The sequence below is a fragment of the Kitasatospora sp. NPDC001664 genome (assembly GCF_053596675.1).
On the sequence record NZ_JBSFGS010000006.1, the window covers coordinates 112,792 to 194,527 of the forward strand.

An 81,736-nucleotide genomic window follows, 5' to 3' on the forward strand; every position below is an offset into this window, starting at 1 on the left:
CGGCCAGCTCGTCCGCCAGCTCTCTCCATTTGGCCGCCATGTCGGCTCCTTTCCGCAGGACAAGTGAAGCACAGTCCTAGGACTGTTGACAGCTTCGGTCCGGGTGATGCATCGTCTTCCTCAGCGGCAAGCAGTCCTAGGACTGTGAGTCCGAAAGGCCCTTCTTTGGGCTGCTCTGATCTGCGCAAACGCGCCTGGAGGTCGGCTTCACGGCTGGCTGAAGGCAGCGCTCGTTGCTTGAGAACTGAAGAGTGATCGTGCGAGACCGACGCGAGGGTGGCGGTCGCGGTAGGCGCCTAGGCCGAGATGCCGGGGGCGAACCGCCGTGACGAACGCAGCCCTCCCCTTACGCAGTGGCGTGCCGCTCCTTCGGGAGTGTGGGGAAGGACAGCGGGGTCTCGATGCACGTGGCGGGATGAGACAGACCGCCCCCGTGGTGACCGGGTGATGTCGCAGCGGCAGCGAGCCACGCAGCACGCCCCGGGAGTGGGTGTGAGCCGCCTGTTGGCGCCAGAGCAGTGACGATGGCGCACCGATTCAGGGACTCGGGTCCGGTCGGCGTGACGTACGCGGTCGGCGAAGTCCCTTCGCTACGAGCACTTTTGGTCCCCGGTCCGCTTCCGCTTCCGCTTCGGCGGTGGCGGGCCGGGCCCATGACTGCTCGTCACGAGCTGTCAGGCCCAGACAGAGCGAGACCGCCGCGCCTTCCTTGGCCGGGCGCGCGGCGGTCTCTTGGGTCACCCCACTAGCAGAAGAGGTAGACCCATGAGGAACATCATCGCAGGTCAACGCGCCCTCGGTGACCAGGAGTTCGCGGAGCTGGCGCTCGGCGTGGACGAGGAGCTGTTCACCGGCGTGCCGGGCGAGTCCGAGATGGAGCGGAAGCTGCGGCTGGACGTGGCGCTGGCGGTGTTGGAGGACCTGCGGCGCGAGGACTTCGAGCTGGCCGCCTACGCGGAGCGGCTGCTGCGCTCGGCCCCGGTGCCGCTGATGCGCCGCGGTGTCGTCCGTCGGCGCTCGGCTGCGGAGTTCGGGGAGGCGGCGTGAGCGCCGCTCAGGTTCAGGCCGACGAGGGGCTGCGCCGGGCCGGTCGCAACGACGCCGGAACCGGCCGGTGGCTGGAGAAGGTGGCCGTGTTGAGGGAGCGGGACTGGTCGGCGCTCACCGCGCTCACGGCCGCTCACCCGGCGCTCACCAACGACCCGCGCCGCAAGGTCGGGTGGTCGTCGTGAGGGTTCCGGTGACGGCGGATCAGGTCCGCTCGGCCGAGCGGGCGCTGACCGCCGGGACGTGGACGATCACGTTCGGGGCGGTCCTGTACAGCGTGCTCACGGTGACCCCGCTGATGCGCGCCCACACCCCCGACGGGTGGTCGTGGACCGCGCCGATCCTGCCGCTGGTGGTGGACGCGGCGGTGGTGATCGTGACCCGGATGGACGCGGTCCTGGCCCGCCTGGGCGGGGACGGCGGGCGGTGGCCGGTGGTGCTGCGCTGGCTGACCGGCACCATGACGTTGCTGCTCAACATCGGTGACTCGGCCCTCAAGCGGGACGCGGTCGGGGTCGCGGTTCACTCGGTGGCGCCGCTGCTGCTGATCGTCACCGCGGAGAGCGCGCTCGCCTACCGGCGGGCGATCGGTGCCGCGCTGGTAGCGCGAGCGGAGGCTGAGCGCGCTGAGCGGGCGGAGCGCGAACAGCGCGCCGAGCAGAAGCGCCAGCGCGAGCGGGCCGAGCGGCTGGAGCAGTTCGACGCGGCCGAGAGGCGTGAGCGTGAGCGCCGCGAGCATGAGGCCCGGCTGGTCCGTGAACAGCGTGAGCACGAGCACCAGATGGCCCGCGCCGAACGTGAGGAGCAGGAGTGCCGGGAGGCCGCCCAGCGGGCGGAGCGGGACCGGCGGGAGGCGGCCGAGCGGGCCGAGCGTGAGCGTCGTGAGCGCGAGGTGAGCGAGCGTGAGCACCGTGAGCACGTGATGCTGGAGCGGGTCCGGGAGGAGCTGCTGAACGCCGCTCCGGCGGTTGAGCAGCTGCCGGAGGAGCGGGCTCGGGAGATCGTCCGGGCCGCCGTCGCCGTGCAGCTCCCGCAGCGCCGGGCGATGGAGCTGACCGGCTGGTCGGCCGGGTGGATTGCCGCCCGCTACAAGGAAGCCCGTGTCACCGACGGCGCCTCGCCCGCCCTGCTGGCGCTCGGCGCCGGCGCGACCCTGCGGTGACCCGCCGACAGTCCGCCCCGGACGCCGAGTCCGGGGCCGGCCTCCTGCCGGTCCACCGGTGGAAGTGCGCGCCGGATGGCCTGTGCACCCGCCGCCAGCTCCGCGCCCGCGGCCTTCGCCCCGGGGGCCAGCCGGTCGCGGCGGTCGTGAGGTGGCGGTCCCGGTTCGGTGGCACCGCCGAGGCTCACCTTTACCGGCCCGAACTCGCGGCGCCTGTCCGGGAGATGACCCCGGGCCGACGTACGGCGCTGGCGGCCGCGAACCGGGCCCGGCGCACCTGCCCCGCCTGCGGCGCCGATGCCGGGTACGTGCTGCCCCGCCACCTGGGCACCTGCGTGCCCTGCGCGGACCCCGCCGACATCGCGGTCTGAATGTCCAACACCCCTGATCTTGAAGGAGTTTGCTGTGAAGTCCCTGCACTACCTGATCACGCTCCAGTGGCCCATCGACCGGGGCTTTGCCACGGTCACCCGGGATGGAGTGCTCACCGCCCCGCCCGGCGCCACCCGTCAGCAGGCCGTGATCAGCGTCCTGGACGCCGTCCGCCAGCAGACCGGCGCCCCGGACGGCGCCTCCGTCATGTTCCTCAGCCTGGCGCCCAACACCCTCTGACCAGTACCGGAACGGAGCACATCGTGAGCCTGCCCGTGATCGAGATCGTCAGCTTCGGCTACCTGCACGGCGCCCCGCCCGAGGGCGCCCACCTGACGCTGGACCTGCGCACCCACTTCCGCGACCCCCACGTGAACCCGGAACTGCGGGAGATGACCGCACGCGACGAGCCGGTGAAGGCCTCGGTGATGGCCACCGCCGGAATCCGGGAGATGGTCACCGCGTTCGCGCTCGCGGTCCTGGCGTTCAGCGCCGGGCCGGCGGACGCACCGTTGCTGATCGCGGTCGGCTGTGCGGGCGGCCGGCACCGCGCGCCGGTCGTCGTGGATGCGCTCGCTGACGAGCTCGGCCTCCTCGGCTTCACCCCGGCCCTGACCCACCGGGACCTGGAGATGCCGATCGTCGTGCGCTGAGTGCCCGGGGCGGCCGCCTACGCCTGGCAGCTTGCCGGCTGCCCCGGGCTCCAGATGTCCCTTCGAGAGACCTGGAGTTGCATCATGTCCGATGCCCCGACCGTGGTCGAGGTCACCACCGCCGCACCACCCCCCAATGCTCCTGCCACTGCCGCCCCGGCTCCGGCCGGGCAGTCGTTCCCGGGCATGCCGCTGGCGGTGGCCGCCGCGAACGCCGCCGCCGGTCTCGCCTCTGGCGCGGTGGTCGCCGGGCCCCTGCCGCTGGCCGCCGCCGGAGCCGCCGCCACCGCAGCCGCGGGGATCGCCGCACTCCGCCGCCGAACCGGCCGCTCCCGGCACGGCACCCTGCCGTTCGGCGCCGGCCACCGCGCCCGCCACGCCGCCGGCACCGCCCTGCGGGGTGGCGGCTCCTACGGTCCGACTTCGGCCGGGCGCCGGGCCGCCGGGTACGGCTCGGTTCCGGCCCAGTCCTCCCGCCACTCCAACGCCCCGGGACGGAGCACCGCCGTGTTCGAGCAGGGCACCACCACCTCCCACCGACCGCAGAGCCGCACCGGCGTCGCGAACTCCGGCTACGGCCCGGCCGGTTCGACCCGACGTGAACGCCCCGGGCGCTCCGGCCATCGTCTGTCCGGCCGGAACCCGGCTGGTGGCATCGTCAGCTGGGGCTCCGATCGCCAGGCCAGTCCGGTCTCCTCGTCCGGTAGCCGTCCGCACCGGGCCGCATCCTCCGGTGCCGGGCGCCTGACCGGTGACCGGGGCGGGCGGGAACGGGCGGAGCTGCGGCAGCAGAAGCGGGCCGCCCGGCAGCAGGCCCGCCTCAACAAGGGTCTGGCGCGGGCCGAGCGCCGCGCCGGCATCACCCCCGCCAACGCCTCCGGTGGGAGGGCCGGGAGGACCAGTCGGCAGGCTCCCATCGCGGGTGGGTTGACGGCTGATCAGCACAAGCGGCTCAAGCGCTCCGCCGCCCGGTACCGGGCCAGGATGGCCGGTGCCGTCCTGGCCACGGCCGGGGTCGGCGCGCTGTCGGCGCTGGTGGGCAACTGGCGCCACCGGGGGATGGTGTCTTCCCACATGCGCCGCACCTGGGGCCGCCTGTCCTCCCGGGCCCGCGCCGCCCGCGAGCGCCGTGACGCCGCGATCCTCGGCGGTGGCACCGACGCCCCCGGTACTCCGGCCGGAGCGGCGGCGGTGCCGGTTCCGGCGGAGAACGTCAACTGGCCCGCCGCGCACCGCCCCACCGGCTCCGACCAGCCCGGCGCCGTCCCCGGCGCGACCGGAGCGGCTACGTCCCCGATCACCCTGGGCAAGTCCACCGTGAAGGAGTTCACCGTGTCCGACCAGCAGTCCGGTTCGACCGTCCCCGCCTTCTCCCTCTCCTCCGCCGCCGACGTCCTGCTCCAGGCCGCGGCCACCTTCGACCCGGAGCAGATGACCGAGTTCGAGCAGCTCATCACCGACCTGCCCGTCGCCTACGGCGCCCTCCAGGAGGCCCTGCGGGTGCTCACCGAGCTGGCCATGGAGCGCCTGCCGGTGGAGCCGGTCGTGGTGGAGGAGATCGGCGAGGGCTACCGCGCGATGAGCAAGGTCGTGCAGGCGCTGGAGGAGGTCGCCCCGACCTACCGCCGCGCCCACCAGGTCGACATCGACCGCACCGAGAACCCCCGCAACGGCCTGGAGGCCGAGCGGAAGTGGAACGTCTGAACAGGCAAGACACCAACCCCGCACCGCAGTTGGCCGGGCCGTCCACACCCTGTGGGCGGCCCGGCGCCGTCTTCGCCCCGGGAGGGCCACCACGATGACTTCACTCACCAAGAACAACCGCACCCGCCGCACCGGCACGCCGGGGCTGATGGACCGGGTGGACTGGCAGGCCGGCCACGGCCCGCTGACCGGCACCCTCAACTCCGTCTCCGGCGCGCTGGCCGCCGCGAGCCTGGGCCACGCCACCGGAATGCCCCCCGGGTGGGCGCTCGCGGCTGGTGCAGCCGGGGCGCTGGCCACCGGATTCGCCTCCGCGCGGCGCCGCCTGACCACCGCCACCCTCACCTTCCGCACCGCGTGCTGGCTCACCGCCGGCGGCTGGACCTCCTGGGCCATCGCCAACGAGGGTCCGTGGCACTGGCCGCAGGTCGGGGCGCTCGCCGTCGCCGGGATCGCGGGTGGTTGCCTGGCCCCGGTGCTGGCCGGGCACGAGGAGATCGAGCAGGAGGCCCGCCGCCACCTGCTGCTGATCGGCGCCCGCCGCCAACTGGCCGCCGAGTGGACCGACCGCATCCAGCGCGTGTGCAACGTCGCCGTCACCATCCTCGGCATCGAGCACTGGCCCTCGGGTGCCGGCTACACCCTGGAGGTCGAGCTGCCCGAGGGCGGCACCACCCGACGGGCCATCACCGGCTGCGCCGAGGGCCTGGGTTCGGACCTGGATCTTCCCGAGGGCTGTGGCCTCCAGGTCATGCCCGGCGTCTCCCGTCGGCGGGTGCTGATCCTGGTGACCACCCAGTCCCTGGCCGGGATCGAACTGCCCTTCCCGGTCGCCGAGATGGCCACGGTCACCACCGTGAACAACCCGCTCCCCGTCGCGCTGCTCTCGGACGGGGCGCGGGCGGAGCTGGACCTGCGGCAAGCCTCCACCATCGCCACCGGCCCCACCGGCTCCGGCAAGACCAACTGGCTCCACACCCTCATCGCCCTGCTCAACCAGACCAACGACACGCTGGTGTGGGTGATCGACCTCAACGGCGGCTCGATCGGCCTGCCGTGGCTCAACGCCTGGCACGACGCCCAGACCGACCGACCAGGCGCCCGCTGGACCAAGGACCAGATCCCGGTGCCGGGCGTGGACTGGGTCGCCTCCACCCCGGCCGAGGCCAAGAAGTTGCTCGGCGCCGCGGTGCGCATCGCCAAGCACCGCAAGGTCGCCTACCAGGACGCGATGCGTGACGCCAACGACGACAAGCTCCCCGTCGGCCCCACGCTGCCGGAGATCGTCATCGTCATGGACGAGGGCGCCGAAGCCGCGGCCAACCGCGAGGCCCGCGCCGTCCTGGCCGGCGTCTCAGAGGTCGTCCGCATCGCGCGGGCGATGGCGATCCGCGCCGTCGTCTCCGTCCTGCGCGTCACCTCCGACGTCATGCCCGACCCTCTGGTGCGCAAGATGGCCTCCAACCGCGTGGCCACCGGCGCCTACGAGGACTCCGAACTCGGCCACCTCTTCGGCTGGCGCGCCCTGAGCGCCGAGGACTCGTTCTCCGGGCCGGGCTCGCTGCTGGTCGGCACCGACGGCAAGCAGCCCGCCAAGGCTCGCCAGTACCGGATCACCCCGGGCCAGATCGAGGAGGTCTGCGCGCTCACCGCCGCACGCCGCCCGGCCCTGGACGGTCCCTCGCTGGAGGCCGCGGGCACCGACTACACCGACCGCTGGACCCTCCCGCGCTGCGGCCACCTGTGGAACACCCCCACCGATACCGCCACCGCACCGGCCGCCCCTGGCGCCGCGGCCAACTCCGCCTCGGCCAGTGCCAGTCCGGCTCCGTCCGAGCGGCGGTGGCGGGCCACCGCCGGATGGGACACCCCCCAGGACGGGCCGGTGGACGAGCTGGAGAGCATCTGGCTCCTGCCCCCCGCCGAGGAGCCCTCGTCGGCCACCGCGACCGACTGGTCCGACCCCGCCACCTGGACCAGCGGCCGCGAGGAGCCCGCACCGGTCGAGGAGCCCGGGGCGAAGGACGCGGCCCTCGCGTTGCTGCTCGCTGCCGGGCCCGAGGGCACCGGCGCCTCCGCCATGGAGCGCGCCCTGAAGGACAGCTACGGCACCCGCCGCCCGGTCCTGCAGAACTGGCTCAAGGCGTGGGTCGAGAGCGGCGAGGCCGTCCGCGTCGGAGAGGGCAGCAAGACCCGTTACGTCCACCGCCGGCACGCCACCGGCCAGTAGCCGGCACCCGACGCCTGTCACCTGTCCCACCGCCCCGGCATAGGGGTGCCCAGAGCGTTCCGAAACCTGAAATCCCCCCTTTGACCTGCGGATTACAGGTGACAGACAGGTGACAGGCGACAGGTGACAGACAGGCCCGGTGACAGGCCGGATGACAGGCACCGCAGCCCCGCCCGGGCCACACCGGGCGGGGCTCCTCACTCTCTCGCTCAGCCTCCGGAAAGAGGTCCCATCGTGATCGTTTCCATCAGCGCCGTCCTGCTCTTCGGGGCCATCAGCGTCCTTCAGATACGGGCCCGCGCCGTGTCTGTGCCCACCGCGTTCGCGCTCGTCTCCACCGGCTTCTTCCTCGCCTCCACCGGCGCCGCCGGACCCATCCGCACCTTCTTCGACGCCCTCCTGCACGCCATCTCCTCCGCCAGCTGACCTGGCCTCACCGAGCCCGAAGGAGAACCGACATGGACCACACCACCCACCACGCGCCCGCCGGCCCGGTCTACCTCACGGCCGACGGGTACCAGCTGGTGCCGGCCGGTCAGAGCGTCTACCTGCCGGGCCCGGCACCGCGGCTGGTCCCGGTGCACCGGCCGCACGTGATCCACCCGGCCGCCGTCCATCAGCCGGTGCCGTACCCGGCCGAGAGCGGGCGGGACCCCTGGCCCGCCCGGTTGCTGTGCGGAGGGGTCGGCATTGGCGCCGCCGGCGCCGGTCTCGGCTTCCTCCTCCAGGCCGTCGCCGCAGCCACCACCGGCCTCGGCCTCATCGCCGCCTCACTCGCCCTGCTCTGGCTCATCAAGAACCAGCACGGCGGCGGCAGTTCGGGCCGGGGTGCGGTGAACGTGCACGTCAACGTCTCCAACCGCAACCGCTGACCGGAAGGGGAGCCCGCGTGACCACCGTCATCGCTCCGCCGTTCAACGCCCGCCCTGCCGCTGACTGGCTGCCCGCCCGGCCCTGGAACGGCATGGTCGTCCTGGACGCGTTCTGCTGTCAGGGTGGCGCCGGCATGGGCTACCACCTCGCCGGATACCGCGTCCTCGGTATTGACCAGGCTGAACAGCACCGCTACCCCTTCGAGTTCGTGCAGGGGGACGCGGTCGCGTTCATCGCCGAGTACGGGCACCTCTTCGGCCTGGTCCACGCCTCGCCGCCGTGCCAGCGCTACACCCGCTGCCAGAAGATCCGCCAGCGCGAGCATCCCGACCTAATCGCCCCCACCCGCACCGCCCTCGAAGCCACCGGGCGGCCGTGGGTGATCGAGAACGTGGAGGAGGCCCGGGAGGAACTCCGGAACCCGGTGATGCTCTGCGGGGCCGCGTTCGGCCTGCGGACCTACCGCCACCGCCTGTTCGAGACCGGCGGCGGACTCCGGCTCACCCCGCCCGCGCACCCGGAGCACACCGCCCGCACCGCCAAGATGGGCCGCCCCGTCGGCGAGGGCGAGTTCATGCACGTCGTCGGCAACTTCTCGAACGTCCCCCTCGCCCGGAGCGAAGCCGTGATGGGCATGCCGTGGGCCACCCGGGACGGCCTGCGCGAGGCGATCCCGCCCGCGTACACCGAACTGATCGGCCGCCAAGCCCTCGCCCAGCTGACGGCTTCCCTCTGCTAGCTGGTTCTCTCTGCTGGCGGGCCGGGCTGTCTGTCAGGTGGTGCCGCGGTGGATGTCCCAGTGCTCGGCGAGGAACCGGATGTGGTCCTTGCCGAGTTCGGCGAGGACCTTCTGCTGGTGCAGCGGGGCGTAGGTCTCGTACGCGAGCAGCTCCGCGGCCAGGTCCATGGTGTGCGTGACCGGGTGCACCGCGATGAAGCCCATGTCGAAGAGGCGGTGGACGTCGCGCCGCAGCAGCAGTCCGGCGCCGGCGTTGTGCTTGCCGGTGGCGGCGTAGCTGTAGAGGTGGGCTGCTTCGAGGACGGCCTTGGGTGCGGGGCCGGTGAAGGCGCAGTTGTCCTTGTAGCGCTCCAGCAGGGCGGTGCGGAAGGCGCCTTGGCCGATCCGGACCCGCGCGGTGCTGGTGCGGTGGCCGCCGACGAGTTCGAGGGTCGCCTCGGTGACGGTGACCGCGGCCTCCACGCCGGTGGTCGCCTCGATGGCGGCCTTCAACTTGGCCCACTCCATGCGGCGCATGGACAGCTGCGACTTGGGTGAGTCGCACAGCGCCCGCAGCTGATTCCCGGTCAGGGCGCCGGGCATGGCCTGCCAGCCAGCGGCATGGTTCGAGCGGTAGGTCATGACCTGCTCAGTGCGGGAGTTGGCCTCGTCGAACTCGGCGCCGCACTGGTTGCACAGGTAAGTCGGGGTCTTCTTCTTCCGGCCCTTGAAGTCAGCCTTGCCGCAGGTCGGGCAGGTGTAGCGCAGCTTGGGTGCCCGCTTGGTGTCGATGCTTTCGATCACCGAGATGCCGATCAGGCTCTTGGCGTCCCACAGGACGATGACGTCGCCCTTGTTCAGGTTGCCGTGGTTGGGGACGGTCTCGTCCCAGCTGTAGTGGCTGGCCGGATCGTCATCGTAGCCATCGTTACCGCCGTGCGAACGGTCGTCCCCCAGCGCCAGCACCAACCACGCAGTCCCCGCCACCGTGCTCTCCTCCTGCCGCACCTTCACCGTGCCACGGCCTGGTGCCCGCAGCACGGCCAACCTAGCCGACCGTTCGGACACTCCCCTTGGGGCCAGCCCGCGACAGGGGTCCTCTCCTCTCCTTCAACTGCCATGGAGGTTCTGTGCTTCAGCCCCCGGCACGCTGCTGCAACACACACAGCCGCGGCGTGAGCACTCCGCCCGGAGCTCCCGGCTGCTGACCGCCGTACGGCGGCTCCCCTCACCACCCACCCCGCCGGGTGGGTGGTGAGGGGAGCTGGACCGTCCAGCCCACAGCCCGAGGAGCAACTTCGTGGACACCGCATTCAGCGTCTCCCAGCACACCGGCGACCGCACCCACCAGGCCGACGCCACCGCCCACCACCACAACCCGATCACCGGCCACACCGCGTGGGTCCTGCTGGACGGGATCGGCGACCGCGAGCACACCGCCACCTGGACCCCCGGCGCCGCCCGCGCCCTGGCCGCCACCGCCGCCGGCCTCGGTGACCCCGCCGAGGCGATCTGCCTCGCCCGTCCCGTCCTCCGCGCCGAGCGCGCCCACCTCGACCACCCCGAGGACTGGCCCGCCGACGCCGCCGCGATCGTCGCCGTCCTGGCCACCACCGGCATCCTGCACGTTGGCTGGGCCGGTGACTGCCGCGGCTACACCGTCGAACGCGGCCGGGCCACCCTGCTCACGCTCGACCACAACGAGGCCGCCGACCAGCGCCGCAGGGGCCAGGCCCCCGAGCCCGACGCGCACGACCACCTCACCAGCTCGCTGTGCCACCTGAACGGCGAGATCGGCCACATGAAGGTGCACCTCGGCCCCTACCCCGGCACCCGCCGCCTGGTCCTGCTCTCCGACGGCGTCTACCTCCCGCACGAGAGCGCCGGCACCCTCGACGCCGGTGCCCTGCCCGCTTCCGCCGGGCACGCCCGCTCCTTCCCCGCCCCGGTCCTCGCCGGTACCGCCGAGCACGTCGCCGACCAGCTCACCGCCCTGGCCATCAAGGCCGCCGGTCCCGGCGCCGACAACGCCACCGCGATGGTCATCGACCTGACCCTCTGACCAGGGCGGGGCCGTGGCGCTGCTCGACTGGCGCGACGCCAGTCACTTCGACCGGACCCGGGACCTGCCGTGCCGCTGGTGCGGCAGGCCCACCCCGCTCCGCGACGACCAGCGCAGGCCCTCCCACAAGGTCTGCGCCGAAGCCAACCCCACAACTCCACAGAGAGAAGCCCACGTTGAAGAGCTACCGACCCCGGCTCCGCGTGCCGCTCACCATCCGCTGCAACGTCTGGCCGCGCCCGCACCTCGCGCTCTACCGCTTCCCGGACCCCAACTGCCCGGAGTGCAACGGCCCCGTGCCCCTCACGGTGACGCACCCCTGGCTCTGCCTGCCCGCCAAGCCGCTGGTCAGCATCCCGTGGCGCTACCGCCGGCAGGGGACCAGGCCCACCCTGAACGACCGGCTCGCCCGCGTGCGGCTCACCATCCACTACGATGTCTGGCCGCGCCCGCACATCGGCCTCTACCGCCTGCCCAACCCCGACTGCCCGACCTGCGGCGGTGAAGGCGGCTACTACGACGGCCACGAGGAAGACGGCTGGTGGGAGGACTGCCCCTGCCTTCCCGACAAGCCCGTCATCAGCATCCCGTGGCCCCGCCGACGGATCAGCAACGTCTGCTACAGCCAGGAGCCGCCGTTCTGACCGGCGACACACCACCCCTGCTGCGGCTTGCCCTCGACCTCGCCCGCACCGGCCTGCCCGTGCTGCCGCTGCGGGCGGGCAAGGCCACGATGGGCAACTGCGACGACTGCACGGACCTCGTGTGCGGTGGCCGGCCGAACATGCTGAACCCCGGGCCCTGCACGTGCCCGCGCCCCTGCCACGGCTGGGCCGCCGCCACCACCGACCCCGCCATCCTGACCAGCCGGGCGTGGGCACGGGCGTGGCGGCAGGCCGAAGCCGTCGCCTACCACCCCGGCGGGGCCGGGGTGACGGTGGTGGATCTCGACTCCGCCGACGCCGTCGCCTGGGCCCGGGCCACCCTGCCTGCCACGGTCACGGTGCCCACCACCCGGGGTGAGCACTGGATCTACCGGGGCACGATGCGCTCCTCCAACGCTGTGCGGCCCGGCGTGGACATCAAGTCCCTTATGCAGTACGTCCGTTGGCTCGGCTTCGGTACCGGTACCCTCGCTGACCTGCCCGAAGCGGTCCGTGCGCTGGTGGAAAGGCAAGACACCAACCCCGCCGCCGAGTCGGGGGCGTTGGTGTCTTCCACCCCGGTCGGCGGGTGGTCGAGCTCAACGACGGGCGGCTGCCGCCACACCGAGCGCTACCTCCGAACCGGCCTGGAACGCGGCGTGGAGCGCATCCGAGGCCACCACCAGTTCGGCGCCGGCAGCGCCACCTTCGGCGCGGCCAGCTTCCTCGCCTCCCGGCACCGCGACTGCCCCGGCCCCTGCGACCTCGACACCATCGCAGCCGAGCTGATCCGCGCCGCCGAATCCGTCGGCGTGCCGCGCGCCTACGCCGCCCGGGCCGTAGCCCGCGGCTTCGCCAACTCCCGCTGAACGCCCAAGGGGCGGCCTCTCCGGCAAGAGATCCGGCCGCCCCTGGGCTCCGCCCCAACGAACGGAGAGAACCAGCATGACCGATCCCACCCCCGACGCGCCCGAGAACGGCGCCGACCTCCTCGACGCCATCGAGGCCCACCACCGCCGGTTCAACATCTTCCCCAGCGAGCACGCCTACGTCGCCGTGGTCCTGTGGGACGCCCACGCGCACCTGATGGACTGCTTCGAGGCCACCCCTCGCCTGGCGTTCCTGTCCCCGGAGCCCGCCAGCGGCAAGACCCGCGCCCTGGAGATCGTGGAGACCCTGGTGCCCCGCCCGCTCACCGTCGTGGACATCAGCGCCTCGGCCCTGTTCCGTTCCGTCAGCAGCGCCGACGCCCGCCCCACCGTGCTGTTCGACGAGGTCGACACCGTCTTCGGCGCCGCCGCCAGCGGGAACGAAGACCTGCGCGGCCTCATCAACGCCGGCTACCGCCGCACCGGCGGCGTGGTCCGCTCCGTGCGCGAGGGCGACACCCACGTCGTCCAGAAGTTCCCCGTCTACTCCGCCCTCGCCCTCGGTGGCCTCGGCGACCTGCCCGACACCATCATGAGCCGCTCCGTCGTCATCCGGATGCGCCGCCGCGCACCCAACGAGAGCGTGGAGCCGTTCCGCCAGCGCACCAACGAGCCCGAGGGCCACGCTCTGCGCGATCGGCTCGCCACCTGGGCTGACGGCGTGCGCGAGCACCTGGTGGACGCCTGGCCCGAGTTGCCCGAGGGCGTCACCGACCGCCCCGCCGACGTGTGGGAGCCGCTGCTCGCCGTCGCCGAGGCCGCTGGCGGTCACTGGCCCGAGCGCGCCCGTGCCGCCTGCCACTACCTCGTCAACGCCGCCAAGGCCAACGACAAGGGCAGCACCGGCATCCGCCTCCTCTCTGACCTGCGCGACGTCTTCGCCGGAGCCGACCGGCTCACCACCGCGACCGCCCTGGAGCGCCTCACCGCGATGGACGATGCCCCGTGGGCCGACCTCGACGGCCGCCCGCTCACCAGCCGCACCCTGGCGAAGCTGATCGGCGAGTACGTCACCGCCACCGGCGACCCGATCAAACCCCGCAACATGAAGATCGGCGGAGCCGTCGCCAAGGGCTACTACGCCCACGACCTCACCGACGCCTGGACCCGCTACTGCCCGGACATCCCCGGAGAGGCCGCTACCACCGCTACATCCGCTACCGCCCAGGTCAGGGCCCTCTTCCCGGTAGCGGAAGAGGTAGCGGTAGCGGATACCGAGCCCACTCCGGGCGCTCCGGACCGCGCCGACTTCGCCACCCTCGGCTGACCGGTCCGATCCGCTACCGCTACACCATCCGCTACCGCCGCACCCCCGCTGACCTGCGAGGTAGCGGAGTAGCGGCGGTAGCGGCCCTCAGAGAACAAGGGTGAGGTCATGCCCGTAGACGCCTCGACAATCCGCCAGAGCTCTGCACCCACGGAGAGGAACGCCAGGTTGTCCGATTCGACGCTGACGATGGACCAGGTCGCTGTCCTGCTTGAGATGCTGACGCGCAACCGACCGGAGGCCGGGCAGCAGGGTGGCCTCCTCCACGGCGGCTGGTACACCACTGAGGAGGTGGCCGAGCTGATCGACGTCGACCCGTCGACCCTCCGCCGTTGGCGGACCTCGACCCCGCCGGAGGGGCCGCCCTTCGTGCGGATGAGCAGCCGCGTCACGTCCTACAGCATCCCCGACGTGCAGGAGTGGCTGCGCTCCCGCCGTGTCGTCCCCGGAGAGGTCGCCTGATGCCCCAGCACCTCCCGCCGATCGGGGTCAGGCTCTCGACCGACATCGAGTTCCGGCCCCAGTACACGAACCCGTACCGTGCTCGGGTCCGTTGGACCGACCCGGCCACCGGCACCCGGCCCAGCCGGTCCGAGAATCTGCCGACGAGCGATTCGGCCGAGCAGTGGATCGATGACATGCTGAAGCTCGCGTCTCGCGGGGTCACCCCGGACACGGCGACGCTGACGCTCGCCGAGTACGGCGAGTCGGTGATGGAACTGGCCCTACGCGGGCTGGAGTTGAAGACCCGTGACCCGTACCTCGCGGGATGGCGCCTGCGGATCGTGCCGACGATCGGCCACATCCTGCCGACCGCGATCACGAACGGCGTGGTGGACCGAGCCGTCTATGGCTGGATCGCCGACGAGGCCGGCCGCTCCACCGTGAAGAACACCCTCGCCATGCTCGTCCGCATCATGGAGCAGGCCGTCCGGGACGGCCTCATCGAGATCAACCCGGCCAAGGTCAGCGGCTGGCAGCGCGAGTACCACAAGGCCGAGGACGAGCTGGACGACCCCCGCTCGCTGGCGCTGAAGGACTGGGACGCGCTCGACACGCTCGCAAACGCCCTGGTCCTACGCTCGCACGGCGAGTTCGGCGGCTGGGGCGACGTCGTGCGCTTCTCCGCCTGCACCGCGGCCCGGATCGGCGAGGTCTCCGGAGTCCGCCGTAAGGACATCAACCCAGACCGCTGGACCTGGGACCTGTGCCGCCAGACCACCACCGCACCCGGTGGGCTGGTGGACAAGGGCACCAAGGGCAAGCGCCGGCGTACGGTCCCGCTGATCCCGGAGATCCGGGACCTGGTGGCCGGCCGCCTCGCCGTGATCAGCAAGGACCCGATGGCCCGGCTCTTCACCGGCCCCCGTGGCGGCCGGATCACCACGGCCGTCCTCCGCGATGCCACCCACTGGGACGAGATGGTCGTCAAGCTCGGCTACGAGCACCTGCGCCGTCACGACCTCCGCCACACCGGCCTGACGTGGATGGCCGACGCCGGCGTCCCGGTGCACGTCCTGCGGAAGATTGCCGGGCACGGATCGCTGACGACCACTCAGCGGTACCTCCACCCGGACCAGCAGTCGATCGAGCGGGCGGGGGAGGCCCTGAGCGCTCACCTGAGCGGCCAGCGGGAGGCAGTTGGTCCCGCGCTGGTCCCGCAGCCCTCCGAGGGGCGGCACCTGCGGCTGGTGCGCTGACGCTGCGCCAGAAACGGAAAAAGCCCCGCTGGCCTGGACTTTCGTCCAGTCAGCGGGGCTTCCGACATCGCTGTCGGGACGACAGGATTTGAACCTGCGACCCCTTGACCCCCAGTTAAGTAACGCTTTCCTATTTCCGCTCGGAATGCGCCCAGCTGCGCGTCGTGCGTGTGCAGACAAAGGCGCTGCGCGTACCTCGCGCGGTCGCGCGCAGGACGTGTGGTCCCCAGCTGGTCCCCAGGTCAAGGCCCATGCGACCCCTGCCTGCCTGCTTCGCCGCTCCGTCCATGGCTCCATCGTAGATCTGCGGCGCCCGTGATGGAAGGGCCACCGAAAAAGTAATACCAACTCGGTGCTGAGGTGCCCACGGCATGAGCGCTGGGTGAATTCGTGGAACTGCCGGAGGTGACGTCAGAGCTCCGAATAGTGTGGATATTTTGCTGAATTCGAGTCGGGCGAATCTCGAAATCCCTGGACGATGGTCATCCATGCCGGCCGTCAGCTCGCACGGCCCGTTGCTGGCGGGTGTGTACAAGGGCGTCGGCCAGCTAGGCAGACGGCGCCGCTGGCTCGGTGGCCGAAGGGGTTTCACTCCGCTCCGCCGATCGAACCGGTGGACGCCGCGCGGAGAAGGATCAGCGCGGCCAGCAGGACCATCGCCACTTGGTGGCGCGGAGGGAGCGTCTCCCACAGGTCGTGCGCGATGGAGTTTCGGAGGTTGGGTCCCGCGGCCGGGTCAGCGAGCAGCAGAAGGAAGCTCGGGGCCCACTCGCTCCCGGCCAGACCGGGTGACTGGGCAAGCGCACGGAGGAGTCCTCCGAGCTGGGTGACGCCGCCGGTGGATTCGCCCTTGGCCAGGTTGATCACCGGCTCGTGCTGCTGGAGGTAGCGGCGCAGGATGCCCTCAACCGGGGGGACAGCAACGAGCGGGGCGACTTCGTCATGCTCCCAGTAGAACTGGAAGGCGCGGGCGAGCAGCCTGGCGTGCTTCGGGGGAAGGGCCACCGGGTGGGTGAGCAGCGCCGCCATCTCCCGGAGGCTGGGCTCGAAGCGCTCCCAGAGCCGGTCCAGTTGGCGGCTGACCAGGATGCCGGTGAGTTCGAGGTGGAGGACACGGCGAGTGTGTGCGGGATCTTCCGGCCGCCCGGCGCTGTGGACGAGGACGGGGCCGGCGGTGTTGATCCGGTTCGTGTCGAGGCGGAGGAAGCCCTGTTCGTCGTCCTCGGCCGCCGGCTGGGCCTGCGAAGGCGCCAGGTGGCTGGCGATGCGCTGGAGCGCGTCCTGTAGATCCTCGGCCTTGTCGATGTACGTGTCGGCTGCGGCGAAGAGTTCCTCCGGCAGGTCGGCGTCGAAGCGGACCTTCTGGAGCCCCAGGTCCTCGCGGGACAGTGCCTGCTGCCGCATGCGGATGTCCGTGTGCAGGTCGGCGAGGCCCTTGTCCCGGGCGTACACGGCGGCCTCGGTGAGCAGCATCAGCTTCGCGATGCCGGTGACCTTGTCGGCGGCGTCGGTGTAGGTGCCGGCGATAGCGCGGTTGATCCGCTCGACGCCGTCGGTGTCACCCTTGGTGGCGGTGGCGAGGTCGCGTAGGAAGGACGCCCGGACGTGGGGGTCGCGCCGATAGTGCTCGGCCGCGCGCTCCGCGACGGGCAGGGCGTGGGCGTGCCACTTGGGCCGCTCCACGAGCGGGTCGAGGAGGGCGCCCACGAAGCCGGGGGCCTCGTCGCCCCGGTCCATCTCCGCGTTGGCCTTCTCGACCATCGTCGCGGCGATGTCTGCGGTGGAGGCCAGGTTTACCGAGAGGGCGAGTTCGAACGCGCGCACCAGCGCGTTCGCCGCGCGCATCCTGCCGCTCGACGCCTGGGGGGCCGCCTCGAACCACTCCGCCGACTCGGCGTAGGCCACCACCGCCGCGCGGAGATGGTCGATCCTGAGGCGGCCGGAGCTGACGGCTTGCAGGAGGTCGTGGAGGCGGCCCCGAACACCCGGGTGGTCGGCCTCCTCGGCGTACGCGGCCCAGATCTCGATCGTCCGCTCGCTGACCCCGGACAGCTCACGGGGCAACGGCGGCGGTCCAGCTCCCATGTAGTCGCCGACGAAGGTGCCGTCGGTGCGCAGGTGGAACAGGCACGCGGCTCGGAGCACCTCGACGTGCTCCTCGTCCAGTTCGCTGGCTTCCTCCTTCGACGCGGCGCCCAACACCGCGGAGATGTCGGGGTACAGCACGAAGCCTCGGGAGGCCGCGTTGAGAGCGGCCAGTGTCGCATCGTCGATCGTGTTCATGGCTTCCTCTCCGAGAGGTCCCCCAGGCGGCGTCCGGGGCCGGACGGACGCGCGGGAGCCGCATCGCAGGCCGACTGGTACTCGACGCAGCGTAGTGGTGGAAGTTGCGCCGATTCGTCCACTTTTCCCGGATGGGCTAGCATTTGACGTTGCGTCAGAAATGGTCGCCCGTCTGCGGGGGTGCAGCCGGGCGCGAGGAGTGTGCAGTCGAAGGGGACGTGATGGCTCAGCCGACGGCAGTGGTGGTCGCGGTATCCGAGATGGCGGTGGTCCGGGCCTTGGAGCTGGCCGGCAACCGCCTGATGGGCGGCAACGGCCGGAGCGGCCGGGGCGCCCTGCAGCGCATGGCCGCCTGGGACCGGCACTCGCTCTTCCGCGTGACCGGTGAGAGGGCGGACAGGGCGCTCAGCGGTGTCTGGGAGGCTCCGGCTCAGCTCGGCGTGCCCGAGGAACTGCTGCGGGTGCTGGACGCGTACGTCCGGCTACTCCTGGCGTCCGGCCACTCCCTGCACCGCCCCGACCTGGTGCAGATGCTGTCGCAGATGCCCCAGCAGGTCGTCCTGCCGTGGGAAGCCGCCGAGGCCGACGCGGAACCCGCCGCACTGTAGCTGGCGCGGGCCTGCACGCTACCTGTGGCGGGTAGCAGAACGCGGGACCCCGGCGAGAGCCAACAGCGGGCACACGGCACAGATGACCGAAGTCCTCGTCGTCCTAACCCGCTACCCGGCCCGATGCGAACTCGAACGCGGCCACTGGCAGTTCGGCCGGCGCGTCATCAGTACCACCGCCTGAGAACCGGAGTGGCCGTCGAGAACGGCGGCCCACCGGCGGCCTCTATTCCCCACTGGCACAAAGTGCGATAAACGCAACAAGCGCTAGATTGTCCGACTTTTGGCATGTATCTTGTCCTGTCCATCGCCGGGCGGGCCGGCGGATGGTGTGCTGGGGGGTACGTGGCGGGTCTGCAGGTGTTCCGCGTTTCTGATGGGGATGTTCGTCGTGTCGAGGGTGACACCGTGGAGCTGGAGTGCCACCTCCAGGCTCTCGTGGAGGCGAACATGGAGGCGATGCTGGGAGGTGTCCGCTTCTTGGCGACCGAGTACTGGACCGGTCCGGTGCACCGGGGCCGGATCGACAGTCTCGGCCTGGACGAGGACGGCAGCCCGGTCCTGATCGAGTACAAGCGTACGAGCAGCGAGTCCGTCCTCGCACAGGGGCTGTTCTACCTCTCGTGGCTGGTGGAGCACCACAGCGAGTTCGAGGCGCTCGTCGAGCAGCAACTCGGTGCCGGGGCCGCCGAGCAGGTGGACTGGAGCAACCCGCGGGTGGTCTGCATCGCGGCGGACTTCACCCGCTACGACCTGGCGGCGGCCGGGATGTCCCACCACCGGATCGACATGATGGTCTACCGGCGCTACGGGGACGACCTGGTGACGCTGGAGTTGGCGGCGTCGGTCGCTGGCGGCTGCGGCTCCCCACCGGGACGGCGTGCGGAGCTTGCGCGGCCGGCCTCGGCCAGCCGCCGGACGGTCGCCGACGTGCTCGCGCAGGCCGGCGGCGAGGTCCGCAGGCTGTACGACGAGCTTGACGCTCGCCTGCTCGACCTGGGTGAGGGCCATGCTGTTCCACTGCAGCACTACGTCGCCTACCGCCGCCGCCGGAACTTCGCCTGCGTTCGGGTGTTGGCGCAGGCGCAGGCTCTGGTCGTCTTCCTGCGCGTCGACCCGACGACGGTCCAGCTGGTTCCGGGCTGGACCCGGGACGTCCGGAGAATTGGGCACCTCGGGACGGGCGAGCTTGAGGTCCGCATCGGCTCGGTGGAGGACCTCGATCGGTCGATGACGCTGCTGCGCACGAGCTACGCCGCAGCTGCGTGATCCGTTGACGGCGATGGGCCGTGCCCCGAGGGGGGCACGGCCCATCGCCGTTGCTCGGTGAAGTCCTGGATCCCCGGGGCTGGCCCGGGTGTTCTGTGGGGTACCGAGCGGGTTCGGGAGGTGGTCACCGCTTGCGTGGGCGCGACGGTGGGGGTGGTGCGGTGACGGGCGATTCGCTCGTGCGGCGGTTAGGGGAAGGGTTGAGCGCTTGCTGGATGTGGGCGCGGCGGGCGGCCCAGCGGCTCAGAGCGCGCTGGTACTTCCTGCCTTCCTCACCTCCGGCGAGGTACGGGTCGGGGGCGGTGGGCTGAAGGTCCTGGGGGTGCGGCTGTTCGATGGTGGGCCTCTGTGTGAAGGGTGGGACTCCGGGTGTAGGCCGGCGTCGGACTGGGTCAGCGGTCGTGCTGCGGTTCGTGGGTCAGCGCGGTGATCAGCGTGCGTTCGCGGACGAAATCGGCATGGACGTCGGGCTGGTCCGGGGCCAGGGCGTCGAGGGCGCTGTCGATCGCCGCAAGGGCCTCGGCTCGGCGTCCGAGGCTCCGCCAGGCGGTGGCGGAGCGGAAGAGCATGACCGGGTCGGTGTCCTGGAAGGCGGGCCAGGCGGCCAGCTTCAGGATGTGCTCGGCCTGGTCGGGCAGCCCGTCGCCCAGCCATAGGCCGTGGAGCAGGGCGTGGCACACCTGGGGGTTGTCGCCGGCCTCGGTGAGGCTGCGGTTCATGGCGTCAAGGGCACCGGGAGCGGAGCGCCCGAGGAGGGCGAAGGCGGCGAGTGCGCGGGTGTACGGATCCCAGCGGGCGCGCTCGCGCTCCGGGACCTGGTCGAGGAGTTGCTGGATGCTGCGGCACCGGAAGTCGAAGCGCAGGCTGGCGAGGCGGATGTGTCGGAGCGCCTGGGCGTGAGCGCGGTCGGTTCCGGGCTGGGCGAGGTGGTCGGTACCGGTGAGGTGGACGAGAGCGCTGTTGCGCCGACTGCGGGCGTACCACGAAAGATCGTTGGCCAGAGTGGCGCTCGTCTGCCAGTCGGCGTTGGCGCGGCTGAGCCACCGTGCCGCCTCGGCGGGCCAGGGCCGGCCTGTGTCGATCTCGTGCTCAACGAGCGTGCGGACGGCGGCGAGTGCGGCGTCGCGGAGTTCGCCGCGGGTCACCGCGATGGTGAGGGCGCTGTATCCGCTGGGGCTGTCGAGGAGGCCGCGGATCATGATGCGCTGGGCATGCGGGTGGTGGGCTGCGTGGGCGATCCGTTCGATCGTGCGCAGGTCGGCGTTCGTGTTGGTCAGGGTTTCCTCGTTCCATCGGGTGCGGTGGTCAGCGGCGGCGGTGCTGCCCCAGTGGCCGAGCGGCTGGCGGGCGGTGAGAGGACGACGCGCGTGCGGGCGGCGAGCGCTCGCGCAGACGGGCCGGCTGGGCCCCGCGGGACGAGCGGGCGGACGTCGAGGTACTGCAGGTGCTCGAACGCGAGGTCGCGGCCGAGGCGGGCCACGGGCGCGGGGTCGGTCATCGCGGTCGTGACCGCGGCCAGCAGCGGGGCCGGGATGTTCTCCGACATCTCGATGGTCCAGCCCTCAACTTCGCCCGGACCGAGCTTGCCGCCGCTGATCTGCCAGGCGCGGCTCTCCCCGACGAACAACTGCCCGGCGGGGGCGGTGCAGCGGTAGACACTGGCCATTCCGGTGTCCAGTGCGTCCCACCTCAGGTGCTCGCGGGTGCTGTTGTCGTGCCAGCCTGCGGCGATGATCGGCACGAGACCGTCCTCGGCGTTCCCGGCGGGCCGGACCAGTTCGCCCGGGCTGGCGGCGAGCGTGGTGTGCAGGGCGGTCACGATCTCCGGCGGGGTGCGGGGGTCCGCGGTGACCTGCCAGACCTCCTCGCCGCTCGGCAGGTAGTTGAAGGAGGCGGTCCAGCTCGTCCCCGTGTGGTCGGTGGTCGACTGCGCGCTCAGCCGTCGGCACGGGCTGGTGTACACCGTGGTGTCGCCCTGTTTCTCGGTGATCCAGCCCCGGTCGGTCAGGGGCTTGGCCGCGGAGGTGCGATCGTGGCCGGGACCGGCGAGGTAGACCGGGGCGACGAGAGCCAGCGGCGCCGGCCTGAAGTCCGGGGCGAAGAGCTCCGGGATGCGCTCGACGGCCCCGGCCAGCAGGCGGTCGATCCTCTGGAGCGCCTGCTGGCGCTTGGCTTCCGGCAGCGATCCCCAGGTCCACTTGGTGCCGTCGCCGACGGGCAGGTCGTGAAGCGCTTCGGCGATCCAGCCGCGATTCACCATCGCATTGATCTGAGACGCAGCGACGCATGCCGCCGCGTCCTTCAAGTCATCTATGGTGAAGGAGAGTTCACCGAGATCCGTGGTGAGGGGTGGTGTCCGCTTTCGGCTTGTGGTGCGCGGGTCGAGGTTGGCGCCCAGCTCCAGGTCGAGGAGCGCCGGCGCGCTCGCCGCCGCCGCGACGACCATGTCCTCCACCAGCAGACTCGCCAGGGCCCTCTGCTCAGGGGGAAGTCGGCCCCAGATCGTCGGGGTGCGACTCCGGCTGCTGGGGATGACCCGGGTCACGATGTACCAGTCGACGACGGGGCCGGAGCCTTCGATCTGCTCCAGGACCTGCTCGCACAGCTCGGCCGCCGCTTCCCGCAGGTCCGTCTCGGTGTACAGGCTGACGTTGGCGGGGCCGGCGTCGGTCCGGCGGCCGAGGCGGGCGAGCAGTTCCTCGTCCATCCAGTCCCGGTCCCGCTGCAGGGGGGCGGTGTCGGTGAGGGCCTGGGCGAGGGCGTCGACGACGATCGTGGGGGTGTTGGTGGTGGCCATGGCCTGCCAGTAGGGCGGGTAGCCGCCGGAGCCCCGCGGACCGATCTCCACGTACAGATGGGGGTGGGCCATGAGGTCGTCCGGATCGCCGGGCGGGTCCAGGCGGACCTGGACGCGGGCGAGTTCGTCGGGAGCTTCGAGGTCGAGGACGCCCGCGCGGTAGGTGCTGCGCCAGCCGGCGTCGGTGAGGGTACAGATCAGGGTTCGCCGGTCGGTCGGCTGCTGGAGGGCGGGGTGTGTTTCGCCCGTCCAGTCGATGGTGTCCCCGGTGCGGGCGAGTACGTCGGTGACGGCCATGATGATCTCGGGCGGCGTCTCGGTCGAGAAGCCGGTCATCCAGGTCGGCGTGCCGAGGGGCTCCGGCGCTGCCGTGATCCGCCAGGCGGCGCCGGGGTCGAGCTGGCCGTCCGCGATGCGGAAGCGGTGATTCGGGCTCCAGGCGAACCCCTGGCCCAGGTCGTCGTCGGTGCTGCGGCCCCAGCCCTGTTGGACGAGGCGGTCGAAGACCCGGTTGCTGTGGTGGGTTCCGGCGAGGTAGGCCGGGGTGACGTCGATCGTGGTGTCGGGGATGGGGGTTCCTCGGGGGCTGTCAGCGGCTGGGGCCGGGAGTGGCGGAGCGGGCGGCAGGTGGTGCCGGGGCCGGCTGCGCGAACGGTTCTCCCGCTGGGGAGTGCAGGCGGCTCCGGGTGCGGGCCGCCTGGGCGCGGCGTGCGTCCCGCGGTGTCGGGCTGGAGAGGAGCTCGGTCAGTTCGGCGGAGCCGGTGAGGGTCGCGCTGACGGCCAGCTCATTGAGGTCTCCGATGTCGCGGATGGCGGGAGCGAGCATCGCGCTGACCATGGCGTACAGAATCTGGTCCGGTGTGGAGATGCTGGCCGCCGCAGCCCACCCGTCGTGGTCGCTGGCGACGTTGATACTCCAGAAGGCGTCTTCGGCCTCCTCCCACTCGTCCGGGCCCAGGTGGTCCCGTGCGTTGAGGACGATCGTGCTCTGAGGGTGGCGCTCGGAGCGCGCCGTCTCGGTTTGTGTCGCCGCGTCCCAGGCGAGGGTCCACCCGTGGGCGTGCAGAGGTGTGGGCCACTCGTCGTCGTCGGCGCCCCCTGACAGGCGGGCACCGGTGCGCAACCGGTTGGCCAGGTCGGTGGTGATGGCCTCCACGACTTCGACCGGGGTGCTCTCCGTGAGGGTGACGGTCCACAGGGCTGGGAGGTTCGGGCTCTCGTGGACGGCGACCTTCCACATCGTGTTGCCGGTCTCCGGCTCGACGCCGAGGCGGACCCGGCTGTCCGGGGAGATGATCAGTTGGTTGCCGTGGCCGTCGTCGAGGCGGACCGCTCCCGCGTCGACAAGGGGGCGGATCGCGCGTTCGGTGTCCTGAGTGGGGCCGGCGTACAGCGCCGGAGCGATGCTGACCTGCAGCCACGGCTGGTCGCTTGCCTTCTTGGCCCAGTTGGGGACGGTGGTCGTCAAAAGCTGTTCCCTCGGTGGTCTCGGGGTGCTCACCGCCGCTATGCCACCCGGGGCTGGGGTACGGCGGCGGGCGGGTCTACGACGTGGGGCGGCGGGGTGAGCGTGGGGATGGACGCGGAGGGGGTCGTTCGGCAAGGTGGCCGGGGGTCCGGCGCACCGGCTTCTTCCCGGTCAGCGCGTTGGGTGAGCCGCTGCGGAGGGCGTGGTCTGACGAGCAGCGGGTATGTCGGCAACTCGGCCTTGCCGCGTCGCTGTCGCCCTGGCCGCGCTTGTGCGCGACACCCCGGTCTGCGCGTCGGCGGCGGACAGGGCGGGACGGGCTCGCAGAGCGTTGGCGGTTTCGGTGAACCGGCGCCAGGCGTAGTCGCTCCGGTTGGCGGCCCAGCCGGATGCCTGGGCGGTCAGGGCGGGTGCCAGCGCGGCGACCTGGTCAGTGGGGGCCGCGCCCCAGGCGAGCAGCGATCCGCTGCTCGACCACAGGTCGAGGTACCAGTCGCCGCCGAGTGGGTACGCCTTGACGTGGGCCTGGTCGGGTTCCTCCTGGTAGTGCCACAGGGTGCGGTGGAGCGGCTGCCAGCCGGCGCCGACGAACTCGGGGGGCGGAGTGTCCTCGCCGGGGCGCTCACCGCGGTCGGCGACGGTGAACAGGTCGTGCAGCGATCCGTCGTTGAGCGCGGCCTTGACCAGGTCGAGCACTTCGGTGGCGTCCAGTCCTTCACGGCCGTCGAGGACGCCGACGACGTGGCCGAGGGTGCGCAGGGTGTGCCTGGCGTCGCCGGGGTCGAGCCACTCCTCGGGTGGGTCCTGGTCGGCGAGGCTGGCTTTCACCCTGACAGCCGCCGACCGCAGGTCCTCCAGCTGCCGCACTCCGGGGCGGTCGGACAACTGCGATATCCGGTAGGCGAGTTCGTCGTACGGGCGCATGTGCTGGCGTACGAGGTGAAGGGCGTAGCGGTCGGCGCCCTCCCGGAAGCTCGCGACTGCGGCGGTGCGGACGGCCGCGTCGTGGCCGCGGAGCGAGGTGAGCAGGGTCATGTACCGGTCGTGGGTGTCGATCTGCTCGCGCAGCACGCGCTCGTACGCCTCGTTCAGCAGGTCCAAGTCGCCCAAGTCGGCGGCCTGGTGGTCGCCGTAGCGTTCAGCGCTGGCACGCAGCTCTGCGACGCGGTCAGCTGCGGGCCGCTCCCAGGTGCCGGTCACGGCGTGCGCCGGCGGTGCGAGGGCACCTGCGTTTGAGACGCTTCTGCGGGCAGGGTTCCGTTGGCCGTGGCCGCCTTACCGTCTAGCAGTTGTCGGCGCGCGGCGGCGCGCTCGCCCGTCGGTGTGGCGGCCCGCCACTCCAGGGGGACGGTGTCCATGTGCACCTTGAGCTCCTAGGGGATCTGTCGGGCGAGCCGGAGCGCGTGTGGGCGGGCTCGGTGGGGGTCGGTGCGGGTGGTCAGCGGGACCTCGGCGGTGGGCCGTCGCGGCCCGGCACTTCGGTGTGTGCGGGCCGGTTGGTGGCCGGGGGAAGCGCGGCTGGGGCGGCTGGTGTGGTTCGGGCGCGGGCCGCGGCGGATCGCGGCGAGCGGTCGGTGCCGAGGCGGCCGACAGCGTGGTCGGCCGCCTCCCGGCCGGAGGCGACGATCTCGGCCGTCAGCCGGAGTGCTTCAGCAGCGTCCCCGCCGACGCGGTGGTGGAGGGCCCAGCCGCCGGCCGCGCGCAGGGCCCGGGCGCTGCGGTCCAGCACGCCGCCCTCCCCGGTGATGACGCCGGCCACCCTGCGGGCCTCGGCCGGATCGGTGGCGCGCAGCAGGTGGGTGGTGACGGCGTCGATGCGCTCGGCCAGTTGTTCCGCGGTGTTGCTGGGCAGGCGGTCGCCGGTGACCGCGATGAAGGGCGGTGGCGACGGGCGGACGCCGAGGGTGGGGTCGAGGGTGACGTCGTACCCGGCGGTGGCGAGGAGGACGGCCGTGTCCGTGGCGATCTCGGCCTCCTCGTACTGCTGGTGGCTGGTGGGCATGGTGTAGTGGTCCGGGCTGCCGGTGGTGGGCGCGAAGCCCGTCGTGCCGACGAGGAAGGCGGTGTGCGCGTCCCCGCCGCTGGCCACGATGGCGCCCTCGTCGGTGCGTTGGATGGTGACCGCGTTCGGGTCCGGCGAGCTGGGGCCGGCGGGCTCGGGTTCGGCTGGTGCCTCGCCTGGGCCTTCGCGGGCGGACTGCTGCCCAGTCCCGGGTGGCAGGTTGCGGCGGGGGCGCGGTTCGAGGTGGACCTGGGTGCGGTTGGCGGCGGGGATCTGGAGGTGCTGGCGGAGCGCCGGCAGGGGGTTGACCACCTCGTCGAGCGCGGCGCTGATGAGGGCGTTGGGGGTGTGGCTGGTGAAGGCGGCGTGCCAGCGTTCGCTGGGGTATCCGTGGGGGCCGCCCCAGACGGTGACGGTCGGACCGATCCCGCGGATGTCGCCGATGTTGTGGTTGACGGCGATGCCGGCGGTGTCGTCGGGGCGGGTGTAGCTGTAGACGCCGGGGACGGGGGCGGTCTCCCGGTGCCATGTGTCGTCGGCGGCTTCCAGGTCGGCCGCGATGGTGTTGTCCAGCGACCGGCGCCCCCACAGCAGTTCGCCGCGCACCGCCTCGGAGGGCGCGGTCAGGGCGTGGGAGAGGCGCTCGGCCACCGTGGTCACGACCTCGACCGGCGTGCGGGTGCAGAAGGTGGCGTTCCAGGTCCGCTCGCCGACGGGTGAGGCGTACGCGGCGATGGTCCAGCGGGGGCCGGTGGTGGTGTCGTGGTCGAGTTCGATCGCGGCGAGGAGGGAGTCGTGCAGGGCGACGGTGGTGTCCTGCCCCGGGCTGTAGCGGGCCCAGGCGGGGGATGTTTCGAGGAAGTGGGCGAGGGCTGCCTCGGCGTCGCCCGGTCCGGCCAAGTGGCCTGGGGTGACCACCACTTCGTCGGGCGCGGGGTTGAACAGGGGGTCTCCTTCAGGCTGGGGCGGGGCCGGGCCGCCGCCTCGGTGGCGGCGGCCCGGCTGTCGGTGATCAGGCTTCGGCCTGCTCCGCGTCTACGGCCTCGGGGTCGAGGTCGGTGGTGCCCTCGGCGATCTGCCGCTCGGCCTCGGCGAGGCGCTGCTCGGCGATGCCGGCGTAGTGCGGGGTGGCCTCCACGCCGACGAAGTTCCGGCCCTCCAGCAGGGCGGCGACTCCGGTGCTGCCGCTGCCGGCGCAGAAGTCGAGGATGGTCCCCTCCGGGCGGCAGATCTTGACCAGCTCACGCATCACCGAGACGGGCTTCTGGGTGATGTGGACGCGGCCCGCCCGCGGCTGGGAGGCGGTGTAGAGGCCGGGCAGGTAGACGGGGTGGGCCTTGCCGTCGATCGGGCCCTTGCTGCCCCACAGCACGAATTCACAATGCTGCGTAAACCTTCCCATTTGCGGACGGGCGGCGGGCTTGTACCAGGCGAGTGCGCCGCGCCATATCCATCCGCCGGCCTGCAGTGCGTCGCTCGTGGCAGCCAGTTGGCGCCAATCGGTGAAAACGAGGGCGACGCCGCCGTTCTTGGTCGCGCGGTAGGACTCGGCCAGAAGCTGGGACAACCAGTAGGTATAGCTCCTCTGGTCCTTGTTCTCGCCGGGGAAATCGGCAAGGGAGTGGGCGGCATCGGCCGAGGTGTACTTCGCCCGGGCCGTTCGCCCGGTCCGCTCCTGGGCGGTGCGTCCGCCCGAGTTGTAAGGCGGATCGGTGATGACGGCGTCGATGGAGTTCGAAGGGATCGAGGCGAGCTGGGTGAGGGCGTCGCCCTGGTGGATTTCGTAGGGCAAGGGGCGGGCTGACCTCCTGGTCGGGGATTGGGCGGCAGCCGGGACCGGCGGGATGACCTGGTCTTTCGGCCAGTGGCGTGGAGGCCGGCGAGACGGCTCCGAAGCGCTCGGCCTGCGGCTGCGGCAGGAACCTAGCCCAGATGCGGCTCGCAACCTAAAACGCTCTCCCGATCATGCTCGCGAAGATCGTTTTAGGTTGCGAGCCGCACTGCGCCTATCGTCTGCCACACCCCCGGAGAGCGACCGGTCCGGATATCTCGTTTTAGGTTCCGAGCCGGTCGGGTTCTACGGTGGGGCATCCCGGAGGAACATCGCCTTCTGCTTGCCCGATGACCATCAGCCTGTTTTTGGTCGCGAGCCGAGAAGGCATTAGCGTCCCCCGGGACTGCCGACGGGATATCCCGGATCGAAGGGCCCGCACCGTTTTAGGTCGCGAGCCCTCGATTCGATACCTTCGGCCACCGCAAGCGAATTCAACCCCACCCGTCCCAGGGGATACCCATGCCTTTTTCGAGATTACGAGCGCGGCTTGCTGCCGCTCTCGGCGGCCCGCTCCGCCCGCACCCCGGGTGGAGCGGGCCTCACCCCGCACCCGGCCACACGATCCGACAGGAGCCCCTGCTTGCTCGCCCTCACCGCACGGATGCGGATGCTCAACCCTCACCCGCCGGACCCCTGTGCCGCACCGGCCGGAGGTGACGCCCGGGGTCTGCGATGAGCTGGCAGAAGTGGCTCGGCGGCGGCCTCGCCGGCCTTCTCCTGGCACCGTTCGCCATCGCCTTCCCCGCTTTGGCGGTCAGCGCCCACGACAGCACCAAGGCCGACACCTGCACACCCGGCCCCGGCCCACAGCCTGTGGACAGCGCGGCCGTCGCCGCCCAGGTCAGGAAGATCCTGGACGGCGCGACCGGACCGGTCGGCCCGGTCGCCGGGCTGGACAACCCGGCCGTGCAGATTCCCTTTGCGAAGACGATCACTGCGACGGGTATCTCGATGAACGTGTCCGCCCGCGGGCAGGTCATCGCCCTGGCCACCGCGCTGCAGGAGTCGACCTTGCGCAACTTGTCGTACGGGGACAGGGATTCGCTCGGTTTGTTCCAGCAGCGCCCGTCGCAGGGCTGGGGGACGGTCGAGCAGATCCAGGACCCGGTGTACGCCTCGACGCGGTTCTACAAGGCGCTGTTGGAGGTTCCCGGCTGGGAGCAGCTGCCGGTCACCGTGGCGGCGCAGCGGGTCCAGCGGTCCGGCTATCCGGACGCCTACGCCAAGTGGGAGTCGCTGGCGACCGCTCTCCAGCAGGCCATCTCCCAGGTGCTGTCACCGAGTTCGAGCCCCGCACCCACCCCTTCGCCGGGCGTGACCCCGTCGCCCGCACCGCTCGCGCCGGTTACACCGAGCGGCTGCGGTACCGGAGCCGACGGTGGCACCGACTGGGGCGTCATTCCGCCCGGCGTTCTGCCGGACGGGTACAAGATCCCGGCGGACGCCCCGCCGGCCGTGCAGAACGCCATCCGGTTCGCCCTCGGCCAGCTGGGGACGCCCTACCAGTGGGGCGGCACCTGCACGGCGCCGCACGGGCCCGACCCGATGGGCCGATGTGACTGCAGTTCCTTGACGCAGCAGGCGTACAAGGCCGGCGGCATCACCCTGACGCGCACCACGTACACGCAGGTCGCCGAGGGCACGGCCGTCACGGTCGACGCGCTCCGGCCCGGCGATCTGCTGTTCACCCGGCGCAACGATGAGGGACTGCCCGAACACGTGGGCATGGCCATCGGCCAGGGCCTCGTGGTGCACGCACCAAAGACGGGTGACGTGGTCAAGATCTCCACGCTCGCGTCGTGGAAGGCGGACATCATCGCCGCCCGACGCATCGCCCCCTGACGGCAACTGTCGTCCATCTCCGCGCACTTCGCGCACCTTACCCCCCTCTCCGCGCGGCCCGACCGCGCATCTTCCTGCCCCTCTAGCCGTGGAGTGTGATTGCTCACCTATCTCGCCGACGCCGCCACCCAGCTGGCGTACGATCCCGGCATCGCGCCCTCCGAAGGCGGCCTGCCCGGCCTGTCGGTCCTCAAGTCCACCGTCGGCTCGATCAATTTGTTCGCGATCATCGCGGTGGTCGGTGCGCTCTGCGTCTCCGGCATCGTGTGGGCCTGGGGTCACCACACCGGCTCGCACGGCAGCGAGCAAAAAGGCAAGCAGGGCGCCTTGGTGGCGGCCGGCTGCGCCCTCCTGCTGGGCGCCGCGAACGGGATCGTCTCCTTCTTCTCAACGGTGGGGACCAGCGTCCACTGATGCCGAAGTCGCCGTTCACCGGCCAGTCCACCATGCTGCGCCGGCTGCTGATCGGCCTGGGCGTGCTCGTGGTCGTCGCCCTGCTGGCCGGGCTCACCGCCCGGCTGGCGGGCGGCGGCCACCGCACCCCGGACGCCGCCAACTCCCCCTCCACCCCTTCCGCTTCCGCGGCTTCGGCCACGTCGTCGCCAGCTCCCGGCCCTGCCCCCTCGGCTGGAACGGCGCCGAGCGCGTCGTCCGTCGCCGCTCCGCCGCACACCAGCGACCCGATCACGTTCGCGAAGGCGTTCGCCACCGCGCTGTGGAGCTACGACACCCGCACCACCTCCCAGCCCCAGCAACTCGCTGGCCTGCGCTCCTGGTTGACCGACGAGAGCAAGTACGCCGACCCGGACGCTCTCGCCGCCCAACTGCCCGACCCCACCCTGTGGAGCCGGATGCGCGACAACGGCCAGCACGCCGCCGGCGAGGCCGCCGAGGCGCACCTGCCCGCCGCGTGGCAGCAGGCCATCGGCAAGGACCCCACCCAGCTCACCGTCGCCTACATCTACGCCGTGACCGTCACCGGCAAGCAGACCGTCAGCTGGCTCGACGGCGGCCGGGGCGCCGAGGACCGGGCCATCACCCTGGCCGTCCAGTGCCGGCCGGACCGCGACTGCGCACTGGCCTCCATCGCTACCACCGTCTACCCCTGACCTACACCATCGGTCCCCACCATAGGAGTTGATCGCCCATCGGGTTCTGCGACTTGCCCGGATCCGGCCTGCTCTGCGACGTCGTCGTAGGCGGCGTCAGCGACTCCGTCACCGACTCGATCGGCAACTGGGTGGCGAAGTCCGCCGGCGACCTCGCCAAGAGCGCGGTCGACCTCGCCTCCCGCGCTGTCGACAAGACGACCTCGGTCGACCTCGGCGCGGAATGGTTCCGCACCAACTACGCGACGATCCTGCCGATCGCGCTGGTCATGCTGGTGATGACGTTCATCCTTCAGCTGGTCCGGGCCGCCTGGCGCCGCGACGGCCAGGCGCTCACCCAGGCCGTCACCGGCACGGTGGCTGCCACGATCTTCGCGATGACCGCGATCACCTTCACCGGCGTCTCACTGGTCGTCGTGGACGCCCTCAGCCGGGGGCTGTTCCAGATCGCCAACTCCAGCATGGATGACGCGGTCAGGCGGTTGGTCAAGGTCTCGATGATCGGCATCACGACGCCGCTCGGCTGGGCGATCCCCGCGCTGGTCGCGCTCGGCTGCGCGGCCGGGGCGATCCTCTACTGGGGTGCGATGGTCCTGCGCAAGGTGACGATCCTCGTGCTCGTCGTGCTCGCCCCCTTCGCGGCGGCCGGCGGTGCGTGGGAGCCGACCCGCGACTGGCGCCGGAAGTGGATCGAAGCCACCGCCACGGTGGTGTTCAGCAAATTGGTCATGACGATCATCATGCTCGTCGGCGTCTCCGCACTCGGCCAGACCGACACCAAGGACGGCATCCAGGCGCTGTCGGACATCATCGCCGGCCTCGTCGTCATGGCGTTGGTCCTGCTGTCCCCGATGGCGATCTACAAGTTCGTCCACTGGGCGGGCGACGGCGGAGCGGGCCACGACCTGCACCGCAGCACCGCCACCGGCCTGCAGGTCGGCGCCGCGACCGCCCAGAAGGGCGCCCGGATGGCCGCCACCGCGGGTGCCGGCGGAGCGGGTGGTGCCGCGATGGGCGGGGCCGCGCCGCAGGGCCCGGCACAGGTGCCCGGCCAGTCCACCCCGGCGGGTGGCAGTGCGGCCAACTCGGGCTCCGGCGAAGGCTCGTCCTCGCAGAGCACCTTCCGCTTCCCCGGCACCTCCTCCGGAGGCGGCGGCGACGCGGTCGGAAAGGCGCTGATCACGCGCCGCGCCCAGTCGGGCGGTGACCAGGGCCAGCCGCTGATCTCCCGGGCCCCGGCCTCCGGCCAGCCCGCCGGAGGCGGTGCGAGCGAGGGGTCAACCGCCAAGCCCGCGAGCGCAGTTGCCGCCGCCGCCGCGGGCGGGTCCGCCACGCCGCAGGTGGTCTTCAGCGCCGCACGTGGCGCACGTGGCGCCGCCGCCCAGGCTCCTGCCGCCCCGCCTGCATCCGCCGCCGGTCCCGCCACACCGTCGGTGGCCGCCACCGGCCCGGCTGCGGCGCCGAGCAGTCCCGTCGGTTCCTCCACACCACCGACCTCCTGACCGGTACCGGCCGGGGCCAGCGCCCGCCCGCGCGCCCCGGCCGGCACTCCCCGCCCTGACCGAAGGAGTCGTCCCTGTCGGCCGACCTTCCCACACCGACCGTCCGCTTCCCCAGCCGATCCCGACGGGGAGTCCTGCTCGGGCTGACCGCCCCCCAGCTCACCGTCGTCGGCACCGCCGGCGCGATGCTCCTGGCGACCATGGTCGCCACCGGACTCGCCGGGGCCGCCCTCGCCACCCCGCTCTGGGCCCTGGCCGCCGCCCTCGTCGTCGTCCGCTTCCACAGCCGCTCCGTGGCAGATTGGGCCCCGATCCTCATCCGGTACTACCTCCGCCGCGCCAAGGGCCAGCTCGTCTGGCTCGCCCGGCCCGCCACCCGGCCCCGCCGTGACGGCCTGCTCCACCTGCCCGGCACCGACGCCAGCCTGCGCGCCGTCACCGCCCCCGGCGGCACGCTCGGCGCGATCCACAACCCGCAGAAGAACACCCTCACCGCCGTCATCCGGGTCAGCAGCCGCGCGTTCGCCCTGCTGGACCCCTCCACCCAGGCCGGCAACGTCTCCGCCTGGGGCCGGTGCCTGGCCTCGCTCGCCCGCACCGGCTACATCACCACCGTCCAGGTGATCGAGCGCACCGTCCCCGACAGCGGCGACGCCCTCGCCCGGTACTGGGCGGAAAACGGCCGCCCCGACGCTGCGGTCGCGGGCCCCGTCTACGAGGACCTCCTCGCCGCCGCCGGTCCGACCGCGGCCCCGCACGAGGCTTACATCGCGATCAGCCTGGACCTCAAGGGCGCCCGCCGCCTGATCGGCGAGGCCGGCGGTGGCCTGAGCGGCGCGTTCAGCGTCCTGTCCCAGCTGGTGCCTGGCTTCGAGCAGTCGCTGCGCAACGCCGGGCTCAACCCCCGCGGCTGGCTCAGCACCGGCGAGATCGCCGCCGTGATCCGCTCGGCCTACGACCCGAAGGCGCTCGCCAACCTGGAGCAGTGGTCGGAGAGCGGCGAGGCCACCGCCGACCCGGCCGCCGCCGGACCCGTCGTGGTCCTCGAGGAACCCGGCCGCCTCACCACCGACACCGCCTGCCACGCGGTGTACTGGATCGACCAGTGGCCCCGCTCGGAGGTCAGCCACGGATTCCTCCACCCGCTGGTCTTCGCCGGCGGCGCCCGCCGGACCCTCTCCCTCACCTACGGCCCGCAGGCACTGGATGCCGCGCTCAAGGCGGTGCAGCGCACCAAGTCGAGCATCATCGCCGACGCCGCCGAACGGGTCCGCAAGGGCCAGGTCGATTCCGAGGCGGACAGCATGGAGTACGCCGACGCCAAGCAGCACGAGCGCGAGCTGATCTCCGGGCACGCCGACGTCGACCTGACCGGCCTGGTGGTCGTCAGCGCCGACAACCCGGAGGAGCTGCGCCGCGCCTGCGCCTCGATCGAGACCGCCGCTGCCGGCACCGGCCTGGACCCGCGGCTCCTGCGCTGGCAGCAGGCCGAGGCGTTCGCGCAGGCGGCGCTGCCGCTCGCCCGAACCTGACGGGAGGTCAGCCGTGCCCCACCCGCCGACCGACCACCGCCTCCTGCGCTTCGCGACCGCAGGCGTCGACGTCCACCACCACACCGCCATCCCGGAGCAAGAACCCGTCTCCCGTGGCGAGTTGGACGCGCTCCATGCCCACTGCGTCTCGTTGTTCGCACTGCTCGACACCCACACCGGCACCACCCGGCCACTCGCTCCGGCCGAGGCCGGCCACCTCCACGCCGCCCGCATCCGGCTCTGGCAGACCTGCGATGCCCTCCACGACGCCTACCACCGCGCCCCGCGCGCCGACGGGCGCCGCCCCACCCGCGAGGCGTGCGCGCTGCGGCTGCCGGAGGGCGCCCCGGACATGGTGATCTGCCAGCGCCACAGCACCACCTCGGGCCGCGTCCGGGTGATCGCCACCGCCTCCGAGCTGCGTGGTACCCCCACCACCGCCCCTCGCATCTGACAGGAGAAAAGTTCCTGCGCTCCGCCAGTGCCACCCCTCTGTTCACCCCGACCCGCTCGGACCGCTCCGCCCGCCGCCAGGCCAAGCGCGACCTCGCCGCCGCTCGACGCGCCGCCCGCCAGGCCGGCCGCCCACAGCGCCCGAAGAACCGCCGTGAGGAGAACGCCGAACTCCTCCCCGCCTACCCCGCGGCCGGACGCCCCGGCCCCGCCTCCCTGCGTGGCGGCCGACTGCGACTTCCCGCGCACCGCATGACCACCGCGACGGCCAGCGCGGCGTACCCCTTCCTCGCCGAGGGCGGGCTCGGGTCCGCCGGCGTCCTGATCGGCCGCGATGTCCATGCCGAGGCCAGCTTCGTGTTCGACCCGTTCGCCCTGTACGGGAAAGTTGAAAACTTTACCAACCCGAACACGCTGGTCGCCGGCGTGATCGGCCAGGGCAAGTCCGCACTGGCGAAGTCAATCGCCCTGCGCAGCACGGCATTCGGCTACCGCGTCTATGTGCCGTGCGACCCGAAGGGCGAGTGGACGTCCGTAGCGGAGGCGATCGGCGGGACCACCATCGCGCTGGGTCCGGGCCTCAGTGGGCGGTTGAATCCGCTGGACGCTCCAGCTCCTCCGGCGGGGGTCGATCCGGCGGACTGGGCGGGCGAGGTCCGCAAGCGCAGGCTTCTGCTGCTCGGCTCGCTGGCTCGCACTGTCCTGCGGCGCGACCTGCTGCCGATGGAGTTCACCGCAATGGACATCGCCCTGGACGCGGTGGTCGACCGCTCCGCGCGCACGGGCCAGGTCCCGCTGCTGGGCGACGTCGCGGCCGTCCTCGGGCAGGCCGCCGTCCTGGACGCCGCTCTCGGCGACCCCAGTCGGCGCGTCGGCGCCGCCGCCCAGGACCTCGCCCACGCCCTGCGCCGGTTGGTCAACGGCGACCTCGCCGGGATGTTCGACGCGCCGTCCACCGCCGCGTTCGACCCGACCAGCCCGATGCTGACGATCGACCTCTCCCGGCTCGGCTCCTCCGGCGACGACACCGCGCTGACACTGGCGATGACCTGCGCGTCTGCCTGGATGGAAGCCGCGCTGAGCGATCCCAACGGCGGCCGGCGGTGGGTGATCTACGACGAGGCGTGGCGCGTCATGCGGCACGCGGCCCTGTTGGAACGGATGCAGGCCCAGTGGAAGCTGAGCCGCGGACTGGGAATCGCGAACATGCTGATCATCCACCGCCTGTCCGACCTGCTGTCGGCCGGTGACGCCGGCTCGCGGACCCGGGCACTGGCCGAGGGCCTGCTCACCGACTGCGCGACCCGCGTGATCTACCGGCAGGAGAGCGACCAGCTGGCCGCCACCGCTGGCCTGCTCGGCCTGAGCGGTGTCGAGACCGCCGCCATCGCCGCGCTCGGCAAGGGCCGCGGGCTGTGGAAGGTCGCGGGCCGGAGCTTCGTGGTCCAACATCTGCTGCACCGTGCGGAGTTGGAACTGTTCGACACCGACGCCCGGATGCACGCAGCTCCGGATTCGGCATGATCACGTCCGACCGCCTGCGGATGCTTCACGTGGTCATCGCTCGGAGACCTTCCCGTCTACCGCCGCGGCGACCGCCGCCGGCCCGCGGTTCATCGAGACCTTCGAGCCGCTGACCGATGCACCAGCGAAGGTGCTGGCCACCGCACGCGGCCAGGCCAAAGCCGCAGCCTCCCATGCGCGCGGCCCGGTACGCCCCGGCGGCACCAAGGGCTCCCTCGGCTCGGCAACTCCTACTCCTGCCTCCTGCGTTCATCACCGCTGACCAAGGAAACGTCTCATCGCGCACGTCACCATCGCCCACCTGCCCGATCGGAACACGATCGTCGCCGACCCACCCGACCGGCGCGCCGCGTACTGGCTGGAGCAGGCCGGCCTCGTCCGCGACGACGCCCTGCGGCTGCACCGCATCCGCCGCGACACAAGCAGCTCCACTGCCGAGCGGCAGATCCGCGACGCCCAGCATCTGCTGGCCGCCGCCGACTACGGCATCACCCGGGTGTACAGCGCGGACGAGCAGCGCCTTCGCGCCAAGTCCCCACCGCCACTGGGGACGTCGTCGCCTCCGGGCCCGCCGCAGACGCTCGGCGACCGCACCGTCTGGGTGCACCTGGTGAGCGAGGACGTCGCTGCCGGCCACCTGGTGATCCGCGCGCACCACCAGGACCCCGAGGGGGCGGTCGAGCTGCTCGTCGACTACCCCGGTGCTGGTGAGGCGGCGGTGTTCTACACCGAGCAGGGCAGCGGCCACTACGGCCCCAGTCGCCACACCACCTTCGCCTCCGCCCGCCAGGAGTGGACCTCCTACGGGTACGCGGCCGAGGCTCCGGTGCCCGGCGCCCGGCGGGCCGCAGCCGCCCGCAGCACCTCTCGCGTGGTGCTCGGCCGCCCCGGGCCTCTCCCCGTGGGACCGCCTCGCCCGGTGATCGGCGCCGGGCTCGCCGGTCCGTGCCTGGAACCCCCGTTCTGACCTTCAGTTCCCGCCAACTCACCTGCCCTTCCTACCTCTTGGAGACGCATGTCGACCATGACGCTCACCCGCCAGGACGCCCGCCTGGAGGCCGCTCTCGGCCAGAGCATCACCGCCCTGACCGCCGCTCAGGCTCGGGTGGACGCGGAGACCACGCGGGTGCTCGACACGCACCGCGCGCTGGTGGCCGCCGAGACCGCGGTGTCCTTCCATCGCGTGCGGCTGGTCAACGTTGCCACCGCCCGGCGGCGCGTCGACGACGCCGTCCTCGACGAGCTGGACGCGCAGCTGGAGAAGCTGGAGGAGGCGGCCGAGGAGCGCGACGTGCTGGAGGCCGATCTGGTGCGGCTGCTCCAGGCCCGCGAGGAGGCGGCGAAGCGGAAGGCCGCCGAGGCGCCCCCGGCCACCGGGCCGTCCCCGATGCTCGTGGTGGCCGTCCCCGCCTCGGCCCAGCGTCGCTGATCGGGAGCCCGATGTCCACGACGACGGATCCCGGCACCCCCGGTGGGTGGGTGTTGTTCGGCTGGGACTACGACCACGGCGAGTTCGTCGTGTTGAACGGCCAGGTGCCCCAGCCCGCCCGCGAAGCGCTCTACCAGGCCGGGTTCTCCAGGCGCGGTGATGCGCTCGACTGCTGGCACCAGCGCCGCAGTGTCGAACCGCACGAGCAGATCCGCAGGGCCGGGCGGCTCGTCGACCGGCTGGTCGCGGCCCGGGTGCCGGTCGCCAACTGGCACCGCCCCGAACAACGCAACGGCGACCTGTCCGAGCACTACCGGTGGCTGCAGGACGAGGGAGAGTTCCCCGGCGCCGACCTGGCCGCCGAGACGGCTCGGTCGATCGTCTCCGCCGACCTGGCCGCCGGCCGCCTGATCCCCGCCGATCACGGTCTCGCCCACGAGGTGGTGTTCGGCCACGTGGTCGTGGAGGCCATGCACGAGTGGGACGACGGCGTCGGGTGGTGGCTGGCCCGCTCCGCGGAGGCGGACGGCGCCCACTCGTACATGGTGCTGCGGCACGACCCCCAACACCTCAACGTGACGGAGCACTACGCCCCCTGGTACGGGCCGCAGGCCCGCCGCGACTTCCGGGCGACGCAGCTGCGGGACACCACTCACCCACCTTCCGCTCGTGCCCAGGCCGCGCGTCCGTCGCGGCGGGCGCGGATGGCCGCCGCCCCGGCCACCGCGCCGCTGGCGCCCGGACCGGCTCCCCGCCGCACTGCCGCCCGCTGACCGAGCCCTCTTGGAGAACACCCGCTTGCCCCACCAGCAGCCCGCCGGCGTCACCTTCCGCCGCCTGGCCTCCGCCGGGATCACCGCGACCCGGCCGTCCTCTCCGCCCTGGCCGACGCAGGATTCCGCCTCGGCCTCCAGCACGCACCGGAGCGCTACTCCCTGGCCGAGCACGACCCGATCGCCCAGTCCAGGGCTGCGGCCCAACTCGCAGCCACTCTGCGGGACATGGGAGTCCCGGTCACTTCCCGCTCCGCCCAGCTGACCGGCCTCGGAGGCGCTGCCGTCACTCTCGCCCCCTCGGCAGCGGCACGGGCCGCCGCCGCCCTCACCGCGACCGCGGCGCCCGGATCCGCCGTATCCGACCAGCCCCGACCCACTGTGCCCACGTCCCCGTCGCCGGCACCGCCCGCCCGCCGCTGACCGCGTCCGCCATCTGCCCCTAGGAGCAGCGCATCACCCCCGAGCACGTCTCCATCACCCGCGACCCGCAGTACGGCGTCGTCGCCGATGTCGGCCCCGACACCTCTCCGACCGCCCACACGCTGCTCGCCCGCGCGGGCTTCCGTCAGCTCGCCGACGGGCGGCACGCCATCGACTCGACGACGCAGAACATGTTCCTGCACGCCCGGCAGACCGTCGCCGCACTGCGGCGGGGCGGGGTCAAGGTCAGCGCGGACCCTGCCTTCGACTACAACGACGCGACGAAGCCCGCCCTCGACAGCCCAGCCAGCCGCGCCGCCGGCCCCGACGCCGTCGTCCAGGTCGCCGCCCCGGCTCCGCCCCGCCCCTTCGACGTCCACATCGGACGCCACCCGCAGCTGGGCATCGTCGCCACCAACCCGCACAGCAACCAGGCCGCCGCGTACGCGCTCGCCGAGGCCGGCTTCACCCGCACCGGCGAGCACCCGAGTCTGTACGTCCTGGACGAACCGGAGTACGAGGGCGCCAAGCGGGCCACCGCCGCCGTCGCCGCGCTGCGCGACCAGGGACTGCGTGTCGCCTCCGACTTGGGCTTCGAACCGCTCACCGGCTCGTACCAGCCCGCGGACCCGTTCGCCACCCGGCTGATCGAGGAGATGCACCGCACCCCCGCCTCGCCCGCCGCGCCGCCGGCCCGGGTCGCGCAGAACGACGACCCGTTCGAGACCCGGGTGTTCAAGGCCCCGGTGCTCGGGCCCGTCACCCCCACGGCGGCGGACCCGTTCAACACGGTCGTCCACCAGTCGGCCAGCCCGAGCCGCGACGACCAGCGCGCGGACGCGCTGCTGCACGACCGTGCCGCGCTCAGCGCCGAGATCGCCTCCCGCCTGCGGGCGATCGAAGACCAGATCCGCACGAACCCGGGCAGCGTCGACTTCGCCCGAGTCGAAGCGGTGATCGGCGAGGCCACCACCGTGCTCGCCGGAGCGGGCAAGGACCTCGCCTCCGTCGCGGCCCGCCCCGCAGCACCGGCCGCCGCCCGCACCAGCGGCCCGGCCAGCCCGCGCGCCCGCGCCGCACTCGCCACCAGCGGTCGGCTGCGCTCCACTGCCGCGCTGCACGCCACCGCCGCCGCGACCACCGCCGCGACCACCGCCGCGTCCGCCCCGGCCGTCGACCCGCGGATCGCGTGGGCCGCCGGCAACACCAACTCCCGCTAAAACAAGGAGAATTGTCCTGGCCATCAAGAAGATCTGGACCGTCGAGCACGACTGCGGACACGCGGTCGACCACGACCTGTCCTCGCGCCCCGCCGACAAGCGTGCCTCCTACGCCCGTTGGCTCGCCACCCGTTCCTGCCGCGACTGCTGGCTCGCCGAGCGCAAGGAGGACACCGCCGAGCGCGAAGCGTGGATCGCCGCCCGCCGCGCCGAGGAGCAGGAAGCCGCCACCGCGTGGGCCGCTCAGTTCGGCATGCCGCCGCTGGAGGGGCCTGAGCGGGCCATCGCCTGGGGCGAGCGCTGCCGGCACCAGCTGGTGACCACCGCCTACCAGGCCCTGGTGGTCGAGGGCACGCTCACCGAGGACGGCTGGCTGGCCATCGAGCAGCAGCTGCGCACGCTGGACAAGGCCAGCTGGTGGATCGACCAGCGCGAGGCCGAACCGGCCGACCTGCCCGAGCTGGCCGCCGCCGCCACCAGCGCGGACCGCGTCACCGAGAACCCGAACTGAGCACCGGCCCGGTGGCCACCCCACCTCCCGTGCCGGTCCCCGCCGGACCGTCCCGGACCTGGGCGGCGTCCTCCCTCGTCGGGCAGGTCCTGCGCGCCGAACAGGTCGCCGCCCGGCCGGCCGCACCGCCCCCAACCACCGACGTCTCCCGAGCCGCCGCCCCGGCCGGGTGACCCCCTCTCCCCGGAGCACTACCTGTCCACACCCCACGAAAGCAGTGGCCACCGGCACGGACCGGTCGCCATCCGCCGCGGCCCGTACGGCAGCGTCGAGGTGCACGGACCCGACGAGGCGCTCGCCCTGCTCACCCCGCTCCGATTCTGGGCCCCGGCAACTGGGGGAGGCCCGGCCCAGCGGTCCGTCCCGGAGGGCCCCCTCGACCGGCAGGCAGTCGCCGCCGAGGCCGCGATGTGGCTGCGGGACGGCGAGTGGAGCGTCGACCTCGACCCTGCGCTGCAGGGCTCCGAGCGCAGCGCCGCGGCCCTGACACTGCTGGCGGACATCTCCACCGCCCTCGACGACCTCCGGGATCTGATCGGCGAGATGGACAGCCCTGGTGAGCTGGCCGACGTCCTCGGCCAGCTCACCATCGGCTCGGGCAGCGCCATGAACGGCATCGAGCAGACCCTGCTGGCCTGCGCCGACCAGGTCCGCGCCACCACCTCACCCGGCCACCACGACCTCGTCGACCGGATCCGCGCCGACGCCGACCGCACGAGTCGGACGGCCGACAACCTCGCCCGCTGGTCCGACGGGCTGGATGCCCTTCGCCCCTGTCCGCGGGCCGCCGCAGCGACCGCCGGCTCTCCGAGAGGAGGCCCGGCAGGAGCTGCCCCCGCCGCGATCCCGAGCCCCGCCCGTACGCCCCGCACTCTCTGACCATCAGGAGACGTACTGCCCACCACCGACTCCCCGGAACGCCTCTACCACTTCTACGTCGACGGCTCGGAACACGGGCCCTATCCGGGCTTGGTCGAGCCTCGCGAAACCGCCGGGCACATCGGGCCCTACTGCAGCCCCGCCTTCTCCCACGAGGTCGCCGAACGGATCGTGGTGGACCTGCACGCCGACAACTGCGGGATGACCGGCCGCTGGAACGGCGACGTCCTGACCTTCGAGTGGACGCCCGACTACGACGGTGACGGCGGTACGGAGTCGGTCACCCCGGACGAGCGCGGCCTCTACCGCATCGGCGGGCGCTGGCCCTGGGACTTCGACGGCCCGCTCGATGCGGCCGAACGCCACCAGGCCGCGCTCGCCCGGTCCACCGCCCGCCAGACCAGCAGTACCGCCCCCGCTGCGGAGCCGGTGCTCACCCCGGCCGGCCGGGTCGTCGCGGCAGCCCCGGGACGCTGACGTGCACCCGACCATCGCCCGGTACGCCTCCACCCGCGACCTGCTCGCCTCCGCCACGGCCGCCGCCGCCCAGCAGCAGCACCGCCTGCGCCTCATCGACGCCTGGCGCCCCGTCGCGGACCTGCCCGCGTTCGACCAGGCTGCGTTCACCACGGAGTTGGCCGCGCACCTGCCGCAGCCGGCCGGGCCCGCCGAGGCCCTGCGCACCCGCCTGGTGTGGCAGTGCACCCTGCGCGCCGACCCCGACGCCGCGAGCCCCCCGGACCACCGCTTCCAGGCGACCGCCCGGCGCATCCTGGCCGCCACCGGCATCGCCGCCGAGGACGACCCGGCCTCGTGCCGGTGGGCACTGTTGCGCGTCGGCGACCACGAGGCCCGCCTCGTCGCCCCGCTCGCCCGGCCGGACGGCACCGTCGTGGACACCGGCCGCGACCGCTCCCTGGCCCTGGCCGTCTGCCAGCTCGCCGAGAGCCGCAGCACCGGCACCGGCCGTCCCCGCGCGGCGGCGGCCGGGACCACCGGCCGCCGCACCGGCGTCCTTCCTCCCCTTCCTCCCGTCGTCACCGCCGCGGCGCGGTCCGGTCGGCGCCCGTAGAAAGAGACTCCTTGTCCGATGCCCGCCCCACCAGGCCCCTCGATGCCGCCGAGCAGGCCATCGCCCGCGCCGCCGGCGCCTTCGCCGAGATCATCGACGTCGCACCCTCGCTGACGCCCCACGAGGCGGCCGAGGTGCTGCTGGGCCTCACCCTGATGCCCGGCCCAGTTCAGCAACTCGCCAACGCGGTCACGGAGATCGGCCGCCAGGTCGCCCAGCAGTACGGCGACCGGCCGCCCCTGTGGGAGCCGCTGCTCACGGAGGCCACCGCCATCTCCGCCGCCGCCTTCCGCACAGCCGCGACCGCAGACGCCATCGCCGAGGCCGCCGAGGAGACCACCCGCAGCCGAGCCGCCACCGCCCAGTCCCCGGCGCTGCGAGCCGCCGGTGCCCGCGCTGCGGTCCACTTCGCGCCGCCCGCCGCGTACGACGTGCCGCCGCATTCCCGCATCGTCGAACCTCCCCACCGCTAGAAGCCCGAGGACCCCCGCCCGTGACCGCCCCACCCACGGCAGCCGCCCAGGACGAGGTGCTCGTCCGCCCCCGCCATCTCGCCGGCCCCGGACCGCTGCCGGTCCTGCAGCCACTGCTCCACCTCCACTCGTGGCCGTACAAGGTTGACGAATCCCTGGCCCAGGTCGTCGCCACCAGCCCGTGCCGGCGCATCGAGATCGCCATGGAGCCGCACCGGATCTTCCACCTCTACCGGGTCAGCGTCCGCAAGCACCCGGCAGATCCAATGCCCTACTGGCAGGCCACGTTCACCAAGGACACCCCGGCGGAGATCGTCGCCGCGTTCGTCCAGGCCATCGCCGCCGACCGGTACACGATGCCGGAGGAGATCGTCACCGAACCGACCGCCTCACCGACGACCGCCTGGCGCCCGCTGCTGAAGGCCGGCTGGCAGCTCAAGGACGACCCGCGCGCTGTCCTTCTCACCTCGCCGGACGGCACCACGAACTTCAGCTACTCGCCCACCTCGACCGACGACCGGTGCGGGGAGGGTGTGGGCGCCTGGATGGCGCAGGCCGAGTTCGGTCCCGCCTGGAGCGACCAGTGGTCGATCGTGCTCGGCCACTCAACTCCCGTCCGGTACGCGGCGATTCTGGCATCCGCCATCGCCGACCCCACCCCGGTGGTGCGGCGCCGCCACACCCTGTCGGCTGCCGCGCTGCCGAGGCTGGAAACCCGGCCCGCCCGCCCGGCCGATCCCAGCCGCCGGTTCACGGCGGTCGAGTACACCGGCGCGATGTTCAACGCCCGCCACCCCGGCCACGGCCACCCCCCACGCCGCTGACCAGGAAGGATTCCCCACTGCCCGAGAACTCCACCGAGATCGTCTTCGCCCGCTTCCCCAGCTGGGACGGCTCCACCACCACCGGCAGCGCCTGGGCCCAGGCCAGCGACCTGGCCAGCCGGACCCTGCTGGCCCGCGCCGGATTCTCCAGCGAGGGCACCGGGGCGATCTTCACCGCCGAGGACGCCGGCCACGGCGACGTCAACCAGCGCATCCGCCTGGCCGAACTGCTCCTCGCCGACGCCGGGTACGCCACCCGGGTGGTGCCGCCGCTTCCGATCCGCAGGATCGAGAACCCCTTCGACGAGAGGGACTTGACCTATCTGCAGGCCCGTCTGGTGCAGGCGACCGCGCAGGTCCACCGGGCCACAACAGCGGAGGACATCACCACGCTGGCACTGGCCGTGATGGATCCCGAGAGCGGCCTGCTGGAGCGGCTGACCGCGCTGCTGGACACCGCATCCCAGCGGCTGGAAGCCCTCACCGGCCAGGGACCGGCCGGTGCGGCGATGGCCACCGCCCTGCAGAGCGCAAGCGCCCAGCTCACCACCGCCGGCTACCGGGTTGCCGAAGCCCAGCTGGCCCGCCCGGTGGACGCACCCGAGCAGTCGCCCGCCCCTGCCGCATCCCGGGCAGCAGCCGCCCGCACCCGCACCGCGCCGACCGACCGTCCCGCTGCACCCGCACCGGCGCCGGTCACCACCCGCCCGCACAGCGCCAAGGCTTCCGCCTCCCGCTGACCTCGCAGCTCCCGCCGGCTGACCTCCCGCCGGCCACCGGGCCGATCACCTACGTCTCGGGCCTCCGTCCCGCCGTGATCGCCGCCCGCTCCCCGCCCGCTCCGGGCCCCTGCCGCCGCGCGCTCCTGCCCGGCAGGCCGACACCCCGCCAAGGAACCAACCCCTGTCCGCCTCTCCCAAATCCCCTTCTGCCAGCCCCGGTTCGGACGCGCTCCTCTACGCGCTCATCGGCGCGGGCGTCATCGTCGCCGTCTTCGGCACCTTCGCCTGGCTCGGCGGCAACGCCGCCACCGCCGCAGCCGCCGACGCCATCCCGTGGGCCCCGTTCCAGCCGGTCGACGCCGCCCTTCACCCCGACCGGATCTTCCCCCAGCTCAGCCCGCTGCTGCTGCTGATCAGCACCCGCGTCGCCCCGGCCCTGCTGTCGATCGCGCTCGGCGCCGCCGGCCTGCTGCTGTGGTCCAAGCACCGCCGCAAGCCGAACGGCCTCGCGGGCCGCAGCGAGCTGGCGCCGCTTCTGCCGGCCGAGATCACCGCCAAGGCGCGCGACCTGCGCCCCAGCCTGTCCAACGCCAAGCCGCGCGAGATCAGCCCGGACGACACCGGCGTCCTGCTCGGCGACCTCTCGCCGAGCGGCCCCGAGGTCCGCTCCAACTGGGAGGACGTCATGGTCGCGATCATGGCGCCGCGCTCCGGCAAGACCACCTCGATCGCCGTCCCGGCCATCCTGCGCGCGCCCGGCCCCGTGCTCTGCACCTCGAACAAGGCGGCCCGGGACGCCTACACGGCCTGTCTTAGAGGCCCGGGCCGAGGCCGGGCGGGTGTGGACGATGGATCCGCAGCAGATCGCCCACACCCCGCAGGCCATGTGGTGGAACATCCTGGCCGACGCCAAGGACCTTCCCGGCGCGCGGCGGCTTGCCGGCCACTTCGTTGCCGCGGCCGTCGACGAGTCGAGCCAGGGCGACTTCTGGTCCACCGCCGCTCAGAACACCCTGTGCGCCTTGTTCCTCGCTGCGGGCTGTGACCGCCGGCCGATCACCGACGTCCTCAAGTGGCTCGCCGTACCGTCCGACCGGACCCCGGTCGACATCCTGCGCGACCACCAGATGATCGCCATCGCGGACCAGCTGCAGGGCACCGTCTCCGGTGCGGTGGAAACCCGCGACGGAATTTTCGAAACGGCCCGCCAGTATGCGGCATGCCTCCTCGACCCGCAGATTTCGAAATGGGTCACGCCGAATCCCGATCTGCCGGAGTTCAAGCCGGAGGAGTTCGTCACCCGCAAGGACTCCCTGTTCCTTCTGTCCAAGGACGGCGGTGGCTCTGCATCGGCCCTGATCGCGGCTGCTGCGGATTCCGTGATGCGCACCGCGGTCATCGAGGCCGAGCGATCCGGAGGCCGCCTCGACCCTCCGCTCCTGGCCATTCTGGACGAGGCCGCAAATGTCTGCAAAATCGGCGATCTTCCTGATCTCTACTCCCACCTGGGGTCGCGCGGAGTCATTCCGATCACCATTCTCCAGAGCTACCGGCAGGGGCAAAAAGTCTGGGGCGAGGCTGGCATGGACGCCATGTGGAGCGCCGCCACCGTCAAACTGGTGGGCTCCGGAATCGACGATGCCGATTTCGCCGACAAGCTCTCGCGTCTGGTCGGCGACCACGATGTGGAGACGGTTTCGCATTCCACGTCTGAATCGGGCCGATCCACCTCCGTCAGCATGCGCCAGGAGCGCATTCTGCCGCCCGACCAGATCCGTGCTCTGAAAAAGGGGACGGCGCTGCTCTTCGCGACCGGTCTGCGCCCGGCGCTGCTGACCTTGCGCCCCTGGTACAAGGAGTCCGGAGCTGCCGAGGTCGGCGCGGCGTCCTCCCGGCAGACCGCCCTGATCACCGAGCGGGCGGTGGCCAAGGCCGGCGGTGCCGCGTGATCTACACCACCGAACCGGCCGCCCGAATTCTTTCACTGGGCGCGGGCGTGCAGTCCACCACGCTGCTTCTCCTGTCGGCCCTGGGTGAACTTCCGAAACTGGACTACGCCGTTTTCTCGGACACCGGCTGGGAACCGGCTAAGGTCTATCGGCATTTGGACGAGGTGGAGCGAAAGATTGCCTACCCGGCCAACATACCGATTCTGCGCGTGTCATCCGGAAATATCCGAACGGATGCGCTCGACCCTGCCCACCGTTTCGCCTCGATGCCACTCTACATTCTCAACCAGGACGGCAGTCCGGGAATGACGCGGCGGCAATGTACCGGTGAGTATAAAATTAAGCCGATCAAGCGGCAGGTGCGCCAGATCCTAGGGTACCCGCATCCCGCCCGCGTGCCGAACGGCGTGTACGCCGAGCAGTGGATCGGCATCAGCACCGACGAATTCCATCGGGCCAAGGACTCCGATGTCCGGTACACCCGGCACACCTTCCCGCTGATCGACCTCGGCATGTCACGGGAGGACTGCCTCAAGCTCCTCGCCGAGCACGGCTGGGGTTCCACGCCGAAGTCGAGCTGTTTGGGTTGCCCATTTCACGGAAATTCCCAGTGGCGGGAACTCCGCGACAATTCTCCCGAGGAATGGGCGGACGTGGTGGAATTCGACGCAGCGATCCGGGCGGGCAACGCCCGCGCCAACGCCGACGGCCGGCCGCTGCTCGGGCAGGCGTACCTGCACCGCTCGCGCCTCCCGCTCGATCAGGCTCCGATCGACAAGCTCACCCGGGCCGAACTTCGCGCCCTGCAGACGCAGTTGGACCTGAGTGAGGACGAGCTGGAGAGCGGGCCGGCGGACGGCTGCTCGCCTTTCAGTTGCCGCTCGGGTGAGGCGGTCGCGTGACCTCCCCGGCCACCGCCGCCTCGTACCTCGTCCGCCTGCACCGCGCCGGCCAGGACGCCGAACTCGGGGCCGTCCTGGACTCGGTGGAGGAGGATCTCCTCGCACCGCTCCACCAGGCTCTGGAACAGGCTGCGGAGGTCTTCCGACAGCGGGGTGACCTCAGCCGGGCTGCCGCCCTCGGCGCCCAAGCGAGCACCATCGAGGGAGTCGGCGACGAACTCCACTACCTGGCCAAGGATTTGGCTACTCCTGTACGCGCTGCCCGCGCCTCCGCCGCGAGCACCGCCACGGTCCGCGCTGCCCCTGCGGCTGTCTCGGATCCGGTGCGTGCCGCAGAGCCGCCCCCGCGGCCAGCCCGCTCGCGCTGACCCCACTCCCACTACCAGGAGGTTCCCCCTGTCTCCCAGGATCGAGCCCGTCGACCGGGCCAAGGCCCTGCGGCTGATCTGCCCGCTTCCGGACGGCACCGTCACGGGCCTGCAGCAGGTGGCCCGTCGCGGCGACATGGTCGTCACCGCCGAGCTGACCCAGACCATCCGGGTGGACACCTGGGACGGTGTCCGCATCCGCATCGTCTCCCCAAGCGCCGGAGCGGTCGATGCCAACTGGTTCGGCTTCTCCGAGCATGGCGTCTTCAACGAGCGGCACCGAGCGCCGTCCGCGCGGGACGGCGGCAGGGAGCTCACGGCCTACAACGCCGAATTCATGCTGACCTACGCCAGCGTCGATGCCTACCGCCTGCGGGACGCCGTCGCCGAGTACACCTCCGTCTTCACGCCCGCGCCCGCACCGGAGTTCACCGCCGCCGCCCACTTGGGCGTGCTCGACGGGATGGCGCGACGGCTGGACCACCTCGGCTCCGTCTCCCCGCAGAGCCTGGCCGGCCGCGCCCACGCCCACGCCGAGGTCCTGCGGGAAGTGATAGGGGAGATCCACATCAGCCTGCTGCCGCTGACAGGCGAGCGGCTGGCGGCGGACGACGAGAGGGTCGACCTACCCGATGCACTGGCCGCGCTCGGCCAGGTCAGCACGGCGCTGACCGAACTCGCGCTAAGCGCCGAGGAGGCCGGACACGCCGGCCAGGCGCAGGTGTTCCGCGAGCACGCCCAGGCGCTGGGTGCGATCGGCGAGGAGATCACCACCGACCTGGCAGCCGACCCCTCCAGCCAGCTGCCCGACACCGCGAGGGCCGGCCGCTCGGCAGCGGCCCGCGCCGGGGCCACCGCTGTGGCGCTCTCGCCTCCTTCTGCGGGCGCCGTGGTCCCGGCCACCCCGCCACCGCCCGCACGGCTCTCCCGCTGACCACCCCACCCAGCCATCTGCCCAACGGAGTTGACATCAGCCCCAACGACCTGGCCTTCCTGCCGATCAGCCGCGCGGACGGCAGCTGGTACCTGTCCGTGGGTTCGGGCCGCGTCCCGATCCGCGACGAAGCCCTTGTCGAGGACCTAGGCCGGCTGCGCGACCTGCTGCTCACCGGCTCCCTGCGCGAGGGGGTGAGCGAGCAGTGACACCGGTCAACCGGGACCAGAGCCCCCAGCTGGAGGCCGAGCAGGCGGTGCTCGGCGCGTGCCTGCTCGATCCGTCCCAGGTCGGCACGCTGATGGGGTGGCTGGAGCCGCGGCACTTCTACCGTCCGGCCCACGAGGGCTTCTTCGCGATCCTGCTCGCCCAGCACGCCGCCGGGCACCCGGCCCTCGCCCCGGAGGCCGGTAACGACCACAAGCAGGACTGGGCGTTGACGGCCATCGCGACCGCCGCCCGCGAGGTCCGCGGCTTCACCGCCAGCTACGGACACACCCTGGCTGCCACCTGTCCCCGGTCCGAGCACGCCGCGAGCTACGGCCGCATGGTGTTGGAGACCGCCGTCCGGCGGGCGCTGGAGGAGCACGCCCACCGGTTGCTTGCCGCCGCCGAGGCGGATGCGGTCGAGGCCACGGTCGAGCTGACCGGCACCCTGCACGCCGTGATCCAGCGCCTTGCCGACGCCTGGGGAACGATCGACCAGCGCTCCGGCCGGCCGCTTCCGATCCCGCCCTCCTCGGGGCCCGCGCCCAAGGCGGTCGAGGCCGCCCGGGAGCACGAACAGGTGCTGCTTTCCAGCCTCCTGAGTGCGCCGGGGCAGATCCCCGAGATCGCCTCCTGGCTCACCGGCGAGGACTTCGTCGACCCCGGCCACCGCGCCGTCTTCCTGGCCATGGCTGCCCTCGCGCACCGGCGCGAGCCGCTGGACGAGCTGACGGTGCTGTGGGAGGTGCAGCGGCGCGGAGCACTTGCCGCAGGCGTGATCTCCGTGGCCCGGGTCCGGGAGATCTGCTCGGACGGGATGCCCGGCGACCCGGCTTACTGGGCGGAGCACGTCCTGCGCGCCGCGCTGCTGAGGGCCGCCGCCACCTCGGCCGGCATCGTGAGGGTGATGGCGCTGGACGCCTCCATCGCCGCCGGTCCGCTGCTCGGCTCGGCGATCCGGGCGCTGGCCCCCGCCGACCGCGTGCAGGACCGGCTGCGCGCCGCGACCGCCGCCCCCGCCGAGCGCGCTGGGCCAGTCGTCCTCGGCACCGCCCGCCGCAAGGGCGCTGCTCTGAGCCGCAGCCCCGCCCCACCGTCCGCCGCGCCCATCCGATCCGCCGACCGGGCAGGCGAGTCCGCCACCCGCACCCGCCGCTGACCTCCGGAGAACCACCTGCCTCCCACCACCTCCCGTCCCCGCGCCCAGTCCGTGCACCGGCTCCACGCGGCGGCCGACACCATCGAATCCCTCAAGCACCAACTCCCACGCGCCTACCGCGAAGAGGGCCTTCCGGGCCTTCGGGAAATCGCCGAGCACATCCGGGCGATCCGCGACTGCCAGGACGACCTGCTGGACGTCACCGCCGCCCTGCACCACCCTCACGCCCAGAGCGCCGACCGGGCCATCGTCCGGTCCCTGACGGCGGCGACCGCCCAACTGGGCGAGGCGATCGGCGCGCTGGGCCGGGCCACCGCCATGGCCGGCCGCCTCTTCGAGGTCGACGGAATCGGCGGCCCCCGCGCCGAGGAGGTCCGCGAGCGCGGCTCCCAGCAGCTCAACATGGCGCTCTCGCGTACCCGCCTCGCCCTCGACGGCGCCTGCGAGGACCTGCGCCGCGACGCCCGCTCGCTCACCGGCCCCGCTTCCGGCCTCGGCCACCGTTCGGCCCCGCGGGCTGTCGCCGCCACCGCCCGCGCCGCTGCCGGCCCGGGCGCCCGCACGGTCACGTCACTGCCGGCCCGCACCGGACAGCACGCCGCCGTCGCAGGGCGGCGCCGATGAGGCCCCCCGCCGGCGCCGGGCCCTCGACCTTCGGCGGAGCCGTGTCCGACACCGCTCCGTCCGCCTACCGGAACAACCTGGAGGCGGTCGCCGGGATGCTGCGCGCCCTGGGGTACAACGCCGCCGCGACCCCTTCCGGACCCGTCCCCGGCATCCCCGACCAGAACGCCCTGCTGGAGCAGTGCCGCCAAGCGGCGGCGTTCATCCGGCACTGCGGCCACAACGCCGAGCACTACCGCCGACGAGCCGCGGACAACCCGTCCGCGGCAGTGCTGGCCGGAGCGTACGAGGCTGCGATGCGCCGCGCCGCCACCGTCCACCGGCACCTGGGCGCCGCCGTCGATCTCGCAATCCAGTGCACGACCGGCACCCCGGCCAAGCCGGGCAGCCCCGCCTCGGAACTGCGCCGTCGCCAGGCCGAACACTCCGGCATCGCGCTGGAGAGTGCGGAGCGGTACGCGACCCAGGGGGCCGAGGAGGTGCGGGCGTTCACCAACCGGCTCGCGCCCGCCCCGCAGGAGGATCCCGTCGAGGCAGCACACGCACCCGCGCCTGCCGCCACCGCGCCTACCAGGAACCGCCGTTGAGCACCGACCCTCCGTACCCGCCCGTGACGGCCGGACTCCGGCAGGCCGATCTCGACACGCTGGGCGACCTCTCCGAGCAGCTGGCTGCCTTCGCCGGCGCCATCCCCGCACCGGCACCGCACGAGCCGCTGCCCGAAGTGCGCGATCTGGCCTGGCCGATGGTGCGGCTGCAGGAACTGATCACGGTTCCGCTGGACGAGAGCTTCTTCCGCGCGACGAACACCGCAGGCCCCGATGCCGTGCTCGGTGTCTTCCTCGCCACGACGACGGCCCTCACCCTCGCCCAGAGCGCGCTGGCCCGGGCCACGAACCTGCTCGCCGACCCGGTGCCGGCCCCCGAGGCGCTGGGCAGCGCCCGCCGCTGTCTCACCACCGCCCGCAGCACCGTCCGCTCGGCAGCCGAAGCGCTGCGCGAGAGCGTGGACACCGCCTCCGACGCTCCAGAGGTCACCACCCTCGCCTCCCGCCGCCGCCCCACCGTGCCGGTCGAGGACCACCCACCGGCAGCGGGCGGCTCCGAGCGCCGAGTGGCCGCCGCGCTTCGCCGCTCGCCCGCTCTCGTCCTGGTCTCCCCGCCCTCCGAGTCACCGACTCCGCCCGACCGCCCCGGCGCCCCGCCGGCGACGGTCGTGCCACTGCGGCGGACCTGACGCCCCCGCCCGCTCGGCCGGAGTTCCGGTTGCTGCCTCTCCCGTTGACACACCGATTCCGCCGGCCGTCCGGCAGATCCCGATCCGATGGAGCCCCACCACGTCCTCCGACCGTCCCCCCGCCGAGGTCACGGCATACCAGCGGCACCTGTGTGACGTCGCGCACCAGGCCGAGACTCTCGCCGCGAAGCTGCCCACCACCCGTACCGCCGCTGCCGCCGGCGTCCCCGACGCCCGCGACGTCGCCGTCCACCTGCGCGCGATGCAGGAGCTGCAGACCAGCACCCTGTCGGCAGCCGACTTCTCCGACCAGTTCCCGGCGCACCCCACCACCATGACGGCCGCCCGGCTCACCGCTCTTTCCCTGGCCCGCGCCCACGCCGGAGTCACCGAGGCCACCCGGCACCTGTCGTACCTGCTCCAGCACGCCGTGAGTGCCGACGTCTGGGCCCTTCCCGACGCCCAGCCGGTCAACCCCGCCGCCGTCTACAGCGCCACTGCCACCGAACTGCGCCGGACTGCAGGGCAGTTGCGCATCGACGCCGACCACCTCGCCTCCGCCGGCGTCTCCGCTGTCCCCGCCCGTCCCCGCCGATCCGCCGCCCTCACCGTGACCCAGCGGATCCGCCGCGTCCTGCCCGGCCGCCGGACCGACCCTCTCCCGATCGCCGCGCTGCCCCGCCACAGCGCCCCCGCACCCCGCCGCTGACCCAAGGACCCACCCTGACCACCACCATCTCACCCGACCGCCAGGCCCAGTGGCTGCTCGGTACTGCCGCTGACCTGCATCGATTCAGCGAAGAGCTGTTCAGCATCTACTGCCACCACGATCCGCTGCCCGACCGCCTCGGCGCCGTCCTGGACTCCATGACCGACGTGCAGAAGACGCTGCTGGCCAACGCGATCGACGAGTACGACACCACGGCCGCCGACTCCACCAGGCCCGAGGACATCGCCTGGCGGCGGGGCACCCTCGCCTACGCCTACGCCGGCCTGCTGACCGCGAAGGCGATCCTGCGCGCCCAGCCCGCCCTGGTCGCCGTCACCCTCAAGCGGATCAGCCCCGAGTCCGACCGGTGGCCGCACCGCACCGCCTACTTCAAGTCCCTGGCCGCCTCCCGCGGCGTCCTCGAAGAGGCGGTCTGGAAGCTCAAGGAGGTCGCGGCGGACCTGACCGGCCCCGAGCCGGACTTCCTCACCCTGACCGGCGACGCCGCGATCGTGCTCACCCGCTCCGCCTCCCTGTACCAGCGCCCGGCCAAGCCCGTCACCGCGAAGAACGCCGCAGGCCCCGGCGCAACAGTGCAGGTGTCACCGCCCGCCGTGGCCGCCGCGACCGCCCGCAGCTGGGCCCGCCGATGAGGGCGCCGGGCGGCGGGTGGCCGCGTATCGGAAGCATGTGCTCCGGCTACGGCGGGCTGGACCTGGGTGTCCAGGCCGTCCTCGGCGGGAGCGTGGCGTGGCATGCCGAGATGAACCCGAACGCCGCCTCGATCCTCGCCCACCACTGGCCTAGAGACGCCAAATCACGGCGACATCAACGCAGTTGACTGGAGCCGCGTCGAGCCGATCGACGTGTTGACGGCAGGTTTCCCCTGTCAGGACCTGAGCGTGGCCGGCAAGCGCGCCGGGCTCGTCGAGGGCACCCGCTCCGGACTGTGGCTGACCATCGCCCGCGCGATCGACGTCCTCAAGCCGAAGTTGGTGATCATTGAAAACGTCCGCGGAATCCTCAGCGCAGCCGCTGGGACGCCAGCCGATGGCGACGTGGAGTGCGGCTGGTGCGATCTGGGAGACGGCGGAGGTGAGCCTGCTCTGCGGGCACTCGGCGCGGTTCTCGGAGACCTGGCCGACCTCGGGATGGATGCGCGGTGGACGGTGCTACCCGCAGCTGCCGTCGGCGCCCCCCACCGCCGTGAGCGGCTGTTCCTCGTCGCCTGGCCTTCCGACGCCGAAGGCCCGCGATGCGAAGGGGCCGGATGCGAAGCGGGAGGATCTCGGGCATGCGGTCACCCTGCTGAAGACGCCGACCTCGAACTTGGGTTCGATTGGCGGGAGCCAGCACCCGGACAAGCGGCGCCAGGGCGGCCACGGGCCGAACCTGAGCGACGAGGTGGAGCACCTGCTCTTCCCGACGCCGAAGGCATCCGACGGAACACACGGAGGCCCGAACTCCCGTGGCAGCAAGGGGGATCTCACCCTGCCGTCAGCGGCAGCGCAGCTGCTGCCGACGCCGAGGGCTTCGGACACGGGGACGCCCGGGCGCCGGGCGGGGGCGGGGTTCCGCCCGCCGCTGTCGGCGGTGGTCCTGCCGATTTGGGAGCAGGACAGCTCGGGCTGAACCGGTGGGGCCCGTACGGGCCGGCCATCGCCCGCTGGGAGCGCGTCACCCGCCCCGCCCCCGAGCCGACCGACGAGCGGGGGCGGCTCGCGCCCCGCTTCGTCGAGTGGATCATGGGCGTCGGCGAGGGCCACGTCACAGCCGTTCCGGGCCTGTCCCGCTCCGCCCAGCTGACCGCCCTAGGCAACGGTGTCGTCCCCCAACAGGCCGCCACAGCCTTGCAGTTGCTCGGAGCGGCCGACCTGCTTACCGCCGCCCGCCGCTGCGGCCGGCGGTGAGCAGGGGAGTGCTTATACACCAGGTCCGGCCCGATACGTCGGGCCGCCGAGCGCACATCCTCGTGTCATCACCCGCCGACGAGAGGCACCCGCCCCTTTGACCACCCCCGAGCCCGACCCGACGTCCCAGCCGGACGGCTACACCAACGCCCAGCTCGACGTGCTCACCGCGAAGCTGAGCGCTCTCGCGGCGGGATTCGACCTGCAGGCCGAGCAACTGGCCAGCATGACCACCGCCCTCGACCCCGAGGACGACGGCGATCAGGATGCCCCTGGCGGCGCCGAGCCGCTGTTCATCCTCGCCTTCGACGACCCGCAGTACGACCAGGAACTGGAGCTGATGACCCCATGGGTAGACGAGATCTGGACCAAGATCTACGGCCCCGAGACCACCGCCGGAAAGCCCTGGTGCCCGAGGTGGAAGGAGCATCCGGAGGCGGTCGCCCGACTGCACGCCGTCTGGCTCGCCTGGCAGGCCGCCCTCGACCCCGAGTCCGGTGCCGCCGGCCCCAGTTCGTGGCAGCGCGACCACCTGGAGCCCGCGCTCATGAAGCTGCGCTCCGCCGACGGCCCGTTCGCCGCCTGCACCAGCAGCGGTGGCCACATCAGCCACCGCGTGCTGCCGCACCCCGCGCTGACCGACACCACCCCTGCCGCCCACCCCCTCGCCTGACCGAAAGAGCCGACCCTTGCCCGACTTCAACCTGCCCGGATGGCGTCCCTCCGACGCCGCCTCCGCCGAGGCCCAGGTGCAGTTCCTCGCCGCAGAGGATGCGTACGAACTGCTGACCGAGGTCACCCACGACCACGACGGCACCAGCGACGACTTCCTCCTCTTCGAGGACGTCGCCGGCTACTCCGCAGGCTCGCTGCCCGCAGTCGCCGCGCACCTGCACTACGGCGAGGACGGCAAGACGTTCAGTCTCGCCACCGAGTCCCTCCCCACCTTCGCCCTGGCCGCGGCCTGGCTCGTCCAGCGCGGCGCCGAGAGCGACGCCTTCCTCGACCGGGCCGGCCACCCCGGCGCCCCGGCCGACGCCCGCAGCGCCGCCGCCGCCGCGCGCCTGCTGGAGTCCGGCTCCCGCTATCGGCTGGTCGAGCACGGCGCCGAGCCGGGCGAGAGCTGGGCGATGCTGCGTGACGGCAGCGCCGCCGGAGCCGGTGGCCCCTTCCTGCTGCACCTGGAGACCGTCGACCCGGACCGCGGCTACACGCTGCGCGAGGGCTCCTTCAGTTCGCCGCAGGAGGCTCAGCAGTGGCTGGAGAACCGCCGGACGCCCCTGCCGCCGGTTGCCGACGGGGACGTGTCCGTCGTGGTCAGCCCGCAGGCCAACGCCGCCCGTTCCCGCACTGGGACCGGGCAGCACCGGGCGCTCGCCGCCGAGCCCGCGCCCGCCCTCACGACGGCGGCGGCCACTGCTCGCAGGGCCGTTCGGTGACCACGCCGACCCGGCCGCTGGCGGGTTTCAGCGCCCACCCCGAGGCCCTGGACGATCTGCTGTCCGTGCCGCAGCACGTGCGGATGCTGGCCCTGGGCTACCTCGGCCGGCTGGTGCGGGCCGAGGTCCGCGGCCCTCTGCTCGAAGAGCAGGGCGAGCGCGACCTGCGGGGCGCCCGAAAGTTGTATCTGGACGACGCTCTGGACTACCGGCTCGTCTACGTGGAGCGCCGCGCACCCCACAACCCGCGCCATCTGCAGGGCATCCACCTGGTCGCCGTCGGCGAGCGCCGGGGGGTCGCGGTCTACGAGACCGCGGCCCGCCGCCTGCGGCAGGCCGCCAGCCAGGAGGTACGGCGCACCGGGATGCCGGCCCGCTTCCAGGCCGCCCTCGCCTCCTCCACCCGGACCTCCCCGGCCCTGGCCGCCGCCTCGGCACCCGCAGCGGCCGGAGTGTCGCCGGCCGTCGCCCTCTCCCCGGCAGCCCGTCAGCGCTGACGTCGCCCAACTGCCCAACCGCACGCCTGAATCGGAGATCAACCAGTGTCGACCGCCACCGCCACCACGCCCGTCACGTTGCAGTCCTCCACCAGCGCCGTCCAGCGGGCCGCCGAGGTCCTCTCCACCCGCTGGGCCACCCGGATCGTCCACGCGCTGCGGCACGGCACGACGAACAGCGGCGACCTCTTGGCGGCCGACCCGGTCATCCCGATGAGCAGCGCGTACTCGGTCGTCCGCACGCTTGCCTCGGCCGGGGTGATCACGCGGATCCCGACCGGTGCTTCGCGGTTCGACCTCGCGCTGTCCCCGGCTGGACGGGCCCTGGCGCCCGTGCACGCCACCGCGCTCGCCTGGGCCCAGCGCTACCCCCGGTCGGGCGTGGAGGCAGAGCAGGCACCCGAGATGATCGAGGAGACGCTGTGCCTGCTGGCCAGCTCCTACACCGTCCCGCTGCTGAGCGAGCTGGCCGGCCGCGAACCGCTGGCCTACCCGCAGCTGGTCGCTTCCCAGAACGCCCACGACAAGGCCGCCGCGTACAAGCGGCTGCTCGCCCTGGAGGAGCGCGGCCTCGTGGTCCGCAGCGGCACCCGCCGCACCTACCGCTGGAGCGCCACCGAGGCGGGACTCGCGATCGGCCGGGTGCACGGCGGCCTCACGGCCTGGGCCTCCGCCACCCACTCCGAGGTCGCACCGGCCAGGCCCCGCACGGCGCTGGCCGCCGCCGGCGACACCGCCGCCGTCGTGCAGAGCTCGGCGCAGGGCGACCTGTTCTCCCCGCCGCAGAGTGCCGAACGGCCGGTGAGCGCCCGGGCGGCGGCTGCCGACCTGCGCAGCATCACCCTTCACATCTCCTTCTCCCACGCTCCGGCTCCGCAGCCGCCCGCCCCGCTGCTCGTCGCCGCCTCCGCGCGCCGCCGCTGACGAGCCCCCGCCCGACCGGACTGCCGATCCCACCCGAGGTCCATGATCACGCCCTCCCCGTCCTCCGCCCCCACGAGCAGCACCCCCACTCCGGCCGTCGGCCCTGCGCCGGATGCCGACAACCCCCGGCCGACGCTTCCGGCAGATGCCAGCCGGACGGACGGGCGGTCCATCCTGCGGACCCCGTACGTCGTACCGCTGCTGGCGGGCACCCTGGTGGGCCGTCTGCCGGCGGCAACGGCTCCGATCGCCGTCCTCCTGGCCGCCCGGGCCGATCACGCCTCCACCGCGCTCGGTGCCGTCCTGACCGCGCTGTACGCACTGGCGGGGGCGATCGGTCAGCCGCTGCTCGGCCGGTTGGTCGACCGCTCCACCCTGGCCACCGTCGCCCTGCCCGCCGCGGCGGTCTCGGGTGGCGGGTTCACCGCGCTGGCCGTCGTGGACTGCGCGGCGAAGCCTCTGCTCGCCGGGGCGCTGTCGGTCGTGGCGGGTCTGGCCACGCCGCCACTTGAGTCAGGGCTCAGGGCAATGTGGAGTCGGCTGATCGACCCGAGCCGTCATCACACAGTCTTCGCCCTCGACGCCGCCGCACAGGAGGTGGTGTTCGTCGCCGGTCCGCTGCTGGCCACAGCGGTGTGCCTGCTCGCCTCGCCTGACTTGGCACTCGTTGCGTGCGCGGTGGCCGGCGGCGCGGGCACCTTGGCCGTCGCCATGCGTGGTCCGGCCCGCGTCCGCTCTGCGGCACGTGCGGTCCACTGGCTCGGTCCGCTTCGTTCGACCGGCCTGCTGGTGCTGCTCGCGGCCTCGGTGTTCCTCGGGGTGACGCTCGGCTCCGTCACCGTCCTGGCGCTGTCCTACGCCGACCGGCACCACGAAGGGTGGCTCGCCGGAGTGCTTCCGGCCGCGCTGTCGCTCGGCAGTCTCCTCGGCGGCACGGCGTGGGCCAAGCTCAAGCGCCCGTGGCCGCCCGGCCGGGCCCTGCCCGCGGTCGGCGGCGCGTACGCCGCAGCCTTCGCCGTCCTGCTGCTGCCCGCACCCCCGTGGCTGATGATCACGGCGAGCATCTTGCCGGGACTCTTCCTCGCCCCGTGGCTCGCCTGCGCCTTCCTCGCCTGCAACGGCCTGGCGCCGAGCGGCACCGCCACCGAGGCCGCCGCCTGGCTGATCGCGCTGATCGGTCTCGGCCAGGCCGCGGGCACCGCCGCCGCCGGGCAGCTCTCCGCGTCCGGCCACACCGCCACGGCCGCCGTCCCCCTGCTCGGCGCCGCGCTGGCCGCTGCCGCGCTCGTTGCGGGACGCCGCCGGCTCTCGCTTCCCTGATCTCTCTTTTCTTCTTGGAGCTGGATTTCTTGCCCAACCGCACCACCAAGGCCAAGCCCGCGCCGATCACCGTCGTCTGGGACTGGAACGGCACGCTTCGAAACGACCTGGACGATCACATCGCGGCCCTGAACGCGACCCTGCCCAGTCTGGGCGGTGAGCCGGTCAGCGTGGAGACCTACCAGGCGCTGCACCGGATGCCCATCCGCGACTTCTATGCCGACCTGCTCGGTCGCCGGCTGGGCGACGAGGAGTGGCACGCCGCCGATGACGCCTTCCTCGCCGAGCTTGCCCGCCGGCCGGTCCGGCTCCAGCAGGGTGCCCGGCAGCTGATGATGGGCCTGCGGGCCCGGGGCGTGCGGCAGAGCCTGCTGTCGCTGGCCCCGCACGAGCGGCTCGTCGGTGAGGTGGTCAAGGCGGGCATCACCGGGCTGCTGGAGCGGGTCGACGGCCGACCGGGGGCGGCGGTGGCGAGCAAGGCGCCCGCCATGATCGAGCACCTGCGGGCCCTCGGCCCGGGGGTTGACCCGGCGCGGACCCTGGTGATCGGGGACAGCGTCGACGACGCGGTGGCCGCGCAGGCCGTCGGCGCCGTCCCGGTGCTGCACACCGCAGGGCTGCACGGCGCGAAGCGGCTGGCCACCGCCGGCGTTCCGCTGGTGGACACGATCCAGGACGCCGTCACCACCGGTATCGCCATCATCACCTCCCGCCAGCTGGCCGCGGCGTGAGCGCGGACAGCGGACGCCCGATCGCCGCGTGGAGGCCCCGGGTGCCCGGCAACGTTGACCTCGGTAACCGGCTGGTGTGGTCCGAGCTGCAGGTCGAGCGGCCCCGCGACCTGCCCGGGCACGGCACGGCCACCCTCCATGGCGCGGTCGCCGACCAGATCGCCTCCACCGCCGTCAAGCTCGACGACGTGCAGACCCGGCTGGTCGCTCTCGCTGCCTCCCTGCGGGACGACCTCCAGCGCATCGAGGCCGGCCACGACGCCACCCTGCCCGTCACCAACGGCATCATCCGCAACGGCGCTCTCGACATCGACCTCCTGGTCACCCGCCGCACCGAACTGCACCGCTCCCTGACCGCGCTGATCGGCGTCTACAAGGAACTGCCCACCTTCGTCCCGCCCCCGGCCCCGGTGCCGACGGCGAAGACGGCAGCAGCGGTGACCCGGCTGCCTCAGCGGCAGGAGGAGGCTCTGAGGCTGATCGGCTCGTCCACGGTCACCCTCTTCAAGGGCGTGCGCGGGTCGGTCAGCGTCGTCGCCCCCGGAGCCGCCATCAAGGCCGCCACCGTCGATGCCCTGATCGGCAAGCAACTGGTGAACCACTACGCCCGCAAGGACCTCTTCCGGGGCCACGACCTCTCCCTCACCCCCGAGGGACAGGCCCGGTACGAGGCGCTGCAGCGGCCAGCCGCCCGCGCAGCCGCCGCCCGCACCCGCCCCGCAGGCCAGCCCTTCACGCCGGAGACGGCGCCCGCCATAGCCGTCGCCGTGTCACCACCGGCGAACCGGTCCGTCCGCTGACCACCGACCTCGCCCCCAGCGGACCCGCGCGGCCCGCCTTCCGACCGCACTCAGGAGACCCCTCATCGGCAGCTGGAACACCGGCCCTTTCCACAACGACGCCGCCATCGGCATCGCCGAGCGCTTCGACAGCCTCTTCCCCAGCGAGCTGCCCCCGTGGCTCCACCGCCTGTTCGACGTCGCGGTCGCCATGCCGGAGGGCCCGCTCGACACCGACATGGCGCAGGAGGTCATCGCCGCCGCAGCCGTGATCGCGTCGCAGCGCCCGGGCGGAGGGGACGTCGATCTCGCCAGCGGTCCGCGCGAGCTGGTCCCGACCCTGCCGTCGGACCTTCGGTCGAAGGCGGTCGCCGCCCTCGACCGCGTCCTCGCTCACGCCGACACCGAGGTGGACCGCTGGTTCGACCGTGCACGAGGCGAGCGGTGGCTCAACGGGGTGGAACAGATCCGCCTCGTCCTCCAAGAGGAGCCGCCACCTGGCCCGGCCCCTGCCACGGAGCCCCGCAGGCAGCGGCGGGTGTTCGCTGGCCAGCGGCTCGTCCAGGAGCGGCTCGGCGTCGAGGACGCCTGGGACCTGCCTGCCCGGCATCCCAAGGCGTCGCTGGCGCGCGGTCTGGCCGAGTTGCTGGAGCGCCAGGCGGGCGAGGTGGACACCATCGACCGAGAGCTGCGCACGGCGGCCTCCCGGGCCGGCGAGACGCTCACGCAGGTCGCTGAGGGCAACCACACAGGCGTCCAGACCAACGGCGTCCTGCGGTTCATCGGTGTCGAACTGGAGACCCTCGGGGCCCGCTTCGCCCTCGCCAGCCGCGACCTGCAGGACCTGGTCAACCGGTACGAGTACGCCGTCGCCAACGGAACGGATCAGGCCGTTGCCCAACGGTCGGCGGCGGCCCGGACCCGGACCACGTCCGGCGCAGCCGCCGAAGCGGGCCCGCCGCCCGCGTCCACCCGCCAGGCGTCCGTCGCCCGCGCCCTGGACGCGCTCGCCCCGCACGGAGCCGTCCGCGTGCTCCTGTCCGTCAGGCTCGCCGAACGCTCCGCCGAGGGGCTGAGGGCCCTGCGGATCACAGCCGCCAACCCCGTCGTCGCTCTGCACCCCGCTGCTGTCGAGGAACATCACCGTGACCTGGAGCGCCATGGCCTGCTCCGCACTACCCCCACCGGGTTGGAGGCCACGGCAGCGGCGAAGGAACTGTGGCCGGTCTTCCTGGCCGCCTCCGGCTGGGCCGCAATGCACCGGCAATGGTTCCTCGGCGAGGAGCCCATCGAGGTCGCCGTCGAGGAGGTCCTGCGCATCAGCGCGCAGCCGCTCACCGTGCCTGTCCTGGACCGGCTCCGTACCGGGCCTTCCACCGAGGACGACCTCGCACGCCCGATGACGGCCGCGGCCCGCGCCCAACTGCCCGACCAGCTCTCCGTCCTCGTGCAGCAGGAACTGCTGGCGCGCCTGCCGGACGGTGCCCTGCGGGCCACTACGGCCGGCAGCCAGCTCGCCGAGGTCCACGACACCCTCGCCGACTGGTACGGCCAGCACCTGGCCCCCGCAGTGCACCCGGGCCGCTCCCGACCGCAGCGCCGGGCGGGCGCGCTCGCCGGCCCGGCACGGGCGGCGGGCGAAGAGCCTGCCCCCGTCGGGCCTCCGACCATCGGGCCGGCCACCGGATCCCCCTCCCACCGCCGCTGACGCGAGAAGGACACCACCCATCACCACCCTCGAAACCCTCGAAGACACCCGCTTCGATGTCGACGACCTCCGGCCCGTCACCGATGACGACGAGTCGAGGCTCGACGACCTCTGCCTCGGCCTGGACCTGCTCATCTGCCTGGGGGTCCAGCACGCCACGAACCCGCACACCGAGCTCCTCCGCGACAGCTTCTATGTCGTGTACGACGGCTCCATGACCTGGGCCGACATCCCCGGCATGGCGCAGTACGCGGCCATCCACGTCGAACGCGATCTTGGGGAGGGCACGTACCGGCTCGACTACAGCCGCCACCCCATCGCCGCTCTCGCCCAGAACTGGCTCATCTCCCGCGGCGCCGACCAGGACCAGCTCACGGTGCAGTTCGAGGACCCCATGGACACCGACCAGGCCACCCGGGACCTGGAGGAGGCCCTGGCCGCCTCCGGCGGCCGGTTCCGGATCCTCGACGACTACACGAATGACAGTTCGGACTTCTACGAGACGTGGATCATCGCGGTGGACGACCGGCCCGAGCCGGGGCAGCAGCCCGTCCGGGTCTTCTTTGAGGACGTCGACATGAAGGGCCACTCGTACACGCTGCGCCAGGGCGGCTTCGCCACGGTCGACGACGCGCGGAGCTGGGTCGACCGGGTGGGAGAGCCGGACAATCCGCTGCCGCCGCTGGCCTCGGCCCCCAGCGCCCGCGCCGCCAGCGCAGGGGCGCACAGCTCGGTCGCGGTCACCCTCTCGGCCCCGAACCCTGCCCCGGCATCAGTTCCGGCCGCTGGCCGCCACGACCGGCCGAAGCACCGCTGACGCCCCCTCTCTTCCTGGAAGGACCGCGCATCTCCCCGAACGACGACGCCCACCAGCCGTCGGCCACCACCGGGCCGCAGCGGCGCCCGCGCACGACGGAGCGCCGCAGCGTGCAGACCACGGTGCGGTTCACCCCGGCCGCCATCGCCGCCATCGGCGAGCGCGCCGCCGCCGAGCGCCTCACGATCGCCGGGTTCATCGGCAACGCCGCCCTGGCCGCCGCGCAGTGCGCTGATCCGCTCCACCGCCCCGACCGCGACCCGCGGCGCCCGCTCGTCGAAGCCCTCGACCGCGTGGCGGGCGAGCTGAATGCCGCTGTCGCCACCGTCCGCAACTCCGGCGCTGGGCCGGTGCGGGAGGCCGCGCTTGTGGTCCTGCCCGCTGTCGCCGAGCGGGCGTACTCCGTCCTGGACGCCGTGCTGGAGGCGTCGTGATCCCTGACGTCTCCCGGGGCAACGGCATCCGGCCGCTGCTGGCGTACCTCTACGGCCCGGGCCGGCGCGAGGAACACGACGATCCGCACCTCGTCGCCGCATGGGACCTGCACGGCGCCCCCGACCCGGGGCGCCAGCCGGGCGCGAGCGTGGGCCGGCTCGCGGACCGCCTCGACCAGCACGCCCGGCTGCGCGCCGCCGAGCTGGGGGCGCTGCCGCCGAACCGGGTGTGGCACTGCGCGGTCCGGGCCGCTCCCGAGGATCCGATCCTGGACGACGCCCAATGGGCCGAGGTCGCCCGGCGCATCGTGCGAGCCACCGGCATCGCGCCCGAGAACGGCCCGGCGTGCCGGTGGGTGGCTGTCCGGCACGCCGTCCACCACATCCATCTGGCCGCTGTCACGGTCCGGCCGGACGGCTCCCGGCCCATGACGCACCGCGACGCGGCGCGCGCCCAGGCCGAGTGCCGGGCGATCGAGGCCGAGTGGGCGCTGCGGCCCGTCGGCACCGGACCTCGCGTCACCACCAGCTACCCCACCAGCGCCGAGATCATCAAGGCGGAGCGGCACGGCTGGAGCGAGCCCTCCCGGGTGTGGCTCCAGCAGCAGATGCGCCCGGCGCTGTCCGAGGCAGCCGACCTCGACACCTACTTCGCCGCGCTGGCCGAGCGCGGGGTCATCGTCCGCGTCCGGCACGGCGAGGACAACACCGCCGTCGGCTACAGCCTGGCCCGCCCCGGTGACGTCCGCGCTGGCGGGGCGATCGTCCACTTCGCGGCCGGGCGCCTGGACTCCGCGATGACCCTGCCCCGCGTCCTGCACCACCTGTCCGAGAAGAAGTCCGCCGAAGGAATCCGATCATGACCAGCCCCCAGAACCACCCCAGCCCCCTGGCGGACTTCGCGCACGCCCTGGCCCAGCGGCTCCCGGAGCGGTGGGAGGCCACCGCGCTGGACCTGTGCGACGACGCCGACCTTCGCCACCACTTCCACGACCGCGTGTGGGACCACCGCAGCGCACAGGACCTCGGGCTGGACCGCGACACCATGGCGGAGAGCGCCGTGCTCGACGGCCCCGACGGACGCCGCCTCCTGGTACTGCCCGCCGCCGAGGCTGGCCGGTTCCTGATCTGCCCCCTCATAGCCTTCGACGTGCTCGTGTACAACAGCGCCTCCCAGCTCAGCTCCGCCGTCGTTCCCGCCGACCCGGCCACGGCCGCCGGCGAACTCGCCGAGATGATGCTGCCCGTCTACGAGAGCGAACTACGCACCCGGCTCGACCGTGCCCTCGACGTCCGAGACCCCACCGCGGCGACCCTCGCAACCTTCCTAGCCGCCGAGGCTGAACACTCCGACGACGCCGAACTGGCCCAGGAGCTCTACGACATGAGGGCGGTGCGCTGGTTGTCCCATCCAGAGGACACCGACCTGCTGCGCTGTGCCACCGAGGAAGTCCTCGCCGCTCTGGGGTTGCTGCTGGGCCGCCGCGGACCGCTGTCCGAAGCCCTGGTCGGCGTCACCACCCACGTTCGGATCTACTGCGAGGTGCACGACAGCTGCGAGGCACTGATCGAGGCCGAGGTGATCGGCCGAATCCTCTCCGCCGCCGGTCTGGCCGACACCGGCAGCGGCATATTCGATCCCGCGATCACGGCGAAGATCGCGGCGATCGACGCCCTCCCGATCGACCAGCAGCGGGCCCTGGTGCGCTCCGCCGCCGCGACGTACACCCAGCGAACCAACGCCGGCTGATCCCCGGGGCGGTCCGGCATGAGGGCAGCACCCGCACCGTGAGGCTCCAGCCGCCCAGCGTGATCGGTGCAGGACCTGACACCGTTCGGCGTCACCGTCGACGGATCACCGGCCCGGGCGGCCGTGGCGGTCCGCCGCTGGGTCCGCGCGGCCACCGCCCGCACCAGCCTGCCGGCCGGAACCGCCCCGGTCGTCGTCTACTTTGCCGGGCCCCCTGCGCCCGGCCACCCCGATTTCGGGCCGAGGCCGAGTCTCGGCCCCCTGACCGAACGAGATTTGTGCCCACTGCCTCCCTCACGCCCACTGACCCACTCCTTGCCGTCCAGCCAGTCCACCTCGCCGGGCCCGGCGACACCGACCTGCCGCCCCTCCTCGCCGCCGAGCACGGCTGGTTCCGCCCCTACAACTCGCCCACCCACCTCGTCCTCGTGAGCGATACCAACGGCATCGCCCTCTCCAACGGACCAGCTCTGACCTCTCTGTCCCTGAGCGGGATCGGCTGGTCGGTCGACTTCTGCCACCAGGTGCCGACCGAGATCACCCAGGCCCTGCTCGACGGGGCCGCCTCCGGCGTCCGCCACACCCCGGACCTCTTCACCGGCACCGGCCGCCTCGCTGGCCACCACGCCCGCGCGGCGCTGCTCGCGGCCGGCTGGTCCGGGCAACAGCGGGACGGCTACGAGCTGGTCTCCGCTCCCGACCGGCACGCAGCCCTCTCCTTCCCGCTGCAGGCACCCGGCAGCGAGGTGATGCTGACCGGTGCTGCCGAGACCGGGACCTGGACCGTGCGGTTCGGCGCGATGGCTCCCGAGCCGCTGCTGACCGCCGCTGCCGCCGCTCTCCTGGGCCCGGCCGTCCGCCGGGCCGAGCAGTTGCCGGCCCGCTACCGGGAGCTGCTGACCACCCAGACGCTCCCGGACCGGCCGCCGCGCACCGGACGGTCCGGCGCCGCCCGGGCCCGGAGCACCGCCGCCCGGCCGACGCCCTCCACGCCACCGCCCGCCACCCGACCGCACGGCAGCACCGCGTCCGTGGCGGCCCCCCGGCGTCGTCCGTCCTGACCTCGAACCCCGCGCCCCTGGAGACCCCCGCTGCCTGCCGAACCCGACACCGACGAGCTGGTTGCCGTCCGCCCGCTGGACCTCGCCGGGCACGGCACCGCGGCGTTCGACCTCCTGCACCACCTCGCCTCCGAGTACCAGTGGCGGATCGCCGCCGACGGGGAGAACCCGCAGCTGGACAGCTCCTGCCAGCGGCTGCGCCTGAAGTTCGGCGACTTCTTCTCCGGCAACCACTTGTTGGCCGACAACTGGATGCTCCAGGCCCGCACCGCCCCGGACAGCGAGTGGCTGTGGTGGGCGTGCTTCAGCCCGCAGACACCGCACGAACTCACGTACGGCTTCGTCCTGGAGAGCGCCCAGCGGCTCGCCACCGACCCCGGCAGCGTCCTCACCCGACGCGACGTCGCTGACGACGCGTCCGACCTGCTCGCCGCTGTCGGCTGGCACGAGAGGGAGCACCCCCTCCCGGGCGTCCGCATGATCACACCCAGTGGTAACACCGGTGCCGCCCACACCTTCCAACTCCCCGAGCGCGGCCTGTCGTTCATCATGAACAACACGAGTTCCGCCCTGGCCTGGTCGATCTCCATGTCGCCCCGGGTGCCGGAGGCGCTCCTGCGCTCCGCGGCAACCGCCCTGGTCGACGGCCAGGTGCTCCGCCGCCGCAGCGAGATCCCCGCCCACCACGCCGAGCGGGTCACGATCGCACCTGCGCGCTCAGCCGTCCCGCCGAGGTGGGTGGCCCCGAAGGCCGGCCGCACCGCCGGGCAGAAGCACCTGCCCGCTGCCGACCCGAAGGGGGCTGGCGCTGCTGAACAGCCCGCTCCCGGAGCGGTGTTGGTCGCGGTCACCCCGCGCCACTACGCCGGGCCCAGCATGGATGCCGCCGAGCGGCTGCGGAGCCGGCTGGAATCCGAAGGGTGGGTCCGCGACGAGGACGTCCTCACCAGCGCGTGCGGCCGGCTGGGCGTCGCCTGGCCCACCGAGTCGGACAAGCCGCGGGGGTGGGGGCGTGAGAGGACGTACGCGCCGTGGCGGGTCTGGGGTGCCCACCACCGAGGAGCGGGCGTCGCTTGGCGGGTCACCGGCTGGCGCCTGGTCCCCCAGGAGCTCATCGAAGGAGTGATCGGCGAGGCGGCCCAGATGCTGGAGGAGGCCGACAAGGCAGGAAGTCGCGCCCCGTTCGAGCCGGGCGTCATGGCCCTGGGCTTCCTGCCGCTGGCTGCCGCGGGCTGGACCAGTGAGGTCACGCCCAAGGGCGCCGCCACCTTCCACTCGCCTGACCAATACCTCAGCGCCCGCTGCGGACCGCCGGACGCCCTGTATGAACTCCGCGGGCGCCCGGCAGCCCGCATCTCCTGCCACCGGGCCCTCGGCTTCTGGGAGGTCGAGATCAGTGCGAACACGCCCTCCCGCCTGGTCGCCGTCCTGTGCCGCGACGCCGCCGACCCCTCGCCCCTGATCCGCAACACCGACCACCTACGCCTGGATGCCACCGACCGGGAGGTCGCCGTCGTCACCCCCGTCACCGCGCAGTCCCTCACCGCCTCCACCGGCCGCAGGGCCGCAGCCGTCACCCGATCGCTGCCCGGTCGAGCTGCTGCGGGCACCACGGTGCCGACGGGCCGCCCCGGCTCCGTTCCCCAACCCCCAAGCCCCCCGCAGCGGTGAGATCCCCAGGCCCCGCACCGCCGAGTCCCGCTCCCCGGAACACCGCTGGCACCGGCCGCCCAAGCCCTCTAACCCCCGAACCGAACAACACGGAGAAATCCTGACCTCGCATCCTCTCGACTCCGTCGCCAACGCCAACGGGCCCTCGCCCGTCCACGAGGCGGCGGCGCCAGCAGAGCGCACCGCCCAGCCGTTCGTGCCGATCCGGCACACCGGCACCGGCGAGATCACCACCACCGGCTACAACGCCGCCGCCCGGCAGATACTGCTTCGGGCCGGCTTCGAGGAGGCTCCTGGCTGCGCCTGCCCAGCGACGGAGTCCAGCACGGACCGACCGCACGGACCGGCGCGGCAGCCAGCGAGCTGCTCGCCGCCGGCCATACCGTGTACCTGGACCGAGCTCTCGGCCGACCAGTGAGCGCCGACCGTACGCCCCTGTCGGGCACGCCCGCACCCACCCGCGACAAGACCGCCCGCACCACCCTGGCCCAGCTGGGAGCCCGGGGCACGGGCGAGCCGGCCCGAGCAAGTTCGGTTGTCGGACCGACCGAACCGCCACGATCCCGGTGATCCTCCCGATCTCTCCCTCCGACGGCTGTCCCTGCCTGCGTCGGTGACCGGCAGGGTCACCCGGACCGTCTTCGAACCCACCAGCAGCCTTGCCGTGATCGCTGGTGCCCCTGCGCTGATGGAGACCCCCTGAGCACCACCGACCCTGACCACGACGATCTGGTCGCCGTCCGCCCCCTGGAACTCGCCGGCACCGGGACTCCACCCGGCGACCTGGGCGACCACCTCATCACCGCGTACGGGTGGGAGCACGATCCGGACAGCACCACCGACGAACCCCTGCTCGTCAGCCCCTGCCGCCGCATGGCCCTGGAACGCGGCGACTTCACCCTCGGACGCAGCAACCTCCAGAACCACTGGAAGCTCTCCGCATACGACAGCGGGGAGCCGGACGCCACGGAGCTCTGGTGTGCCTGGTTCAGCCCCCAGACGCCCTACGAGCTCACCCACGGCCTCGTCCTGGACGCCGCCGGCCGGCTCGGCAGCGACCCGGCCACCGTCCTGGCCGACCGCAGGGCCGGAGACGACATCGAGCGGATCCTCTCCGACGCCGGATGGACGATCAAGCGGGGCCCGTGGCGGACGTTCATCCACTCGCCCGGCGCTGCCACCCTCCTGGTGCCCTCCCACCCGGAGCGCACGCTCGCCTTCGGCATGGGCAACACCAGCTCCGAGCTGGCGTGGGAGGTCATCGCCTCGCCGTGGGCTCCCGAGGCGTTCCTGCGCACGACTGCGGTGACGCTGGCCTCGCACTCGGCGCTGCGCCGCCGCAGCGAGATCCCCGCCCACCACCTGGCCCGGGTCACGATCGAACCCGCCGCCTCCGCCACCCTCCCGCGCTGGCGCCCGCTGCTGGCGGCCCCGGCCCTCCCGACCGACCTGGAGAACCCACTGCCGACCACCCCTGCCCCGACCGCCGTCGAACCGCCGCGCGGAACCGGCCCTGAACCGGACCTGGTCACCGTGACCCCCCGCCACTACGCCGGCCCCGGCCGTGGCGGCGCCGAGCAGATCAAGGCGCATCTCGCCTCCCTGGGCTGGACGCTGGGCAACACGTCGATGACCAGCCCGTGCGGAAGGCTCGGGCTCGCCTGGCCCGACGGCACCGACGACCGGACGCGGCAGAGCGCTGCCTGGCGGGTCTGGGGTTCTCAGTACCGAGGAGCGAGCGTCGCCTGGCGCATCACCAGCGGCGACCTGGTCCCGCCCGAGCTGATCGCCGGCGTCGTCGACGAAGCTCTCGCCATGCTGGACGAGGCCGGATCGGATTCCCGCAGCCCGTTCCAAGCCGGCGTCCTGGGCCTGGGCTTCCTGCCCTTGGCCGAGGCGGGGTGGAAGAGCGAGGTCGAGCCCCGCGGCGCCGTCTCCTTCCGCTCGCCCGACGGCTACGTCAGCGTCCACTGCGACGTCCCGACCGCCCTGCACGACCTGCGCGGCAAGCCCGCCGCCCGCATCAGCTGCTACCGGGCCCTCGGGTACTGGATGGCGGAGATCAGCGCGAACACCCCTTCGCGCCTCGCCGCCGCCCTCTGCCGCGACCTCGCCTCCCCCGAACCCCTGCTGCGCAGCACCACCGGCCTTCACCTCGACGCGACCGACCGGAAGGTCGCCATCGTCACCCCGGTCACCCCCGAGGGCCGGGCCACCCCGACGGAGCGGCGGGCCGCTGCCCTCTCCGGCAGCGTGCCGACGTCAGCTGCACCCAGCCCCCCGGCCACCACCACCGCCCCCACGCCCCTGCGGAAGCCCGTCCGCTGATCACCGGGCGCACCCGTCGGCGTCAACCCCTTGGAGGTTCCCCGCTTGACCACACCCGCACCGCCCGCTGCATCAGGACGTACCAAGGGCGGTGAGCTACGAGCCAAGGTCGCCCGCCTGCTGGCTGGCCGGCCGGCGGACGCGCTCACCACCGGGCAAATATCCAAGGCGCTGGGCCACTCCAGCGGCGCCGTCGTGCAAGCGGTCGAGACCCTGGTGAAACGAGGCGAGGCCGACCGGGTCGGTGCCGGGAAGCAGTTCCGTGCGAACTCGCTGACCGCCGCAGCCGGGCGAGCCCCGGTGATCAGTCCACCGGGAACCCACTCCCCCCGCGCCGCCGCGGCCACTGCCCGCACGACTGCACCCGCACCCGCACCCGCGCCTGCGCCCAAGTGGACCGGCCCGATCCGCCGCCCGGGGGGACAGCTCTACCACCCGCGGCAACTGGCCGACCTTCCCGACGTCGAGGCGCTGACGCGCCTGCGCGACGCCGACATCCCGGTGCTGCTGTACGGTCCTCCGGGCACCGGCAAGACCTCGCTCGTTGAGGCTGCCTTCGACGACCTGATCACCGTCGCCGGCGACGGCGACACCACCGTCGGCGACTTGCTCGGCGAGTACACGCTGGACGACGGCGGAGGCTACGTCTGGCAGTACGGGCCGGTGGTCACCGCGATGACCGAGGGCCGCGCCCTGCTGATCGACGATGCGACCCTGATCTCGCCGAAGGTCTTGGCCTCGCTCTACCCGGCGATGGACGGCCGCCGCCAGATCCAGATCAAGGCCCACAAGGGCGAGACCATCCAGGCGAAGCAAGGCTTCTTCGTGCTGGCCGGGCACAACCCCAACGTGCACGGTGCCGTGCTGACCGATGCGCTCGCGAGCCGGTTCAGCGTGCAGATCCAGGTCGGCACGGACTACGACCTGGCCGAGGCGCTGCGGGTCGATGCCCGGGTGGTCCGGGTCGCCCGCTACCTCGCCAACCAGGTCGGACTCGGCGAGCTCGGCTGGGCCCCGCAACTACGGGAACTGATCGCCTTCCAGAAGACCGAGGCCGTCCTCGGCTTCAAGGCCGCCCTCGGAAACCTGATCGGCATCGCACCCCTTGAGGACCGCGCCGTCGTCGCCGAAACCGTCAAGAAGATCGCCGGCATCAACGACGTCTCGCCCCTCACGCTCGGCCGGCAGCTCTCCGCCGCGACCGCTCCGGCTGCCCAGAAGCCCCCGGGGAGTAACGGCTCCGCGTCCCGGGGCCGCCGGCGATGAGTGCCCACCACCACGTCCAGTCCTCCGTCACCGCGGCCGACGACGCCGACCTCGCGCGCTGGGACGACGACGGCGCCCCGCCCGCACAGCCCCGCTCGTCCCCGGCCGCGTGGCTGCGCGTGGGAGCCGAGCTCGGCGACCGGCTGGTCGCCCTGTCCGGCCGGCACGACCTGCTCGTCACCTGCCAACCGGGCACCCGCAGCGGCGCACCGGCGGCCTACTTCCCCGGCCTGGCGGAGGTCGAGTTCGACGCCACACTGTTCGACCCTCTTCAGGCCCACGAAATCCATCCGCGGATCGTGGGCGACGAAGAGAGGTACCCCGCCGCCTGGGGCGTTTTTGTCCACGAGGCGGCCCATGCCGCCCACTCCGGTTGGACGGAGCTGGCGGCCGGCGCGCACCCCCGGATCGTGGAGGCCGCGCTCCTGCTGGAGGAGAGCCGCATCGAAGGCACCCACCTGACCAAGCGTCCGATGGACCGCACGTACCTGCGCACCAGCGCCCGTACCCTGGTTATGCCCGACATCGCCAATCCGACCTTCCAGGGCATCGAACACGCCGCCGGCGTGGCGGCCCTGATCCTCGGTCGCCGTGACGTCGGCATCCTGGACGCCGGCGAGACCCAGGCGGTCGCCTCGTTGTGCGAACAGGTCCTTGGCGCAGATCTGCTGGCCACCCTCACCGGCATCTGGACGGCGGCCCATCGATGCGCCGACCACGACGCCACGACCATGCTCGCGCACGCCCAGGACTGGTGCGAGGCCCTGGACGCTGCCGCACCGTCCCTGCCCGCCCCGCCGGAGGACCTCACCGATCTGCTGGCCGGCGCGGTGGTGGTCGTCATGGACAGCATGGCCGCCAACGACCGTGCGGACCTCGCGGCACAACTCGCCGCCGACGTCGCCCTGGCCGCGCACGCCGAGGCACAAGCCCAGGACCGCGCCCAGCGGGCCAGCAGCGGACGCAAGGCCGCGGCCACCGCCCGCTCCGTCTTCAACCCCCGCGGCGCCACCGTCAATCCCGACGGCACACCCAGTTCTCGCACCGGCCCGATCACCGGCAGCCGCAAGCCGACCACCGCCGAACAGACCGCCGCCGGGCAGCTGAGCCGCGCGCTCCGTGCCGCTGCCTACCGCGAGCGGGCCGAGGAGCGGAGCACCAGCCCCACCCCACCCGGCCGCCTCAACATGAGGGCCGCCCTCGCCCGCGACGCCCAACGCGCGTCCGGCTCGGTGCCCACTGCGGAACCGTTCACCCACATCCGCCGCCGCTCCACCGCCACCCCGCCGTTGCGGGTGGGGATTGCGGTGGACGTCTCCGGCTCCATGAGCGCCGCCTGCGAGCCCGTGGCGTCCGCCGCCTGGATCGTGGCCCGGGCAGCAGCCATGACAGGCCCCGACTCCCGCACGGCCACCGTCGCCTACGACTCGCACCTGACCGCCCTGACCCGGCCCACCCACCGGGCACCGGCGCAGGTGACGACGTTCCGCGCCAGCGGCGGCAGCCACAGCTTGGGCGACGCCCTCGACGCTCTCGACCATGGCCTCGACCTCAGCCGCCCCGGGGCCGGCCGCCTCCTGGTGATCGTCACCGATGCCGTGTACACCCCTGACGAGACCGCCGACGCCGTCACCCGCATCCAGCGCCTCGGCGTCGCTGGCTGCGCCGTACTCCAGCTCACCCTCGACAAGAAGTCCCGCCACCTGCCGGGGACCACCTTGCTCCACCTGCCCAAGCCCTCCGCCGCCCCCGCCGCCATCGCCAAGGCCGCGACCGACGCCATCCGCAGGACACGCTGAGGCGTCGGGCTTTGGTGCGGTAGACGTCGCTGCCGGTTCGCCGAACTCCCGGCCCGAACCGAGGCCCCCTCGGTTCCCCTTCCCGCCAGGGCCGGCAACCCTGCGCCGCTTCGCTCACGCTGACACAGCGCGCCTGTGCCCGGACCAACTCGGTCCGGGCACAGGCGTGTTCGCCTGTGGCAGACGAACCCTCGAACGGACTACACAAACCGGGGCAGTCCAAGTCAACATGGACGACCGCGCCTGCCCGAAGGATGGTTTCCCTGTCTGTCGTGATCTCCGCCCCTGTCGTTCGCGGCCTCCGTCCCGGCGACGGCGTCGCCCACCGCGCCTGGCCGCTCGGGGAGGGCAACCCCAACGCCATCAGCGGCTTCCTCTCCGAGCACGGTTGGTCCTGGGTGATCGACGCCGAGGGCGGTCTGCACGCCGCGTCGCCGTGTACCCAGGTCTATGTCGGCTACCAGCCGGACAACCGGCACGTCGACACCTGGATCGTCGCGCTCACCGGCACCGCGCGGCAGCCCGGCTGGAGGGCCACCTTCGACCGGCACACTCCCGCCGAGCTGGTCATCGGCTTCCTCACCGATCTGGTCAACCGCTCCACCCTCCGCCCGTCCCCGAGTAGCTCGTCGACCTCCTGAAAGGACGCGCCATCCCCCGCACTCTCCGCCTGCCTGCCCATCGTCGCCTCTGCCTCGCCGAGTACCTGATCAGCGCCGCCGCTGTGGGCCTCGTCTTCCACGCGCTGCTGCGCAGCGAGCACACCGCCGTCCGTGTCGGCCTGTTCCTGTTGGTCCTCCAGCTGGTCGTCGCGCGGGTCCTGCTCTCGCGAGTGCCGGCCGTTGTCGAACCCTCCGGCCGCCGGATTCCCCGGCAGCGCTGCCCGCACTGCTGACCAGCTCCTCCCTCGCACGCCGCCGCGCTCCGGCCCGGCGGCCCAGTCATCGACGCGCACCTCGCGTCGAGCACCGCGACCACGGAGGCCCGTTGGAACCCGAGACCCTCGATCTGCGCGGCGACCGCGTAGGCGGAATCGCCCGAGCGTTCGGCACCGCCTACGGCCCCACGAACAGCGCCGGGGAGCGGACCCGCTACCACGTGCTGGCCTACCTCGCCCCGTCCGACCGCTACCTGCTGGCTGTCGGCGGAATCGACGGGGCCCACGGGCGCCCTCACCCCCGCGAGGGCACTTGCGGGTGGAGCAGCGCCGACCAGCTCGCCGAACTCGTCGTCGCCCACCCGGTCCGCGCCGACGGTGGCGGGCGCACCTTCTGCCACCACCACGTCGTCCCCGGCACCCCCGAGCGACCGTGCCGGGTCTGCCTGATCCGCTCGCCCCGCACCGACTGCTCCTTCTTCTCCCAGTCCCGCTACGCTCCACTGCCCCAGGAGGCTCTGTGACCACCGACCCGAACATCTCCCGTCGCGGCCTGCGCCGCGCGGCGGTCGTGTTCATCACGCTCACCGCCCTCTCCGGCGCCACCGCCGTCGTGGCGGGCCTGCGCCACTACAACGCCTGGGTCGCCGTCGAGCTGACCGCTTGCGGCGTGTGCGCCCTCGCCCTCTACCGTGTGAGCAGATGGCTCGACGCCGACGCCGACCGTGCGGTGCTTGCCGCCCTGGCCTCCGGCACGGACACCCCCGACGAGCTTGCCGCCGGCCTCGGCCTGCGGGTCGCCGTCGTGCGGCTCGCTCTCGCCCGGCTGCTGAACGCCGGCCTGGTCGCGCAGGACGCGCGCGGCAGCATCCGCCTGCTCGACCAGTAGCCGCAGCACCCTGCGGGGCAACGGCGAAGGGGCGGCACCACGAGTTCTCGTGGTGCCGCCCCTTCGCCGTATCGCCGAGTCCACCGAAACCGGGACAGGGACCGCGTGACCGCCGGCGGCGGCTACGGCCTGCCGGCTCAGTTGAGGTAGATTCCGGCCCAGACCCCGTCATAGCCCGCCGCCGCCATGGCGGTCTCGAAGCTGTCCCAGGCGGCCTCGGGCGCCGAGAAGTGCTGATCGAAGTACTCGACCGTCAGGAGATCCTCCAGCCACTCGTGGCCGCAGCGGCAGCGGACGAAGACGTGCCGGCGGACATTGAGGAGCAGCCAGTCGCGGGCCGCCTTGCACTCCTCGCACAGGATGACGGTGCCGCGGGGGTTCAGCTGGTCGTGGTGCGGGACCGCCCGGATCACGGGCTTGTCCGGCGAGAGCGTGGGGAAGTCGGGAATCGAGAGCTCAAGGAGATCGAGCGGCGGGAAGTCAGCCGGCTCGAGCGGGTCGTTGGAACCGTGGCCGTCGTGAGGTCTCGGCGAATCCGACAAGTACAGCCCTTTCGTAGACGTGCCGGGTGTAACCGGGCATGGGTCGGATTTATTCCCAAATTGGCACTTTGTTATCGATGTGTGATACAGGGAACTGGCACTCGATCCCGCTGCTAGCGGACCGATGAGCGGGAAGCAGCCTGACCGAACGGCGTGCGCGGTCCAGGTCACCTGCGAGGTGCCCCGGGCAGAGCGCGCGACACCTGCTCAGCGCGCAGGACCTGCATGACAAGGGCGGAGGCGGCCTTGGGGAGTCGGGGCGAGCGTGCCTCAGCAGCGGCGGTGCGGCCGGCCGGTGGGGTCGCTGCGGCCTCGTGCAGGAGGGCGGCGAGGGCCGGGCCGGTGGTGAGCCAGGTGTGGATGTCCGACCAGGTGTCCGCGTTGCGTTCCTCGACCGCTGCGGTGTGGCCGGGCTCGATCGGTGTCCCGTCCGCCCGGCTGTGGTGGCGCAGGGCTCCCTTCGACTCGTCGAGCATCCGGGTGACCCCCGCGACGGCGTCGGCAAGGGTGCGCAGGTGGTAGCCGCTCCGGTTGGCTTCGTCCCCGGGCGGCAGGCGGCGGTGGGCGGCGCGGCCGTCTCGAAGAAGTGCTTCGGCGTGGGGCAGGACCCGCTGGAGGTGGGCGAGCGCTTCGGCGTCACGGCGGACTTTGCCATCGTCGTAGAGCTGCTCGTCCAGCGGCCAGCCGTTGTCGTCGCAGAGGCCGTCGGAGATCGAGTCCCAGTGGTCGAGGGCCAGTTGGGCTCCTTGGAGGGCTTCTTCCAGGACGGCCAGCCGGTGGCGGGCCAGGAGCTGGTCGTGGCACGGCAGCAGGGTGCGCTCGATGTCGGCTGCTGCGGTCTGCGGGTCTGCGGGGGCTACGAGTTGGAGCTGCTCGCCGGCGACCGTCTGCCGGGTGTAGGAGTGCCCGTCGGTCAGGGCGATCGAGCGGATCGCGTAGCCGTGCCTGGTGGCGTGCTGTTCCTGGGTAACGAGGAGGCCGATCGGCCGGGCGGGGTTGGTGAGGACGGAGGCGTTGCGGAAGTCGGCGGCCCGGATGGGGCCGAGGGCGAGCATCGAGAGGATGTCGGCCATGTCCTGGTCGAGGTGCTGGTGGTGTTCGGCCGTCCAGGTGCCGGGCAGGCGGGCGGCGAGGGCGGTGGCGTAGGAGGGGAGGTCCACGGTCCTGTTCTCGGTTGTCGGGTCGGGCCTGGGGGCTGTCGTCGGTGCGGGCGAGCGGCTACGGTCGCGGGGCGGGCCCGGCGCGAGCAGTGCGCCGGGCCCGCCGTCGGTTCGGTAGGTCAGCCCGCGGCTGGGGCGGGGTCGACCGCGATGTCGAGCAGGCCCTCGGCGTGGGAGAGGTGCTCGTGGACCTGGGCGGCGTCGGCGCCGGTGACCACCACGTGCCCCAGGCGTGAGGTACCGAGGTCGCCGAGCGGGGGCAGGAGGACCTGCTCGCCCGGGCGGCACTCCCACACCAGGCGCTCCAGCCAGTCGGGGTTGCCCAGTTCGGGGCGGGGGCGGGCGGTTCGGACGGTTCCGGAGGTGTCCGGGTAGAGGAAGCGGACGCCGGCGGCGCCGGAGCGGGTGGGGGTGAGGTCGGGTTCGCGGCCGAGGGCGATGTCGGCCGCTGCGGCGGCGAGGTCGATGCCGGTGGCGAGACGGAGCAGGTGTCCGATCAGGTCCCCGCCGATGCGCCCGTTGACCTCGATCAGCCGGGGGCCGTCGGCGGTCAGGCGCATCTCGACGTGGGAGACGCCCGCGTTCATGCCGAGGGCGTCCAGGGCAGCCTCGGCGACCGGGCCGACCTGGGCAAGCAGCGGGTCGTCGGCGACCACGACGTGGCCGACCTCCTCGAAGTGGGGCTCGGGCCCGAGCTCCTTGCGGGTGACGGCGACTGCGGTGGTGATGCCGTGCACCGTGACGCACTCCACCGAGATCTCGGGGCCGTCCAGGTACTCCTCGACGAGGATGCCGCTGCCCTCCTCGCCCTGGTCCTCGGCCCGTCCGCTGGCGTAGGCGAACGCGCCCGGCAGGTCTTCGGGGTTCTCCACCTTGATCACGCCGATGCTGCCCGCGTGGGAGGCCGGCTTGAGGACCACGGGGTATCCGATGCGGCGGGCCGCGCGGGCGACGGTCAGCTGGGAGGTGACCCGGATCGACTGGGCGGACGGCACCCCCTCGGATGCCCACACTGCCCGCGAGGCGGCCTTGTTGCGGCAGGCCGCGGCGGTGGCCGAGGACTGGCCGGGCACGCCGAGGTCGGCGGCGACGTGCGCGGCCGGCACCAGCGCGTACTCGTCCCACGTCACCACGCCCTTGATGTCGTGCCGCTCGGCGAGTCGGGCGACCGCCCAGCGCAACTGCTCCAGATCGTTGAGGTGGGCCACCTCGTGGTCGCGGACGTGATCCAGCTGCCAGGTCGGCTCGGTGGCGTTCACCAGGACCAGCGGGCTGCGCCCGGCGGCAGAGGCGAGACAGTACGACCTGTAGGCCGGGTCTCCCGACCCCAGGACCAGGAGCACCCCCTCGCCGGGGGTGTCGTTCGTCGAGGTGTTGGTGGTGGTCATTCGGGTCCTTCCGGTACGGGGCGGCGCGGCGCGCGGAAAGGCGGGCACGGCGGTGTTCACCAGCGGGCTGGCGGGGGCAGGTGCGGGACGGCCTGGTCGCCGAGGCGCTTCGACAGCCGTCGCAGCGCGTGCCCGATGGCGGGTTGCTGGCCGGCCAAGTGGACGACGGTGCGCAGGATGCGGGGGCGGTAGCCCAGGCGGGCGTCGACGGCTCGGTGGTACGCCCGCCGACGAAGCGTCGGTCGCGTTCGTCGGCGGGCGGACAGCCAGACTCCGCGCTCGCCGGCCCGACGCATCGCGCCGATCTTGTGGTAGGTGGCCGACTTACTGCGGGTCGCCCGTTAGGCGGGCACTGCACCGTTCTCCGACCGGCTGTCAGTGCTCGGTGGCATCATCGGCCGAGTGTCCATACCGCTGCGGACAGGAAGCATCTACTCGTTGAGCGACCCCCGTGACGGGGCGATTCGCTACATCGGGCAGACCACACAGCCCTTGCCCATGCGCAGGGATCAGCACCTCTACGACCCGACGAATCCCGCCATGGGCGTGTGGATCGGCCTCCTGGTCGGCCAAGGGCTCGAACCCATCATCAAGCAGGTGGTTCGAGTACCCGCCGCCGACCTTGTCAAGGTCGAGAAGGAGCAGATCGAGCTTCACCACCGTGGGGGCCACCCTCTTCTCAACGGCGAGCACAGACGCCGGAATCTCAAGCCGCTAATCCGGAACGCGCAGTTGCTCGCTGGCGTGCAACCGGGTGCCCACGTGGCCCAGGACGGTTCGTCACCGCCCGGACCAGGGCCGCACGTTGAGGAGAAGGACGACCTCAGCAACCCCCTCGGCCTCGGACCTGAAGCCCTCGGCCGGTTTCAGTGGCGGGCCGAATGGCGCATCAGGCTGCCAGCGGGCCACAACCGCTTCGGCGTGTTCCTTCTCGATGCCGGATGGCTGTTGGGCCAGTGGCTGGCCCTGATCCTGGGATTCTGCGTCGGCGGGGTGCGGACGTTTCTGGGCCGTAGCAGGGTGCGCAAGTGGGCAGGGCTGCTGGCCCTGTACGCAGCCTTCATGCCCTCCGACCCGGGGTTGAGGGCGTTCGCGCGCGACTACGTCCTGCCCCACCTGCCGGTCGCACGCATGGAAAGCATGTGGCACACGTACTTCGAGCACTATGCCACCACTCTGCTCCGCGGCTTCGAGGTCGTCCTCGCGATCGGGCTCGGCGGATCCCTCCTCCTCTTTGCCATGACGTACAGCGAGCAAATCAAGCTCGCCCGCGAGGCCAGGAGCCGGAGGGCCAGAGAGAAGAAGGAAAAGCTGAAACGGGCTGCGGCTGCACCGCCCGGCCCCCGCATCCTGGCCGCGGACTTGGACGGCGCCCTGGTCTACGGGATTCCCGCCTCGCCGGCCGTAGCGGCCATGCTGCCCCAACCTCCGGCTACCAGCTGATCCGCTTCGGCGGGCGAAGCGTGCTGATCACAGGACTCCCGGACGGGAGTCCTGTGATCAGCGGCCCCGACGGTGACGGCCGACGGTGACAGCACCTGCCCGTCCCGGCTGGTCCGTTCCAACCTGCGCGGCGGCCCCCGTCCTGTTGCTGGAGACTGCTGGCAGATTCGCCAGGCGCCGAACTCGCCAGACCATCACGGCAGTCACGGAATCGGCGCTGCCCAGTTCTCGCCAGCTCCTGGCCTCCTCCAGCAGGGCTGCTGGATCGTGGCCGGCGGCCTCGGCCTCGGCAATGGTGGCGGCGAGGGCGTCCCACCCTTCCTCTGTCGGTTGTCCGGCGGGCAGCCGTTCGCGGATGACGGCGGCTTGTCGCTCGCGTACGGCCGGTGCCAGGGCCCGGCCTCGCGCGGCCATGGCGGCCATCGGGCGGGCGGCCACGGTGGCGTACGCCGCCCGAAGCTGTTCGGCCGCAGCGCTGGCGGCGGCGGCCTGCTGGGCGTGGGAACGGGCCGAGTGCCACCTCGCCGCCGCGATGGCCAAAAGGATCAAGGCCGACAGCAACATCGCAGTGACGCCGCCGTCCTCGCCCCGGTTGCCCGCGTACCCGCTGCTGAGCATCTGGCGGGCCGCCGCGCGGACCGCACGGTTGTCGGCCCGCTCGGCACGCACATGGGAACGCGAGGCCCGCTCGAACGCCCTTGCTGCTGCAACGAGTTGGGCCCTTGTATCGGCCGGGGCGCGCACGGCCAGGACGTCGATGATCTCGATCGCTCCGACCAACTGCGCCGCCGCGTCCTCGTCGCTCCCTTCCTCCATGACGTGGGTGGCTTCGTCCACTGCGGCGGCGGCGGCGCGGCGGGCCCTGGCGGCCCGGGAGCCGGGCACACGCGCCTCTCCGGTGCCCTGCTGGCCCTCCGGTGCCCCGCTCCCGTCGTTGCGCCGGACGCCGCTGCCCAGCCGCTTGCGGATGCGCGGGAGGGACAGGTCGGGGGCCAGTTTCGAACCGGGAAAGTAGACGGGTTCGCCCTTGCCGTTGCGGTCGTCGGGATCGGCGACGGAGTAGCCGAGCAAGTCTCCCGACGGGGCGATCCTGGGCTTGACCAGGAGGCCGGAGGAGCGGAGACGCTTGAAGAACTCGTCCTCCGTGGCGGCACCCGCGACGGCCTGGCGGACCATGTCGCGCAGCTGGAGGCGCACGGGTTCCGGTCGGCCAAGGCGCTCGGCCTTGTGAACTTCCGCGCTCGTGGGGCGCTTGGCGGCGGTCTTGTCGCCGGGGTTGAGCTGCTTGAGGCCGAAGTCCTTCTCGATCTGTCGGCACTCGTCCTGGGCGCGTTGGGCGTCGCCGTTGAGGCGGGGCTGGCGCAGGTCGCCGCGCACGATGGTGGCCATGATGTGGATGTGGCGGGGGTCGTGCCGCACCGCGATCCAACGGCACCCGTCCGGGTCGCCGAGGTCGGCGATGCCGGCGGCGGCGACGACCCGGCGGGCGACCTCGGCCCACTCCTCGTCGGTGAGGATCCGGTCGCCCGGCTCGGCGCTGACCGGGCAGTGCCACACGTGCTTCGACGGACGCCGGGTGCCGAGCTGGTTCACCCGCAGGTCGAGAACCTGCTCAAGCTGCTTGAGGGTGGCCCGGGGGTCGCGGCCCGGGTCGGGGGCGAAGCCGTCCCAGGACGCGACCATGTGGGGGTCGAAGTGCTCGTCGTGCTTGCCGGGGCCATAGAGGTAGGCCAACAGCCCGTAGGTCTTCTTGCCGCGGCTGATGTCAGGCACCAAGCGAGCTCCCGGCGACGAGCTCGGCAGCGGTGGCGTCGACCACGGCCACCGCCTTGCGGACCGCGCCGAGGGTGGGGTCGAGGTCGGCCGGCTGGACGTAGCCGGCTGCGTTGAGGCCGAACGCGATCTGGTTGAGGTTGTTGCCGACGCGGGCGAGCTGGGCTCGGGCGGCGGCGAGTTCGTCGACGGCGCGGTCGAGGCGGTCTTGCGGATCGCCGACGGCGCTCTGACCGCGGGCGGCGGCAAGGGTGCTGGTGGCAACGAAGCGGGAGACGGTCTGCTCTCGCTGGCTTGCGGCAGCGGCGATCTCGTCGCGCTCAGCGAGGTTGAAGCGCACGACGATTCGGTGAGCGCGCTGCTCGGTGTCGCGGTGGCGGCGGCGCGGGCGACGATCAGGCTTCAACTCATCTGCTGCTTCTACGGGTTGGGGGCTGGTCGTGAGCTTCTCCTTTCCTCGGTTCCCGGAGCGCCCTCGCTCCGGGCTCCTGGGGAGGAGTCGAGCGCCCTCGCTCGACTCCTCCCCAGGTCCCTCGCCCCCCCGGGGCGAGGGCAAGTGCCTGGGGTGGCCCGTAGGGCTGCCCCAGGCGATAGCTTGCTGCGCCGTAGGGGCCAAGCGGTCAGGCACCTAACTGCGGTACTGGGCAAGCACTTTGGCCAGATCAGGCGGCGGTGTCCTCCAGTTCGATCTTGGCGTCAAGGAGTACTCCGAGCCCGTAGTCCATGACCTCGACGGGGCCCTCCAGGACGACCTTCGGCCCGTGGGTGGTCCGGCGGACGAGCCAGCTTCCGTCGCTGGCGGCGGTGGCGGTGCGGACGAGACGCTGCTCCATGAGGAGGCTCATCAGGGCATCGGGCGTGGTCTTCGGCATGCTGGTGCGGGTCATGGGCGTTTCCTCGGAAGCGAGTTGGGGGTGGGGTGGGGTCGCTGTGCGACGGAGTGCGATGGGCGCGCGGTGCCGGTCGGGGGAGTCGGCGGAGGTTTGGCGTCGGCGGCCTCGATCATCTGCAGCAACCTGCCCATGCGCTCGTTGCTGATGGAGTAGCCCTGCTCGCGGAGCCCCGCGGCCACGACCTCCCTGTTGGTGCGGCCAGCTCGCGCGGCGGCCTGCCTGGCGACAGGAACCAGCACCTCGAGCTTCACCCGCGTCCGTCCGGTTGTCGGTACCGGACCGGACGGACCCGACCCCGGTACCGGACCGGACGGAGGCACGGGCACGGGGACCGGACC

87 protein-coding genes and 2 pseudogenes (1 of these 89 cut by a window edge) are annotated in these 81,736 nt (G+C 72.6%); 72 read left to right on the plus strand and 17 right to left on the minus strand.

Features of this window, described 5'->3' with window-relative positions; genetic code table 11:
- On the minus strand, positions 1-40 hold the start of the coding sequence (locus ACWCYY_RS10860) for a GntR family transcriptional regulator (protein WP_449795713.1). The gene continues 755 nt to the left of window position 1, outside the view; 40 of the gene's 795 nt are visible here — the first part of the coding sequence; it begins with the start codon at positions 38-40; its stop codon lies beyond the left edge, outside the window.
- 725 nt (positions 41-765) lie between these two features.
- On the opposite strand from ACWCYY_RS10860, the gene ACWCYY_RS10865 reads away from it, so the two are divergent.
- The 11 genes from ACWCYY_RS10865 to ACWCYY_RS10915 all read left to right on the plus strand — a co-directional run bounded on the left by ACWCYY_RS10865 (position 766) and on the right by ACWCYY_RS10915 (position 8,780).
- Positions 766-1,047 carry a hypothetical protein gene (locus tag ACWCYY_RS10865; RefSeq protein WP_449795714.1) on the plus strand — a complete coding sequence of 94 codons (282 nt, stop codon included), beginning with the start codon at positions 766-768 and terminating at the stop codon, positions 1,045-1,047.
- Positions 1,044-1,232, plus strand: coding sequence for a hypothetical protein (locus ACWCYY_RS10870; RefSeq protein WP_449795715.1), 189 nt, complete (start codon positions 1,044-1,046; stop codon positions 1,230-1,232). The genes ACWCYY_RS10865 and ACWCYY_RS10870 overlap by 4 nt, the downstream gene beginning before the upstream one ends.
- An 8-nt stretch (positions 1,233-1,240) precedes the next feature.
- Positions 1,241-2,209, plus strand: a complete 969-nt coding sequence (locus tag ACWCYY_RS10875; protein WP_449795716.1) for a DUF2637 domain-containing protein — start codon at positions 1,241-1,243, stop codon at positions 2,207-2,209.
- Entirely contained in the window at positions 2,206-2,580 is a 375-nt protein-coding gene (locus ACWCYY_RS10880; protein ID WP_449795717.1) for an RRQRL motif-containing zinc-binding protein, read from the plus strand. Before ACWCYY_RS10875 ends, ACWCYY_RS10880 begins: the two co-directional genes overlap by 4 nt.
- 34 nt (positions 2,581-2,614) lie before the next feature.
- Entirely contained in the window at positions 2,615-2,821 is a 207-nt protein-coding gene (locus ACWCYY_RS10885) for a hypothetical protein (RefSeq protein WP_449795718.1), read from the plus strand.
- A 23-nt stretch (positions 2,822-2,844) separates the two neighbouring features.
- Positions 2,845-3,234, plus strand: coding sequence for a RapZ C-terminal domain-containing protein (locus tag ACWCYY_RS10890; protein ID WP_449795719.1), 390 nt, complete (start codon positions 2,845-2,847; stop codon positions 3,232-3,234).
- Between the two features lie 84 nt (positions 3,235-3,318).
- Positions 3,319-4,938 (plus strand): hypothetical protein, encoded by a 1,620-nt coding sequence (locus ACWCYY_RS10895; protein ID WP_449795720.1) that lies wholly within the window; start codon positions 3,319-3,321, stop codon positions 4,936-4,938.
- Positions 4,939-5,032: 94 nt separating this feature from the next.
- Positions 5,033-7,168, plus strand: coding sequence for a hypothetical protein (locus ACWCYY_RS10900; protein ID WP_449795721.1), 2,136 nt, complete (start codon positions 5,033-5,035; stop codon positions 7,166-7,168).
- A 234-nt stretch (positions 7,169-7,402) separates the two neighbouring features.
- On the plus strand, positions 7,403-7,594 hold the full coding sequence (locus ACWCYY_RS10905; RefSeq protein ID WP_449795722.1) for a hypothetical protein: 192 nt from the start codon (positions 7,403-7,405) through the stop codon (positions 7,592-7,594).
- 32 nt (positions 7,595-7,626) lie between these two features.
- Positions 7,627-8,040 (plus strand): hypothetical protein, encoded by a 414-nt coding sequence (locus tag ACWCYY_RS10910; protein ID WP_449795723.1) that lies wholly within the window; start codon positions 7,627-7,629, stop codon positions 8,038-8,040.
- A 92-nt stretch (positions 8,041-8,132) separates the two neighbouring features.
- Positions 8,133-8,780, plus strand: coding sequence for an SAM-dependent methyltransferase (locus tag ACWCYY_RS10915; protein WP_449795893.1), 648 nt, complete (start codon positions 8,133-8,135; stop codon positions 8,778-8,780).
- 33 nt (positions 8,781-8,813) lie between these two features.
- Here the strand turns inward: ACWCYY_RS10915 and ACWCYY_RS10920 are convergent, their stop codons facing one another.
- Positions 8,814-9,746 (minus strand): HNH endonuclease, encoded by a 933-nt coding sequence (locus ACWCYY_RS10920; protein WP_449795724.1) that lies wholly within the window; start codon positions 9,744-9,746, stop codon positions 8,814-8,816.
- A gap of 313 nt (positions 9,747-10,059) precedes the next feature.
- Between ACWCYY_RS10920 and ACWCYY_RS10925 the strand changes: the two genes are divergently transcribed.
- The 6 genes from ACWCYY_RS10925 (at position 10,060) to ACWCYY_RS10950 (ending at position 15,361) form a co-directional block, all read left to right on the plus strand.
- Positions 10,060-10,821 carry a hypothetical protein gene (locus ACWCYY_RS10925; protein ID WP_449795725.1) on the plus strand — a complete coding sequence of 254 codons (762 nt, stop codon included), beginning with the start codon at positions 10,060-10,062 and terminating at the stop codon, positions 10,819-10,821.
- 176 nt (positions 10,822-10,997) lie between these two features.
- Positions 10,998-11,465, plus strand: a complete 468-nt coding sequence (locus ACWCYY_RS10930) for a hypothetical protein (RefSeq protein WP_449795726.1) — start codon at positions 10,998-11,000, stop codon at positions 11,463-11,465.
- A complete protein-coding gene (locus ACWCYY_RS10935; RefSeq protein WP_449795894.1) occupies positions 11,438-12,334 on the plus strand; it encodes a bifunctional DNA primase/polymerase in 897 nt (298 codons plus the stop codon). Before ACWCYY_RS10930 ends, ACWCYY_RS10935 begins: the two co-directional genes overlap by 28 nt.
- Positions 12,335-12,410: 76 nt before the next feature.
- Positions 12,411-13,661 (plus strand): DUF3631 domain-containing protein, encoded by a 1,251-nt coding sequence (locus ACWCYY_RS10940; RefSeq protein ID WP_449795727.1) that lies wholly within the window; start codon positions 12,411-12,413, stop codon positions 13,659-13,661.
- Positions 13,662-13,829: 168 nt separating this feature from the next.
- Complete coding sequence (locus ACWCYY_RS10945) at positions 13,830-14,123, plus strand: helix-turn-helix transcriptional regulator (protein WP_449795728.1); 294 nt, start codon at positions 13,830-13,832, stop codon at positions 14,121-14,123.
- 176 nt (positions 14,124-14,299) lie between these two features.
- Positions 14,300-15,361 (plus strand): tyrosine-type recombinase/integrase, encoded by a 1,062-nt coding sequence (locus ACWCYY_RS10950; RefSeq protein WP_449795729.1) that lies wholly within the window; start codon positions 14,300-14,302, stop codon positions 15,359-15,361.
- A gap of 588 nt (positions 15,362-15,949) precedes the next feature.
- Here ACWCYY_RS10950 and ACWCYY_RS10955 read toward each other — a convergent pair.
- Entirely contained in the window at positions 15,950-17,644 is a 1,695-nt protein-coding gene (locus ACWCYY_RS10955) for a DUF7380 domain-containing protein (protein WP_449795730.1), read from the minus strand.
- Positions 17,645-17,865: 221 nt separating this feature from the next.
- Between ACWCYY_RS10955 and ACWCYY_RS10960 the strand changes: the two genes are divergently transcribed.
- Positions 17,866-18,252 (plus strand): hypothetical protein, encoded by a 387-nt coding sequence (locus ACWCYY_RS10960; protein WP_449795731.1) that lies wholly within the window; start codon positions 17,866-17,868, stop codon positions 18,250-18,252.
- Positions 18,253-18,660: 408 nt separating this feature from the next.
- Complete coding sequence (locus ACWCYY_RS10965) at positions 18,661-19,521, plus strand: DUF5655 domain-containing protein (RefSeq protein ID WP_449795732.1); 861 nt, start codon at positions 18,661-18,663, stop codon at positions 19,519-19,521.
- A 392-nt stretch (positions 19,522-19,913) separates the two neighbouring features.
- Here the strand turns inward: ACWCYY_RS10965 and ACWCYY_RS10970 are convergent, their stop codons facing one another.
- The 6 genes from ACWCYY_RS10970 to ACWCYY_RS10995 all read right to left on the minus strand — a co-directional run bounded on the left by ACWCYY_RS10970 (position 19,914) and on the right by ACWCYY_RS10995 (position 27,580).
- Positions 19,914-20,720, minus strand: a complete 807-nt coding sequence (locus ACWCYY_RS10970) for a hypothetical protein (protein ID WP_449795733.1) — start codon at positions 20,718-20,720, stop codon at positions 19,914-19,916.
- Between the two features lie 74 nt (positions 20,721-20,794).
- Positions 20,795-22,945, minus strand: coding sequence for a DUF317 domain-containing protein (locus tag ACWCYY_RS10975; RefSeq protein WP_449795895.1), 2,151 nt, complete (start codon positions 22,943-22,945; stop codon positions 20,795-20,797).
- Positions 22,908-23,786 (minus strand): DUF317 domain-containing protein, encoded by an 879-nt coding sequence (locus ACWCYY_RS10980; protein ID WP_449795734.1) that lies wholly within the window; start codon positions 23,784-23,786, stop codon positions 22,908-22,910. The genes ACWCYY_RS10975 and ACWCYY_RS10980 overlap by 38 nt, the downstream gene beginning before the upstream one ends.
- 171 nt (positions 23,787-23,957) lie before the next feature.
- Positions 23,958-24,986, minus strand: coding sequence for a hypothetical protein (locus ACWCYY_RS10985; protein ID WP_449795735.1), 1,029 nt, complete (start codon positions 24,984-24,986; stop codon positions 23,958-23,960).
- 238 nt (positions 24,987-25,224) lie between these two features.
- Positions 25,225-26,688, minus strand: a complete 1,464-nt coding sequence (locus tag ACWCYY_RS10990; protein ID WP_449795736.1) for a DUF317 domain-containing protein — start codon at positions 26,686-26,688, stop codon at positions 25,225-25,227.
- A 112-nt stretch (positions 26,689-26,800) separates the two neighbouring features.
- Complete coding sequence (locus ACWCYY_RS10995) at positions 26,801-27,580, minus strand: DNA-methyltransferase (RefSeq protein WP_449795737.1); 780 nt, start codon at positions 27,578-27,580, stop codon at positions 26,801-26,803.
- Positions 27,581-28,294: 714 nt separating this feature from the next.
- Between ACWCYY_RS10995 and ACWCYY_RS11000 the strand changes: the two genes are divergently transcribed.
- From ACWCYY_RS11000 to ACWCYY_RS11080, 17 genes are all read left to right on the plus strand, one after another.
- Entirely contained in the window at positions 28,295-29,464 is a 1,170-nt protein-coding gene (locus ACWCYY_RS11000) for a C40 family peptidase (RefSeq protein WP_449795738.1), read from the plus strand.
- A 99-nt stretch (positions 29,465-29,563) separates the two neighbouring features.
- Positions 29,564-29,878 (plus strand): DUF6112 family protein, encoded by a 315-nt coding sequence (locus ACWCYY_RS11005; RefSeq protein WP_449795739.1) that lies wholly within the window; start codon positions 29,564-29,566, stop codon positions 29,876-29,878.
- Entirely contained in the window at positions 29,878-30,573 is a 696-nt protein-coding gene (locus ACWCYY_RS11010) for a hypothetical protein (protein ID WP_449795740.1), read from the plus strand. The genes ACWCYY_RS11005 and ACWCYY_RS11010 overlap by 1 nt, the downstream gene beginning before the upstream one ends.
- 53 nt (positions 30,574-30,626) lie before the next feature.
- Positions 30,627-32,075: an SCO6881 family protein gene (locus ACWCYY_RS11015; protein ID WP_449795741.1), complete on the plus strand. Its 1,449-nt coding sequence runs from the start codon at positions 30,627-30,629 to the stop codon at positions 32,073-32,075.
- A gap of 74 nt (positions 32,076-32,149) precedes the next feature.
- Positions 32,150-33,607, plus strand: coding sequence for an SCO6880 family protein (locus ACWCYY_RS11020; RefSeq protein ID WP_449795896.1), 1,458 nt, complete (start codon positions 32,150-32,152; stop codon positions 33,605-33,607).
- 13 nt (positions 33,608-33,620) lie between these two features.
- Positions 33,621-34,061 carry a DUF6238 family protein gene (locus tag ACWCYY_RS11025; protein WP_449795742.1) on the plus strand — a complete coding sequence of 147 codons (441 nt, stop codon included), beginning with the start codon at positions 33,621-33,623 and terminating at the stop codon, positions 34,059-34,061.
- Positions 34,062-34,312: 251 nt separating this feature from the next.
- Positions 34,313-35,584: an ATP-binding protein gene (locus ACWCYY_RS11030; RefSeq protein ID WP_449795743.1), complete on the plus strand. Its 1,272-nt coding sequence runs from the start codon at positions 34,313-34,315 to the stop codon at positions 35,582-35,584.
- A 610-nt stretch (positions 35,585-36,194) separates the two neighbouring features.
- Positions 36,195-36,551 (plus strand): hypothetical protein, encoded by a 357-nt coding sequence (locus tag ACWCYY_RS11035; RefSeq protein ID WP_449795744.1) that lies wholly within the window; start codon positions 36,195-36,197, stop codon positions 36,549-36,551.
- A 48-nt stretch (positions 36,552-36,599) separates the two neighbouring features.
- Entirely contained in the window at positions 36,600-37,013 is a 414-nt protein-coding gene (locus ACWCYY_RS11040; protein ID WP_449795745.1) for a hypothetical protein, read from the plus strand.
- 11 nt (positions 37,014-37,024) lie between these two features.
- Entirely contained in the window at positions 37,025-37,786 is a 762-nt protein-coding gene (locus tag ACWCYY_RS11045; RefSeq protein ID WP_449795746.1) for a hypothetical protein, read from the plus strand.
- Positions 37,787-38,400: 614 nt separating this feature from the next.
- Positions 38,401-39,429, plus strand: a complete 1,029-nt coding sequence (locus ACWCYY_RS11050; protein ID WP_449795747.1) for a hypothetical protein — start codon at positions 38,401-38,403, stop codon at positions 39,427-39,429.
- 253 nt (positions 39,430-39,682) lie between these two features.
- Positions 39,683-39,940: a hypothetical protein gene (locus ACWCYY_RS11055; RefSeq protein WP_449795748.1), complete on the plus strand. Its 258-nt coding sequence runs from the start codon at positions 39,683-39,685 to the stop codon at positions 39,938-39,940.
- A gap of 273 nt (positions 39,941-40,213) precedes the next feature.
- Positions 40,214-40,819 carry a hypothetical protein gene (locus ACWCYY_RS11060; RefSeq protein ID WP_449795749.1) on the plus strand — a complete coding sequence of 202 codons (606 nt, stop codon included), beginning with the start codon at positions 40,214-40,216 and terminating at the stop codon, positions 40,817-40,819.
- Positions 40,820-40,909: 90 nt separating this feature from the next.
- Positions 40,910-41,296, plus strand: a complete 387-nt coding sequence (locus ACWCYY_RS11065; protein ID WP_449795750.1) for a hypothetical protein — start codon at positions 40,910-40,912, stop codon at positions 41,294-41,296.
- A 1-nt stretch (position 41,297) separates the two neighbouring features.
- The gene (locus tag ACWCYY_RS11070; protein ID WP_449795751.1) at positions 41,298-41,891 is read left to right on the plus strand and encodes a hypothetical protein; all 594 of its coding nucleotides are present in this window, start codon (positions 41,298-41,300) and stop codon (positions 41,889-41,891) included.
- Positions 41,892-41,902: 11 nt separating this feature from the next.
- Positions 41,903-42,364 (plus strand): hypothetical protein, encoded by a 462-nt coding sequence (locus ACWCYY_RS11075; protein WP_449795752.1) that lies wholly within the window; start codon positions 41,903-41,905, stop codon positions 42,362-42,364.
- Positions 42,365-42,384: 20 nt separating this feature from the next.
- Positions 42,385-43,188: a DUF317 domain-containing protein gene (locus ACWCYY_RS11080; protein WP_449795753.1), complete on the plus strand. Its 804-nt coding sequence runs from the start codon at positions 42,385-42,387 to the stop codon at positions 43,186-43,188.
- Here the strand turns inward: ACWCYY_RS11080 and ACWCYY_RS11085 are convergent.
- Positions 43,145-43,393 (minus strand): hypothetical protein, encoded by a 249-nt coding sequence (locus ACWCYY_RS11085; protein ID WP_449795754.1) that lies wholly within the window; start codon positions 43,391-43,393, stop codon positions 43,145-43,147. The two genes, ACWCYY_RS11080 and ACWCYY_RS11085, sit on opposite strands and share 44 nt — an antisense overlap.
- 109 nt (positions 43,394-43,502) lie before the next feature.
- Between ACWCYY_RS11085 and ACWCYY_RS11090 the strand changes: the two genes are divergently transcribed.
- The 35 genes and pseudogenes from ACWCYY_RS11090 to ACWCYY_RS11260 all read left to right on the plus strand — a co-directional run bounded on the left by ACWCYY_RS11090 (position 43,503) and on the right by ACWCYY_RS11260 (position 74,199).
- Complete coding sequence (locus tag ACWCYY_RS11090) at positions 43,503-43,928, plus strand: hypothetical protein (protein ID WP_449795755.1); 426 nt, start codon at positions 43,503-43,505, stop codon at positions 43,926-43,928.
- A gap of 163 nt (positions 43,929-44,091) precedes the next feature.
- Positions 44,092-45,859, plus strand: a pseudogene (locus tag ACWCYY_RS11095) (type IV secretory system conjugative DNA transfer family protein).
- 62 nt (positions 45,860-45,921) lie between these two features.
- Positions 45,922-46,761 (plus strand): hypothetical protein, encoded by an 840-nt coding sequence (locus ACWCYY_RS11100; protein WP_449795897.1) that lies wholly within the window; start codon positions 45,922-45,924, stop codon positions 46,759-46,761.
- A 327-nt stretch (positions 46,762-47,088) separates the two neighbouring features.
- The gene (locus ACWCYY_RS11105; RefSeq protein WP_449795756.1) at positions 47,089-48,063 is read left to right on the plus strand and encodes a hypothetical protein; all 975 of its coding nucleotides are present in this window, start codon (positions 47,089-47,091) and stop codon (positions 48,061-48,063) included.
- A gap of 205 nt (positions 48,064-48,268) precedes the next feature.
- Positions 48,269-49,429 carry a DnaB-like helicase N-terminal domain-containing protein gene (locus ACWCYY_RS11110; protein WP_449795757.1) on the plus strand — a complete coding sequence of 387 codons (1,161 nt, stop codon included), beginning with the start codon at positions 48,269-48,271 and terminating at the stop codon, positions 49,427-49,429.
- Positions 49,430-49,480: 51 nt separating this feature from the next.
- Positions 49,481-50,053, plus strand: coding sequence for a hypothetical protein (locus tag ACWCYY_RS11115; RefSeq protein ID WP_449795758.1), 573 nt, complete (start codon positions 49,481-49,483; stop codon positions 50,051-50,053).
- 41 nt (positions 50,054-50,094) lie between these two features.
- Entirely contained in the window at positions 50,095-50,640 is a 546-nt protein-coding gene (locus ACWCYY_RS11120; RefSeq protein ID WP_449795759.1) for a hypothetical protein, read from the plus strand.
- Positions 50,637-51,290: a hypothetical protein gene (locus tag ACWCYY_RS11125; protein WP_449795760.1), complete on the plus strand. Its 654-nt coding sequence runs from the start codon at positions 50,637-50,639 to the stop codon at positions 51,288-51,290. Before ACWCYY_RS11120 ends, ACWCYY_RS11125 begins: the two co-directional genes overlap by 4 nt.
- Before the next feature lie 262 nt (positions 51,291-51,552).
- Positions 51,553-51,999: a hypothetical protein gene (locus ACWCYY_RS11130; RefSeq protein WP_449795761.1), complete on the plus strand. Its 447-nt coding sequence runs from the start codon at positions 51,553-51,555 to the stop codon at positions 51,997-51,999.
- A 158-nt stretch (positions 52,000-52,157) separates the two neighbouring features.
- On the plus strand, positions 52,158-52,652 hold the full coding sequence (locus ACWCYY_RS11135) for a hypothetical protein (protein ID WP_449795762.1): 495 nt from the start codon (positions 52,158-52,160) through the stop codon (positions 52,650-52,652).
- Positions 52,653-52,865: 213 nt separating this feature from the next.
- Positions 52,866-53,180: pseudogene (locus tag ACWCYY_RS11140) on the plus strand (DNA cytosine methyltransferase); the annotation flags it as partial.
- Entirely contained in the window at positions 53,095-53,631 is a 537-nt protein-coding gene (locus tag ACWCYY_RS11145; protein WP_449795902.1) for a hypothetical protein, read from the plus strand. The pseudogene ACWCYY_RS11140 and the gene ACWCYY_RS11145, both read left to right, overlap by 86 nt.
- Positions 53,607-53,909, plus strand: coding sequence for a hypothetical protein (locus tag ACWCYY_RS11150; RefSeq protein WP_449795903.1), 303 nt, complete (start codon positions 53,607-53,609; stop codon positions 53,907-53,909). Before ACWCYY_RS11145 ends, ACWCYY_RS11150 begins: the two co-directional genes overlap by 25 nt.
- Before the next feature lie 97 nt (positions 53,910-54,006).
- Positions 54,007-54,582, plus strand: coding sequence for a DUF4913 domain-containing protein (locus ACWCYY_RS11155; protein WP_449795763.1), 576 nt, complete (start codon positions 54,007-54,009; stop codon positions 54,580-54,582).
- Between the two features lie 16 nt (positions 54,583-54,598).
- Complete coding sequence (locus ACWCYY_RS11160; RefSeq protein ID WP_449795764.1) at positions 54,599-55,348, plus strand: hypothetical protein; 750 nt, start codon at positions 54,599-54,601, stop codon at positions 55,346-55,348.
- Complete coding sequence (locus ACWCYY_RS11165; RefSeq protein ID WP_449795765.1) at positions 55,345-55,845, plus strand: hypothetical protein; 501 nt, start codon at positions 55,345-55,347, stop codon at positions 55,843-55,845. The genes ACWCYY_RS11160 and ACWCYY_RS11165 overlap by 4 nt, the downstream gene beginning before the upstream one ends.
- 45 nt (positions 55,846-55,890) lie before the next feature.
- On the plus strand, positions 55,891-56,769 hold the full coding sequence (locus ACWCYY_RS11170) for a winged helix-turn-helix transcriptional regulator (RefSeq protein WP_449795766.1): 879 nt from the start codon (positions 55,891-55,893) through the stop codon (positions 56,767-56,769).
- A gap of 42 nt (positions 56,770-56,811) precedes the next feature.
- Positions 56,812-58,089: an MFS transporter gene (locus tag ACWCYY_RS11175; RefSeq protein ID WP_449795767.1), complete on the plus strand. Its 1,278-nt coding sequence runs from the start codon at positions 56,812-56,814 to the stop codon at positions 58,087-58,089.
- Positions 58,090-58,118: 29 nt separating this feature from the next.
- Positions 58,119-58,820, plus strand: coding sequence for an HAD family hydrolase (locus ACWCYY_RS11180; RefSeq protein WP_449795768.1), 702 nt, complete (start codon positions 58,119-58,121; stop codon positions 58,818-58,820).
- Positions 58,821-58,861: 41 nt separating this feature from the next.
- Positions 58,862-59,620 (plus strand): hypothetical protein, encoded by a 759-nt coding sequence (locus tag ACWCYY_RS11185; RefSeq protein WP_449795769.1) that lies wholly within the window; start codon positions 58,862-58,864, stop codon positions 59,618-59,620.
- Between the two features lie 64 nt (positions 59,621-59,684).
- The gene (locus tag ACWCYY_RS11190; protein ID WP_449795898.1) at positions 59,685-61,307 is read left to right on the plus strand and encodes a DUF4259 domain-containing protein; all 1,623 of its coding nucleotides are present in this window, start codon (positions 59,685-59,687) and stop codon (positions 61,305-61,307) included.
- A gap of 214 nt (positions 61,308-61,521) precedes the next feature.
- Positions 61,522-62,124, plus strand: coding sequence for a hypothetical protein (locus ACWCYY_RS11195; RefSeq protein WP_449795770.1), 603 nt, complete (start codon positions 61,522-61,524; stop codon positions 62,122-62,124).
- 110 nt (positions 62,125-62,234) lie between these two features.
- Entirely contained in the window at positions 62,235-62,558 is a 324-nt protein-coding gene (locus tag ACWCYY_RS11200; protein WP_449795771.1) for a hypothetical protein, read from the plus strand.
- Entirely contained in the window at positions 62,555-63,421 is an 867-nt protein-coding gene (locus ACWCYY_RS11205; protein WP_449795772.1) for a hypothetical protein, read from the plus strand. The genes ACWCYY_RS11200 and ACWCYY_RS11205 overlap by 4 nt, the downstream gene beginning before the upstream one ends.
- The gene (locus ACWCYY_RS11210; RefSeq protein ID WP_449795773.1) at positions 63,418-64,308 is read left to right on the plus strand and encodes a hypothetical protein; all 891 of its coding nucleotides are present in this window, start codon (positions 63,418-63,420) and stop codon (positions 64,306-64,308) included. Before ACWCYY_RS11205 ends, ACWCYY_RS11210 begins: the two co-directional genes overlap by 4 nt.
- Before the next feature lie 278 nt (positions 64,309-64,586).
- Positions 64,587-65,369 (plus strand): hypothetical protein, encoded by a 783-nt coding sequence (locus tag ACWCYY_RS11215; protein ID WP_449795774.1) that lies wholly within the window; start codon positions 64,587-64,589, stop codon positions 65,367-65,369.
- Between the two features lie 237 nt (positions 65,370-65,606).
- A complete protein-coding gene (locus ACWCYY_RS11220; RefSeq protein ID WP_449795775.1) occupies positions 65,607-67,040 on the plus strand; it encodes a hypothetical protein in 1,434 nt (477 codons plus the stop codon).
- A 196-nt stretch (positions 67,041-67,236) separates the two neighbouring features.
- Positions 67,237-67,458: a hypothetical protein gene (locus tag ACWCYY_RS11225; protein WP_449795776.1), complete on the plus strand. Its 222-nt coding sequence runs from the start codon at positions 67,237-67,239 to the stop codon at positions 67,456-67,458.
- Between the two features lie 455 nt (positions 67,459-67,913).
- Entirely contained in the window at positions 67,914-69,368 is a 1,455-nt protein-coding gene (locus ACWCYY_RS11230; protein WP_449795777.1) for a type II toxin-antitoxin system HicA family toxin, read from the plus strand.
- A 120-nt stretch (positions 69,369-69,488) separates the two neighbouring features.
- Positions 69,489-70,634, plus strand: coding sequence for an AAA family ATPase (locus ACWCYY_RS11235; protein WP_449795899.1), 1,146 nt, complete (start codon positions 69,489-69,491; stop codon positions 70,632-70,634).
- Positions 70,631-72,433, plus strand: coding sequence for a hypothetical protein (locus tag ACWCYY_RS11240; protein ID WP_449795778.1), 1,803 nt, complete (start codon positions 70,631-70,633; stop codon positions 72,431-72,433). The genes ACWCYY_RS11235 and ACWCYY_RS11240 overlap by 4 nt, the downstream gene beginning before the upstream one ends.
- Before the next feature lie 272 nt (positions 72,434-72,705).
- The gene (locus ACWCYY_RS11245; protein ID WP_449795779.1) at positions 72,706-73,074 is read left to right on the plus strand and encodes a DUF317 domain-containing protein; all 369 of its coding nucleotides are present in this window, start codon (positions 72,706-72,708) and stop codon (positions 73,072-73,074) included.
- An 83-nt stretch (positions 73,075-73,157) separates the two neighbouring features.
- Positions 73,158-73,328, plus strand: coding sequence for a hypothetical protein (locus ACWCYY_RS11250; RefSeq protein WP_449795780.1), 171 nt, complete (start codon positions 73,158-73,160; stop codon positions 73,326-73,328).
- Positions 73,329-73,420: 92 nt separating this feature from the next.
- Entirely contained in the window at positions 73,421-73,834 is a 414-nt protein-coding gene (locus tag ACWCYY_RS11255) for a hypothetical protein (RefSeq protein ID WP_449795781.1), read from the plus strand.
- Positions 73,831-74,199, plus strand: coding sequence for a hypothetical protein (locus ACWCYY_RS11260; RefSeq protein ID WP_449773203.1), 369 nt, complete (start codon positions 73,831-73,833; stop codon positions 74,197-74,199). Before ACWCYY_RS11255 ends, ACWCYY_RS11260 begins: the two co-directional genes overlap by 4 nt.
- 137 nt (positions 74,200-74,336) lie before the next feature.
- On the opposite strand, the gene ACWCYY_RS11265 is transcribed toward ACWCYY_RS11260, so the two are convergent.
- The 4 genes from ACWCYY_RS11265 to ACWCYY_RS11280 all read right to left on the minus strand — a co-directional run bounded on the left by ACWCYY_RS11265 (position 74,337) and on the right by ACWCYY_RS11280 (position 77,585).
- Positions 74,337-74,612 (minus strand): hypothetical protein, encoded by a 276-nt coding sequence (locus ACWCYY_RS11265; protein WP_449795782.1) that lies wholly within the window; start codon positions 74,610-74,612, stop codon positions 74,337-74,339.
- A gap of 296 nt (positions 74,613-74,908) precedes the next feature.
- A complete protein-coding gene (locus ACWCYY_RS11270; protein ID WP_449795783.1) occupies positions 74,909-75,901 on the minus strand; it encodes a hypothetical protein in 993 nt (330 codons plus the stop codon).
- Positions 75,902-76,020: 119 nt separating this feature from the next.
- Positions 76,021-77,289: an ATP-grasp domain-containing protein gene (locus tag ACWCYY_RS11275; protein ID WP_449795784.1), complete on the minus strand. Its 1,269-nt coding sequence runs from the start codon at positions 77,287-77,289 to the stop codon at positions 76,021-76,023.
- 56 nt (positions 77,290-77,345) lie between these two features.
- Entirely contained in the window at positions 77,346-77,585 is a 240-nt protein-coding gene (locus ACWCYY_RS11280) for a hypothetical protein (RefSeq protein WP_449795785.1), read from the minus strand.
- Positions 77,586-77,691: 106 nt separating this feature from the next.
- Here ACWCYY_RS11280 and ACWCYY_RS11285 point away from each other — a divergent pair, with 106 nt between their 5' ends.
- Positions 77,692-78,732: a hypothetical protein gene (locus tag ACWCYY_RS11285; protein WP_449795786.1), complete on the plus strand. Its 1,041-nt coding sequence runs from the start codon at positions 77,692-77,694 to the stop codon at positions 78,730-78,732.
- A gap of 57 nt (positions 78,733-78,789) precedes the next feature.
- Here ACWCYY_RS11285 and ACWCYY_RS11290 read toward each other — a convergent pair whose 3' ends face one another.
- The 3 genes from ACWCYY_RS11290 to ACWCYY_RS11300 are packed head-to-tail and all read right to left on the minus strand — an operon-like array spanning position 78,790 to position 81,392.
- Positions 78,790-80,505 (minus strand): relaxase/mobilization nuclease domain-containing protein, encoded by a 1,716-nt coding sequence (locus tag ACWCYY_RS11290; protein WP_449795787.1) that lies wholly within the window; start codon positions 80,503-80,505, stop codon positions 78,790-78,792.
- On the minus strand, positions 80,498-81,133 hold the full coding sequence (locus ACWCYY_RS11295) for a plasmid mobilization protein (protein ID WP_449795788.1): 636 nt from the start codon (positions 81,131-81,133) through the stop codon (positions 80,498-80,500). Before ACWCYY_RS11295 ends, ACWCYY_RS11290 begins: the two co-directional genes overlap by 8 nt.
- 34 nt (positions 81,134-81,167) lie before the next feature.
- The gene (locus ACWCYY_RS11300; RefSeq protein ID WP_449795789.1) at positions 81,168-81,392 is read right to left on the minus strand and encodes a hypothetical protein; all 225 of its coding nucleotides are present in this window, start codon (positions 81,390-81,392) and stop codon (positions 81,168-81,170) included.
- Positions 81,393-81,736 lie beyond the last annotated feature (344 nt).

What these genes read in the sequence shown, in the direction of transcription:
- ACWCYY_RS11300 (WP_449795789.1), bottom strand. Translation starts at nt 81,392, where the DNA reads ATGACCCGCACCAGCATGCCGAAGACCACGCCCGATGCCCTGATGAGC.
- ACWCYY_RS11175 (WP_449795767.1), top strand. Translation starts at nt 56,812, where the DNA reads ATGATCACGCCCTCCCCGTCCTCCGCCCCCACGAGCAGCACCCCCACT.
- ACWCYY_RS10940 (WP_449795727.1), top strand. Translation starts at nt 12,411, where the DNA reads ATGACCGATCCCACCCCCGACGCGCCCGAGAACGGCGCCGACCTCCTC.
- ACWCYY_RS11045 (WP_449795746.1), top strand. Translation starts at nt 37,025, where the DNA reads ATGTCCACGACGACGGATCCCGGCACCCCCGGTGGGTGGGTGTTGTTC.
- ACWCYY_RS11135 (WP_449795762.1), top strand. Translation starts at nt 52,158, where the DNA reads ATGACCGACGTGCAGAAGACGCTGCTGGCCAACGCGATCGACGAGTAC.
- ACWCYY_RS10900 (WP_449795721.1), top strand. Translation starts at nt 5,033, where the DNA reads ATGACTTCACTCACCAAGAACAACCGCACCCGCCGCACCGGCACGCCG.
- ACWCYY_RS11000 (WP_449795738.1), top strand. Translation starts at nt 28,295, where the DNA reads ATGAGCTGGCAGAAGTGGCTCGGCGGCGGCCTCGCCGGCCTTCTCCTG.
- ACWCYY_RS11010 (WP_449795740.1), top strand. Translation starts at nt 29,878, where the DNA reads ATGCCGAAGTCGCCGTTCACCGGCCAGTCCACCATGCTGCGCCGGCTG.
- ACWCYY_RS10915 (WP_449795893.1), top strand. Translation starts at nt 8,133, where the DNA reads ATGGTCGTCCTGGACGCGTTCTGCTGTCAGGGTGGCGCCGGCATGGGC.
- ACWCYY_RS10865 (WP_449795714.1), top strand. Translation starts at nt 766, where the DNA reads ATGAGGAACATCATCGCAGGTCAACGCGCCCTCGGTGACCAGGAGTTC.
- ACWCYY_RS11240 (WP_449795778.1), top strand. Translation starts at nt 70,631, where the DNA reads ATGAGTGCCCACCACCACGTCCAGTCCTCCGTCACCGCGGCCGACGAC.
- ACWCYY_RS10895 (WP_449795720.1), top strand. Translation starts at nt 3,319, where the DNA reads ATGTCCGATGCCCCGACCGTGGTCGAGGTCACCACCGCCGCACCACCC.
- ACWCYY_RS10950 (WP_449795729.1), top strand. Translation starts at nt 14,300, where the DNA reads ATGCTGAAGCTCGCGTCTCGCGGGGTCACCCCGGACACGGCGACGCTG.
- ACWCYY_RS11055 (WP_449795748.1), top strand. Translation starts at nt 39,683, where the DNA reads ATGCCGCCGCTGGAGGGGCCTGAGCGGGCCATCGCCTGGGGCGAGCGC.
- ACWCYY_RS10910 (WP_449795723.1), top strand. Translation starts at nt 7,627, where the DNA reads ATGGACCACACCACCCACCACGCGCCCGCCGGCCCGGTCTACCTCACG.
- ACWCYY_RS11230 (WP_449795777.1), top strand. Translation starts at nt 67,914, where the DNA reads ATGGCCCTGGAACGCGGCGACTTCACCCTCGGACGCAGCAACCTCCAG.
- ACWCYY_RS11050 (WP_449795747.1), top strand. Translation starts at nt 38,401, where the DNA reads ATGTTCCTGCACGCCCGGCAGACCGTCGCCGCACTGCGGCGGGGCGGG.
- ACWCYY_RS10955 (WP_449795730.1), bottom strand. Translation starts at nt 17,644, where the DNA reads ATGAACACGATCGACGATGCGACACTGGCCGCTCTCAACGCGGCCTCC.
- ACWCYY_RS11210 (WP_449795773.1), top strand. Translation starts at nt 63,418, where the DNA reads ATGACCAGCCCCCAGAACCACCCCAGCCCCCTGGCGGACTTCGCGCAC.
- ACWCYY_RS10960 (WP_449795731.1), top strand. Translation starts at nt 17,866, where the DNA reads ATGGCTCAGCCGACGGCAGTGGTGGTCGCGGTATCCGAGATGGCGGTG.
- ACWCYY_RS11280 (WP_449795785.1), bottom strand. Translation starts at nt 77,585, where the DNA reads ATGCGTCGGGCCGGCGAGCGCGGAGTCTGGCTGTCCGCCCGCCGACGA.
- ACWCYY_RS11040 (WP_449795745.1), top strand. Translation starts at nt 36,600, where the DNA reads ATGTCGACCATGACGCTCACCCGCCAGGACGCCCGCCTGGAGGCCGCT.
- ACWCYY_RS11195 (WP_449795770.1), top strand. Translation starts at nt 61,522, where the DNA reads ATGACCTGGGCCGACATCCCCGGCATGGCGCAGTACGCGGCCATCCAC.
- ACWCYY_RS11030 (WP_449795743.1), top strand. Translation starts at nt 34,313, where the DNA reads ATGACCACCGCGACGGCCAGCGCGGCGTACCCCTTCCTCGCCGAGGGC.
- ACWCYY_RS11130 (WP_449795761.1), top strand. Translation starts at nt 51,553, where the DNA reads ATGCAGGAGCTGCAGACCAGCACCCTGTCGGCAGCCGACTTCTCCGAC.
- ACWCYY_RS10970 (WP_449795733.1), bottom strand. Translation starts at nt 20,720, where the DNA reads ATGATCCGCGGCCTCCTCGACAGCCCCAGCGGATACAGCGCCCTCACC.
- ACWCYY_RS11275 (WP_449795784.1), bottom strand. Translation starts at nt 77,289, where the DNA reads ATGACCACCACCAACACCTCGACGAACGACACCCCCGGCGAGGGGGTG.